The 115,343-nt window shown below is 46.8% G+C and carries 93 protein-coding genes, 1 tRNA gene and 1 pseudogene (2 of these 95 cut by a window edge); 45 read left to right on the top strand and 50 right to left on the bottom strand.

Annotated elements, in window-relative coordinates; translation table 11 throughout:
• Positions 1-405 carry the 3' end of a DnaJ C-terminal domain-containing protein gene (locus VIS94_16910; protein HEY9162759.1) on the top strand. 540 nt of this gene lie to the left of the window's left edge, so 405 of the gene's 945 nt are visible here — the last part of the coding sequence; the start codon falls outside the window, past its left edge; its stop codon occupies positions 403-405.
• A 38-nt stretch (positions 406-443) separates the two neighbouring features.
• Here VIS94_16910 and VIS94_16905 read toward each other — a convergent pair whose 3' ends face one another.
• Both VIS94_16905 and gdhA read right to left on the bottom strand, forming a co-directional pair.
• Positions 444-773, bottom strand: coding sequence for a helix-hairpin-helix domain-containing protein (locus VIS94_16905; GenBank protein ID HEY9162758.1), 330 nt, complete (start codon positions 771-773; stop codon positions 444-446).
• A gap of 339 nt (positions 774-1,112) precedes the next feature.
• Positions 1,113-2,441 (bottom strand): NADP-specific glutamate dehydrogenase, encoded by a 1,329-nt coding sequence (gdhA, locus tag VIS94_16900; protein HEY9162757.1) that lies wholly within the window; start codon positions 2,439-2,441, stop codon positions 1,113-1,115.
• Between the two features lie 311 nt (positions 2,442-2,752).
• Between gdhA and VIS94_16895 the strand changes: the two genes are divergently transcribed.
• Complete coding sequence (locus tag VIS94_16895; GenBank protein ID HEY9162756.1) at positions 2,753-3,760, top strand: NrpR regulatory domain-containing protein; 1,008 nt, start codon at positions 2,753-2,755, stop codon at positions 3,758-3,760.
• An 18-nt stretch (positions 3,761-3,778) separates the two neighbouring features.
• On the opposite strand, the gene VIS94_16890 is transcribed toward VIS94_16895, so the two are convergent.
• Genes VIS94_16890 through VIS94_16880 form a run of 3 tightly spaced genes read right to left on the bottom strand, consistent with a single transcriptional unit; the run spans position 3,779 to position 6,319 of the window.
• The gene (locus VIS94_16890; GenBank protein HEY9162755.1) at positions 3,779-4,687 is read right to left on the bottom strand and encodes an ROK family protein; all 909 of its coding nucleotides are present in this window, start codon (positions 4,685-4,687) and stop codon (positions 3,779-3,781) included.
• Between the two features lie 9 nt (positions 4,688-4,696).
• A complete protein-coding gene (locus tag VIS94_16885; protein ID HEY9162754.1) occupies positions 4,697-5,950 on the bottom strand; it encodes an NAD(P)/FAD-dependent oxidoreductase in 1,254 nt (417 codons plus the stop codon).
• A gap of 6 nt (positions 5,951-5,956) precedes the next feature.
• Complete coding sequence (locus VIS94_16880; protein ID HEY9162753.1) at positions 5,957-6,319, bottom strand: hypothetical protein; 363 nt, start codon at positions 6,317-6,319, stop codon at positions 5,957-5,959.
• A gap of 96 nt (positions 6,320-6,415) precedes the next feature.
• On the opposite strand from VIS94_16880, the gene VIS94_16875 reads away from it, so the two are divergent.
• A complete protein-coding gene (locus tag VIS94_16875; GenBank protein HEY9162752.1) occupies positions 6,416-6,994 on the top strand; it encodes a DUF2889 domain-containing protein in 579 nt (192 codons plus the stop codon).
• A 3-nt stretch (positions 6,995-6,997) separates the two neighbouring features.
• Complete coding sequence (locus tag VIS94_16870; protein ID HEY9162751.1) at positions 6,998-7,741, top strand: sugar phosphate isomerase/epimerase; 744 nt, start codon at positions 6,998-7,000, stop codon at positions 7,739-7,741.
• A 28-nt stretch (positions 7,742-7,769) separates the two neighbouring features.
• Here VIS94_16870 and VIS94_16865 read toward each other — a convergent pair whose 3' ends face one another.
• Positions 7,770-8,888, bottom strand: a complete 1,119-nt coding sequence (locus VIS94_16865; GenBank protein HEY9162750.1) for an aminoglycoside phosphotransferase family protein — start codon at positions 8,886-8,888, stop codon at positions 7,770-7,772.
• A gap of 158 nt (positions 8,889-9,046) precedes the next feature.
• On the opposite strand from VIS94_16865, the gene VIS94_16860 reads away from it, so the two are divergent.
• From VIS94_16860 to VIS94_16835, 6 genes and pseudogenes are all read left to right on the top strand, one after another.
• Positions 9,047-9,253, top strand: a complete 207-nt coding sequence (locus tag VIS94_16860) for a UXX-star (seleno)protein family 1 (GenBank protein ID HEY9162749.1) — start codon at positions 9,047-9,049, stop codon at positions 9,251-9,253.
• Between the two features lie 120 nt (positions 9,254-9,373).
• Positions 9,374-11,437, top strand: a complete 2,064-nt coding sequence (glgX, locus tag VIS94_16855) for a glycogen debranching protein GlgX (GenBank protein HEY9162748.1) — start codon at positions 9,374-9,376, stop codon at positions 11,435-11,437.
• A gap of 157 nt (positions 11,438-11,594) precedes the next feature.
• Positions 11,595-13,358, top strand: a pseudogene (locus VIS94_16850) (glutamine--tRNA ligase/YqeY domain fusion protein).
• A gap of 12 nt (positions 13,359-13,370) precedes the next feature.
• Positions 13,371-13,712: a hypothetical protein gene (locus tag VIS94_16845; protein ID HEY9162747.1), complete on the top strand. Its 342-nt coding sequence runs from the start codon at positions 13,371-13,373 to the stop codon at positions 13,710-13,712.
• 164 nt (positions 13,713-13,876) lie between these two features.
• On the top strand, positions 13,877-14,182 hold the full coding sequence (locus tag VIS94_16840; GenBank protein HEY9162746.1) for a hypothetical protein: 306 nt from the start codon (positions 13,877-13,879) through the stop codon (positions 14,180-14,182).
• Between the two features lie 213 nt (positions 14,183-14,395).
• Positions 14,396-15,187 carry an MBL fold metallo-hydrolase gene (locus VIS94_16835; GenBank protein HEY9162745.1) on the top strand — a complete coding sequence of 264 codons (792 nt, stop codon included), beginning with the start codon at positions 14,396-14,398 and terminating at the stop codon, positions 15,185-15,187.
• A gap of 37 nt (positions 15,188-15,224) precedes the next feature.
• Here VIS94_16835 and VIS94_16830 read toward each other — a convergent pair whose 3' ends face one another.
• Positions 15,225-17,297: an FAD-dependent oxidoreductase gene (locus VIS94_16830; protein ID HEY9162744.1), complete on the bottom strand. Its 2,073-nt coding sequence runs from the start codon at positions 17,295-17,297 to the stop codon at positions 15,225-15,227.
• A 287-nt stretch (positions 17,298-17,584) separates the two neighbouring features.
• Here VIS94_16830 and lgt (VIS94_16825) point away from each other — a divergent pair, with 287 nt between their 5' ends.
• Both lgt (VIS94_16825) and VIS94_16820 read left to right on the top strand, forming a co-directional pair.
• Positions 17,585-18,436 (top strand): prolipoprotein diacylglyceryl transferase, encoded by an 852-nt coding sequence (gene lgt, locus VIS94_16825; GenBank protein ID HEY9162743.1) that lies wholly within the window; start codon positions 17,585-17,587, stop codon positions 18,434-18,436.
• Positions 18,437-18,464: 28 nt separating this feature from the next.
• Positions 18,465-19,130: a hypothetical protein gene (locus tag VIS94_16820; protein ID HEY9162742.1), complete on the top strand. Its 666-nt coding sequence runs from the start codon at positions 18,465-18,467 to the stop codon at positions 19,128-19,130.
• Positions 19,131-19,150: 20 nt separating this feature from the next.
• Here VIS94_16820 and VIS94_16815 read toward each other — a convergent pair whose 3' ends face one another.
• The 10 genes from VIS94_16815 to VIS94_16770 all read right to left on the bottom strand — a co-directional run bounded on the left by VIS94_16815 (position 19,151) and on the right by VIS94_16770 (position 37,806).
• On the bottom strand, positions 19,151-19,840 hold the full coding sequence (locus VIS94_16815) for a hypothetical protein (GenBank protein ID HEY9162741.1): 690 nt from the start codon (positions 19,838-19,840) through the stop codon (positions 19,151-19,153).
• Positions 19,841-19,964: 124 nt separating this feature from the next.
• Positions 19,965-22,472, bottom strand: a complete 2,508-nt coding sequence (locus VIS94_16810; protein ID HEY9162740.1) for a PKD domain-containing protein — start codon at positions 22,470-22,472, stop codon at positions 19,965-19,967.
• A 14-nt stretch (positions 22,473-22,486) separates the two neighbouring features.
• Positions 22,487-24,643 carry a PASTA domain-containing protein gene (locus tag VIS94_16805; GenBank protein ID HEY9162739.1) on the bottom strand — a complete coding sequence of 719 codons (2,157 nt, stop codon included), beginning with the start codon at positions 24,641-24,643 and terminating at the stop codon, positions 22,487-22,489.
• 123 nt (positions 24,644-24,766) lie between these two features.
• A complete protein-coding gene (locus tag VIS94_16800) occupies positions 24,767-27,304 on the bottom strand; it encodes a PKD domain-containing protein (GenBank protein ID HEY9162738.1) in 2,538 nt (845 codons plus the stop codon).
• Between the two features lie 117 nt (positions 27,305-27,421).
• Entirely contained in the window at positions 27,422-29,935 is a 2,514-nt protein-coding gene (locus tag VIS94_16795) for a PKD domain-containing protein (protein ID HEY9162737.1), read from the bottom strand.
• A gap of 12 nt (positions 29,936-29,947) precedes the next feature.
• A complete protein-coding gene (locus tag VIS94_16790; GenBank protein HEY9162736.1) occupies positions 29,948-32,068 on the bottom strand; it encodes a PASTA domain-containing protein in 2,121 nt (706 codons plus the stop codon).
• A 114-nt stretch (positions 32,069-32,182) separates the two neighbouring features.
• Complete coding sequence (locus tag VIS94_16785) at positions 32,183-35,233, bottom strand: PKD domain-containing protein (protein ID HEY9162735.1); 3,051 nt, start codon at positions 35,231-35,233, stop codon at positions 32,183-32,185.
• Positions 35,234-35,897: 664 nt separating this feature from the next.
• Positions 35,898-35,974, bottom strand: a tRNA-Pro gene (locus VIS94_16780).
• Positions 35,975-36,026: 52 nt separating this feature from the next.
• Entirely contained in the window at positions 36,027-36,809 is a 783-nt protein-coding gene (locus VIS94_16775) for an inverse autotransporter beta domain-containing protein (GenBank protein HEY9162734.1), read from the bottom strand.
• A gap of 31 nt (positions 36,810-36,840) precedes the next feature.
• Positions 36,841-37,806, bottom strand: coding sequence for a hypothetical protein (locus VIS94_16770; GenBank protein HEY9162733.1), 966 nt, complete (start codon positions 37,804-37,806; stop codon positions 36,841-36,843).
• A 202-nt stretch (positions 37,807-38,008) separates the two neighbouring features.
• Between VIS94_16770 and VIS94_16765 the strand changes: the two genes are divergently transcribed.
• The gene (locus tag VIS94_16765) at positions 38,009-38,659 is read left to right on the top strand and encodes a protein-L-isoaspartate(D-aspartate) O-methyltransferase (protein ID HEY9162732.1); all 651 of its coding nucleotides are present in this window, start codon (positions 38,009-38,011) and stop codon (positions 38,657-38,659) included.
• Here VIS94_16765 and hisH read toward each other — a convergent pair.
• The gene (gene hisH, locus VIS94_16760) at positions 38,656-39,270 is read right to left on the bottom strand and encodes an imidazole glycerol phosphate synthase subunit HisH (GenBank protein HEY9162731.1); all 615 of its coding nucleotides are present in this window, start codon (positions 39,268-39,270) and stop codon (positions 38,656-38,658) included. The two genes, VIS94_16765 and hisH, sit on opposite strands and share 4 nt — an antisense overlap.
• Before the next feature lie 123 nt (positions 39,271-39,393).
• Here hisH and VIS94_16755 point away from each other — a divergent pair, with 123 nt between their 5' ends.
• Positions 39,394-39,825 carry a hypothetical protein gene (locus tag VIS94_16755; protein HEY9162730.1) on the top strand — a complete coding sequence of 144 codons (432 nt, stop codon included), beginning with the start codon at positions 39,394-39,396 and terminating at the stop codon, positions 39,823-39,825.
• 238 nt (positions 39,826-40,063) lie between these two features.
• Complete coding sequence (locus VIS94_16750; GenBank protein HEY9162729.1) at positions 40,064-41,215, top strand: MFS transporter; 1,152 nt, start codon at positions 40,064-40,066, stop codon at positions 41,213-41,215.
• A gap of 2 nt (positions 41,216-41,217) precedes the next feature.
• Here the strand turns inward: VIS94_16750 and VIS94_16745 are convergent, their stop codons facing one another.
• From VIS94_16745 to VIS94_16735, 3 genes are all read right to left on the bottom strand, one after another.
• Entirely contained in the window at positions 41,218-42,138 is a 921-nt protein-coding gene (locus tag VIS94_16745) for a coenzyme F420-0:L-glutamate ligase (GenBank protein ID HEY9162728.1), read from the bottom strand.
• A 197-nt stretch (positions 42,139-42,335) separates the two neighbouring features.
• Positions 42,336-43,484: an MFS transporter gene (locus VIS94_16740; GenBank protein HEY9162727.1), complete on the bottom strand. Its 1,149-nt coding sequence runs from the start codon at positions 43,482-43,484 to the stop codon at positions 42,336-42,338.
• A 165-nt stretch (positions 43,485-43,649) separates the two neighbouring features.
• Positions 43,650-45,026 carry a CapA family protein gene (locus VIS94_16735; GenBank protein ID HEY9162726.1) on the bottom strand — a complete coding sequence of 459 codons (1,377 nt, stop codon included), beginning with the start codon at positions 45,024-45,026 and terminating at the stop codon, positions 43,650-43,652.
• A 125-nt stretch (positions 45,027-45,151) separates the two neighbouring features.
• Between VIS94_16735 and VIS94_16730 the strand changes: the two genes are divergently transcribed.
• The 4 genes from VIS94_16730 (at position 45,152) to VIS94_16715 (ending at position 50,690) form a co-directional block, all read left to right on the top strand.
• Positions 45,152-46,489: a hypothetical protein gene (locus VIS94_16730; GenBank protein HEY9162725.1), complete on the top strand. Its 1,338-nt coding sequence runs from the start codon at positions 45,152-45,154 to the stop codon at positions 46,487-46,489.
• Between the two features lie 37 nt (positions 46,490-46,526).
• Complete coding sequence (locus VIS94_16725) at positions 46,527-47,861, top strand: hypothetical protein (GenBank protein HEY9162724.1); 1,335 nt, start codon at positions 46,527-46,529, stop codon at positions 47,859-47,861.
• 12 nt (positions 47,862-47,873) lie between these two features.
• A complete protein-coding gene (locus tag VIS94_16720; protein ID HEY9162723.1) occupies positions 47,874-49,259 on the top strand; it encodes a hypothetical protein in 1,386 nt (461 codons plus the stop codon).
• A 75-nt stretch (positions 49,260-49,334) separates the two neighbouring features.
• Positions 49,335-50,690, top strand: a complete 1,356-nt coding sequence (locus VIS94_16715) for a hypothetical protein (GenBank protein HEY9162722.1) — start codon at positions 49,335-49,337, stop codon at positions 50,688-50,690.
• Between the two features lie 46 nt (positions 50,691-50,736).
• Here the strand turns inward: VIS94_16715 and VIS94_16710 are convergent, their stop codons facing one another.
• Positions 50,737-52,092: a glycosyltransferase gene (locus VIS94_16710; protein HEY9162721.1), complete on the bottom strand. Its 1,356-nt coding sequence runs from the start codon at positions 52,090-52,092 to the stop codon at positions 50,737-50,739.
• A gap of 253 nt (positions 52,093-52,345) precedes the next feature.
• On the opposite strand from VIS94_16710, the gene glf reads away from it, so the two are divergent.
• The 3 genes from glf (at position 52,346) to VIS94_16695 (ending at position 55,567) form a co-directional block, all read left to right on the top strand.
• Entirely contained in the window at positions 52,346-53,458 is a 1,113-nt protein-coding gene (glf, locus tag VIS94_16705; protein ID HEY9162720.1) for a UDP-galactopyranose mutase, read from the top strand.
• Between the two features lie 154 nt (positions 53,459-53,612).
• Complete coding sequence (locus VIS94_16700; protein HEY9162719.1) at positions 53,613-54,371, top strand: ABC transporter ATP-binding protein; 759 nt, start codon at positions 53,613-53,615, stop codon at positions 54,369-54,371.
• Positions 54,359-55,567, top strand: a complete 1,209-nt coding sequence (locus VIS94_16695; GenBank protein HEY9162718.1) for a SufD family Fe-S cluster assembly protein — start codon at positions 54,359-54,361, stop codon at positions 55,565-55,567. Before VIS94_16700 ends, VIS94_16695 begins: the two co-directional genes overlap by 13 nt.
• Positions 55,568-55,595: 28 nt before the next feature.
• Here the strand turns inward: VIS94_16695 and VIS94_16690 are convergent, their stop codons facing one another.
• The 10 genes from VIS94_16690 to VIS94_16645 form a co-directional block, all read right to left on the bottom strand.
• Positions 55,596-56,018, bottom strand: a complete 423-nt coding sequence (locus VIS94_16690) for a prepilin-type N-terminal cleavage/methylation domain-containing protein (protein ID HEY9162717.1) — start codon at positions 56,016-56,018, stop codon at positions 55,596-55,598.
• Positions 56,015-56,566, bottom strand: a complete 552-nt coding sequence (locus tag VIS94_16685) for a prepilin-type N-terminal cleavage/methylation domain-containing protein (protein ID HEY9162716.1) — start codon at positions 56,564-56,566, stop codon at positions 56,015-56,017. Before VIS94_16685 ends, VIS94_16690 begins: the two co-directional genes overlap by 4 nt.
• On the bottom strand, positions 56,521-57,006 hold the full coding sequence (locus tag VIS94_16680; GenBank protein HEY9162715.1) for a DUF523 domain-containing protein: 486 nt from the start codon (positions 57,004-57,006) through the stop codon (positions 56,521-56,523). The genes VIS94_16685 and VIS94_16680 overlap by 46 nt, the downstream gene beginning before the upstream one ends.
• Positions 56,982-57,623 carry a phosphoribosylglycinamide formyltransferase gene (purN, locus tag VIS94_16675; GenBank protein HEY9162714.1) on the bottom strand — a complete coding sequence of 214 codons (642 nt, stop codon included), beginning with the start codon at positions 57,621-57,623 and terminating at the stop codon, positions 56,982-56,984. Before purN ends, VIS94_16680 begins: the two co-directional genes overlap by 25 nt.
• A 9-nt stretch (positions 57,624-57,632) precedes the next feature.
• Entirely contained in the window at positions 57,633-58,670 is a 1,038-nt protein-coding gene (gene purM, locus VIS94_16670) for a phosphoribosylformylglycinamidine cyclo-ligase (GenBank protein HEY9162713.1), read from the bottom strand.
• Between the two features lie 105 nt (positions 58,671-58,775).
• Positions 58,776-59,384 carry an HAD family hydrolase gene (locus tag VIS94_16665; GenBank protein ID HEY9162712.1) on the bottom strand — a complete coding sequence of 203 codons (609 nt, stop codon included), beginning with the start codon at positions 59,382-59,384 and terminating at the stop codon, positions 58,776-58,778.
• A gap of 18 nt (positions 59,385-59,402) precedes the next feature.
• Positions 59,403-60,356 (bottom strand): AEC family transporter, encoded by a 954-nt coding sequence (locus tag VIS94_16660; protein HEY9162711.1) that lies wholly within the window; start codon positions 60,354-60,356, stop codon positions 59,403-59,405.
• A gap of 36 nt (positions 60,357-60,392) precedes the next feature.
• Positions 60,393-60,752, bottom strand: a complete 360-nt coding sequence (locus VIS94_16655) for a peptide chain release factor-like protein (GenBank protein HEY9162710.1) — start codon at positions 60,750-60,752, stop codon at positions 60,393-60,395.
• Complete coding sequence (locus VIS94_16650; protein ID HEY9162709.1) at positions 60,728-61,123, bottom strand: hypothetical protein; 396 nt, start codon at positions 61,121-61,123, stop codon at positions 60,728-60,730. Before VIS94_16650 ends, VIS94_16655 begins: the two co-directional genes overlap by 25 nt.
• Positions 61,089-61,688, bottom strand: a complete 600-nt coding sequence (locus tag VIS94_16645; protein HEY9162708.1) for a hypothetical protein — start codon at positions 61,686-61,688, stop codon at positions 61,089-61,091. The genes VIS94_16650 and VIS94_16645 overlap by 35 nt, the downstream gene beginning before the upstream one ends.
• A 97-nt stretch (positions 61,689-61,785) precedes the next feature.
• Here VIS94_16645 and VIS94_16640 point away from each other — a divergent pair, with 97 nt between their 5' ends.
• Positions 61,786-62,244, top strand: coding sequence for a universal stress protein (locus VIS94_16640; protein ID HEY9162707.1), 459 nt, complete (start codon positions 61,786-61,788; stop codon positions 62,242-62,244).
• A 2-nt stretch (positions 62,245-62,246) separates the two neighbouring features.
• On the opposite strand, the gene VIS94_16635 is transcribed toward VIS94_16640, so the two are convergent.
• The 4 genes from VIS94_16635 to lgt (VIS94_16620) are packed head-to-tail and all read right to left on the bottom strand — an operon-like array spanning position 62,247 to position 66,588.
• Positions 62,247-62,999 (bottom strand): ABC transporter ATP-binding protein, encoded by a 753-nt coding sequence (locus VIS94_16635; GenBank protein ID HEY9162706.1) that lies wholly within the window; start codon positions 62,997-62,999, stop codon positions 62,247-62,249.
• The gene (locus tag VIS94_16630; GenBank protein ID HEY9162705.1) at positions 62,983-63,828 is read right to left on the bottom strand and encodes a carbon-nitrogen hydrolase family protein; all 846 of its coding nucleotides are present in this window, start codon (positions 63,826-63,828) and stop codon (positions 62,983-62,985) included. Before VIS94_16630 ends, VIS94_16635 begins: the two co-directional genes overlap by 17 nt.
• Positions 63,829-63,831: 3 nt before the next feature.
• On the bottom strand, positions 63,832-65,730 hold the full coding sequence (locus tag VIS94_16625; GenBank protein ID HEY9162704.1) for a class I adenylate cyclase: 1,899 nt from the start codon (positions 65,728-65,730) through the stop codon (positions 63,832-63,834).
• A 6-nt stretch (positions 65,731-65,736) separates the two neighbouring features.
• Positions 65,737-66,588, bottom strand: a complete 852-nt coding sequence (gene lgt, locus VIS94_16620) for a prolipoprotein diacylglyceryl transferase (protein ID HEY9162703.1) — start codon at positions 66,586-66,588, stop codon at positions 65,737-65,739.
• A 111-nt stretch (positions 66,589-66,699) separates the two neighbouring features.
• On the opposite strand from lgt (VIS94_16620), the gene VIS94_16615 reads away from it, so the two are divergent.
• The 5 genes from VIS94_16615 to cysS are packed head-to-tail and all read left to right on the top strand — an operon-like array spanning position 66,700 to position 70,751.
• Positions 66,700-67,185 carry a CarD family transcriptional regulator gene (locus tag VIS94_16615; protein ID HEY9162702.1) on the top strand — a complete coding sequence of 162 codons (486 nt, stop codon included), beginning with the start codon at positions 66,700-66,702 and terminating at the stop codon, positions 67,183-67,185.
• Between the two features lie 22 nt (positions 67,186-67,207).
• Positions 67,208-68,194, top strand: a complete 987-nt coding sequence (locus VIS94_16610; GenBank protein HEY9162701.1) for a PIN domain-containing protein — start codon at positions 67,208-67,210, stop codon at positions 68,192-68,194.
• Entirely contained in the window at positions 68,181-68,861 is a 681-nt protein-coding gene (ispD, locus tag VIS94_16605; GenBank protein ID HEY9162700.1) for a 2-C-methyl-D-erythritol 4-phosphate cytidylyltransferase, read from the top strand. The genes VIS94_16610 and ispD overlap by 14 nt, the downstream gene beginning before the upstream one ends.
• Positions 68,833-69,315 carry a 2-C-methyl-D-erythritol 2,4-cyclodiphosphate synthase gene (gene ispF, locus VIS94_16600; protein ID HEY9162699.1) on the top strand — a complete coding sequence of 161 codons (483 nt, stop codon included), beginning with the start codon at positions 68,833-68,835 and terminating at the stop codon, positions 69,313-69,315. Before ispD ends, ispF begins: the two co-directional genes overlap by 29 nt.
• Before the next feature lie 5 nt (positions 69,316-69,320).
• Positions 69,321-70,751 (top strand): cysteine--tRNA ligase, encoded by a 1,431-nt coding sequence (gene cysS, locus VIS94_16595; protein ID HEY9162698.1) that lies wholly within the window; start codon positions 69,321-69,323, stop codon positions 70,749-70,751.
• A 14-nt stretch (positions 70,752-70,765) separates the two neighbouring features.
• On the opposite strand, the gene VIS94_16590 is transcribed toward cysS, so the two are convergent.
• Together VIS94_16590 and VIS94_16585 are read right to left on the bottom strand one after the other, a co-directional pair.
• On the bottom strand, positions 70,766-71,419 hold the full coding sequence (locus VIS94_16590; GenBank protein ID HEY9162697.1) for a Crp/Fnr family transcriptional regulator: 654 nt from the start codon (positions 71,417-71,419) through the stop codon (positions 70,766-70,768).
• A gap of 38 nt (positions 71,420-71,457) precedes the next feature.
• Complete coding sequence (locus VIS94_16585) at positions 71,458-71,877, bottom strand: OsmC family protein (GenBank protein ID HEY9162696.1); 420 nt, start codon at positions 71,875-71,877, stop codon at positions 71,458-71,460.
• 106 nt (positions 71,878-71,983) lie between these two features.
• On the opposite strand from VIS94_16585, the gene VIS94_16580 reads away from it, so the two are divergent.
• The 4 genes from VIS94_16580 to VIS94_16565 all read left to right on the top strand — a co-directional run bounded on the left by VIS94_16580 (position 71,984) and on the right by VIS94_16565 (position 76,739).
• Complete coding sequence (locus VIS94_16580; GenBank protein HEY9162695.1) at positions 71,984-73,165, top strand: MFS transporter; 1,182 nt, start codon at positions 71,984-71,986, stop codon at positions 73,163-73,165.
• Positions 73,166-73,278: 113 nt separating this feature from the next.
• Positions 73,279-75,597: a non-ribosomal peptide synthetase gene (locus VIS94_16575; protein HEY9162694.1), complete on the top strand. Its 2,319-nt coding sequence runs from the start codon at positions 73,279-73,281 to the stop codon at positions 75,595-75,597.
• A 75-nt stretch (positions 75,598-75,672) separates the two neighbouring features.
• Entirely contained in the window at positions 75,673-76,083 is a 411-nt protein-coding gene (locus VIS94_16570; protein HEY9162693.1) for a PilZ domain-containing protein, read from the top strand.
• Positions 76,084-76,109: 26 nt separating this feature from the next.
• Positions 76,110-76,739, top strand: a complete 630-nt coding sequence (locus VIS94_16565; protein ID HEY9162692.1) for a YceH family protein — start codon at positions 76,110-76,112, stop codon at positions 76,737-76,739.
• A gap of 121 nt (positions 76,740-76,860) precedes the next feature.
• On the opposite strand, the gene VIS94_16560 is transcribed toward VIS94_16565, so the two are convergent.
• Positions 76,861-78,678: a hypothetical protein gene (locus VIS94_16560; GenBank protein ID HEY9162691.1), complete on the bottom strand. Its 1,818-nt coding sequence runs from the start codon at positions 78,676-78,678 to the stop codon at positions 76,861-76,863.
• Between the two features lie 114 nt (positions 78,679-78,792).
• Positions 78,793-81,174 (bottom strand): penicillin acylase family protein, encoded by a 2,382-nt coding sequence (locus tag VIS94_16555; GenBank protein ID HEY9162690.1) that lies wholly within the window; start codon positions 81,172-81,174, stop codon positions 78,793-78,795.
• 237 nt (positions 81,175-81,411) lie between these two features.
• On the opposite strand from VIS94_16555, the gene VIS94_16550 reads away from it, so the two are divergent.
• Genes VIS94_16550 through VIS94_16540 form a run of 3 tightly spaced genes read left to right on the top strand, consistent with a single transcriptional unit; the run spans position 81,412 to position 85,548 of the window.
• Positions 81,412-83,106, top strand: a complete 1,695-nt coding sequence (locus VIS94_16550) for an ATP-binding protein (GenBank protein ID HEY9162689.1) — start codon at positions 81,412-81,414, stop codon at positions 83,104-83,106.
• On the top strand, positions 83,103-83,492 hold the full coding sequence (locus tag VIS94_16545; GenBank protein HEY9162688.1) for a response regulator: 390 nt from the start codon (positions 83,103-83,105) through the stop codon (positions 83,490-83,492). The genes VIS94_16550 and VIS94_16545 overlap by 4 nt, the downstream gene beginning before the upstream one ends.
• A 1-nt stretch (position 83,493) precedes the next feature.
• A complete protein-coding gene (locus VIS94_16540) occupies positions 83,494-85,548 on the top strand; it encodes a response regulator (GenBank protein HEY9162687.1) in 2,055 nt (684 codons plus the stop codon).
• A 78-nt stretch (positions 85,549-85,626) separates the two neighbouring features.
• Here the strand turns inward: VIS94_16540 and VIS94_16535 are convergent, their stop codons facing one another.
• On the bottom strand, positions 85,627-86,565 hold the full coding sequence (locus tag VIS94_16535; protein ID HEY9162686.1) for a diguanylate cyclase: 939 nt from the start codon (positions 86,563-86,565) through the stop codon (positions 85,627-85,629).
• Complete coding sequence (locus VIS94_16530) at positions 86,562-92,342, bottom strand: PAS domain S-box protein (protein HEY9162685.1); 5,781 nt, start codon at positions 92,340-92,342, stop codon at positions 86,562-86,564. Before VIS94_16530 ends, VIS94_16535 begins: the two co-directional genes overlap by 4 nt.
• A gap of 115 nt (positions 92,343-92,457) precedes the next feature.
• On the opposite strand from VIS94_16530, the gene yfcD reads away from it, so the two are divergent.
• Positions 92,458-92,985, top strand: a complete 528-nt coding sequence (gene yfcD, locus VIS94_16525) for an NUDIX hydrolase YfcD (protein HEY9162684.1) — start codon at positions 92,458-92,460, stop codon at positions 92,983-92,985.
• A gap of 113 nt (positions 92,986-93,098) precedes the next feature.
• On the top strand, positions 93,099-94,313 hold the full coding sequence (locus VIS94_16520; protein ID HEY9162683.1) for an alanine racemase: 1,215 nt from the start codon (positions 93,099-93,101) through the stop codon (positions 94,311-94,313).
• 61 nt (positions 94,314-94,374) lie between these two features.
• Here the strand turns inward: VIS94_16520 and rsgA are convergent, their stop codons facing one another.
• Both rsgA and VIS94_16510 read right to left on the bottom strand, forming a co-directional pair.
• A complete protein-coding gene (gene rsgA, locus VIS94_16515; GenBank protein HEY9162682.1) occupies positions 94,375-95,436 on the bottom strand; it encodes a ribosome small subunit-dependent GTPase A in 1,062 nt (353 codons plus the stop codon).
• A 55-nt stretch (positions 95,437-95,491) separates the two neighbouring features.
• Positions 95,492-96,481, bottom strand: coding sequence for a hypothetical protein (locus tag VIS94_16510; GenBank protein ID HEY9162681.1), 990 nt, complete (start codon positions 96,479-96,481; stop codon positions 95,492-95,494).
• 518 nt (positions 96,482-96,999) lie between these two features.
• Between VIS94_16510 and VIS94_16505 the strand changes: the two genes are divergently transcribed.
• Together VIS94_16505 and VIS94_16500 are read left to right on the top strand one after the other, a co-directional pair.
• Positions 97,000-98,265, top strand: coding sequence for an MFS transporter (locus VIS94_16505; protein ID HEY9162680.1), 1,266 nt, complete (start codon positions 97,000-97,002; stop codon positions 98,263-98,265).
• Between the two features lie 232 nt (positions 98,266-98,497).
• The gene (locus VIS94_16500; GenBank protein HEY9162679.1) at positions 98,498-100,606 is read left to right on the top strand and encodes a serine hydrolase domain-containing protein; all 2,109 of its coding nucleotides are present in this window, start codon (positions 98,498-98,500) and stop codon (positions 100,604-100,606) included.
• A gap of 77 nt (positions 100,607-100,683) precedes the next feature.
• Here the strand turns inward: VIS94_16500 and VIS94_16495 are convergent, their stop codons facing one another.
• On the bottom strand, positions 100,684-101,397 hold the full coding sequence (locus VIS94_16495) for a right-handed parallel beta-helix repeat-containing protein (protein HEY9162678.1): 714 nt from the start codon (positions 101,395-101,397) through the stop codon (positions 100,684-100,686).
• Between the two features lie 400 nt (positions 101,398-101,797).
• Here VIS94_16495 and VIS94_16490 point away from each other — a divergent pair, with 400 nt between their 5' ends.
• Positions 101,798-103,543: an amidohydrolase gene (locus VIS94_16490; protein ID HEY9162677.1), complete on the top strand. Its 1,746-nt coding sequence runs from the start codon at positions 101,798-101,800 to the stop codon at positions 103,541-103,543.
• A gap of 170 nt (positions 103,544-103,713) precedes the next feature.
• Here the strand turns inward: VIS94_16490 and VIS94_16485 are convergent, their stop codons facing one another.
• From VIS94_16485 to VIS94_16475, 3 genes are all read right to left on the bottom strand, one after another.
• Positions 103,714-104,913 (bottom strand): 4Fe-4S dicluster domain-containing protein, encoded by a 1,200-nt coding sequence (locus VIS94_16485; protein HEY9162676.1) that lies wholly within the window; start codon positions 104,911-104,913, stop codon positions 103,714-103,716.
• A gap of 124 nt (positions 104,914-105,037) precedes the next feature.
• Positions 105,038-106,714 (bottom strand): carboxylesterase/lipase family protein, encoded by a 1,677-nt coding sequence (locus VIS94_16480; GenBank protein ID HEY9162675.1) that lies wholly within the window; start codon positions 106,712-106,714, stop codon positions 105,038-105,040.
• A gap of 19 nt (positions 106,715-106,733) precedes the next feature.
• Positions 106,734-108,356, bottom strand: a complete 1,623-nt coding sequence (locus VIS94_16475; GenBank protein ID HEY9162674.1) for a thiamine pyrophosphate-binding protein — start codon at positions 108,354-108,356, stop codon at positions 106,734-106,736.
• 254 nt (positions 108,357-108,610) lie between these two features.
• On the opposite strand from VIS94_16475, the gene VIS94_16470 reads away from it, so the two are divergent.
• Together VIS94_16470 and VIS94_16465 are read left to right on the top strand one after the other, a co-directional pair.
• On the top strand, positions 108,611-109,078 hold the full coding sequence (locus VIS94_16470; protein HEY9162673.1) for a glucosaminidase domain-containing protein: 468 nt from the start codon (positions 108,611-108,613) through the stop codon (positions 109,076-109,078).
• Positions 109,079-109,095: 17 nt separating this feature from the next.
• On the top strand, positions 109,096-109,614 hold the full coding sequence (locus VIS94_16465; GenBank protein ID HEY9162672.1) for a DUF1439 domain-containing protein: 519 nt from the start codon (positions 109,096-109,098) through the stop codon (positions 109,612-109,614).
• Positions 109,615-109,661: 47 nt separating this feature from the next.
• Here VIS94_16465 and VIS94_16460 read toward each other — a convergent pair whose 3' ends face one another.
• Both VIS94_16460 and VIS94_16455 read right to left on the bottom strand, forming a co-directional pair.
• Complete coding sequence (locus tag VIS94_16460) at positions 109,662-109,973, bottom strand: hypothetical protein (GenBank protein ID HEY9162671.1); 312 nt, start codon at positions 109,971-109,973, stop codon at positions 109,662-109,664.
• A 188-nt stretch (positions 109,974-110,161) separates the two neighbouring features.
• On the bottom strand, positions 110,162-111,727 hold the full coding sequence (locus VIS94_16455) for a neutral/alkaline non-lysosomal ceramidase N-terminal domain-containing protein (protein ID HEY9162670.1): 1,566 nt from the start codon (positions 111,725-111,727) through the stop codon (positions 110,162-110,164).
• 111 nt (positions 111,728-111,838) lie between these two features.
• On the opposite strand from VIS94_16455, the gene VIS94_16450 reads away from it, so the two are divergent.
• From VIS94_16450 to VIS94_16440, 3 genes are all read left to right on the top strand, one after another.
• The gene (locus VIS94_16450) at positions 111,839-112,288 is read left to right on the top strand and encodes a PaaI family thioesterase (protein HEY9162669.1); all 450 of its coding nucleotides are present in this window, start codon (positions 111,839-111,841) and stop codon (positions 112,286-112,288) included.
• A gap of 124 nt (positions 112,289-112,412) precedes the next feature.
• Entirely contained in the window at positions 112,413-114,110 is a 1,698-nt protein-coding gene (locus VIS94_16445) for a TIM-barrel domain-containing protein (GenBank protein ID HEY9162668.1), read from the top strand.
• 28 nt (positions 114,111-114,138) lie between these two features.
• Positions 114,139-115,343, top strand: partial view of a hypothetical protein gene (locus VIS94_16440; GenBank protein ID HEY9162667.1) — the 5' portion only. 409 nt of this gene lie beyond the right edge of the window; only the first 1,205 of its 1,614 coding nucleotides appear in the window; it begins with the start codon at positions 114,139-114,141; its stop codon lies off the right edge, out of view.

Raw genomic sequence — 115,343 nt, 5'->3', positions numbered from 1 at the left:
TTCAAAGTTCCAAAAGGCGCCCACGACGGCATGAAAATAAGGCTCTCCGGTCAGGGAAACCCCGGCCCGGGAGGTTCCGGAGATCTATATCTGATACTTCGTATCCAGCCGGACAGCAGATTCAAGATCGAGGGAGAAAACCTGATCATGGATGTGCCTGTCATGCCCTGGGATGCGGCTCTTGGTGGGACACTGGAGATAGAAACACTTGAAGGCAAGGTCAAACTGAAAATCCCGGCCGGGATATCATCCGGACAGCGCTTAAGATTTAAAGGACGAGGACTCTCACACAAAGGCGATCTTTTTGCACAGATTAAGATTGTACTACCTTCACAATTGAGTGCCGAGCAGAAGAAACTGTTTGGAGAACTGAAGAAACTATCTGATAAGAACAAAAGTGAATAGCAGCCTGATATCTGCTATTCACTTTTAATTTCCGGCTGCTACTTGACCACTTTTAATGTCGACTTACCCTCAAGCATACAGAAAGGCCTTATTTTTTCAAGTCTTGCCTTACCGATACCCTTGATCTTATCAAGATCATTTACAGCTTTGAAAGGTCCGTGCGCACTCCGATATGCAACAATCGCATCAGCCTTTTTCTGCCCTATTCCCGGAAGCATCTGAAATTCAATCGAGGTTGCCGTATTGATGTTAAGCTTTCCTTCAAGAACATCATTGCCCACCCCGGGTTTTTTCCCTGAAGCCGCATGCAGGGAAAAGGACATAAGTATTGTGAAAACAACCAGCAATGAAACAACTACCTTTTTCATATCTTAAACCTCCCTTTAAATAATTTGATTTTAATCACTATCGGCTTAATACGAGATTCATTTATTATTGTCAAGCTTTTTATTATTTTTCTTACTTTTATTATTTTGTTCCTTGGTTATATTTTGTATTGATAGGGCATGCCAGTTATAACTGTTTGTTCTTTTGGAAAGTATTCAGGTTATTTTAACGGCGGTAATTTTTTTGTTTTTACTGATTTCTGTTGCTTTGGGATTAGTTTTTTTTAAAAAAGAGGATTAAGTCAAGTTATATCAATATAAATAAAATACCCCATGATCCTTAATGGATCATGAGGCATTTTTATTGCTTATGGAATTCTTTTATACGCCCTGATCAATCATTGCATCTGCTACTTTTACAAACCCGCCTATATTGGCACCGTTCACATAGTTAATGTATTTTCCATCCTTGCCATATTTTACACAGGTTTCATGAATGCTCTCCATGATCTTCTTCAGGTTTGCATCCACCTCGTCTCTTGACCATGAAAGCCTCATGCTGTTCTGGCTCATTTCAAGGCCGGAAGTTGCGACCCCTCCAGCGTTGGCCGCCTTTCCCGGGCCATACAGAATCTTTGCCTTGATGAAGATTTCTATTCCACCGGGTTCGGTCGGCATATTTGCACCCTCAGACACACATATGCAGCCGTTCTTAACCAGAGTTTCGGCATCCTTTCTGCTGATTTCATTCTGCGTTGCAGAAGGAAATGCCACATCACATTTCACAAACCACGGTCGTTTTCCTTCATAATATTTTGCTTTCGGATACTTCTTCACATATTCTTTTATCCGGCCACGTGTAATGTTTTTTAGTTCCATTACATATGCAAGCTTTTCGGCATCAATACCGGCTTCGTCAACGATCGTGCCATCGGAATCGGATAGCGTAACGACCTTTGCTCCAAGTTGATTGCACTTTTCTACAGTATACTGTGCAACATTGCCCGAACCCGATACCGCAACTATTTTGCCGTCAATTTTTTCCTTTCTTGTTGCTAGCATTTCCTGAGCAAAATATGTGGCGCCATAACCTGTGGCCTCAGGCCTTATAAGGCTTCCACCCCAGGTAAGACCTTTGCCGGTAAGCACCCCTGTCACTTCATTTGCCAATCTTTTATACTGACCATACAGGAAACCGATCTCTCTGCCGCCGACACCGATGTCACCGGCCGGAACATCTGTAAATTGCCCGATGTGGCGGAACAGTTCGGACATAAAGCTCTGGCAGAAACGCATCACTTCAGCATCACTCTTGCCTTTGGGATCGAAATCCGAACCGCCTTTTCCTCCTCCCATTGGAAGAGTCGTAAGGGAGTTTTTGAAAACCTGCTCAAATGCAAGAAATTTAAGTATGCCCAGATTTACGCTTGGATGAAATCGAAGACCGCCCTTATATGGACCGATTGCGCTGTTCATCTGTATACGGAAACCACGATTTACCTGAATCTCACCTTTGTCATCCACCCATGGCACACGGAACATTATTACCCGCTCAGGTTCAACAATTCTTTCCAGAACCTTGGCCTTTCTGTATCTGGGATTTTTGTCGATGAATTTTTCCAGTGATTCGAAAACTTCCCATACCGCCTGATGAAACTCCAATTCTCCCGGATTCTTGGCTTTTACCTTTTCAAACAACTCTTTAATCATACTACCTCCATGTAGTGTGTTGAGTATTTTATTACGGCAATTTATTGCCGTTTAACCTATCTTTCTAATTGTTTTTTATCACTATAAACACATCGAGTCAACACGCTTGGTGGCTTTTATAGAGTCTTTACAAGTCATTTTTATTGCGGCATATTTGCCGTTATCAAAATATTATATTTTTGTTAACGGCATTTTTGCCCATTTTCAAACGGTTATTTGATTTGATAAAATCGCTATAAAATAATACTCGACCGGCAAAATTACGTATTCACTTCCTTGACACGGGAGTTAAATTACAGGAAAAAGGCTTTATGGAAGAAAGAAAAACCAGAAAGAAAATGCTCATCCTTAATGTCCTCAGGGATGCAGGGAAACCTCTGGGAAGCGCTCATATTATGGATGAACTCAGGTATGCCGGCCAGTCAATGAGCGAACGGGCAATCAGGATGTACCTGAAGGATCTCGATGATGAAGGATTGACATCAAAAATAGGGAGAAAGGGTCGAATCATCACCGAAACAGGCCTGAGGGAAATTGAATCTTCCAGGATCATTGAAAGAGTGGGATTTCTCTCCGCAAAAATTGATCAGATCACATACAAAATGAGCTTTGACCTCAAGGAACAATCCGGAACCGTCATAGTAAATATATCAATCGTCAAACCGGGACAGGTGAAAGATAATATCGAATCAATCTATCAGGTATACGAGAACGGCTTCGCCATGGGTGAAATGATAACCCTTTTCGGGCCCGGGGAAAACATCGGATCGACTACGGTTCCAGATGGTATGGTCGGCATAGGCACTGTTTGTTCTATAACCTTGAACGGAGTGTTGCTGAAGGCTGGGATTCCCATGATATCAAAGTTTGGCGGTCTGCTCGAGATAAGGGATTTCAAACCATCGAGATTTACTGAAATCATAATGTATGACGGCACGAGTCTTGATCCCTTGGAGATATTCATCAAGAGTGGAATGACTGACAACTCCGGTGCTATATCAACCGGAAAAGGCCGGATTGGCGCAGGATTCAGAGAGTTCCCTTCGGACTGTCTTGAAAAGGTTTATGATGTTGACAGCAAACTCAAGAAAACCGGGCTCGGCGGGTTTACACTGATTGGCAGGCCCAGCCAGCCGCTGCTTGATATTCCTGTCAGTGGCGGCCGCATAGGTTCAGTAGTAACAGGCGGACTCAATCCCATTGCAGTTCTTGAAGAAAAAGGCATTCGCATCCATTCAAGGGCGCTGGCGGGAATCATCGATTATGACAGGCTGTTTCACTATACTGCACTCGGAACTTTTTTGAAGCCATATCTATAAATATACCGTATCAGGTATTTATCTGATTTTTAAATAAGCCTGTTCTGCAAGCGCCAGTGCCCCGCATGTTCCTGACCTGTCGCCAAGCCCCGGCGGAACAATGTAATTATCTATTTCATCGAGTATCATACTGTGCCGGACATATCCGTTAAGAAGTCTTCTGACGCGGAGCCTAATCATTTCAATCAGGCCAGAAGTCTTCATCACGCCGCCGCCTGCGATAATTCTCTGAGGTGATATCATTAAAGAATAGCACGCAAACGCATAAGCCAGATAATCCGCCTCGAGCGCCCATCCCTGGTGACCTGAAGGAAGGTCCGATGCTTTTTCAACCCCCCACCTCTTTTGAATGGAAGGTCCTGATGCCAATCCTTCGAGACAGTCCCCGTGATAGGGACATATACCGTCAAAAGGATCCCTTGATCGGTCATGAGGTATGAAGATATGCCCCATTTCAGGATGGACCAGGCCGTGCATGATATTACCGGCAGCCATGCCGCCGCCCCCTATCCCGGTTCCAACGGTTATATAAATAAATGTATTCAGCCCTCTTGCGGCGCCCCATCGGAATTCACCCAGAGCGGCACCATTCACATCCGTGTCAAATCCGACTGGAAGGTTGAATGACTTTTTCAAGGCCCCTGCAAAATCAAACATCTGCCATCCGGGCTTGGGCGGTGTTGTCGTAAATCCGTAAAATTGAGAATCCCTGTTCAGGTCAACCGGGCCGAATGAGGCAATACCGAAGGCCGAGAGAGGCGTCTTTTCATGAATGGTCCTGAAATATTCAATCACCCTGGGCAATGTGACATCAGGATGCGCCGTAGGTATTATTGTCTCATCGATAATACGGCCTTTTTCATCACCGACAGCACAGCAGAACTTGGTGCCGCCCGCCTCTATCCCGCCGAACAGAACATCCTTCATGATTCCTCCCTATCTGCACGGCGGTTCTATGAACCGGGACGTATCACGTTTGAAAAGCCATGTGATGATCCAGTCCGCCATAATCTGGAAACGGTTTTTGTACCTCGGAAGCATCGCTAGCTTGAAAATCTTCCAGAGCATCCAGGCGGGAAACCCCTTTATCTTGATCCCATACACTTCGCTTACACCTGACATGAAGCCAAGCGATGCCATGTCGCCTCGATAATTGAACTTGAAAGGTTTCGATTTTCTCTTCTCAATCCTGTCCTTTATATCTCCTGCCACATATGCCGCCTGCTGAACCGCAACCGAGGCAGTTGAAGCGAGAGGCCTTCCTCCCTCTTCCGTACGGGCGAAATCACCTATTGAGTAAACACCGGGGTTCCCAGGGACCTGAAGGCTGGCGTCGACTATTATCCGGCCGGATGTATCTTTTTTTACATTACCTGACATTAAAAGTTCCGGCGCTTTTATGCCTGCCGCCCAGACAAGTATTCCCGTAGGAATACATGTGCCGTCTTTGAGCATAATGCATTTATCGTCAACACCTGTAATCGGGGAATTCAGCCGTACTTTAATGCCGCTCTCTCTCAATCTCTCCAGCGCAACGCCGGAAAGATATTCAGGGAATGAAGGCAGAACCTTGCCTGATGCCTCGATGAGGTTTATCGTTACGTCCGAGGGCTCTATCTCAGGATAGCCGCGCTTTAAGATAATGGAAATGAACTGTGCGATCTCTGCAACCACTTCACATCCGGTGCACCCTGCACCTGCTACGCTGATAGAAAGAAGCCGGGCTTTTTCTTCAGCATTCCTTGAGAGCGTTGCCTTTTCAAGCACGGTTATAATTTCATTGCGCAGCCTCACAACATCCGTAATGTTCTTGAAAGTTATGCATCTTTCTTCAACCCCCGGTATCCCGTAAAAATTGGAAACGCTGCCCGGTGCTACAACGATATAATCAAAGAGTTGCTTTCCAGTCGCGGTGTTGATGGACCTGTCCTTCAAATCGACAGACAGAACCTCTTCACACCTTATGTTGACCTTTCTCGGATCGAGAATTTCCCTTAGTGGAACGACTATATGTCTTGCGTTGAGCGAGCCGGTCGCAACTTCATGCATCATGGGTGTATATAAAAGGTAATTATTCCTGTCGAATATGGTTATATCAACTTTATCTTTCAGTTTCTTCCTGAGGCCGGAAACTGTAAACAGTCCTGCGAACCCGCATCCCACTATGCCGATTTTAATTTTATTCTTCATCCCTGATCATTTTTTACTCAACAAGTCTATCCCTGCATAAACAAGCAGTATGATACCGCCTGTTACGGAAACAAAATACAGAGTGGAAACCCAGCCCGGAACAAAAGCAGTCTTATTTTCCACGGCCGATATCTTATCCCTGAGCGCCTTTTGAATCTCTTCGGGCGATTTCTTTTCAAGAATCATGCGCGCCCTTATGCGCCTGAGTTGCCTTACATCCTGACCCTTGGTCAACCTCAGCTTAAGCCCCCAAGTAAAAAATGAAATGAAAGCAAAAAAGAGAGCAACTATTGTCAGCATGATGCTTCCCCTGTCGAACATCATAACCGCAGCAATGCAGCATATCAAAAAACCGAGGAAACCGCTCATTTCTTCACCCTCCCGATAATTGTTTACTGATAATTCAATTCCAGGACAGCTTCAACAATTTCTTGACCGTAATGAAGGATATGTCTATCAATAGTTATGGAAAACCTCAAATCATTGATAAAAGACCCGATTCATTCACGCTCGATTACGATAAAAACCTACCGCATCGATGATGATGCAATTGTTGTTGAAGGAAGGCTGAGAGACGACAGGCTTACAGAAACCTTTTCGATGACAAAGGGCCAGACCATGCCAGTCGGTGTGATACATGACATGACAATAAGATTCCTCGTCAGGGATAATCACGGTATGAACATTGAAAATGTCGAAGTCGAGCTGGCTCACGTACCCAGAAATGAATGCATGCAGGTTCATGACTCCCTTGACGGAATCAAGGGCCTCAAAATAGCTCCTGGGTTTACCGGTATGGTAAGGAAAAGGTTCGGCGGCCCCAACGGGTGCGCCCATCTCAATTCTCTTCTGCTCTCAATGGCCTCTGCGGCAGTCCAGGGCTGGTGGACAAACAAGGCAGGAAGTCCTGATGCCCTGAAAAAGGCCAGCGTCAACATGGACAGAAGATTTTTAATCGACACATGCATTATATGGAAAAAAGACGGTGATCTCGCAAAGGCGGCAATCAAAGCACTTGAAGCCGACAACGAGGCAGGCGGTTGAGTCATGCCTGTCATAGGAGGCAGGGCACATAATCCAGATGCAGCCGAAAAGGTTGCCGCACTCGGTTATCCCTTTGCCGAAATCTCTGTCAAAACGCCCGAAGATATGAGGGCAAATATCGACAGACTTCTCTTAATCAAAGACAAATACGGCAACGGCTATATGGGACATTTCCCGAACGAAGACCACCCGGTCAAACCCGATATCCTGAAGGAAATATTTCTTCCCAAGATAAAAGGTATTCTTGACCTGTGTCCAGAATTATCAATCAAAAAATGCACCCTTCATTTCTGGATGGATACAAGATGGATCGATCCTGATATTGCAAAAGCCAAAATACCCATTCTAAAAGAGCTCGTCGAATACGCCTCATCATGCGGCGTGACCATATGCATTGAAAACCTTAGCGAGCATTTTGAAAGCTTCATACCCCTGTTCGATGAAATACCGGGGCTTAGAATGACTCTTGATATAGGCCATGCCCAGCTGCTTTCAAAAACCAATGCATCGTTCGACTTCATCAGATACTGCTTTGAGAAGATAGATCATGTGCACGTACATGACAACAGGGGAGGCACGAGGCTTGAAGACGATTTACACCTCCCACTCGGACAGGGTCTGATCGAATACGGAAAGATTTTCACGGAGCTTGGGAATAAAGGCTATGACTCGACAATAACAATGGAATTGAAGCCCGAAGAACTAAAAGAAACAGAGGCCAAAATAAGGAAGTATTTTTATTTTTAATCTGACAGATTACAGGAAAACTGTTTTTTTATCTGCACTCCCTGATGATATCGTCTATTTTCCCCTGCATCTGTTCATACTGTTGCTCCATGCTCTCTATCAGCTTGAACTGTGCCCTTGTACGAGCCATATTCTGCTCGGGATAATGAATCCTGAAATATTTGTCGCCATTGATATAATCGGTTAAAAATCTGAGCCCGATAATAAAGGTCATAAGACCGGATGATAATGCAAGGTTATCGATCTCATCACCGTTCAGGTGCCCTGCCATCTCGGAAAGGAATCCCTTTGCATAAGCCTCGAAAAGCCCGATATCCATCGACACCCTGTCAAGATCGTTTTCATCCTCGGCTCCAGTGTTAGTGACCGTTCTTATAGAATCGCCGAAGTCATAATGCACGCACCCGTTCATTACGGTATCCAGGTCTATGATGCAAAGCGCCCTGTCTTTCTCATCGAGAAGCACATTGTTGAACTTGGTATCGTTATGTGTGACGCGCAGAGGGATTTTTCCTGTTCTTATCAGATCAGGAATCTTCATCATCTGGCAGGCCCTCTTCTCGACAAAGGCAATCTCATGCTTTGCCAATGCTGCCCTGTTAAGGGGATCATTCATGGTAATGCTGAAAAAGTCATTGAGTCTTTTTTCTATATTATGGAAATCAGGTATTGTTTCATTAAGAGGCCCGCCCGGCAGATCGGCAAGGCCTGCCAGGAAACACCCGAAAGCCTTTCCGCCTTCAAAGGCCTGTTCAGCAGTTCTTACAATATCACAGCTGTGGCTGTCTTTTATAAATATATACATCCTCCAGTAATCGCCTTTTTCATCCAGAAAATATGATTTCCCGTCGATTGCCGGTATCAGCGTTAGACATTCTCTGTCGGGTTGCGAGCCTGGCATTTTTTCAATCCTGCTTCTAATGTGTGATGTAACCCTTTTGATATTTTCCATCAGCCCCGGGATATTCCTGAAGACTTTTCCGTTTACTCTCTGAAGCACATAATCATGACCCGATCCCTCACAAACCTTGATCAGGAATGTATCGTTTATGTGGCCGTTTCCTATGCGCAGAGGATCAAGAGGCCTGCCGGTTATGCAAAATGATTGCACAATATTACTTTTAATGTATTCCTGAAGTATATCCATAATCACTTGTTTTTATCATAACCTACAAAATGAACAAGTGCGGAATCATGCCCTTGAAACAATATCGATGTAATAAAATGGTTAAAAATATCCGATAAGATAATTTGGCATCAGGTCATCTTCGGACTATTTTGCAAATATAAACTAAGGAGGAATATATGGATAATAAAATCTTGATTTTCGGGAAATCGGGCTGACCCTATACCGACCAGGCCAGGCTGGCCTATGGAGATAGGGCTGAGTACGTCGACGTAAGGAAAGACCCATCGAGAATGAACGAGTTCCTCAAATATTCCGGTGGTGTAAGGAGGGTCCCTGTTGTTGTCGAAAACGGCAAGGCCACTGTAGGTTACAACGGGTCCTGAGGTGTATAAAAACCGGCCGTGAGCCGGTTTCAATGAAATCTTTTTTGATTTGCGGAACCTTAAGCCTTATAAGTCTAATGTTTAATCCTCTGTTTTCCGAAACATTATAAAGGTGAAGATATGAAAGAATTCCAGGCACTGCCCGGCAGGAGCTATCCGCTTGGCGCAACAGTTACTCCTTCGGGCGTTAATTTCTGCATTTTTACAAAAAATTCCCGCTCCGTCGAACTCCTGCTCTTTGATAATCCCGCCGACACCGAGCCGCTTGTCATAGAATTAGATCCGGATAAAAATAAGACGTTCTACTACTGGCACTGTCTCGTTCCCGGTATTGAAGCGGGTCAGCTCTACGGCTACCGTGTTGACGGCCCCTATAATCCTGCCATGGGTCACAGGTTTGACAGGAGCAAGGTGTTGATAGACCCCTATTCAAAGGCCATAGTCACTGACGGATACGACAGGGAGGCTGCCAAGAAACTTCATTTTGACAATATCGGCTGCTGCATGAAGTCGGTTGTAGTCGATACCACCGGTTATGACTGGAACGGCGACAGGCCCCTGATGACACCGCACTCCAAATCGATCATATATGAGCTTCATGTAAAAGGATTTACAAAAAACCCCAATTCGGGAATCCCTCAGGGTAAAAGGGGGACCTATGCGGGTCTCATTCAAAAAATACCGTACCTGAGGGAACTCGGAATTACCGCAGTCGAACTGATGCCCGTACAGCAGTTTGACGACCAGGAGGCTCCACCCGGCCTTTCAAACTACTGGGGTTACAGCCCTGTGGCCTTTTTCGCCCCGCACAGCTCCTACAGCTTTGATAGAAGCCCGCTCGGCCCGGTCAATGAATTCAGGGACATGGTCAAAGCACTGCATGCGGCGGGTATAGAGGTCATACTCGATGTGGTTTTCAACCATACAGCCGAAGCCGACGAAAAAGGCCCGACCCTCTCGCTTAAAGGTTTTCATAATTATGCATACTATATCCTTCAGGCTGACCATTCAAAATATGAGAATTACTCGGGATGCGGAAATTCGATCAATGCAAACTTCTCGATTGTCAGGACAATGATCCTTGAGTGCCTTAAATACTGGGTGACCGAGATGCATGTTGACGGCTTCAGGTTTGACCTGGCATCAGTCCTCTGCCGCGGAGAAAACGGTGAACCGCTCGATAATCCGCCGCTTCTCTGGTCAATTGAATCCGAACCCGTGCTTGCCGGAACAAAGATCATTGCTGAAGCATGGGACGCAATTGGATTGTACCAGCTTGGCAAATTCATAGGCAGCAGGTTCGCAGAGTGGAACGGCCAGTTCAGGGATGATGTCAGGAGATTTGTCAAGGGTGATGAGGGAACCGTCCAGAAATTATCTTCACGCATCATAGCAAGCCCGGACATATACACAAGGCCAGACAGAGAGCCTTACAGAAGCATCAATCTCATCACCTGCCATGACGGATTTACCATGAACGACCTCGTATCGTTCAATGAAAAGCATAATGAAGCCAATCTGCAGGGCAACAGCGACGGCATGACGGACAACTTCAGCTGGAATTGCGGCGCTGAAGGCAGCACAGACGATCCCGATATCGAAAGGTTGAGATTGAGGCAGATAAAAAACTTCTTTACCATACTCAGCACTTCCCAGGGCACTCCGATGATTCTTATGGGAGACGAAGTAAGACGTACGCAGAGAGGCAACAATAATACATACTGTCAGGACAATGAGATGACATGGTTCGACTGGGATATGGTAAAGTCGAACGCCGGGTTGCTAAGGTTTGTCACCATGCTGAACAAAATCATAAGACCATGCCGCATATTTCAGGATGAGCATATACTCTCGAGCACATACAGCAGTACAAAGGCATACATAAACTGGCACGGTATAAAAATCGGCAAACCCGATTTCAGTTACAATTCGCACTCTCTTGCATTCACACTGACCCATCCCCTGTTCGGAGAGAAGCTGCATGTCATCCTCAATTCATACTGGGAGGCACTTGATTTCGAACTTCCAAGGCTAAAGACCCCGATGCTCTGGCACAGAATCGTCGACACCTTCCTTGAATCTCCGGATGACTTTCTCGAACCGGATAACGCCCCTGCCGAACACGGCAGATTTTACAAAGTGCAGCCAAGATCCAGCATTATCCTGATGGCGAAAATGGGATAGGCATAAACACGCCTCCGGCTCAGCCCTGAACCTGCAGGACACTGACGGATACAATTATGTATCTTCCGGTCATTGGACTTAACAGCACTCTCCTCCTGTGTTATATAGCCTCAAGGCTTGCATCAAGCCGAATAAACTCATCCGGAGACCATTTTATATGAACACCGAAAACAGCCATTCAGACAAGAACGGCACCCACCCTGAAGAGTCTGCCATCCAGCCGCAGGGAACCGATTTCATCAGGTCCATAATCAGGGAAGACATTGCCTCGGGCAAGCACGGAGGCAGGGTTCACACGCGTTTTCCGCCCGAGCCCAACGGCTATCTGCACATCGGCCATGCAAAGTCGATATGCCTTAACTTTGGCATTGCAAACGAATTCCCCAACGCCATGTGCAACCTGCGCTTCGATGACACAAACCCCAGCAAGGAAGACCAGGAATACATCGACTCTATTTTCGAGGATGTCAGATGGCTCGGTTTCGACTGGGAGGACAGGTGCTATTTTGCTTCTGATTATTTCGAGAAGCTCTACGAATATGCCGAACTCTTGATCAAGAAAGGACTTGCTTATGTCTGCGAACTGAGTGCGGAGGAAATCAGACAATACAGAGGCACGCTTACCGAACCCGGAAAGAACAGCCCATACAGAGATCGCAGCATCGACGAGAACCTCGACCTGTTCAGGCGCATGCGGGCAGGTGAATTTCCCGACGGCTCAAAGGTTCTGCGGGCCAAAATCGACATGTCCTCGCCCAATATCAATATGAGAGACCCGGTGATCTACCGGATACTGCGTTCAACCCATCACAGGACAGGTGATGCATGGTGCATTTATCCCATGTACGACTATGCGCATCCGGTTTCAGACTCCATTGAAAGCATAACCTATTCGATATGCACGCTCGAATTTGAAGACCACAGACCGCTATATGACTGGTTTCTGGAAAAGCTAGATATATTCCGCTCAAGGCAGATCGAATTCGCAAGGCTCAATCTCAACTATACGGTCATGAGCAAGCGGAAACTTCTCGAGCTCGTACAGAAAAAGATCGTCTCGGGCTGGGACGACCCGAGAATGCCTACGATATCCGGGCTTCGCAGGAGAGGTGTAACACCTTCCGCAATAAGGGATTTCTGCGATCGCATCGGCGTTGCAAAAAGGGACAGCACGGTCGATATGGCGCTCCTTGAACACTGCATTCGCGAGGATCTTAACTCCAGCTCGCCCAGGGTGATGGCGGTTCTGAACCCCTTGAAGGTCGTTATTGAAAACTATCCCGAAAACCAGCACGAAGACTTCGAGATAGCCTATCATCCCGACAAGCCCGAGATGGGCTCACGCAAGGTCCCGTTCTGCCGTGAGATTTATATAGAGCAGGACGACTTCATGGAAGACCCTTCTCCCAGGTTTTTCAGGCTTTCGCCCGGCAGAGAGGTCAGACTCAGAGGAGCATACTTCATTACATGCAAAGAAGTAATAAAAGACTCTTCAGGCAGAATAAAGAAACTGATTTGCAGGTATGACCCTATGACAAGGGGGGGCAATGCACCTGACGGCCGCAAGGTGAAAGGCACGCTGCACTGGGTTTCGGCGGTTCACGGCATACCCGCAGAAATAAGGCTTTATGACAGGCTGTATTCTGTCGACAACCCCGGGGCAGAAGCAGAAAAAACAGGAAAGGACAGCCTCGATTACATCAATCCCGAATCTCTGCTGAGAATGGAAGGCTCATTTGTCGAACCGTCCCTTGCAGATTCCAAGCCTTTGGCCCGTTTCCAGTTCGAGCGTCTTGGCTATTTCTGCGTAGACTCAAAGGATTCAATTCAGGAAAAGCCTGTCTTCAACCGGACCGTTACCTTAAAAGACACCTGGGCCAAAATCGATAAGACCAGCCCCGTCAAATCGAAAAAATCAGAACCAAAGCAGCCTATACCTCAGGGGACTGCTACAGGAACCATTACAATCGATGATTTCTCCAAAGTTGATCTCCGCTCAGGAAAAATCCTTGAAGCAGGACTCGTCGAAGGATCCGATAAGATGATCCGCCTCAGTGTGGACATGGGTGAGACAAGACCCAGACAGATATTTGCTGGTATAAGAGAAGCATATCCGGACCCGTCCGTTCTAATCGGAAAAATGGTCGTCGTAGTGGCCAATCTTAAGGCAAGGCAGATGAAGTTCGGCCTCTCGGAAGGAATGATCCTGGCAGGCAGCGACCTTAAAATATGCACTTTTGACGGAAGCCCCGAACCGGGCGGAAAAGTCTCATAGATCATACCGGGTGATAATCATATTTCACCCGGTATGATATTAACATATTAATATATTTGTTCTTTATTCCTTAACATATCAGATTGGTTTTCTATTATTTCTTGACATAATATGCAAAATAATATTACTGTTACCAATATTACAGATGCAAAAAGGAGAAAGTCATGGCTTGCAAAAGGATAACCATTTCACTTACCGAGGAACAGTACGATCATTTCAGAGAAGTATTGCCCGCCAAAGCCAACATCAGTGAAGTTCTCGCAGACCAGATCGGCATGTTTGTCGACGCCACAGGTAAATACGGCGATGATTTCATACTTGATGTAATGTGCAACAGGGGCGGATATTCTATTCAGAAGAACATCGAAGGTAAGACCTCTGCCATCAAAAGTGCAGCGCCAAAATCTACACCGAGGACAAAGAAAGCAGCCACCGGAAAGAGTGCCGGAACTTTAAAATCTCCGAAGTAAAGACCTTCCCTGCTGCGATAAGTTGACCCTTATCGCAGCTGAAATTCCACAAGAACACAGAAAACCGGTAAATCCCACACCATTTGCAAAGATCAACATCTATCCAGCCGATCCATAACCAGCAGTTTTAGGTCCGCCTTGACTTAACAAATATTTTTTGATTCAAGATAATAATTATATTCTTTTTTCATATACTTATGACTGGAGGTAAAAATGGCTCACGACCGTTTCAATGAAATCTCAGACGATGTCATCAGGATTGATTTCGGCATGGTTGCCTGTTACCTGATAAAATTTGGTACATGGTATGTCCAGGTCGATACCGGATATATCAATGACTTTCAGAAATACATAAGAGCACTTCAAGAAAACGGCATTAAGCTATCTGACATAAAATATGTTTTTCTTACGCACCATCATGACGACCATGGTGGTATGTTGAGCGCCCTTGCAGAGCTCAATCCTGAAGTAAAAATAATCGCGCATAAGAAATCAGCGTATGGGCTGGCGCTCGGCCGGAACATTCTGAAAACAAGTGCCAGGTGCCCGAATCTTTTATGCGTCTTTCTGCTCAGGATGAAAAAACTGGATAAAACCTGGACACACAAGTTCCCTGCTTTTACGTTCAGGGAAACGGATATTCTCATCGATGACAACAACGACGGAATGCCGCTGGACAGTCTCGGCATAAAGAACGGTGTTGTCATATGCACCAGAGGGCACAGCGAGGACCACATCTCGCTCGTCTTTCCGGGCGGAAATGCATTTGTGGGAGATGCGGCCGTAAATTTCCTCGCCTGGACCCGGACATTTCACACCGAGACTTATATAGAAGACCTTCAGACATATTATAATGACTGGAAACGCCTTGATGATATGTTCAATGTTAAAACCATCTACCCTTCACACGGAAGGCCTTTCGGCATCAACTTGCTCCTAAAAGACATCGGAAGGATAAAACATACAAGACGTTTTCCGAAAGTCACAGACTGGATGTGCGATTAAGGTTTTTTCAGTCATTTTACAGGACCGGGACCATGCGTCACGTCAGATTCCAGGCGACATCAAAGCCGTCGCGGACGGCATGGGCGATACGGCCTATCTTACGGGCGTCGCCTATCGTATAAAGCCTTACGAAGTGCGGCCTCAGTTCCTTGGCAAGCCTGTCGTTGCTGCGGACTCCTACCGAAAGCACAACATTGTCGATCTTTTCTTCCATGCGCTGGCCGTTTGTCGTGTTCTCGATTATTATGCCGTCAGCGGTTATCTTGACCAGCTTGTGGCAGGTGATGAAGTCCACATGATACGACCTGAGCCTCGGCATGATATCGTCAAGGTGCTGGGAATGAGCTCCGGACCCGATGGCATCCATCATCTCCACGACAAGTACATGGTTGCCGTCCTCGGCCAGCTTCTCTGCGGTTTCTAGTCCGGTCATGCCTGAGCCGATTACTGCCACACGCTCTTTTTTGATTTCAACCGAGCCGTCAAGCACCTCGGTAACCGTGCAGACATGGGGCTGATTTACACCGTCTATGGGCGGAGTAATTGCGGTTCCTCCCGTTGCAATAATAATGGCAAAGGGGTTGAGATCCTTGATCATCTCGAAAGTGGCTTCGGTATTGAATCTGAACTCGGCCCCGTTTTTGAGCGCCGCATTATAGAGGTCGGTGAAGCACCAGTTTATCTTCTCCTTTTTCGGCGGTTTATTTGCAAGTTGAAGCTGGCCTCCCACGAATGTGTTTTTCTCGAATACAATTGGTTTGAATCCACGCAGGCCCAATATCTCAGCAGCGGAAAGTCCGGCCGGTCCAGCGCCGATGATGGCAACCACCCTGCCGTTTCCGTTTCTGAGAGGCTCTGTGGTCTCGCGTTCACGGCCCAGCCTCGGATTTACGGCACATTCAAGGGGTTCCCCTTGAACAGCATTTGCAAGGAAAGACTCGAAGCACCAAAGGCAGCTGATGCAGCGTTTTATTTCCTGTTCGCGGCCCTCACTCACTTTTTTCGACCAGGCCGGATCTGCCAGATGAGGTCTCCCCAGACACACAAAATCCTGATATCCTTCGCTCAACTGTGCCTCGGCCTGCTCGGGACTGCGTATAAGATTTACCGCAAGAACAGGTATATTAACCTGCTCTTTGACCGCTTTTGCAAGATTCTTCCGCCAGCCCGGCTCATATGAGACAGGTTCCAGCCAGTAGTTCATGGTCTCGTAATTAGCAGAAGATACGTCTATGGCATCGACACCGGCCTGTTCCAGCCGCTTTGCAATCTCGACGCCCTGCTCAAGCTCTATGCCCTGCCCTGCCTTACCTATGCACCGGTAAAATTCGTCAACGGCAAGGCGCACGGCAATGGGAAAATCCGGGCTGCATAAAGCGCGTATATCCCGGATGATCTCAAGGATAAAGCGCATGCGGTTCTCAAGCGAGCCTCCATATTCATCGGTGCGCCGGTTCGTATGCGGGCTCAGAAACTGCTGTATCAGGTAGCCGTGGGCTGCATGAAGTTCGACGCCGTCACCGCCTGCGAGCTGTACTCGTCTGGCCGCCCTTGCAAAATCCCTGACCAGGTGTCTTATTTCCCAGTGCATGAGTGCCCTTGTTTTCTGTTTTGAGTATTGACACGGCACAGCCGAAGGCGCCACCACAGGCGGGACAAGTCCGGTTTTTGCGAATTTCTCGGCAGCAGGAACCAGCTTGAAAAAATATTTCCAGTATCCGGGCCAGATCCTTCCTGTCAGCTCCATAAGCGGCCATGACCCTATCATGAGTGAATTACTCTGCCTTCCGGGATGATGCAGCTGGCAGAATATCTTTGTGCCATGTTTATGGATACGCTCGGCCATACGGGCGAAAGGCTCGATATGACGGTCAGCCGTCATTGCAAGCTGCCTCGGCAGACCTGCACCATGGCGCTCGTTCACTCGTGTCACGCCTGTTATAATAAGTCCCAGCCCGTTTTTTGCACGCTCTTCGTAATAGCTTATCAGCTGTTCCGAGGGGGTCCCGTCAAAATTAGCCATACCCACTTCAAGGGCCGGCATAACAACACGGTTTTTTATTCTGACAGTACCGATCAGGCCTTCTGAAAAAAGATGCTCATACTTCATATGTACTCCTTGATGATCTCTCTTATCGACCACCGGCAAACTTATACTATCCTGATTTCCTGTTCAACAAGAGAGTTCCGATACCGGTGAAACTCTTTTTGAATCAACGGCAGGAAAGAGGTATATTCGGTCACGCTCAAGGGCAGTCCTTCACATGGCCATGTAGTGTGTTGCCAGACACACGGTCTAGTAAAGGTGGAGGCCTACTTCCCTGTGCAAAATCATTCTTTATAACCACATGAAGGTGCTTGACTATGAGAGCTTTGTTGTGAGAAACATAACAGGATATGAAATACCCGAATATAGATCCTGTTCTGCATATATGGGGGCCTGTTGAAATCCATTGGTATTGGATGATGTATATTATAGGTTTCGCAATAGCTTTCGTAATATTCAAATTTGAGGCAAAAAGAAGACATTCCGGAATGCCGATGATCGAAAGCTGGAGTTGTGCCGGCATACGAAGCTCATTGGCAGACCTTTTCATGTATCCCATCCCGGGGCTGTTAATAGGAGCCAGGCTGGGACACTGCCTGATATACAACTTCTCATGGTTTGTTTCCTATCCTCTTCTCATTTTTGCTGGAGGAATGTCATTTCATGGAGGGCTGATCGGCGTAATTATTTCAGGATATATATATAGCAGAAAGAGGAATAAAAAATTCCTTATGCTAGCAGATCTCGGTGCAATTAGTGCCCCTCCGGGCCTTTTCTTAGGTCGTATAGGCAATTTCATAAATGGCGAACTGTACGGTCGCGTTACCGATGTTCCGTGGGGTATGGTATTCCCGCATGCGGGACCTGAACCAAGACATCCGTCCCAGCTGTACGAGGCCTTCCTTGAGGGGCCTGTGCTGTTTATGATACTTTATTTAATCAGTTATAAATCCAGGATCAACGGGGTGATAATATCCGCATTACTCTTCTTCTACGGGCTGTTCAGGTTTATACTGGAATTCTTCAGAGAACCCGATTTTCAGATTGGATTTGTGCTCGGTCCCTTCACAATGGGTCAGATCCAGTGCTTCATCATGATGGGATTTGGAATATTTTTATACTTCTATGCTAGGGCCATAAATGATCTGACCGGGCATCAACCTGTTGAAAAGCCCTTAATAAATATTAAAAAAATAGACTAAGGGTGTAATAATTTTTATGCAGCAAACAATGAGCAGGACATCTCGTCGAGTTTTGTTGGTTATCCTGATTGCGATACCGCTGGTACACTTCTTTTCCGTACTGATCGCCAGCATTAACACCCCGGGTTATGTTACTCGTTTAGAACCGATAAGCAACCTTGCCCTTAGCTCCTCACCCTATCGTTACCTCGCTATCTGGGGGGGGATCATTCTCCCCGGTACCGCCCTGGCGGTTGTTTCCATATGGGTAAAAAGTTATCATCTTTTCAGTCGCCCAGGACAAGCAGGTTTAGCTCTGGCCGCCGTCTGCGGACTGGGTATGATGATGAGCGGCGTCTTCAGTATTAAATCGGGATTGCATATGATTCCTGTTTTGGTTTCTGTTTGCCTGACGGCCCCGGCAATCATGCTCACAGCTCTTAGCCATCCCGCATGGTCTAATCATCCCCTTCTTAAAACGCTAATTTGCTTATGGGCTCTCTTTCCCGCCGTCGACGTAGGTGGTACGATCTACGCGATGATGCATGGCCGCTTCCTGCACAATTACATTGGACTGCAACAGAGGCTTTCGGTTGGTGGAACGCTGTGTCTTTTTTCCTTCATGATCCTGGCGGCAATTTACCAGAGGAAGCATAACAACCGGGTAAACCCGTCCGATGCTCGAACAAGCATGGGGTCAGACCCCAACATTTAATTCAGAGATATGTTGAGCACTCAGTGGTGTAGCTTCAGCCGGAAAGAGACGCCCGGTACGTAGAATCCGCACAGCCATTGGTCGATGTTGATCGCGAACCTGTAAGTGTCGTATCCGGCATCGCTCGAATGCTTTATGTCCGGTATGCACTTCAATGGTCTGTCGAATGCGATGACCCTGCCTGTCCCATATCTGAATGCGATTGCTGCACTGGTGTTGTCCTGACCTGTCAGCAGCGTTGCCACATCCGGTCTCCTGCAGATAAATTGTGATGAGGAAGGAGAGCATCCGCAGGAAAATTCCACCTTCTTCACTCCAGTCAGTAAAGGATGGTCTGACTTTTCATTGGCACTCAACTTTCCTAAACAGGAAACCGGTTTACCTTCGATGCCAAGGAAGGGGAACAGGTAGCTCGCAAAATCCGGTCCTGATATCTCAAGACCGTACCCCGCATAGACATATTCAAGAATGATGCCTTTAAGCTCTATGTCCAGATCACTCTTATCTAGATACAGTTTAACATAGTCAGGCAGATTCGTCTTTGACTGGAGGCGCAGGATGTCCTTCTTGTTGTTCTTTGAGATTTCCAGGACCTTTGATGGTTTTACCTCATTTATTATCTCAGGGGGTAGTGCAAAGAGAGGGATTGATAATAATGTAATGCAGATGAAAGTTGACACAGAGGTTTTTATTTTAGCATCAAACAGCATTATCCACCCCATGGAATTTTAATAGTCACAACCCTATACGGCAGCAGCGGCCAGTGACTTGATGCCACTGACCGCTGCTTTGATTACATTATATTACTTCTGTGTGTAACTTTTCCTGGACTCCTCACCAGCCGGAGCTGATCAGAGTCGGCACCCACTCGTCAATCGTGGTCCCGTCACCAAGCTGGCCGAAGGAGTTGAGGCCCCAGCAGTAGAGCGAACCGTCTGTCTTGACTCCAATGGTGTGGAAATATCCGACGTTTGCCCTGAGCCAGCCGGTTCCGTCGATTTGAATCGGCGATGTCCTGTCGGTCGTTGTGCCGTCGCCGAGCTGTCCGTTGCTGTTGTAGCCCCAGCACCAGAGTGTCCCGTCGGTCTTTATGGCAACAGTGTGTGCGGCGTCAGTATCAACCGAGCTCCAGTTTGTGGCCGTACCTATCTGCACCGGGGTTGTTCTTGATGTGGTATCGCCGAGTCCGAGCTGGCCCTGCAGGTTCTTTCCAAAGGCCCACAGCTGTCCTGTGGTCGTCTTGGCAATAGTCTGGTCATCGCCTGCGCTTACATATTCCCAGTTGGTCGCTGTGCCGATCTGGATAGGATCATACTTGTTGATCGTTGTGCCGTCACCGATCTGGCCATAGCCATTGCGGCCCCATGTCCAGAGCTGGCCGTTGCCATCTATTGCAGCGGTGTGGTTGCGACCTGCGTTGATAACCCTCCATTCTGGCAGACCGTTACCTACGTAGGACGGTTCGAGTTCATCAGCCACTCCGCCGGTTCCAAGCTGGCCGTAGAGGCCATAGCCCCAGGCCTGAAGCGTACCATCCAGCAGCAATCCGACTGAATGATAGGATCCGGCATCAATACAGACCCACTGTTCCGATCCTACCTGTGTCGGGACAAGCCTTGTAACGGTGTCGCCGAGACCGAGCTGTCCGTGGTCATTGAGGCCCCATGCCCATAGCGTGCCGTTTGACTTTATCGCCAGGGTGTGCTGATAGCCGCATGCTATTGATACCCAGTCTGTATCAGTGCCTATCTGGGTCGGGAATGCCTTTGATACCGTGGTGCCATCACCAAGCTGGCCGGAGCCATTGGTGCCCCAGCCCCACAGAGTCCCGTTCGATTTGATCGCCATCGTGAAGTTCATTCCTCCTGATATCTTGGAATAAACCGAGCCCTGGGTAGTGACCTTGACTATACATGTATCTGTAGAGGTCAGTCCGCCCGGATCGGTCACCTTCAGCTGGAATGTGAAGGTCGATCCAATCGCGGATGTTACGTAGAACGATGCAACCGCTGTATTTGCATTTACCAGTGTTACCGTTGTACCGCCAGTCTGCGTCCAGAGGTAGGACGCTATGCCGTCGGAATCAGGGTCGTGCGAGGCTGTGCCGTTCAGCGTTACTGTTGAGTATCTCCCGACATTCTGGTCAGGACCAGCATTTGCAACAGGCGGCGCGTTCACCCATGTAACGTTTATGTCCACCGAGTCTGTGGACTGCAGGCCGGCCGTGTCTGTGACTGTCAGTTCGAATGTGAGCACTGCCCCTGCTACGTTGACATCAGGGGCCGTAAACGTGGGCTTCTTAGCCGTGGGGTCCGATAGAGTCACAGACGGGCCTGCCGTCTGTATCCAAGCGTATGAAACGATCTCGTCGTCCGGGTCGCTTGAGGCTGACCCGTCTAACGTCACCAGGCTGCCTTCTGCCTTAGTCTGGTCCGGACCTGCATTTGCCACCGGCGGTATGTCGCTCCAGCTTACGTTCACGTTGACGGTATCGCTCGACTTGAGTCCGCCAACATCGGTAACAGTCAGCTGGAATGTCAGCGATTCCCCTGCTGGACCCACATTGGGAGTGGTGAATGTTGGCATGACAGCGGCCGGATCTGAGAGCACCACCCTCGGTCCTGAAAGCTGCTTCCATGCGTATGAGGCTATCCCGTCATCCGGATCGGTCGAGGCTGAACCGTCGAGGGTCGCGAGTGAGTTCTCAGACACTGTCTGATCCGGGCCTGCGTTCGCTGTCGGGGGCAGGTTGTCCCAGGATACGTTAACGATGGTACTCGCCTTGGAAGTGAGCCCTGTGGAGTCGGTCACTGTAAGCTCGAAGACAAGAGATACCCCGCCTGTCGGGACTGTTGCAGGGCTGGTGAAAGTTGGCTTAATTGCACTCGCATCATCAAGCGTGACCTCAGGGCCGTCTGTCTGCACCCATGAATAGCTTACTATGTCGCCGTCCGGGTCATGCGAATTAGACCCGTCGAGCGTGACAAGCACATTCTCACCCACGAGCTGGGCCGGCCCTGCATCGGCCACAGGCTTATAGTTCACATGGATTGTCCATGCCTGTGTCTGAACGCCTATTGAAGGCGGCACCTGCACCATGAGGACATGCTTGCCTGATGATAACGCCGTGAACGTGTATGATTTAGTTGTTTCTGTTTGAACCACTCCGTCCAGGGTCCAAATGTAGGCGCCGTTACCTGGTATCGCGAACACGCTGAAGTCAGCCGACGTGCCAAGCTGCACGGTCACGTCGTTTGATGCGGGTGTCCTGCTTATGACACACCCGCCCAGTATGGCCGCCAGCATTACGATAAATATCAATAATAAATGTTTTCTTATCATAACATCCTCCTATCCTAGAATGCGAACGGGTAGTTAGCTACGGTCTGGCCGTTGTAAACAACGGTGCAAGTACCTGGCAAAATATTCATGTCAACAATCGGGATGCTTATGTTGTTGAACTTGCCCGCATAGTTGCCCGTAAACGCCACTGAACCGGTTAGGGTCCCGTCCATGCTGGATACAGGTATGGAGCCCGTAATGCTTCCGTTCGTGATGAGGAGTTTCCTCTTCGTCGGGCTGCAGTCCACCTGTCCTATAATCATGTTGTAGTATAACGACTCGACGAAGTTGGAGACCGTCGCGGTTACCACGCCGTTCGTACCTGAGATGGCTATCTGGAGGCGCATGTAGCCGTCGCCGCAGAAGTCATACCAGTATGCATTTGTACCAACGCCTATCGGGCTTGCTGCGATGAAGAGCCTTGACATCGGGATGCCCATGCCGACGCCTTTTACGACCTGATAGAATTCATCAAGGGTGTAGTCTATACGGCCTTCGTCATAGGGGCTGAACGCGCTGTCAATGTAGGCCGGGTCTGTCGTGGCCGCCTTTACTTTGTAGTATTTGAAGTCCTTGAACTGCTGTACTATCGGCCTTGCGGCTGCCTCATATGCATTGAGGTTCGCTGTTGCGAGAGGCGCATTATCTGACGGCAGCTCGGGCCATGCCGGCAGAACGAGAGTCGGTATTTCCTGGTTGGACTGCATATCGTCAAACGTAGTCTCTGCACCAACTGTTCTTCCTATGTAGGTGTATGTACCCACTGCAGAGTTTGCGCGGTAGATCTTGTAATACTCGGCGCCTGCGGCCGCGGTCCACGTTACCCTAACCTTGTCGTTAAAGTTGTGGTTGAGCATCGGGTCAGACTGTGAGGTCAGCACGACGTCGGAGGCCTGTACGTTAGTAGGTGCTGGCAGCATTATCGGGCAGTTGCCGGTGCTGATAATAAGCTCAACGCCTGATCCAGTAGCCACCTCAGTGCCGGGTGCCGGGTTCTGGCCGAGTTTGGTTCCTGCCGGGACCCCGTCTCTGCACTCATAGATCGTGCTGCATGTTAGCCAGCCGGTCGCTGTGATGTCGTCACAGGTGGCCGCATTAGGTACAACCACGGTGCACGGGCCGATTGAGTGTCTAAGCGTCACTGTCGTGCCAGGGGCTACCGGTGTTCCCGGAGCAGGGCTGAGTCCTGCGAATTCGCCTGGTGTCGGATGTGAATTGCTGCAGACATTGACCTCATTACATACAAATCCTGCCTCAACCAGTTCCTCGCAAGTGGTTGCGTTCGGGACCTGCGACTTGCAGACTCCAGATGAAAGCGTCAGGTTGACGATCGAGCCCGGCATCTCCATCATGCCTGGCGGGGGTGACTGCTCTATTACAGAATCTATGGGCACAGTCATGCTGCACTCATATATGCGGCTGCATATGAAACCTGCCGCCTCGACATCGGCGCAGTTCGTGGCATTAGGCACCTCGACCTCGGTTGTGCACGGGCCTGAGGACAGGACCAGAGATATCGTGGTACCCGGCATGGCCATGGTGCCTGCGGCCGGAGACTGATAGAGGACAACGCCGGCAGGCACGGTGTTGTTGCAGCTCGTTGTCGTACTGCATACGAAGCCTGCAGCCTCTACCGATGCGCAGCTGGTTGCCGCTGGCACCATCACCTCATGAATTCCGCACGGGCCTGAAGATATGGTCAGTTTCACGGTGGAGCCTGCCGGAACACTTGAGCCTGCCGCCGGTTCCTGTGCGATTACATCACCTTCTTCATACTCCTCGCCGGTGCACAGGAGCTTGGTCGAGCAAACAAGGCCCAGGTTTGTGACGTCATTGCAGCTCGTAGCCGCAGGTACGATGACTGGCGCTGATTTGACCGTGATCTCCCATTCACGCCAAGCCGATGTGGATCCCAAGGTGGATACGACCTTGAGATGATATGTCCCGATCACATGAGATGAGCTCACAAATGTATAAGTGGAGCTGCTTTCCGTCAGCTGAACACCATCAAGGAACCACGTGCATGTCCCGATCTGGTTTACCTTGAATATTTGATTCTTGCCCCATTCCAACGATACTGTTCTCGCAGACGGCGTAACTGATATGATACACGCCGACAACATAAAGAGGGGTATCATCATTATCAGTAATAATTTTATGTTTCGCTTCATGCATTACCTCCGTTTATTATTATGATTGCCCTTCAAAGGGGACCTTTCCGGCCGGCCCCTTTTCTTCAGGGTCAGGTGCAGAGGTAAGGAATCGAACCTTCTCTCTGCACTGCCAGCCATTAATTAATCCCATACAGTAACTTGAATATCATCCCAGAATACTTGCCCATATCCAGATCCAATTTCAATTAAAACAACGATTCTCATAGTAAAAAGTTCGGCGCCCAGTCCAATATCGGTTAATGGCTGGTTGAGCTCAATCTCGTTATAATACCATGTGTTCTGGTCTGGTGACTGGAACATAGTGCCTAGAGGGGTTCCACTGCTTCCACCAGTCCAGAACTTTTGATTACTCACATTGCCCTGCCCGCTTGTACCAGAAGTAACAACTCTCCATGCATTCCATGCGCTTACCTTAACAACATGCGAGTTTGGAGGCAGATTCTTATGGATCCTGGCATATCTTGTTGCACCGGAGCAATCGGTTCCAGACTTATTTGCTGCTGCCGACCAGGAATGAGTTGGGGAGTTAGCAAGAGTGGTTACTACTCCGGAGCTAAGTATAGAGCCACTATTAACTTGATACCAGTCTCCAGCCCCACTTTCCCAATTTTCAAGGAAAAGGGTTCTGGTAAACGGCGTGGTTATTGTCATTGTGCTCGCAGGGCTCTCGATGTTTCCATCCGATACAATCAGGCTGACCTGGTAAGTGCCGAATTTATCGATTGACAGGGTCGGGTTGGCGATCAGGTCATTAGAGAACACTGGGTTACTTCCCTCCGGCTTGGATGTCACCTCCCAGCGGTAGAACTTGATAGGATCTCCGTCGGGGTCCCAGCTTGCACTGCCATCAAGATGGATGCTGTTGCGGTTGGCATAATGCACAGCCTGGTCAGGGCCGGGAACTGCGATGGGCCTGTTGTTGAACACGTGCACCTGCATGGTGTCAACCAAGCTCCAGTCCATACCGTCGTAAACAGATAGGCCGATTGTGTAGTCGCCCCTTAAATCAGGCGTGAAGGTCGGGTTGGCTATGGCCGGGTCGGATACATCTGCCGTGCTGCCGTAAGGCGCATTGATGACGGTCCATGCATAGGCCTCTATGGCGTCCCCATCGTAGTCTGAGCCGCTTCCAAAGAGATTGGCCGTGCCGCCTATGCTGACGTTGATGTCAGACCCTGCGTTAGCTACAGGCAGATGGTTTGTGACAGTCACGAGCACCGTATCAGGCGCGCTTGAAATCGGCGGTACGTCGTTGTCTGTAACTACCAGCTGGATCTCATAAACTCCTCTTATATCTGGAGTGAAGGTCGGGTTGACGATGGTAGTGCTTGAGAGTGCTGCCATACTGCCAACAGGCGCCGAGAGAATCGACCAGGCATAGGTGAGCGGGTCGCCGTCCGGGTCATAGCTGCCGCTGCCGTCGAGATTGGCGGTGCTGAGGAACGGGACGGTAATGTCAGAACCGGCATCTGCAACAGGCACCTGGTCGCTGCATGTGATGAGCACCTGGTCGGTAGCACTAAGGTCACCATCACTGACCGTGAGCTGTGCAATATATGCGCCTTTCCTGTCGCAGGTGAGCGTCGGGTTGGCTATAGTAGTGCTGCTTAGTGCAGCAGTGCTGCCTTGTGGCTTTGAGATGAGTATCCACTCAAATGAAAGCGTGGTTCCGTCCGGGTCGTAACTGCCGCTGCCGTTTAGATGCGCCGTGCCACCAAGGTCGGGGACATATATGGCGGCCCCGGCTTTGGCGATTGGCATGTTGTTGTAAACTGTTATGACGACGAAGTCAGTGTTGCTGTCGTACACGCCGTTATTCACCACCAGGCTGATTACGTACATGCCCTTTTTATCCGGCGAGAAGACCGGATTTGCCTTGGTCGCATCGTCTAACGTGGCCGCAGTGCCTGACGGGCCTGAGTCTATGGTCCACTTGTAGGTGAGCGGCAGGGATGCGGGGTCAAAGCTTCCTGTCCCGTCGAGCTGTGCGGTGTTACCGAACAGAACGTTCTGATCGGCTCCTGCATTGGCGGTAGGCGGTGCGCTTGTTATATAAGCATTGACTGCGAGCGCTGCGCCTAGGCTGTTGAGCCTTCCGTCGTTGACCATCAGGCGGATTGTGTAGGCGCCCATTTTGTCGGGTATGAAGCTCGTAATCATGTCACCCGGCTTGGCTATCTTTGCCGTGCTGCCGGAAGGCTGAGAAACTATCTCCCACATGTAGGTGAGAGGTTTACTTTCCGGGTCGAAGCTGTTGCTCCCGTCAAGTGTGACAGGGGTCACTCCGTCAAAGGTCACGTCCAGCGGGTTCGCGCCGGATATGACTGCCACCGGCTTAAGGTCTTCGACGACGGTCACCTTCCATTCGACGAAAAGCAGTGATCCTGAAAGCTTGTCTGTCGTCTCAACCCTGAGTGTGTTTTCTCCCACATCCGCCGACTTGGCAATATAGGTGTAGGAAGCACCTTCGGCCCCCGTGATGGGGGCGTCATTCCAGTACCATGAATATGGTCCGTTGTTAGATCCCGTTACCGAGAATTTCTGAGAGTCGCCTGTGGTGATCCTGACATCACCAGTCGGACTCTGGGCCGTTATGCAGCCACTAAACAATATCGCCATCATCGATAGTATGGCTAGCAAGATTGCATTTCTCTTCATCTTAACCTCCTGCATTTTATTTGACATGCAACGCTACCGTTGCAGCCATTCCCGGTTCCGGGTGCCTTGATGCCTCTCTGTTCATATACAGTCTCATAACCTGCATCCCTTATACCGTTACCAGATCAGCGTCGGGAGCCATTTGTCAACTGTGGTCCCGTCGCCGAGCTGTCCGTTGTTATTCTTGCCCCAGGTATAAAGCGAATTGTCCGCCTTCAGACCGATGGTATGGTAATAACCGGAATCCGCGCATACCCAGTCTGTGTCAATGCCGATCTGGATGGGTAACCAGCTGTCGGCAGTGGTTCCGTCGCCGAGCTGTCCGTTGCTGTTCATGCCCCATGCCCAGAGCGTGCCGTCGGTCTTCACAGCCACAGTCTGCGTTGTGCCAGCATCTGCCCTGCCCCAGTCAGTGTCAGTGCCTACCTGTACCGGTGCATGCCTGTCGGTCGTGTCGCCAAGGCCCAGCTGACCGTTACTGTTGGAGCCCCAGGCGTACAGCGTGCCGTTATCCTTAATTGCAATTGTGTGGTTGTTCCCGGCGCTGACACTGACCCAGTCTGTTGCAGAGCCTATCTGAACCGGGCTCAGCCTGTTTGTCGTGGTGCCGTCGCCGAGCTGTCCGTTGTAGTTGTAGCCCCATGCCCACATCTTGCCGTCTGTGTCGATGGCCGCTGTGTGCTGTGCACCGGCCTCGATCATGACCCAAGTGTTGCTTGCGCCAACACGTGTGGGTACGAGCCTTGATGTCGTGGTCCCGTCACCGAGCTGACCCTTGCTGTTGTTGCCCCAGCACCAGATGGAAGCGTCTTCCTTGAGTGCCACAGTGTGATCTTCGCCCGCGTCGACTATGACCCAGTCAGAGGCCGTACCTATCCTTGTCGGTGTAAGCCTGACTGTCGTGGTGCCGTCGCCAAGCTGTCCGCTGCCATTGTAGCCCCATGCCCACAGCGAACCATCGGTTTTAAGGGCCACGGTGTGGTTGTCGCCCGCGGCAACCGAGGCCCAGTCGGCATCGGTTCCTACCTGGGTGGGAGTAAGCCTCCCAGCCGTGTCACCAAGCCCAAGCTGACCGTAGGTGTTGCGGCCCCAGGTCCACAGCGTGCCGTCGCTCTTGATGGCGGCTGTGAAATAGTACCCTCCGGTTATCTTTACATATACCGGAACTGAGACAACCGCGACCGTGCATGTGTCTATGCTGGTAAGCAAGTTGTGGTCTGTAACGGTCAGCCTGAATGTGAGGACTGATCCGATTTCGATATTCGCCGTAAACGATGCGGTGGCGGTGCCAGCATTGCTGAGTGTCACAGATGGCCCGCCTATCTGTTCCCATAGGTAAGTTGCTATTCCATCGTCAGGGTCTGTCGAGCCTGCACCGTTCAGCGTGACCGAAGCGTTCATATTTACCTTCTGGTCCGGGCCGGCATTGGCTACCGGCGGTGCGTTCACCCATGTGACGTTGATCGTCACGGTATCGGTTGCCATCAAGCCTCCACGGTCGGTTACCGTGAGTTCGAATGTAAGGGTATCGCCTGCCATGCCGACATCGGGTGTAGTGAATGTAGGCTTCATCGCGTGCGGGTTACTTAGCGTCACCGGTGCCCCGCCTGTCTGTACCCATACGTACGTTGCAATGCCGTCATCAGTGTCATAGGATGCGGAAGCGTCGAGTGTGACGAGGGTTCCCTCTGCCTTGGTCTGGTCGGGTCCTGCATCTGCAACCGGAGGAATGTTCGACCAGCTGACATTTATGATTACCGTATCGGTGGCTTTGAGTCCGCCGACATCCGTTACCGTGAGTTTGAAAATAAGTGCCTCTCCGCTCTGGCCAACGTTCGGGGACGTGAATGTAGGATTGACCGCATTAGCATCTGAAAGTGTTACAAATGGCAGAGGTCCTGCTATCTGCTCCCACTTGTATGATGCTATTCCATCGTCCGAATCGGTCGATGCCGATGCGTCGAGGGTTACTAGTACTCCCTCAGAAACATGCTGGTTTGGTCCTGCATTCGCAACCGGAGGAGCATTGGACCAGGAAACGTTGACTATTGTTGTCGCAGTTGAAGTCAGCGAGGTGGCATCGGTCACTGTAAGCTGGAAGGTGAGAGATGCCCCTTCAATACCCACATTGGGCGATATGAAGGTCGGCTTCGCAGCGCTTGCATCTGAAAGCGTAACCAATGGCCCGTCTGTCTGCACCCAGGCGTAGGATACTATGTCGCCATCCGGGTCGTCCGAATTGGAGCCGTCGAGCGTGACGGTCACATTCTCGCCCACAACCTGGTCAGCCCCGGCGTTAGCCGTCGGCGGGCTGTTGGATGTAATGTACCAGACAGCCGTGTCCTCCTTGGGTTCGCCGAAAATGTCTATGTATACAGCGCGGCAAACTATGGTGTGCTTCCCGCCGGTCGCCGTATAGGATATGGAGGACTGGGTGACCGGGACCGGCTGGGGTACATTATCTATGAACCAGTAGAGCTTGTCATTGGTAACGGCGGTCTTGACGCTGAAGGTCCTGGTCTCGCCGTATGTCATGACGACATTGTTTGAGGAGGGTGTCTTGGTTACTATACATCCGCTCAGCACTGCCGCCAGGAGAACGATAAAAAGTAATAAAATGTGCTTTCTCATCATGACCTCCTCTTATTCGAATAAACTGCAGGCATGGCCGGCTGCACTATGACCGTTATAGATGACCGTGCATGTTCCTGTCTGCAGCACTCCGTTGGTTACCGGAATGCTCATGCTGGTTAACTTGCCGGCGTAGTTGCCTGTTATGTTCATCGATCCTGAAAGCGTTCCGTTGATATTGTTATCGATCTCCTCTGAAGAGACCAGGCTGTTGATTATCATGCGCCTTCCGAGACTTTCGTTGCAGTTTATTGACCCGCCGAAGACCAGTGAATCGATAAAGTTCTCAATGCTGATTGACATGTCGGCGGGATGATCTTCGGTGATGCTTATATGCATCTGTCCGGTAAGACTGCAGTTGTCGTAGAAGTACTTATTTGTTCCAACATGAAGAGGATCGGCCGAGAGTATCATCCTTGCCATCGGGATGCCTTCTATCACACCTGTCACGATGGTGTAGAATTCCTCTAGCGTGTAGTCCATGCGGCCCTCGTCATATGCGCTAAGCTCGCTGTTCGGATGAAGAGGATCGGAGCTGCATGCCCTGACCTTGTAATACTTGAAGCCTTTGAAGTCGTTCACTATCGATCTCGCCGTGGCTTCATAGGTATCCAGAGCGGCCGATGTGAGAGGATCCGGCCATGCGGGCAGTGTAAGCGTTTCGGACTGGTTGTCGTCAAATGTCGTTATCGGTGCTATTACCGATCCGATAAGGTTGTATATGCCTGCCGGAGTATCTGCCCTGTATATGTTGTAGGTCTGAGCATTCGGCACTGCATCCCATGTAATGGTGACCTTGCTGTTTAGGTTGTCGTTGAGCAACGGGTCGGTCTGCGAGGTAAGGACAACATCCGTTGCCTGGACATTGGCCGGTGCCGGAAGCTGTATCGTGCAGGGCCCGCTTGAGAGGAGAAGCTGTACTGTGGAACCTGCCGCTACGACTGTTCCGCCAACCGGATTCTGGCTGATGACATTGCCTGCCGGAACTGTATCGCTGCACTGCGTACTGGTGCTGCATGAGAGCCAACCTGTACCTGTTATGTCATCACAGCTTGCTGCTGTCGGCACAACAACCGTGCAAGGACCGCTGGAAAGGGTAAGTGTAACAAGTGCTCCAAGCTCTGTCGGCGTGCCTACCGGCGGGCTTATGCCAAGTCTGGTGCCCGGGATCGGGTTTAAGTTGCTGCAGGTCTCGACCAGGTTGCATGCGAGTCCTGCTGCCGTGAGGTCAGCACAGGTGAGCGCATTAGGCACCAGCAGCGGGCACGGTCCTGTTGAGAGCGTCAGCGTTACAGTAGAACCTGGCATTACCATGGAACCCGGCGCCGGGGACTGGTCGATAACCGCATCGAGTGGCACGGTATTGCTGCACTCCCTGGCACGGCTGCAGATTAAGCCTGCTGCCTCGACATCTTCACAGCTCGTTGCGTTAGGCACTTCGACCTCACCCGTACAGAGTCCTGTGGAGATGAGAAGAGATACCGTGGAGCCCGGAGCGACCATCGCGCCCTCAGGAGGATTCTGACTGATAACTATGCCTGCCGGGATCGTATTGCTGCAGCTTTGGCTTACGCTGCATACAAGGCCCGCAGCCTCGAGGTCCGCGCAGCCTGTTGCTGCCGGCACCGCAACTTCGTTGGTGCATTCACCGGACGATATGCTGAGGTGCACTGTACTCCCAAGCGGAACGCTTGTTCCAGCCGCAGGTGTCTGGCTGATGACCTGGCCTGCAGGCACCGAGTTGCTACAGTTGAGCTTTGCGTCGCAAACAAGGCCTGCATTCATTATATCCTGGCATCCTGTTGCCGTAGGTACAAGGACAGCCCCGCCGATTACATGCATTGTCCAGACTGCCTCGGTCTTGCCGATCGGTATAGAGTTAGTACACTTCACCTGATGATCGCCCAGACTGAACAGGGTGCTGTTAAAGGTAAATGTGAGGCCTGTTGCTCCCGATATGGGATTTCCATCGACTGACCATTGATATGAACCCATGCCCCCGACCTTGAAGACCTGTGACTGGCCCCAGAACAGGGAATAGGTGCCCTCCGGCGGCGTGGTTTTGAGAATGCATCCGCACATCACCATCAGAGGTATCATCATTATCAGTAATAATTTAATGTTTCTTTTCATGCATTACCTCCATCTTATTTAATGCCCTGCCTGGGGTCGCTCTCACAGTCCCCCACGCGGGTGTGTCTAAACAGGGAAGGCGTTGAGCCTTCCCCTTGCTTTGCAAAAATGCTGTTAGTTCCAGTAAGTGACAGTGATGTCATCAAAGTACACTCTGTTGGTTCTACGACTAAATAGGTAATAACGCATATCTACGTTTGCCCTAAATTGAATATTTGTAACAATGTTCGTAAAATTGTAAGTCCACTCTTGCCAAGTGTTTTGAGACCCGGACAGGGGTATTGTCGCACGGTCAACGCCGTTTTCGTATAGATGTGCATTCGGGGTATTGGCATTTGAATCTGACTTCGCCCATGCAGTCCATATTCTTACAGAAGTTACCGGGCCGGGATAATCCTTGGAAATCTGTCCCCATCCACTTACGGAGGAGCTACCACTATCATAGGATACGGTTCTGAAGCTGTACGAGCCTCCGGATGTATGGTTCAGGGCATTTGAGGTTCCAACAGAACTGGTACTGCCGCCACTCGACTGAGTCCAGCCGAACAGTGACGGGCCCTCAAAAGTGGTTATTGTATCAGTGGCTGTGCTGTTGACGACAGTTGTCGTGCTGGCGCTGGTGGCAAAGCCGTCGCCCACGGTCAGGTTGAAGGTGTAAGTTCCGGGAGTAGCCATGGTGAACCATGGTGTTGCGGTGTTAGCATTGTTAAGCGTTACTGCCGGGCCACCTGTCTGTACCCAGGCATAACCTAGCGCGTCGCCATCAGGATCTGAGCTTTCACTGCCGTTCAGCGTGACTACGTTGCGGTTAGCGTAGAGCACAGGAGAGTATGTCCCTGCATTTGCAACAGGTACTTCATTTGTATATGTTACGGTAACAGTACTCTCAGCACTTGCAGCAAAGCCATCGCCGACGACAAGGCCGATCACGTATGCGCCAATCTTGTCAGCTGTGAAGGTCGGGTTCTGGATATACCTGTCGGATAGAGCTGCAGTGCTGCCGCTCGGCTTGGACTTCAGCGTCCATGTATAGGATAGCCCGTCGCCGTCATCGTCGGAACTGCCGCTGCCGTCTAAGTGGAATACGTTCGGCGTGCCGTAGGCAGTGTGCTGGCTTGTGTTGTCCCCGGGATCGGCTACAGGCGTTGCATTGGTGTAGTTAAGCGTGACGGTCGCTTCCGCGCTGTCTATGGCGCCGTCATTGACTATCAGTCCCACCACATATGCACCCGGTAAATTCGTGGTCAGTGTCGGGTTCACTACAGTCAAACTGGAAAGATACGCCGTGCTGCCTGCCGGTTTTGATATGATCCTCCATTTGTAGGTAAGAGAATCACCATCAGGGTCATGGCTTGCGCTGCCGTCCAGGTTGAAGACGAGCGGGATGCCGTACGGACTGTGCAGGTTCTGGCTGGACCCGGCATCTGCTACTGGCAGGTTGTTGAGCACGTGGACTTTCATCGTGTCTTCCACGCTGTCAACCTTGCCGTCGTTCACGATAAGGCCGATCACGTAATCGCCCCTTATGTCAGGCGAGAAACTCGGCTTAGCTATATGAACATCGGATATGGTGCTGTCGCCGCCGCTGCCCATAGGCGCTGTGATGACCCTCCAAGTGTAGGTGATCGTGTCGTCGTCCGGGTCATAGCTTGCGCTGCCATCAAGCACTGCCGAGGTGTTGGCTTCCATGATCACGTCATCGCCAGCATTCGCTACCGGCTGGTGGTTGTTTGTGGAAACCGCAACCGTTGACGGTGCGCTCGAGAGGCCCGAATTGTCGGTCGCGACCAGTGCGAACAGGTATGAGCCCTGCTCATCAGGTGTGAATGTTGGATTGAGTATTGTTGCATTGGAGAGAACAGCAACACTGCCTGCCGGCGCAGATACGATCGTCCATGCATATGTCATCGGATCGCCGTCCGGGTCTGATGCGCTGCCGTTCAGCTGTGCGGTTTGGCCGAAATTGATGTTGATGGCGGTACCTGCATTTGCTGTAGGAGTGTGATTGGAGCAGGTTACGACCACGGTGTCTTCATTTGTGAAGTCACCGTCGCTGACTGTTAGCTTTAGGATGTATGCACCCTTCTTGTCAGGCGTGAAGTTCGGGTCGGCAATAGCCGCATCACTCACATCGGCAGTGCTCCCGTACGGCCTTGAGATGACTGCCCAATCATAGGTGAGATCCTGTCCGTCCGGATCGTAGCTCAGGCTTCCTTGAAGGGTTGTTGAACCGCCAAGATCAGCGATGGTTACATTGTCTCCTGCCCTGGCAACCGGCGGGTTGTTGTAGACCAGTATAGTCACATAGTCTATTCCGCTGTCGAACACGCTGTTGTTGACCACCAGGCTGCATACGTACACACCCTTTTTGTCTGGCATGAATTTAGGCTTTGCCTTGGTCGGATCGTCAAAGTATGCGGTGCTGCCTGCCGGGCCCGAATCTATTTTCCACATGTATGTAAGAGGCGCACTTTCAGGATCGGTGCTGGCCGAGCCGTCGAGTGTGACCGCAACGCCGGGATACACAACGCTCTGGTCAGGACCTGCATCGGCTGTCGGCGGGGCATAGCCAACGTAAGAATTAATGATAACAGTGTCAGGGTCGCTCGTAAACCTGCCGTCGCTGACAATCAGAACGATGGTGTACGCGCCCTGCTTGTCAGGAACGAAGATAGGCTTCTGGGCGGTCGGGTTATCAAGGGAGCAGGTGCTTCCTGCAGGACGTCCGACGATCTCCCAGACATAGTTCAGGGTAGCGCCTTCGGGGTCATAACTTGCGCTGCCATCGAGCTGAACCGCATTCGGGAAGTACAGGTTTCTGTCAATCCCTGCATTCGCAACAGGCGGCAGGTCATTGACAACGGTAACGGTCCATACGAACTGGTTTGTGACATTGAACGCATCCGTTGTAGTAACCTTTATCTGGAATGTACCCAGATCCGCAAGGGTTGCGGTGTAGGTATATGACGCGGTTGTATCACCAACGGCGACACCGCCCTTTGTCCATGTGTAGGGGCCGTTCGCAATTCCAGCGACCGTAAATGTCTGTGAATTGCCCACCTTGATCGTGACTTCCGTCGCGGAAGGGCTGTGAGTGGTTATACAGCCGCTCAGCCATATGGCCATGATTGACAGCATGGCCAGCAAGATTGCGTTTCTCTTCATTGTTACCTCCTGCATTTTATTTGGCATGCGACCATATCAAGCCGCATTCCGTATCTTTTGTTGAAGGTTTGATTGATTTCTGACAGGTTTACATTGAACAAAGGTCCATCCCTATTCATTGACCCCAAACACATAATAACCTCCTGCGTTCTATATTCTATGAAAGTCATCTTAAATACAAACCCCGTTAATCGTGTGAAGCCTCATTTAAATCTTTTGCTAAGTATCATTATTAAAGTGTATCAAATAAATTCTAAAGATGCTCCAGCTTCATCAAACCCCCGCAATCAGCGGGTCCACAATGAAAACCTTTACCAAATTGAGACTGCAAATCAGGGATTCTTCTAAGGTGCAAAACGCTATTGGCGTTAGTCTCTGGATTGATAGACCTCAAATTACAATAAAGCAGACCGACATTAAACACTGCAATATTTAATTAGCCTGTAAACAAAAGTCAATAGATATTTTAAATTTTTTTAATCTAAATTTACAATTATTTTCAAAACTCAACCTTATCATGAACGGCTTTATGGATTAACAGAAATATCTGCCCATATGCCTGAAAATCAAGTCCTGGATTCAGAAAGATTATTATTTTCAGAGAGGTTTATTTCGATCGGGATTTTACAAAGATATAAACAGCTAATATTCAATAGGTTATCCATGGTCGGAAAGCGGGGATTTGAACCCCGGACCCCAGCGTCCCGAACGCTGTGCTCTACCAGGCTGAGCCACTTTCCGAATGCATCACCTTATTAGAGACAAACTTTAATTTAGTCAAGCGCTAACAGCCCTACTCTCCATCATGGTTTTCATAGGAAATGAACCTTTCCCTGACCACCCTCGAGTCCATCTGAGAATTTATATTCAGAGGGTATTCAGGGTTATAGAACTTGATCATCTTGTCGATATCGAACCCGGTAATCGGTATTGTAATATCTATTCCTGCAAACACCTCTCCTTTATTTCTTCCGGATTCAGGCGCATCACCTCTGAAACCCAGATAAACCTGTAGAGGCTTTATGGGCTGGACCTGCACCTTTATACTTCCCCCGGTTAGGCTGTCTTCGTGATTGCCGCTGTAATAGTATATCCCGGGCCATATCGTTATAAATGCATAGTTTGGTATCGGGATGCAGACATTGATATCAAATCCCGGCAATGCCTCCTCGCCGTCATTCAATCCCGATGTAGGAAAATAGGCATTGAAGTAGGCCGAACCGTATTTATGAAAGGCCTCGGCGCCTATGCCGAACCGCCTGTGGTTATGGTCATTGTTATAATCAAAATATCCGTTTAGGCCACCGATGATCTCGCCTGAGAACATCGGGAATCGCCCTCCCCCTCCCAGGCTTATGCCAAGCTTCTCATGCCTGAGCGTCAGCATCGGGTCTGCAAAGAAAACAACCGAGTTGTATGACCCGAATGAAATCATGGTATCCGCCATATATCCGGGGCTTGACTGATCCGACACCATGAGCGATCCTCCAGCCCATACAAATTCAGGCATTGCGGCAAAGGATTCCGCCGGACAGAAGATAAGGCACACTAAAATTATAAACATCAGCCTTCTCATTGTATACCTCCGTTCTGATAAAGCTTTTATCTTACCAGACTGCTTTAATTGCCTCGCAAACCGACTCCGGCCTTATTGTCGTCATGGGTTCGTTGTGCAGCATGCGCATATAATTTATCTGACTTGTGCCAAACGGCGGAATGCTGACCCTGGGACATATCCTTATATGCGGTGTAAATACTTCACTATCGGGCCTCAGGTAAACTGACATATTTAAGCTGTGCATATTGAGCGAATCGATATAAGCAAGCACCTTTATAATCCCTGCAAGCAGCTCTGCAAGTATGCTTCCCCTCAAATCAGGGGCGCTTGAACAATTTTTTATGACACCGATCACATCGAATATACCCAGGGGTGCAAAAGCCACCACCCATGATATATTTTCGCTTTCCGCAATAAACCTCCTGGCCTCTTTCTTTTCCTTTTCGATAAGGGCATGCCAGAACAGGTCCCCGTTATCACTCGAATATTCCGACAGACCGGGTTCCATCGAACTGTAATAATTTGTAGGCGTCGAAGAAGCCGTTATCTGCAGATGCGGATGGACGATGGAGCCGCCGGCCAGGGGCATATAGTTCCAGTTGATTGACTGATAGACCGCTGAAGGCTGCCTTGATGCGATCTCTTCGAGATAATCGATGCAGCAGTTTATCGAATCGGCAAGGATAACCTCATCAAAACCACTGACAGGCACATAATGAGTCTTTGTCATCACTGTGACGGCTGCATTCTCATCGTTAGGAAACGCATTCGGAAAGCATATTGCATCACCTCTGACAAATCTTTCACTGCTCACCATATCGGGATGGAACTTCGGAGTTACAAGTTCAACAAATTCCGGGCAGAAAGGGCAGACAGCTTTTGATTTTTCTATCAAATCAGCAAGGTCAGGCTTCTCTACCGGCCTGACCGGGAAATTAAGTATCCTTGTTGAATGGAGAGTAAGCGGATCATATCTTATCTCGGATGTTGCCTCCGCAGGAGCGTACCCTTTCATCGGATCAAGATACCGGGAAACTTTAGAAAGACAGATAAATTCCATATCAGGTTAATTACTATATGCCCCTTTACGGGTCAAGCCTATGAACTGCCCTTTCGGGCAATGAGATTCCAGGAAATATTTTCATAACCTTGTAAACAAGGCCCCGCCTGTGTATAATCCGTTCATAACATTTATCTCAAATACTAGGAAATTTTTAATGAACGACCCTCTCCTTGCACGGCAGACCATGGTGCGTGACCAGATAATGGCGCGGGGTATCAAGGATAAAAGAATATTGAAAGCATTCACCGATATTCCCAGGCATAAGTTCGTGGAAGACTATCTCAAATATAAAGCATACGACGATTATCCATTGAGCATAGGTCTCGGCCAGACCATTTCACAGCCCTATATGGTGGCTATCATGACAGAAGCCCTGATGCTCAAGCCTGAAAACAAGGTACTGGAAATAGGTACAGGCTCGGGTTATCAGGCAGCTATCCTGTCAAAGCTTGCAAATTTCGTGTATTCAATCGAACGCCTTGCCCCTCTTGCATCAAGGGCAAGAAAAACTCTTGATGAACTGGGTATATTCAACGTTCACATCATCATTGGCGACGGCTCAAAGGGCTATGCAAAAGAAGCCCCTTTCGACAGGATAATCGTGACTGCCGGCGCTCCCTGTACACCTGAAGCCCTCATTGAGCAGCTTGCGCCTGAAGGCATGCTTGTTATCCCGGTGGGAAATCAGTATCTACAGGACCTGAAACGCATAACCAAAAAGAAAAACGGGATAAAGACCGAAAGCCTTGGCGGATGCAGGTTCGTGAAGCTGATAGGCGAAAACGGCTGGAAGGAAGACTCTTAATACCTTCCGTCCCAGCAGCAGAAATTCTTCAGCAGCCTGAGCCCGGCGTCTCCGCTTTTTTCCGGGTGAAACTGGGTTGCAAATACATTTTTCCTGGCCATTATCGAAACGAAGTCAACCCCGTAGCATGTCTCGGCTATTGCATCGGATTTTTCAGCCGGATCGGGATAGTATGAGTGGACAAAATAGAACTGCGCGTCCCTGTCAACCCCTTCAAGCAGAGGATGGTCATTCCTGACTGATATATTGTTCCACCCCATATGCGGGATTTTCAAATCCATTTCAGGAAACCGCCTGACTTTACCGGCAATGATGCCCAGACAACCTGTTCCTCCGTCCTCTTCGCTCTCATCAAGAATTATCTGGGTGCCGAGGCATATACCCAGGAATGGATTGCCGTGTCCGACAACTTCGCACAGAACTCTGTCAAGACCGGTATTTCTAATCTGCTCCATGGCCTTTCCTGCAGCGCCCACACCGGGGAAGATCACCCTGTCGGCATTTAGTATCGCATGAGGATGGCCGGTAATGATGCAGTCTTCCCCGATATTCTTGAGAGCCCTTTCCACTGACCTCAGGTTTCCGGCTTTATAATCGACAATAGCTATCATGATTATATCTGGATGCTACAAATGTCCATGCAAGTCAACCTGGTAAAGCAGCCTAATGCCGGTTGACATTATAGATATTTCACGCATATATCTTTTCCAATACATTTAGGGAGGCCGCCTGACATGAGAAGGGCAAAAACAATCCTTTTGATGCTTTTCATCTGTGCTAGTATGAGTCTGGCGGCATGTTCGGACAATGTACATATAGGCGATGACGGTTCAGCGGATATCCCCATTCATCTTGAAATACCGGCAGGACACGTTCTGGCGAAAGTGGGTCTTTCAGGTTTTATCTTCGGAACTTTCATAATGGTAAACGCATATATACTGATTATAGCCAGTATCATAGTACTTGTCATCCGGGACAAGGCGGCAAATTCGATTGTCTCAACAATAAAGATGGCGGTTCAGATGATGAACCCTCAATCAGCCGAAGGCAGATTTTTTAGCATACTGGATATGATCTCTCAGAACGACCGCAGGGTTCAGATAGGGACGGTGGGACTCATCATCGGTGTCGTCCTGTCCTATTTAGGGGCCTGGATAGCAACATAGATAATTTAATCGCGGAGATTTATTTTATCATCTCGTACATCAATCACTTATAATCAAACCAATTTCTGCAGAAGACATGAAAGTTACTGATCCTTCATAAATTGATTCCGATTCCGATTGATTGCCTGAATGTATCCTGAGTGACCCGAATTCTTTTTGTATTGCCTGAAAATCGTGTTATTTGTAAGAAGAGCATTTTAGGCTGAACCCAAAAATAATAATGGAATTGAGGAAACCTATGGCATGGTCTTCTGAACTTGTGACTCTCATGTTTGCCACATTTGTAACCAATCTTGGATTCGGTATCATACAGCCCATATTGCCCATTTTTGCCGCTGATTTGAATGCGGCCGGTTTTATGCTCGGACTTATATTCTCTGGCTTGTCGATATCGAAACTTATATTCAACCCTTTGGTAGGACGGCTTTCCGATAAATGGGGCCGCAAGATCTTTATTGTTACCGGCCTTTTTGCCTATACAGGGGTGGCTTTGAGTTATACCCTGGTTTCCACACCCCATCAGCTCCTTATCGTCCGGTTGGCAGCAGGAATTGCTTTTTCCATGGTTATGCCTGTCGTTGCAGCATACATGGGAAGCATGTCACCAAAGGGAGAGGAAAGCTTCTACATGGCCAATCTTAACCTCTTTGTAGGTATAGGCATGGCCATTGGTCCGGTTATCGGAGGTGTCCTGGCAGATTTATACAATAAGGATATGGCGTTCATAGGTCAAGCCGTTCTCCTATTCGCGGCCTTTTTGATTACCCTTTTTCTGTTGCCGAAAGATGCCGAGCACAGATACACATCTCAACCTGTTAAGAGGCCTTTCAAAGCACTCTTCACCTCCAATCTGATGAAGGGCCTGGCCCTGGCTACAACAGTCAGCGCAATGGCTGTCAGCGGCCTTTTTGTTTTCATGCCACTTCTTTGCAAAAAACTGAATTTTTCCAATACCCAGGTTGGCATTCTCCTTGCCGTTGTAATGATACTTGCAGGATTCCTACAACTGCCTTTCGGAAAGCTTGCAGGCAGGCACGACAAGGTCCTTTTCATTTGTGCTGGAGGAATCATAGGTGCAATCAGTCTGGCATTATTGCCTGAATGCAAAACATTCTGGTCTTTTCTGACCATCGGCATGGTGGTGGCGGTTGGCACCGCCCTTTCGGCGCCAGCAGCATCAGGCCTTATAATTGAACAATGCAGGGAGACAGGTCTTGGAGCCTCGGTCGGAATGATATCTTCTTTCCAGGAGGCCGGGCTTATTGCAGGGCCTATCGTTTCCGGCCTCATCATGGACCAGTTCAACCTGTCGAGCGTATTTCGTCTCATGGCCGGCTTATATGCCGTTATCACAATACTCTTTTACTATTTTGCAAAAATCAGGAAGTGATCCTAAGCTCTCCAACGTATAAAGAAATAGCGTATTGTCTCTACAATTATCCAGAAAAGCCCTTCATAAATATATTTTGAAGGGAATGTAAGGATGTTTTTCCCGATGTCTTCAGGCCGTTCGTCTTTGTAGGCAAAACCTCTGAGTACAGTTATCGGGGTGCGTTCATCACTATTGCCCATCACTATGCCACCCATAGCGGCAATGGGAATTATGAAGTTTGAGCCTCCCCCGGTGCCTAGTCTTCCGAAAACATCCACCTGTCCCCAGTTTCTTTCCACAGGGTCCATCCCGCTGTACCCCAGGGGAACGTCCCAGTTGCCAAGAACTGCCCCGCCGCCAAGACTGTCGGTGATTATGACCGCAACCTTCTTTCCGGTCCGTTCGAAAATCTTTTCCCTGATATTATCGGCAGATTTACGCGGGTCTTTGGGGAGAAGGACGGCATAGCCTTCGGGAACATTTTGACAATCTATTCCTGCGTTGTCGGCAAGGTATCCATGCATCCTTACCATCCACCGTATGGAGTAGGAGAAGTTCATGATCCTGTTCGCATCCTCCTCCTTAAGCCCGGGTCTGGCAAGAGAAAGGAGGATATCCCTGTAGTACTTCTTTTTCATCAGCCTGAAGCCGGGGGTAACAAATACAGGCTTGCCTTCCTGATTTATGAGTTCGATAAGTCCTGGGTTTTTTCCATAGAATTCAGCTATTTTCCGGGATTTTTTTGAAGGAACAACCGAATCGAGCCTTACGCATCGGCCTTCCAGAATGCTTACTATTTTCGATGTAACAATAACGATATCACGGTCCTGCACCTCTATCTGATCCAGTAGAAGGTCCGCAACATCGACCTTTCCGGCATCTTCAGGTTTTACAGGTTCCTTCATAAGTACGGGGTAGAAGGTTATTCCTTTTTCAGGCATTTCACGTTTCCTCCTCTTTATCAGATATGAACCCGGGGCCGTATCTCCGGAGTGGGTCAACACTATAGAAGATATCTCGCCTCAAATTCTTCTATTTATACTACATACCAATTCAATCAGTGCTTTACAATGCATTTTTCTCTTAGTCTCTTTCGTATTGAATCATTTCATGACGTCCTATCGGGATAATATATATTCTATTTCTTTGAGTAGTAAAAAAATGTTCCGAGTCCAAGCAGATAAATGACGGCTGTTAAAAAGAAGACGGTATTGAGTCCGAAAGCATCCATTATAAGGCCGGAAATCAGCGGTCCGGCAATGAAGGCTGCAGCCTGAACTGAATCGAAAGAGCTCACCGCAAAGCCTAGCCCTATCTTCCTTGAACTTCTAACGATAAGTGCATTGGCTGCAGGCCCTGCAATAGCACCTCCTGAAGCCGATATAAGACCGACAGTCAAAAATCCCCAGAATCCCCGGGCAAGAGGCAGACATGCAAGTGCAAGAGCTGCTATTGCTCCTCCGAAGATGATAAATGTAACGTGTTTCCCCATTCTGTCACACAGCCGTCCAAAGGGTAGCTGCATAATTCCGGCATAACAGATAAGGATTGAAACAAGAATCCCTATCCGGGAAGTGCTGATATGCTGCTGTTTGACAAGAAGGGGCAGAAAAATGAGCATCCCTCCCACACTCAGCACATCGATGAAACGAAAGACCATCAAACCTCGAATCCTTGGAATTGCCAGAAGTTCTTTTAATGGATTACGGGACAGGATATTGTTCTTTTTACTTAAATCTTCATTCCGCTGAAGACCGAAGAGTGTTGTGGCAAATGCAACAGCAGTGGCTGTTGCCATAACATAGAAGGCCATATTTATGCCGAACCTGTCTGATACAATACCGCCCAGCAATGGACCCATGGCCATTCCCATCAAGGCCGATAAAGCAAAAAGTGACATATAATGGGCCTCGTTGTCCTGTCTGGCCATACCGCCGATGCAGGCACCAATAATGGGAACTACCATGGCATTGGATATACCCATAAAACAGCGAATGGCTATAAGGTCATACACATTCTGAGCCCAGGCAAAGGCCAGAGCCACAAGCGTGAAGAGTAAAAGACCCCACACAATGAAAGGCTTCTTTCCTTTTCGATCGGCCCATCGTCCGAAGAATGGACTCACGATTGTTTTAGTGACGGCGAAACTTGAGAAAACCAGACCTATCATGAATCCCCGGGCACCCATGTCCTTTGCATATACAGGAAGGATCGGGAGGATTATACTGATCCCCAGTGATGTAGCCATACTGGCAATGAATAATATTACAAATGCAGAACTCTGCATGTATACCCCTCCAATTTAATTGAACGGAATAACACGCAAATACTTTAGAAAAGAAAAGCGGACAGACTTATCAAAAAGAATTCCTGTCTGAATGTTAAGATGACGCGGTATTTGCTGATTTATTTTAGACACAATAAATACAGAGACAAAGGGGACAGCCTAAACCTAAAGAGATTCGAGGATGCTGTCGTTATCTGCCGGATATATGAATTCTTCCAGGTACGCATTTGCCCTGGCTATCTTATTGATATCCCTGATACTCAGCCTGTAATGCCCGGCGGCAGTAATCAGACCGTTCAAGGTCTTCCTCAGATCGATAAATCTCACAGAGTAACTGCCCCTGCCGGTCTTTCTTCCAAGTTTGTAGAATGGCCGCAGCTTGACACCGGATATCCATGTCTGAAACCCGCTGCCTGAATGGCCTTTTGATATCTCAATGCAAAAAACCGCCGAGAGCCACACCGCCGGAATCGGGGAAAGAGGATAAGAATACGGCGGATAGCTTAAAAACTCGCCCAGCGAATAGGCGATCAGTCCTGTCCTTTTCTTACCGTTTACCGGGTCCAAGCAGATATACTTTTCCAGCGGCTGAAGAATATGCGGATGGTGACCGATAATTATATCCACCCCTGCCTGTATTATTTCATGGGCATTATCGATGATGCTGGCTGTCGGATACACCTCCTGGTCATACCCCCAATGCAGCGAAGCAACAATGATATCGGCCCCTTTTGACCTTGCGATTCCTATATGTCTGCGGATGATAGAAATGTCTGCATTCTTTTCATTAAGCTGTACAATATTTACCAGATATTCCTTCCCTTCGGGCACCATGTCCTGGTTTATCGAATAAGTGTATGCAAGGAACGCCACTTTGATCCCGTTCCTTTCTATTATCGGGATGTCTTCCTGTTCTTCGTGTGTCCTGGCAGTGCCAACATGCCTGATACCCCTCTCATCGAGCAGCCCGAGGGTATTTGTCACGCCTGATTCCTCCATGTTAAGACAGTGATTGGTAGCCGTTGACAGTATGTCCGGCCTGCGTCCGTTACGCTGAAGAGCATCGAGCGTAAGAGACGAACCGTTGAATTTCGGGGCCTTGAACAATGACCTGTCCAACTTTATGGATTTAAGATCAAAGGGCTTCCTTGGCGGCTTTTCCGTATCGATCGGCATCTCGAGATTAGCGCAAACGATGTCACCGGAAAAATAGTATTCACCAATCTCATCCCAGAGGTGATTTCTGCTTTCCTTCTCGATTTCAACCCAGTCTATTATGTCCCCCCCGAAACTTAGTGTTGCCTTTGATGCCGTTTCGGTCCGGCAGTCTTTTAAGAAATCGAGGTCCTGAGCTTTGAAGAACTGCTCTATCCCTTTGTCCTTTTGCGCCCTGACTACAGGCCGCCATGCCTTCAGGATGGAATATAGATAGTCAGTGAAGGACCATTGCTTGATATCCGGCAGTTCCCGTGAATACTTGAGTTTATTGTCAAGAAGTTTTCCGCCTGCTAATGCTGCAACTATCAAAAGATATCTTAACATTGTGACCCCATACTACACAATAGCCTCAACAACAAGATCATGCAACCCGGTCGCGCAAAATAATTGGTATTCAGTCTTGAATCAGAAAAGTAAAGATGAAATAATGGTATGATGAGGATGATAATATGAAAACGGGCAGCAGATCAGTCCCCCTTAATTTTAATGATTTTCTTCACCTGGCTACCTCGGACGTGTGCCTTGCGAACATAAATGCCGTGACCTGGCGCTTCAAGGAACCCCATTCAGAGGAAGAAATCCGCCAGGCCCTGAGGTATATGCTTACAATCTATCCGAAACTCAGGTCTGTGGTTGAACCTACATTGTCTTCATACCGCTTCCGGATAATCGACGACAATGACCCGATCCTGGATTTTTTGTTTAAGGATTCTTTCCGTGTTTTCAAAAACATCGAGTTTGATTCACCTGAATACATCGAACTCAGACGCAACCTGTACAATGAACCGATATCCCTCGAACAGGCCTTGCCGCTTAAAATCTACTACCTCGACAACAGCCGGTACCCTGTTCTTCTGATGGGACTCCGGCATGTTACCGGTGATGCATCATCCTGGATACATATGGCAGGCTCACTCATGTCTTATCTGAACGGAAAGATCCCTGAACCGTATCAAATCGACGATCCGAGCCTGGATCCAGTCTTTTATGAGGACAGCCCGGGCAAAATATTTCGCCAGATTTTGCAGACGTTCCAGTCTTTGATTTACAGGAAGGCAAAACCTGAAAATATCAGGACAGTACCTGCAACAGAACATACAGTCGATTTCTACGGCCCTGTTGATATCTGCCACAAGACCCTGCCGAACGACCTTTCTGCCATCAGGTTAAAGTCAAAACAGTTGAACTGTACGATAAACACCCTGTTCCTGACTGCATTGTCGATCCTATTCAGCAGGGAAGATGTAAGTGTTCTCGGGGATACCATCCGCATCGGCCTGCCAATCGACCTGCGCCAGTATTATCCCGACCCGAAGCCTGTCTTCGGAAACTACCTGTCCGGTATGGAGATACAGGTTCCCAGAGTCATATGGAGTGAACCCAGAGAAATAATATCACACATTAACACCCAGATAAAAAACAGCCTGAGCATGCATAAGAACAAGCAGATGCTGCTGCCTTTCATCGTGTTCAAACTTACAACGATTGCAGGCCGCAAGCTATATGCCCACGGCATACGCACGGCAAAAAGAAAGGGGCTTATCAACAGGACATGCGGACTGTCAAATATCGGAAATCTGGATCATTTGAACTCGCACGGCCCGAAGGCCCAGCTGTTCGATGCGATCTCCTGCGGGGTATCCCACGGGCTTCTGTTCGTCGTCAACAGCATGGACGGCAGTATACACATGAAGGTCTCGTTCCAGCAGAGGGAATTTACCCGTGAAAAGGTTGATGACCTCATTTCAAAATTCGAGGGCATCCTCGATGAACTTCTTGAGTTATGAATGATCCAATCCATCTATGCGGAGGCATAGGGCAATTATGAAAAGCGAAACATTCAAGATGAACAGCATCGACTTTCTCTTTTTTTCACAGGAGGATATTGTCACATCTCAGGGACTGTTCAGCTCGATCCGTTTCAAGACAAGGCATAGCGCCTCCGAGATAAGAAAGGCCATGCGTTACATGCTGACTGTATATCCTCGACTCAGGTCTATTGCGGAACCTACCATGTTCTCATACCGCATGAGGGTGCTAGACGACAGCGACCCTAAAGTGGATATACTTTTCGACGAGGCATTCAAGGTCAGATACGGCTTGTCTTGCGACACCGCCGATTTTCTGAAATACAGAAGAGATCTTCTCAATGAGCCTTTTGCCCTCCAGCAGTCATTCCCGATCAAAATCCGCTATATCCCGGACGACCCCATGCCCATGCTTTTCATATCAGTTCATCACATGATATATGACGGTTCAGGCTGGCTTCATCTTCTCAATTCTCTCATGTCATACCTCAATGGAGTTATTCCGCCGATACAATCGGCTGAAGAACCAAGCATCATAAGAGGGTTCCTCGAGCGTCCGTTTTATAAGGTTCCTCAACAGATATTAAATTCCATCAAGGCAGATGAAAAAGGAAAGAAGGAAAAGAAGAAAATCATACATGCATCGGAAAGGCCGGTTAACTTCTACGGTCCAATGGATATACATATCCAGAACCTCTCGCACGACCTCAGCACTATACTGGCAGGCGCTAAAAGGCTTAACTGCAGCATGACCGTACTCGTTCTGTCTGCGCTGTCGATGGCCCTGAACAGGAAAGATGCGGGCGATCTGATTTGGATCGAGATGCCTATCGACCTCCGGCCTTACATGACATCTGACAGGCAGCCGGTGTTCGGAAACTACGTCATGGCCCCGGTAATCAAGGTGGATATGGGCCAGAACCCCGACCCGCTCATTATTGTGGAAACGATAAAGGATCAGATCAATAAATATTTGAAAACCATTGAAAACAAACAGATTCTTCCTCTGCTGCTGACGGTAAAGCTTTCAACATTCCTTGGGAAAAAGGTTTACGCCTGGACGGCCAGGGTATTAAAAGAACGGGGCATAATCAATAAGACCTGCCTTTTCTCCAACGTCGGGAATTTCGACAACCTCAACAGACACGGTGACAGATCCCAGGTCGTGGAAGCCGGATGCGGCACTTCATCGCATGCATTGCTGATTGTAATGAACAGCCTCAACAATGCAATCAATCTGTCCTTCTCATATCAGGAGGCGGAATTTACCAGAGAAGAAATCATCGGCATCATTGAAAGAACAGACAGATCAATTGCTGCATTACTCGGCATCAAAAAAGTCATATCCTGAGAGGTAACAGCCATGAATGCTGAAAATTCCATGAACCCGACGGGTTTAACAATCAAAAATTCCCGCATCATCAGGCTTAATTATGCAGACTTCATTTACCTGACGATGGAGGATGTCAACATCGCTCAGGGTGATCTCTTGATGCTGCGCTTCAGGGAAGCCCATCCCGAGCGTGAGATCCGCGATGCAGCAAGGCATCTGCTTACCATATATCCGCGTCTGAGGTCACTTCTGGAACCGACCCTCTTCTCATACCGGCTCAGGATCCTTGACGAAACCGACGAAAGGATCGAACTGTTCTTCAACAACGCATTCCGTGTAATTCCCAAAGTCGGCTACAACTCCAGTGAATTCCTCTCGGCGCGCCGCAATTTCTACAATGAGCCTTTTTCACTCTTCCAGACGCTCCCGGTTAAGATCCTGTATTTCCCTGATGACCCAACACCTGTGCTATTGTTCTCGATCCACCATGTGGTGGGAGACGGGTTTTCCTGTCTGCATATGATGGGTTCTTTGATGGCATACCTTAACGGCAAAAAAACTGACCCCGTACCGGTAGACGACACAAGCCTTCTGCCCGCCCTTGCGAACCATCCCTGGTACACGCTGCCGTCCCAGTTCATCAAGTCTGTCAAGTCCATGATTGAAGACAGCAGACAGACACCGAAGGGACATCTGATACAGGCTACCGACAGACCCGTAAACTTTTTCGGACCTGTCGATGTACATCAGCAGGCCTTGAAATATGACCTGTCCTTAATAAGGTCAAGTGCTAAAGAACTTGGCGTCAGCATCACCACTCTTATACTTGCTGCCCTAGCCGTTTCATTGACGCGCGGCAGGAATGTCCCTGGGGACATTGCAGTGATTATAGTCTCGGTAAACCTCAGGCCCTACTATCCGGAAAGGAAACCCGTTATCGGCAACTACATCACGGGGTTCATGATAAGGCTCCCTCGAAAGCTGTGGGATGACGATATGGCCATAATCCGCGACATACACTCACAGATGACGCACAAAATCGGGAGGATAGAAAAGAGGCAGACCCTCGCTTCCGGCCTTGCAGCAAAGATGTCTACGCTGCTCGGGAAAAAGAACTACGCAAGAATTATCCGTCTGGCAAAGCGGGCCGGGATACTTGCAAAAACAGGAGCACTGGCAAATCTAGGCAATATGGACAGCCTCAATTCATATGGACAGAAGGCACAGCTGTGTGAACTTCTCGCATCGTCACCATCTCACGGACTCTTTGTCACGATGAACACACTGGATGAAAAGGTATTTGTTTCCTATAACTTCCAGGAGGCTGAATTCACACGAGACGAGGTACAAGCCTGCATGGCAAGATTCGAGGAATGCCTGGGTGAAATCCTGGATAAAATCCAACCACCGAAATAATTAAACTTCAATGTATTATGATTTTAATGCATACAAAGCAAAGAAGAACCACGGCAGAAAGGAGAGCGGGATAAAATGAAGGAATCGGGCAGGTATAAACGCCTTATAGGCCCCAGCGAGCGTATGTGGCTGGCTTTCGAGAAACAGGACATGCCCATGTCGGTTGCCCTGGGAATTGACGGCCTCGGGGATATCCCGGATGCAAAGGTGATAGACTCATTGCGCATCCTGGCTGATACATATCCTATCTGCCGCTCCAAGCTCAAAGGATGCCTGTCTACTCTTAGATGGGAAGAAACAGACACCGCCATACCCTTTATCAGGATTGATCCGCATCAACTTCAAGGCCCTCTCGGTAACTGGCCGCAAATAATAGAGAAAAAGATCCTGCGCTATAAAATGAACCTGCGCCGGGAAACGCCTGTAGCTATTTATTCTCTCAATGACGGCAAAACTCACCGGTTATATCTCAAGATACATCATGCATCCATGGATGGATTATCCGTTTTTCTAATGGCAAATGAACTTTTCCGTATCCTCAGGGGTGAAGCTCCACTCGGCCCGACAGACGGGCCTGAATCTCGTGAAGACCTCTATGCCTTGACATTGCCTCAAGACTATTTCCAAAAGCCCGGCCCTCAGATTTCCGAGGTGGCTCCTGCTGAACCTGTTCGAAAAGAAGACTGTTCGGTGTTATTCCCGGGGCTCAATGTTGGAAGACATCTTATCGGCTCACCATCCAGCTACAATTGCATAGAATGGTATAGCCTTCTTATTCCCTGGGACCGGATAAGCCAGAAATCTCTCAACGGGAAGATTCTTTATGCCATACTGGAAGCGTTTTACGAATTGAATCCCGGTCTTCGCGGCAAGAAAATTCTATCAAGTATAGCGGTAGACCTGCGTGCGCTTCTCATGCCAGGACTCAGGAAGGCTGCCAATCTGACCGGGCTGATAATGATTGAACCCAGTAAATATGAAAATCTGCCACTGCCGGAAAAGATACGGGCGATCCAGAAAGATATAAGGGAAAGCATTTCAAAAGGCCTGGCCTACAGAAAGCACCCTGCTTATATCAACCATATCCCAGTATGGCTGATCGGCCTGGGTATCCACATTATGAAAAAAGTTGTCTTCAAGCGAAAGATATTCCCATTCTTCTACCCGTTTACCAATGTAGGATCCTTTAAAATGGCAGACCTTTCAACTCCAACCTATCAGGCTACAAGGGCGTGGCCGTTCGGCATCATCCAGATCGGATACCCTCTCTTTCCCCTTATTATCTCTCACGATTCCGGCGTTGATATCACCCTCATGACCGACACCGATAACCGTCCCGGATTCGAGAAATTCATTGATACCCTTCAAAAGAAAATCGATTGGGCTGAAGATGCCATGAAGTCTGCGGTAAAGGATTCGCAATCAGGATAAATAAGCTTAAAAACAACAGCCTCACAAACGTGAGGCCGTCAGCCAGTTAATCCTCTTCGAGATATGCCGGCAGATCCTTTATGGACCTGAGCGTGATTGGTGCACCGAACTTGCGTCTGATAGGTTTCCCTGTTTCCGCCAAGCGCAGAATGAGATCGGCACCCGTACGGGGGGCGTCGCAACTCTGGTATGAATGCATAACACCTTCTGCAGCTCTTTGATATTTGGGATTTTTTAAAAGCTCAATCACTGCCTTCTTTATTCTGCGAGGCGTTGCCTTGTGAAGGTCAAGTCGGATACCGAAGCCATTGTAGGCAGACTTCTGGGCCATTTCCATCCTGTCGCGTCCGAGCGGTACGGAAAGCATGGGGATTCCCTGCATAAGAGCCTCGTTCACGGTACTGATTCCCGCATGAGTGATAAGTACACTTGTCTTCTCAAGGAGCTTGATCTGGGGAGAATATTGAACCACGATGGCATTTTTTGGAATTTCACCCAGTTCCTCTATGGACTGTCCGGCTCCGATCGCCATTACAACCTGAACAGGGATCGGAAAATTGTCATCGGAAAGGGCTTTAAGAACATTTTTATAGAACTGCTTGTACCAGTTGAAGAAAAGAGTGCCTGTCGCACAGTAAATCAAGGGACGTGACGGATCCAGGCGTTCCCATGGAAATTCAGGCAGATCACTCTCATTGGGCACAAGCATTGAGGGACCGACATAAAAGACCTGGGGAATAAACATCTTTCGCGGATACTCAACCTTGTCGGTTGAAAACAGCATAAACAGATAGGGAGAAACGCCACGGATGACGTTTTCAATGCTCCATGACGGATTGAAGGACTTAAGTGCCTTTTTGTTGTTGAAATAAGACCATAACATGTACGGTACGGTTCTAAGGAGATACGGGACAAGCCGCACCCGGTTGAGCAAGACATGGTTGATGTCCCAGCCTGTTCCGATTGGAGGGATATCCTTTTCGAAGTAGAAAATTGCCGTTCCGCTTCCCTGAGCATAGGGCACCTTTAGATTATCAGAGACCATCATGGCCAGCAGGTCCATTGAATCAATATATACAGCGTCAGGTTTGAAGGTTTCAAAGGCAGTCATAAGTTCCCTCAGGCAGGTCTCGATTGTCTGGGGTGTGAAGACCCTGGGAACCTTCTGCATATAATCATGGATTCCTTTTGCTTCTATGAGTTTTTCCATACCTGCGTTATAGACATCGCGGGGAAAGAATTCAGTTATTCCGTTTCTCGACAGGAGACCCTTGATGTTGCTGCCGCTGGCCCAGCCGATTGTATGCCCATCCGCCAGAAGGTGTTTTGCGATGGGCAATGCCACCGCGACATGTCCATAGAAACCAGGAGTTGCAAACAATATTCTGTACTTTTTATCCATACCAACCTCTCGATGCATTTTAAAATTGCATATCTTCTGGAATCTCCAACCGTCTGATATACAAATATTTTTTACCATATCCCCGTACATATGACCATAAAGAAATGATTCTCCTGGATTTGGTTCCCGAAAAATAAATCCTTTTTTGCACACTGACCTTAAATTTCCTTCAAGTCATGATTCTATTCTTCCCGGCGTAAGTATTGCTAAATTTTAACCTTTCTGATATTCAAATTTGATACAGGAGAAGAATGTGAAAAGATTTACTACTGTAATTGTCGGTGCTGGATTTGCCGGAATCGTGGCTGCCAATCGTCTGTCAGAGCAGGGGGGAGAAATCCTGCTGATTGAGCAGAGGCAACACATAGGAGGAAACTCATATGACTGCTATGATGACCACGACATCCTGATACACCTCTATGGCCCCCACATTCTTCATACAAAAAGTGCACGTGTATGGAACTATCTTTCCCAGTATACAGACTGGCGACAGTATGATCATCATGTCCAGGCCCATATCGATGGAATAGACGCGCCACTCCCCTTCAATCTGAACACGATTGAAGCTCTGCTTCCGTCAAACCTGGCATCCCGTCTTGTTGAAAAGTTGATCGATACATATGGATACGGGGCTCGAGTGCCAATCCTGAAGATGAGGGAACATAATGACAATGACATCAAGTTCCTTGCAGAATTCGTCTACGAAAAAGTATTCCTGCATTACACCGTCAAGCAGTGGGGGATAAAACCTGATGAGATTGATCCTTCCGTAACGGCACGGGTTCCAGTACTGGTTAGCAGGGATGACCGTTATTTCCAGGATACATATCAGGGAATACCCAAGCATGGATATACACGCATGTTCGAACGTATGATTGACCGCCGGAATATCCATTTGCTTCTGAATACAGACTACAAGGAAATCATAAAGGGCATCAAGTATGATCGACTTATTTATACAGGACCCCTTGATTATTACTTTGATTACAAGCACGGCAAGCTCCCATACCGTTCACTGCGTTTCGATTTCGAAACCCTGGACATGGAACGCTTCCAATCGGTTGCAGTTGTGAACTACCCGAATGATCATGCCTATACACGCATAACAGAATTCAAACATTTTTCCGGTCAGGAACACAAGAAAACGACCATTCTCCGTGAATTCCCCGAAGACTATGAACCCGGAAGGAATGTACCGAGTTACGCGGTATATAATCCTTCCAGTCTGGCAACATTAGATAAATACAAGAAGGAAATGGAGGCACTTACAAACATATTATTTCTCGGAAGATTAGCCGAATACCGCTATTATAATATGGACGAAGTTGTCGATAAGGCCTTGGATGTTTGTGACAAGTTGATTTAGGATCACATCATATCATTGATAATGTAACATAATCTGGTAAACTGTTATTGTATTCACTGGAATAGGATTCCATTTCGGCAAGTTGCCAACGGTTTCTGCTGATTCTTTGACATAACATAGATGATTTAATCAAACCAAGAACAGGAGATTCACAATGCTGAAGATTGAAGACCTTCATGTGTCTCTGGGCGAGAAGGAAATCCTCAAGGGGGTGGACATGGAAATTCACCCCGGTGAGGTACATATCCTTTTCGGCCCGAACGGATCAGGCAAGACATCGCTCTTGATGACTATAATGGGTTACCCCCAGTACAAAGTCACCTCAGGCAAAATATCCTTCAAAGATACCGACATCACATATATGCCTGTTCATGAACGTGCAAAGCTTGGTATCGGCATGTCATACCAGAGGCCTCCAACCATCAACGGCCTTAAAACCAGAAAAATGGTTGAGATATGCGGGCATGGCAAAGAAACCGATGTGGATAATCTCGCGGCGAATGTCAATTTCACTGATTTTCTTGACAGGGATATCAATGCCGGTTTTTCAGGCGGAGAAATAAAGCGCTCCGAATTGCTTCAACTCATGGCGCAACAGCCTGACCTTATGCTTTTCGATGAACCGGAATCAGGCGTCGACCTTGAAAACATTGCGCTGATCGGGAATACCATAGGCTCTCTTTTGCAGCGAAGTTTCCAGGCGCATACCGAATTCTCACAGAAACATGCGCACAGAAGCAGAAATAAAATGGGTCTCATTATCACGCATACCGGCTATATCCTTAATTATGTGCCTGCCGACAGGGGACAGGTGCTGTTCAATGGAGTTATGGCATGCAAGGGTAATCCTCAGGAGATATTCCAGACAATAAGCAGGGCAGGCTATCAGGAGTGTATAAAATGCATGAAATAGATGAAAAAATAGACCAGGCCAAAGACAGGAAAGCCGCTTTCGGTCCAGATATAGAACTTGATGAATACTGCATGGAAGGCGAGTGCCATCTTCCTATAGAAAAGCTTGATGAACTTCCGGCTGAAGACAAGGATATCATGCTTAAGGCCGGCGTTGATGCCACCGAGGCTGACCGTTCGGGTTCATATGTTCAGAAAGACACGACCGCTGTATATGCACAGTCCATGATGGACGGTCTTGAGGTCATACCCATCAAGGATGCCCTCAAACTGGACTGGATCAAGGAATATTACTGGAAACTTGTTTCCGCGGATCAGGACAAATATACCGCGCTTGCCTATACCGATCTTCATAACGGCTATGTGATAAGGACACTTCCAGGCGCTAAAGTCACCTTCCCTGTACAGGCATGCCTGTATCTCCATCAGGACGCATTGAGCCAGAATGTGCACAACCTCATCATCGCGGAAGAGGATTCGGAATTGCACGTGATAACAGGATGCGTATCCGGAGCTCATGTGATCAAGGGCCTTCATGTCGGCATTTCCGAATTTTTTGTGAAAAAGAACGCCAGCCTGAGCTTTACCATGATCCACCACTGGGCAGAAGGAATGAACGTCAGGCCGCGATCGGTCGGTGTAGTTGAGGAAGGCGGCCTTTTCATAAACAATTATATCTGTATGAAACCACTCAAATCTCTCCAGATGTATCCCACGACAAGGCTTGTCGGACGGGGAGCAGTTGCAAGATTCTACAGCCTTCTGGTCGGCCATCCCGGAACCGAGCTCGATGTCGGCGGAAAGATACTTCTGACAGCCCCTGAGACACGGGCCGAAATCATTGCCCGCTCAATAAGCAATGGAGGAACAATAATAAACCGGGGCCATCTCATGGGTGATGTCCCGGGCGTAAAGGCACACCTTGAGTGTAATGGTCTCATTCTGAACGGAGGCGATATATTTGCAGTTCCGGAGCTTCACGGCAAGGCCGAAGGTGTTGAAATGTCACATGAGGCGGCTGTGGGAAAGATCAACCAGGAGGAGATACTTTACCTGATGTCCAGAGGCTTGTCGGAAGACGAGTCCACATCTACAATTGTCAGGGGTTTTCTTAATGTCGATATCCCGGGATTACCGGCTGATTTGAAGGCCCAGATCGATGCTGCTGTCGCTCAGACACAGAACGAGGTCATGTAGCCCTAACCGTATAAAGACGCCCTTATGACTAAGGCATCAGGGCGTCTCTTGTTCCCTTGAATTCAACCCCGGACCTGCCGCATGCTTTGAGATCCTCTTCCGACGAGACCGTACCGGGTATTTCTTCAGAGTTCCATATGACATGCACATTTATTGACCTGCTGCCGTCCTTGTTTAAAGTAACCCTCCAGAATCTGCAGTAATTCATGTTGCACTGAACAAAAGGATTACCTTTGTCTACATGCCATCCGACTGTGATATCCGGATCCGCAAGAGATACCTTCTTCAAGGAAACCAGCTTTGTATGTGCAGCAACAGATGCATAAGTTCTTGAATTGGAATCGATGCCCGTTTTGGTTGAAGCCATTAAAAACCTTATAGTTCCGCATGTAATAAAAAATACCAGTGCAATTGTTATCAATACCTCAATCAGACCGAATCCTTTCCTCATTTCTTCCTCCATTTTCCATCATAAATCCAGCAGACTACAGCCCCGGTTGCGGACATTATCCTGATGGCGGCTGTTCTCTGAGCTTTTTTCAGATATATTGTACCTGCATTTGATGAGCCAATCGAGTTGAAGCTCAGACGGTTGTCAACCAGACTTATCCCGTCTTCAGGTATTTGCGTATCATTAGGGCCGATTGACGCCGCCGATCCGAACGTAATGCCGCTCCTGAGCTTGTATGGTCCGAGAACTTCCTCGCCGTCGTCTTTCATGCCGTTTGAATTCCTGTCGCCATAAACAAGAAACAACATCTTCGATGAATCAAAATCGAGTCTGAACGGAAAGCCTTTTTCTATCGCCTTTGTCCTTGAAGTCGAAATAGTGCCTGAAATAAAATCGACCTCATTATCAAGGCTTCTTTTTTCTATCACCCCACCAAGGAACGGGACTGATATTGAAGCAATTATGGCAACCAGGAAAATTACTACAAGGAGTTCAACAAGGCTTACTCCTCTTCTTCTATCGGCCTCCCATATTCGTTTACAATGCATAAACCCATTCCATTTAAAATTTGTGCAGTTACACCGAGCCCTTTTCTGAATTCACCGGATATCATTACAAAATGCGTACCGCATGATGGACTCTTGTCTTTAAGTATAGCAGACCGTGCACGTGTTATGCAAGTTATTCTTTTTGCAGCAACTGCACCTTTTATGAAATTGCCTGTAACGTCGTTGCCATCTTCAGTTACTATTCTGGCGATGCCCCTGATTACAGATTCCGCGTCCCCGTCTTCAAACATAGATTTAGGCCTGGGTGTGGAAAGGCCACCAAGCTGTTCAGGACATACGGGTATCAGAAGTGCACCTTCAGGGATCCTGAATTTTATGCCAGAGCTTTTTTTTAGATCATACCTGCATTCGAAACCGAGGAGGCAGGCGCTTACAATTATCGGAGACTTGAGGCTTACAGGGGCGGATTGGTCATCCACTGCGATTCGTCCTTATTGCTATCTTTGATAAACACTTTTCTGCCTTCAATTCTCAACATACCTTGTGCGAAAAGTTTGATCGCATGAGGATAAATTCTGTGCTCCTGCTTTAATATCCTGTGTTTCAGCTCTTCTTCCGTATCATCCGGAAAAACGGGGACAACCGCCTGAATTATGATAGGTCCGGTATCAACACCTTCATCAACGAAATGCACCGTGCATCCGGAAAACCTGACGCCGTAATCTATTGCAGCCTGCCTGACTTCGAGTCCCGGGAATGACGGCAGCAAAGCCGGATGAATATTCATCACCCTGCCCGGAAACGCCCTCAAAAATTCTCCTGTCAGTATTCTCATGAAGCCTGCCAGTGCAACAAGTTCGACACCGAAATCTTTCAGAATCCGTATCAATTCCCTGTCAAACCCGGCCCTGTCAGGAAAATCCTTATGGGAAACTATCCTTGTGGGAATTCCTTTTGCCTCAGCCCTTTTCAGTGCATATGCATCGGCCATGTTGCTTATTACGACTGCGACATCAACCATCTCGTCTGATTCGCAAAAATCAATGATCGATTGAAGATTGGTTCCGCTCCCCGATACCAGAACTCCGATTTTCATCCTACCCCATTACTCCAAAATGGAAACAGCAGAACCGTCCTTGCGCTGCTCGACGGCTCCAATAATCTGTGCGTTCAATTTGAGCCCCTTCAGCCTCAACAATACGTCTTCTGCTTCATTCGAGCCGACAAAAAGTATCATGCCGATACCCATGTTGAATGTCCTGAACATTTCGTTCTCTTCGATCTTCCCGAGTTCCTTTATAAACCTGAATACCGGCGGGACCTCCCAGAGTTTCTTTTCAATGATTGCGCAAGACCTCTCAGGAAGTATTCGCGGAATGTTATCTATGAATCCTCCGCCGGTGATATGGACAATCCCCTTTATATCGAAATCCCTGAAAAGGTTCAGGATACTTTTTACGTAAATCCTGGTAGGCGTAAGCAGTTCATCAGCAAGAACCTTTCCCAGTTCCGGTACATAGGAATCAATTTTCAATCCTGAATCTTCCAGCAGCACTTTTCTAGCAAGCGAAAAGCCATTGCTGTGAAGCCCAGATGAATCAATGCCTATAAGGATGTCGTTGCGTGTTATGCGTGAACCGTTGATATGTTTGTCGGCCTCAACCACGCCTACGCCGAAAGCGGCCAGATCATATTCATCAGACTTGTAAATCCCCGGCATCTCGGCAGTCTCTCCGCCTATAAGCGAGCAGCCGGCATCTTTGCATCCGTTCGCTATGCCTGTTATAATCTGTTTGTCTCTGTCCGGATTCAGCTTTCCGGTAGCAAAATAATCCAGAAGGAAAAGAGGCTGAGCCCCTTCGACGATTATGTCGTTCACAACCATGGCGACAAGATCTATGCCGACCGTATCATGTCTGTCCGCCATGAATGCTATCTTCAGCTTCGTACCCACACCATCCGTTGACGATACCAGTATCGGGTCTTTGAAATTATTCTGGTTAAACCTGAAAAGGCCTGAGAATCCGCCGATTCCACCCAAAACTTCAGGACCGAATGTAGATTTGATTATCGGTTTAATATTTTCGACAAAGGTGTTCTGCTTGTCTACATCCACCCCTGCCTGTTTATAAGTCATACCCATTGCAATCTCCCTTCAGAGACTAGTTTTTTACTACATGAGATTTGCTCTAGTCAAGGAACTCGACAGTTATTTGTTAATAAAAATTCAATTGTGCCTGAGGATGGCTTACCAATTGGTGATATCCGGAAAGTATTGTTCTATATCCTTCAAGAAATTCTCCCTGCTGCTGTATAGAATCGTCTTGCAGCCCGAGGCCTCCGCCCTTTTTATGTTTCCTATTCGATCATCGACAAAAAGAATATTTTCCTGCCTGAAACCGATAACAGACGCCGCAAAATCAAACGTCAGCTGGTCGACCTTGCTGCGTCCCGTGTAATAGCTGTTGAGAACAGTATCAAACAGATTGAAGAAGTGATGTCTTTCTTCCATTATATCGAGCCAGTTCGTCTGATCGCTCAATATCGCAAGTTTTGCATGATCTTTTAATTTTCCGACAATCTCAAACATCCATTCCCTTGGAACAAATCTTTCTATAAGAGCATCTCTCAGTTCATCGTCGGTTTCCATGATTCCCGTTTCATGTCGTATTCCTTCCCAGAAGACATTCTCTTCGGCCTTACCGGTAAGATACCCGGTTTCAAGTATCAGCCTGTCTGAAATTATCTCAAGCCTTAACGGGTCGATGCCATTCCTTTGCGCGATTGCATGAAGACCTTTCCTGTATCCTTCATCAAACAGAACACCACCGACATCGAATAATACCGCTTCAATCATATGCTCTCCATAAATCAATCAACTTATAATTCTTCTCAAATCTTTAATAAAAATAAGCATCATTGGAAGAACAAATAGCAGAAAAGCCACAGTATTAAAAACAAACATTGCAGACGCCCTCCTTTCATCAAGGCCAAACAGAACGGATGACATTACTGAATACACAGCTGCAGGCATAAATGACTCGATAAGTATGACGGATTCAATATCAGGATCAAGATTCAAAAAAACCAGAACAATCACTGTCATCGCAGGAATCAACAGAAACCTTATCATGCACAGGGTTAGACTTTCCTTTTTGTAGAAGAGCACATCCCCTATCAGGAAACTCAGTCCGAGCGAAAAGTAATATACGCCTATTGACAGCATCAGCAGTATCTCCACAGGAAAAATGATCATGGGCCTGGTGATACCGTAGAGCCTCATAAATATGGCCACGATCATTGCATAAAGGGGCATGTTTCTAGGACTTTTGATAAACTCCTTTACTGTGTCAAGGCTGTATGATTCACCTTTTGATGCCTGCTTTGCATAAGGGAATATTACAAGAAAAAGGTACGGAATGAAGTATGACAGGAATATGAATGAAAGCCCCAGTCCCTTTTCTCCCATAAAAAGATAGCAGATGAACCCGCCCATCGTAAAACCATGATTCGCTATGGAAGAGCTGATTATAAAAGTTGTTTTTGATTTATTATCCAGCCTGATGACATGTCCGAAAAGTCTGCCCGCGGCAAGTCCGAACAGCACCATGCAGAAACCGGCTACAGGAAGGTATATGAGTTCAGCGGTTATCTTAAGACCCCAGATGCTCCAGAACACTATGGGGGGCTCGATTATAACCAGATTTATCATGACAAGACGCCTTGTAAGCTTGACAGGGTCATTGAATCTGTTCTTTAATAATGCACCGGCCACAAAAGGAATGATGACCACTGACTGAAAGGCTGCAAATTGAGGGGTTGAGATCATGATAAATCTTCAATCATATGATTGTATGGTAAGCTTTCAGGAAGAAATATCATTTTTCTGTCTGTCCCTGGCTTTAGTCTTTCTTGCACGCCTGTCTTTCTGTTTGCGAATTTTCTGAACTTTTTCAGATTTTCCGCCGGTGATAAGCTCTTCAATTTTATCAGCCAGAATACGTCTTGCCAAAAAGCGGTTCAGTGTCTGAGACCTGTCTTCCTGGCATTTTACTTCAACACCTGACGGGATGTGCCTCAGATATACGCATGTCGATGTTTTGTTGAGCTTCTGTCCGCCTTTACCTTGAGACCGGACAAATTTTTCGATTATGTCCCTTTCATATATTTCCAGTGCATCGAGCCTTTCCTGGAGCGCTTTTATTTTTCCTGGTGATACAGCCATTCTTTCACAATATTCTTTTTGGTTGTGCTGGGGTTCTCGTTCAATCCGAAATTATGATAAAGAATCGATACTATAAGATATACAACTATTATGATTGTAAACACAAACCATTTGCCGCTCATAAAATATTTACCTATAAGCCATTTTCCGCAGGACGGACATTTTGTAAAATATCTTTTTTCGATATATTTTCTGCAGTTCGGACAGCGGTATTTTTTCTTAACCTCACCAAATTCCCTGCGTTCAATATTGTCCCTTAATGACTGCTGAACATTGATGGGGTCACCGCATCTGCTGCATTTGATTGTCTCCCCATCAAAATCATTCCAGATAGTTTCACTGCCGCACGTTCTGCATTTCACCTTCAGCATCTTGCCATCTCCCGCCTTCGATAATGGATATATTTATTATAAAGTTATCAGAACCCCATGTTATCATCAAGTCAATACCACCGGCAGACTTTGAAAAAACCGCATTTATCTTCCTAGCGCTTTTTATATTTACTTCAACAGGAAGCATGTGTCTGTCTAGCAGAACATCGCCCCAGAGATATTTCAATCTGGTCTCACCATTTTTGTTTTTCTTTTCACATCGCAGACCTGAAGGCGGAATTCCTGCAATCAGGCCAGCAATATCCTTTACAGGCACATTACAGCTGTCGATCTCGTGACCCCATGTATCCGTGATCCTTGCATTTCCGTCATCAATCTTCAGGATATAAGCCGCAATTCCACCGGGACCATATACCTCAGATATCCCGGATTCAGGAGACGATATCAGCATAGCCCCATTCAGACCGGTTCCCGAATTTATTACATTTCCCTTGATTTCGAATTCAGCTCTGAAAGGAAAGACTTTTTTCTGTTCGATATTTACAGTCGCACATCCATTCATGACAAAGACAGCAAAAATCATGATAGGATAGAAATGTTTCATGTGAGGTCTATAAACCATAACTCAGGAGCAAAGCAATTTCTTAAAAATTTTCATACAAGGTATTGACACATGTGTCTTCATAATTAGTTTAGTCTACATGATAAAAAAGATATTAATACCTACCGATTTCAGTTCTACTTCAATGCATGCATTGAAGTATGCAATCGAACTCAACAAGACCTTCGGCGCCAGACTTTATATCCTTCACATCCTGCAGGATATAACAGATTTTTCGGAATTCAATCTGAGCCCGACAATTCTGCCTCAATTGTATGCGGAATTCGAGCAGAACGCCACCAGCAAGCTCGAAGATATCGTCAATACAATAGTTCCCAAAGACATGACCTGCGACACCTATATAATACATGGTGTGCCATTCTATGAGATCATACAGTTTTCAAAAGATGAATGCATTGATTTGATCGTCATAGGATCTCATGGCCGCACCGGCATCAGGCATGCGCTGTTCGGGAGTACGGCCGAAAAGGTAATAAAAAAGTCGGTATGCCCTGTCCTTACAATAAAAAGTCCTGACGCATCTTTTGAAATGCCTTGAGGCTAACGAATCGGATTAATAGGACCCTCGATTCCGCCTTCCATATACTGGCGGATAAGAGGGTCTTTCGTATCTATGAAATCATCGGGCTCGCCTGAAAACACAATTCTGCCTTTATAAAGCATGGCCATCAAATCAGCCATCATGAGAGCACCGTGAATATCATGACTTATCACGAGGCTAGTCGCCTTCGTTTTTTTCTGAACCTCTTTTATGAGTATGTTGATGGCATTGCTCATTACAGGATCCAACCCGGTAGTGGGTTCATCAAAAAGCAGAATCTTAGGATCCATGGCAATAGCTCTTGCAAGACCGACCCTCTTTCTCATCCCCCCCGAGAGCTGTGAAGGAAGCTTTTCCTGAATGCCCGAGAGTCCTACTTCTTTCAGGAGTTCTGAAACCCTGTCATCTACTTCATTCTTGTTCATTTTAGTATGAACCTTATACGGAAATCCTACATTTTCACCTACAGACATGGAGTCGAACAAAGCCGCATCCTGAAAGCACACACCAAAGTTTTTTCTGATCTCATTTAGTTCTATATCGTTAAGTTTCGTTACATCCTTGCCGTCAATCAGGATTTCTCCTCCGTCCGGTTTAATCAAACCCAGGATATGCTTTATCATGACACTTTTTCCGGTACCGCTCGGCCCTATGATTACAGTAGTTTTTCCTTCAGGTATTACAAGGTCGACACCATCGAGAATCGTCTGCCCTTTAAACGATTTTTTTAATCCATTAATTACTATCTTCATTCAACCATACCGTCCTGTAAAGATCGGATCTCCGGTGTTCTAGCAGGGGAAATCTTTTTTTCAGATTCTGGCATTCATTCAGGTCGATCTCTATTACTCTTAAAGACTCGCCTTCTCCCAGATCTGCAATAACATCGCCGAATGGTCCGGCAACAATCGAGTGGCCATATGGAATATACTTAAAGTCATTATTTCTGGCAGGCTGTACGCCTGCAACAAACCCCTGCAGTTCCATGGCACGCATCCTTACCAGCATCTCCCAGTGCGCCGGCCCGGTTGTCATGGAAAAAGCGGCTGGGACAAACATCATGCTTACTCCCATATTTGCAAGGAGCTGCGTCAATTGAGTAAACCTTATATCATAACAGACAATAACCGAACACATACCCCATGGCGTTTTAAACGCACCCAGCATGTTTCCGGGTTTCACTGTTGCAGATTCAATTACTTTCGGCCCACCCGGAGGATCACAGTCGAACAGGTGTATTTTATCATGAAAGTATACTTCCTCGCCTTCAGGATCAATCACAAACGACCTGTTGAAAGGTTTCGCCCCTCCAACGGAGAACGGCAAGCTTCCGGCAATTATATATATCCGATTTTCCTGTGCCTTCTTCTTTAACAGATCAATTGCATATTCGGATCTGTTAACCGCTTTTTTAATATGAAACGGCTCATATGGACACAGAAACATCTCTGGAAGGACTGCTATCGAGGCCCCGTTTTCGGCAGCTTCTTCTGTCATGCCGGCCGCTTTTCTGATATTATCGGCAATGTCAATGCTCTGCTTCAACTGGCACAATCCAACTTTTACCTTATTTGCGGTCAAGTATCACCCCTCTCTTATAATTGACATCAGCTCCCTTGCCAGACTTTTTGAATCACCGCTTCCCGGCAGCCAGATACTGATTTTTGTATCCCTGGATCCAAAACTTTTAAACCATAATTTCAATTCTTCCCTGTCCATCTGCATACAATAAATCTCACTCCAGGTATTCAGTGCTATCACATCGATTTCCTTTATGGATGGAGACAAAGGCTGCTCGAGATTTCCAATAAGAATTACGGAACTGAGAGACATGCTTTTCATCAAGGAATCCCTGTCGAGTCCTATCGAAGCCGCATCAGGTATCTTTTTAACAAGGTCTCTCATCAGGCTCTGGACATCGGACAGATAAACACTGGTGGCATTCGGAAGCATATGACATGAAGTCGTGCTGCTGAATCGCCTGTTTAAAACCAGCCATGCTATTACGGAAGAAATCCTCCTCGCTGATGATATCACGCCTGATTTATCTGTATAATCCGGATTATTGAATACTTCCCACACCCCTTTTGAAAAACCGAAATAAAGGTCATCATATGGCTTCTCATTCTTCTGAATCCTCTTTTCAGTCTCTATCTTATCCTCTTTTCTGACATATACGGATTCTATTCTCCGTCTTAATACCTCTATTTCCATATCTTGAGAGATATCAGCCTTCGTACCGGAAGACGTGGCATCTTTAAGAAGCGCCATAGCCGACCTGTTTAAAAATTCATGTATATGGTTACCGAAAAGTTTATAGGTTTTAATATTCCAGTCGGGAAATGCATTAAGGTGCTCAATAGTCTTTAAGGACCATCCCCATTCTTTAATCAGCTCTGAAATCATTGTCCGTTTATGATTATCTCCGGTTGAAAGCAGGTCATTAGGTCTGATTTCCGGCAATGATTTGAGATAGATGCATTTTCTCATCAAATCTGCAGTATGGGAATTTCCTTCCTGGGAGTAATGTCTTTCAATACTTTTGAATGCCTCTATATACGGGTCAATTATTTCATTATACTTCGCTTCATGGACTTTTTTTTTCAGATTATTGCAGAATAATTCCGCTCCGCCTTTTGTCTCAAGATGCATTCTGACCTGTGCCATCTTCAAAACGCTTTTAAGCGGATCGCTCAAGGCCTTGTGCATCTGCCACAAGGCAGCGCCCAGAAGCTCATCCCTTGGAATTTCATCAAGGTCCCCGAGATCGATAAAGTCATCAGCATTTATCCCGTCGATATTCGACAAACCGTCTAATGTCTCATTGTAAAAATATTTATTTCCTTCTGCCGGTATTATCCACCAGACTGGAATCCTGCCTTCAATCAGAGTCATTGTCCTGTAAAACTCTTCCTTGAGAAGACTCTTTAGTGATGATCCCGCCCCCTCATGAGAAATAGCCCCGAAATTGTTTTTTTTAACATCTTCAGCATCCAGCAGAAAAAAAAATACATCCATATTGTATAAGCCAGAAGCCCATCTGCTTATTATTTCAAGTTTTTTTCCAAGCATTTTCATCCGTTTTTCGCCTATATCAGCGGCATTGACTACAACCCATATGTCACAGTCGCTGTCTTTCGTTTCAGCGACACTTCCGAGACTGCCTATTGTAAATATTCCTTCAATTTCACGTATTCTGGGCATGCTCTCCTGAATTGACCTGATGGATATTTTTTCAGGTATCATTGAAATGATATCCATTTGAGATTCTACAGGCCTTTTCATGATTTTTATACCGCAGGGGCAGTCTTCATTTCCCGAGTAGCCAGGAAATCCAGAATGATTCAAGTGAAGAAGCAAGGGAATCAGTTTCAGTACAAGATCTGCTCGGAGTGAGTCATTCTCATACATTATTCTGTGTTTATAACGGTTGTAGTTCAAAAAGGCCCTTTTATTTGAGATAAGCCTGCTGCTGTGAATCATACATTATCAGGGTTTTGCCTTTTTATTTTTAGGCTTTGACCGCTTAACGGCCGTTTGTTTCTCTGATACTGGATTTTCAACTTCTTTACGGGATCTTGCATAAAAAAAGACATATATCCCAAGCGCCATCATCATGAAGCAGAGCACTTGCCCCATACTGAAGGGACCTATTACGAATCCTTTCTGAACATCAGGCTGTCTGAAAAATTCCAGTATGAATCTGAACAGCCCATAAAAGAAAAGAAATGCCGACAGCAGCATGCCGTTTATTTTCGATTTAAAGCTGATCCCGAATACGATAAGGAACAGTACCAACCCCTCCAGGGATGCTTCATACAGCTGTGACGGATGCCTTGGCAGCGGACCTCCCCCGGGAAAAATCATACCCCATGGGACATCGGTAACACGTCCATACAGTTCGCCATTAATGAAGTTCCCTATCCTTCCGAAAAAGAGGCCGGGAGGGGCACCGAGAGCTCCCATATCAGCAAGCATCAGGAAGTTTTTCCTTCTTCTTTTTGCAAATATATATCCGGCAGCAAGAAGGCCAATAAGTCCTCCATGAAAAGACATCCCGCCATTCCATGGCATGAAAATTTCTATCGGTCTTAACATGAAATATGAAAAATCATAGATAATGCAGTAACCTAGACGGGCACCGATGATCAGGCCTGCAATCGAGTAAGCAAACAAATCCTCAATATCAAGTCTTGACAGGCCGTTTTGTCTCCTTTTCGATGCTGAATTTATAATCAGAAAGGCCAATACAAAGCCAATTACATACATAAGTCCGTACCATCTTATCTGTAATGGGCCCCAGATGTTAACAAGAACAGGATCGATATTCGGATAATTCATATATCAATGATTCTCATATCAAAGGTATCAAAGTCAAGAGTATGCCAGCGGTTATGTTGACTTATTTCCCAGCGTTTGATATTATTTTTGGAATTGAAAGGAAAATCAAACATGTTCAAAGTTGCTGATGTGGTTGTTTATCCCGCTCATGGTGTAGCTGAAATTGAATCAATCGAAGAAAGAGATATTTCAGGCACTAAACTTTCATTTATGATAATGAAAGTCCTCGATACCCAGATGACTGTCATGGTTCCTGTAAACAATATTAAAAACGTTGGGATAAGACCATTAATAGGCAAAAGTGAGATTGATAAGGTTTACAGCATTTTAAGGCAGAAGGACGTACATATCGACAACCAGACATGGAACCGCCGCTACAGGGAATATATGGAAAAAATAAAAAGCGGTAACGCTACCGAAATCGCCGAGGTACTGAGAGACCTTAATATATTGAAAAAAGGCAAAGAACTTTCTTTTGGCGAACGAAAGATGTATGATACAGCCAAGACACTGCTGGTTAACGAAATTTTCATCTCAAGAAAGCTCGATAAAACAGCGGTAGAGAAGAAGATTACGGATGCCCTAGGCAAAGAATGATATTTTTTAAGGATGAACTGATATGAAGTGGGTGGTCAGACTAGCTATCGCAGTAATAATTTTTTACGGTACTTTCACTTATGCACGGCAAAATATGAAGGAATGGTACTGGCTTGTCATATTGCCAGCAATCGGACTTTTATCCTTTGCCTCGATAGTATTCTCAGAGATGCGGGGTTATGCACTGCACCCCATGGCTTATGTTGGTGGACTTCTCTGCACGATATTGGGGCTCATCATAGGAAGCCTCATCGGATATAATTTCCTCGATAATCTCCAAGGCGGAATTTATATTTTCTTTATCTTAAACGTAATTTTCGGCTACCTCGGATATTCAATAGGGGTTAGCTGGGGCAAAGAACTTGGAAATCTTCCTGTGTTTGCAAGAAAAAAGAATACAGGGGCACCCCGCTCCAAGATACTCGATACCAGCGTAATAATCGACGGCAGGATACCTGATATCTGCGCAACAGGATTTATAGAGGGCAGGATAATCGTGCCCCAGTTTGTCCTTAATGAACTTCAGCATATAGCAGACTCTACAGACGGTCTTAAAAGAGCCAGAGGAAGGCGGGGGCTTGATGTATTGAACAAACTCCAGACCATTCCAAACATCAAGATAGAGATTAACGAAACCGAATATTCCAAAGTCAAAGAGGTCGATTCGAAGCTTATCTCCCTTGCAAAAGAACTTGATGCCGACATAATTACAAATGATTTCAATCTGAATAAAGTGGCTCAGATCAGAGGTGTAAATGTCCTTAATATAAACCTCCTTGCAAATGCCATTAAACCTATCATTCTCCCGGGCGAAACACTTACGGTTACCGTTACAAAACAGGGCAAGGAAAAGGGTCAGGGCGTAGCCTACCTCGACGACGGGACAATGGTCGTAATCGAACAGGGCGAAAGCCTTTTGAATACCGAAGTTGAAGCAGTTGTAACTTCTATCCTGCAGACTCCTGCAGGCCGCATGATATTCGCCTCATCGAAGAATGGAAACCTGTAGTGCGATAGTCGTAGCAGGAGGCAGCGGCAAAAGATTCGGCGGAAAGAAACAGTTTATAAATCTCAAAGGTGAACTTGTTCTCAAGATTGCAGTAAAACACTTTGACATCCCCGAAATAGACCGGATCATTGTTGTTGTTCCTGAAGAAGATGTAGAAGTGATGCAGTCCTGCCTGAATGGATTCAACAATGAAATCAAAATCGTACCCGGGGGAAAAGCAAGACATGATTCGGTGATGAACGGTCTTGATGCCGCTGGGAATTGTGATGTCGTTCTGATTCATGACGGCGTCAGGCCATTCATAACATTTAACCTTATAAAGAAATTGATCAAAGGAACAAGAGATGCGGATGGATGCATTCCGGTTCTGCCTGTTACGGATACAATCAAAATTGCTGAAAACGGTTTTATCATGAAAACAGTACCGCGTGAAAATCTCTTTGCAGTCCAGACGCCCCAGGCGTTCAAGATGAATAAGATATTGGATGCGCACAGAATGGCAATGGGGAGAGACTATATACCGACCGATGACAGTATTCTTATCGAGGAATCAGGCGGAACGGTCAGGATGGTGGAGGGCGAGCGTTTCAACATCAAGATAACGCTTCCTGAAGACATGATATTGGCGGAGGCGATTTATGCCTTTCAGAATCGGAACAGGATTTGACATTCATAGACTTGTCGAAGGCAGGCCGCTTGTACTGGGCGGAATAACAATCCCTTTTGAAAAAGGCCTTCTGGGTCATTCCGACGGTGATGTCATAATACACGCCATATGCGATGCAATACTCGGCGCCCTTGCCATGGGTGACATAGGCGTCATGTTCCCTGATAACTCACAGGAAACAAAAGACATATATTCAATCAGGATGCTTGAAACAATTGCCGAAAAGGCAAAAAAAGGCTACACAATCTCAAATATTGACTGCAACTGCATCTGCGAAAAACCGAAACTGTCGGGATACCGTGAGGCAATGACGGATATGGTATCCAGAGCAGCAGGCATTAGTAAAACTCAGGTTTCGATCAAGTTCAGGACATCCGAAGGGCTGGGCGAAATCGGCAGTTCCAATGCAATTGCAGCCCAGGCAGTGGTACTTCTGGAAGAAAGGACGGATTAGGACATATGGCTCTGGAAATATACTCGACACCGGAAAAGAAGAAGAAGGAATTCAAACCGATCAGCGGCAATAAAGTCGGCATGTATGTCTGCGGAATGACCGTATATGACATGTGCCACATCGGACATGCAAGAAGCCAGATTGTGTTTGATGTAATATCAAGGTTCCTTCGTCACAAAGGTTTCGACCTGACCTATGTGCGAAATTATACGGATGTCGACGACAAGATAATCGCCCGAGCCAATAAAGAAGGCGTTTCTTCTCAGGAACTGGCAGAGCGCTATATAGATGAATTTTCAAAAGACATGGATATTCTGAGGGTAAAGAAGCCCGATATCGAACCCAGGGCCACCGAGCATATCCCGCAGATCATCGAAATGGTCAAAACCTTAATAGAAAAGGGCCTCGCATATGAGTCGGACGGCAGTGTTTATTACAGGGTTTCGAAATTCAGGCCTTACGGCTACCTGAGCGGCCGCAGGCTCGAAGAGATGATTGCAGGTGCCAGGGTTGATATCGATGAAAGCAAGGAAGACCCTCTCGATTTCGCGCTCTGGAAAAAAAGCAAGCCTGGAGAACCGCTGTGGGACAGCCCCTGGTCACAGGGCAGGCCCGGCTGGCATATAGAATGCTCAGCCATGAGCACACATTATCTTGGACCTCAGCTTGATATCCATGGCGGCGGCAAGGACCTGATGTTCCCTCATCATGAAAACGAGATAGCCCAGTCCGAAGGTGTATATGAAAAGACCTTTGTCCGCTACTGGGTTCACAATGGCTTTGTAACGATTAACGGCGAAAAAATGAGCAAATCGCTGGGGAATTTCCTCACAATCAGGGAGATTACAAAGACAACTCACCCCGAAATATTGAGACTCATGCTTGTATCCAGTCACTACAGGACGCCTATCGACTATTCAGAAGAAGCGCTTGAGACATCAAGACAGACACTTATCAGATTTTATGAGATGCTTGAACGTGTCAACCTTTCAGCGGAATCTTCAGAAGAATCCAGACTGCCGGAAGTTGTTCAATCTTTCATGACCTCATTCGATGAAGCCATGTGCGACGACTTCAACACTGCACGTGCAATAGCCTGTATTCATGAACTTACTACCTCGGTTAACAAGACATTAAACGAAGCTTCATCCCTCACTGCAATGGATAAGACATCAATGGCAGGAGCAATAAGACTGATTAATGATGTGCTCGGAATTCTTGAGGAAGAACCTGCTGCATTTCTTGAAATGATGAAGCATTCAGGCCTCACAGATGCAGGCCTTACCGAAACAGACATCGAGGCATTTATCAATGAGCGGAATACCGCACGAAAAAACAGGGACTTTAAACGCGCCGATGAAATCAGGGAGATACTTAAGGATAAGGGAATACAGTTAAAGGACTCGCCTGCAGGGACAACCTGGGAGAAGCTGTAACTCTTATTGAATATTTATTCATCCTGATACATTTCCCACCATTCAGGGTTTACCTTAAGGCGGTTTCCCTCCCACTCTATTGCCCCGTGATTTTTAAGCCTTGCGATAAGCCTTGAGAATGTTTCCGGGATCGTTCCGATCGCAGATGCGATGTCTTTTTTCGGTATATCTATCCGGATTTCATTGAAACATCCGTAATGATCGAGGAGAAAACGGAAAAACCGCTCCTCAACATCATACGACATCAGGTACATGATGCGTTCTGCAAGATAGCGCTGCTTTTGCATCAGACTGATAATGAATTTTTTTCTGAAAGGCTCTTTTGAAAGCAGATCATAAAAAGCATCCCTGTTAACAGCGAACACGGTGCTGGGCATAACGGCCATTGCGCTTACCGGATACGTATCCCTTTCAAACAGTATCAGTTCGGCAAATATTTCTCCTGGCCTGACAAGCCTAATATCCACCTCCTGCCCTGAAGCAGAAGTCTTGAAAAGCCTTACCCCTCCATCAACAAGAAGATAGAAGTATTTACCGGGTTCACCTTCGGTAAAAAGAAGTTCCGCATGTGACATGTTTTTTACTGACCCGGCGGCACGCAGGGTTTTAAGCTCATCCTCCATACCTGCAAAAAGATCGCTTTTTTCAAACAAGCTGATTATATCCATACACTATTCCTGTTTACTTCACCTGCAGCATGAATCGTTCAGGATGGAAGGCTGAAATTGATCACAACCTCAACATCCTTACAAAGGCTCTGCTTAACAGGACATGTATGGGCAGTTTTTTCAAGTTTCGTTCTGTCGGCTTCGGACAGGTTCAAACCTTCCGGGTAAGTTATTTCAACCGTGAGTTTGCCGATCCGTCTCGCAGGAATTGACGTCATATCTTTGATCACATGTACTTTTGTTCCTTTCAAGTCTATCCCTGAACGTTTGGCAACAAGGTCCATGACTGTGATAATACATGTTCCCAGGGCTGCGCCGACAAGATCTGTGGGAGAAAATGCCTCGCCTCTGCCACCGTTATCTAGCGGCGCATCCGTGATGATTTTTTGACCGGAAATAGAGTGTTCTGCCGTGCAGTGCAGATCACCCTCATAAACAATAGAGATTTCAACTCCCATGATTTCCCCTCCCGCGTTCCTTAAATATTTTAATTTATTTGCAGTTAAAATTAATAAGTAAATTGTTGTTGGCAATAAACATTCTTTGTAGGATATGGATTTTCTTATGTCACGTGTATTTGCAATCTTATGCATCTGCTCATTTTCCGCCATGACAGGCATGAATATCCTGGCCCCTGTTCTCCCTGTTTACATTGAAACTCTCGGCATAAGCGGAACGATGCTCGGCATAATAACCTCATGTTATTTCATCTCTTTCATGCTTGCAAGCCCGTTTGCAGGGAGGCTGGGAGACAGATACGGATACAAATTGCTTATTGCGCTGGGTCTCGGAATTCAGGCAGGGGTATCCCTTCTATATCTTATGACGCAAAACCCCTGGAATCTGGCTATTCTCAGGCTCATTCAGGGGCTTTTGAGCGCAATGGTCATAACACCTTCCCTGGCATGGGCTGGTTCTCTCTCAACAAAAGGCAGGGAAGCCTCATATATGGGTATATTCAATGCATGCACTTTTTTCGGCATGGGTATAGGCCCGACATTAGGAGGCTATGCCTCAAAAAATTCCAATTTCAACATGCCGTTTATCATTATGTCAGGGATCCTGTTTTTTTCATTTCTGCTCTGCACCCTTCTGCCAGAAAAAATAAAAAGGATGTCATCTGAAAACAAACCCGGTATGAAATTCAAAAGAATTACAGATATACTCACATTCCGTCCAGTTCAGGGACTGCTGATATGCTCGTTTGTCCTTTCCCTCGGTGAAGGCGGCCTCACTTCATTCCTGCCCGTACTGGCAAACCGGCACAGCCTTACACAGCCTCAGATTGGTTTGCTGGCGTCAATATTTGCAATTACCGCCGGCATATGTCTGACACCGGCCGGCTATATTGCAAACAAAACCGACAAGACTGTAATTATGATGTCCGGCCTATTTCTGATTGCCGTTGGTATAGGGTTGCTTCCCACCGGCACTTCTTTTCACTCGTTTGCCGCACTGGGTATTGTTTCAGGCATCGGGATTGCTCTGGTAATGCCTTCATCTTCCGCTCTTCTGATAAGCCTCACCGGAAAAAGCGGGCTGGGTATTTCATTGGGTCTGTTTACGATCACTAACATGCTTGGATTCATTGCCGGACCCGGCATAAGCGGGATTATAATGGATTATCTTGCCCTTAATGATATTTTTTATATCATCTCCGGTTTATTTGTAATCTCGATTATCGTCCTGTACTTTTACCTCAGGATTCTCTCGCCAGTCCCGATAAGACATACATCAGGACCATAATAAAATATTTTTTAAAAGCAACCTTTTTAATCGGTTCAATTTGGAGTTATAATAACTGCCAGCTGAACTTTCTTATTAGATTTTATTTGATTTTTTATTGTTAAGGAGGACTTATGATTCAGGATTGTGCTTTTCATGAATACAAGAACAGGCAGATAGAAGATATTCTTAAGGCAAACAACCGTCAGGCGATATCTTCAGGCCCCGAGCCTCAAAAAAATTCCCTCATACCGCCACTTATAACAAAGATGTCCGACATCATCCGTGCAGCATGTATACTTGGTCCCGACAAAGGAATCATCCACGTCAACGAGGACGGGAATGAACACCTTCAATCATATTCGGATCTGATGCACAGTTCGAAATGTGTCATGTCCGGACTTAGAGGAAAAGGCCTGAAACCCGGCTATAAGGTAATATTGCAGCTTGCAGACCCGGCCCTGTTTCTTTCGGCCTTCTGGGGTTCAATTCTTGGCGGTTTTGTCCCTGTACCTCTCCCTCTTCCTAACGGCTATCCAATACCTGAAGGCATGGAAAGGCTTAATGGAGTTTTAAGGGTTATCAATAATTTCTGTATTGTCACAGACCAGGAAAGAGAGGTTTTCAGAGGACTTGAATGTTCAAATCTGTTCGATATTGTCGAACTTCTTGGCAGCCGTCCGGATAACAATTTTTATAAAACAGGCCCGGACGAACCGGTATTGATACAATTCTCATCGGGTTCGACAGGCGATCCGAAAGGCGTGATTCTATCTCAGGCCAATCTTCTTTCATCGATAGACGCCGGCGCCATCATGACCTTGAGCTCTGACCCGAATGATGTAAGACCGGTAATCGGCTATTCCCTGTTTCTTATGAAAAACCGCTTTTTCAAGATTCACGGCAGGGGAATCGTATCCAGAACAGTTTCTCGTTTATCCGATCTTAACATGTTAAGGATGGGCCCTAAATCATCACGCCTGATTGAGTCTCTGGAAATCCTGTCCGGAAACAGGATATCACGCGATATGGATATCGCCTTTGATGAACTCAGCTTTGTAAACTGGATGCCGTATTCACATGATATGGGACTGATCGGTTTTCATATTTCACCAATGCTTACTGGTATGAGCCAGGTAAACCTGTCCACCAGAACATTTGTAGAGAATCCTTCACTATTCCTGAAGCTCATCCACAAATACAGGGCGACACATGTGCCATGCCCTAATTTTGCAATGCAGTGGCTGACTTCCCAGGTAAGGGACGAAGACATAAAAAACATAGACCTTTCTTCGATAAGAGCCCTTTACAATGGTTCTGAGCCGATATCCTCCTCGGTCACTCACTCATTCATAAATAAATTCAAACGGTTCGGTCTCAAAAAAGAATCCATCCGGATGGCATACGGTATGGCAGAAGCATCTCTTCAAATATCGATGCCGCCGATCAACTCGGTTCCCACTTTCCATAAAATCGACAGAAATGTATTAATAAACAGAAACATCGCCATAGATGCTTCAGAAGATGAAGATTCAATCGAACTTGCAGACCTGGGATATCCCGTCTCATATATGACTGTCAGGATAACTGATGACAATGACGAGCTACTTAATGAGAACATGATCGGCCATATCCAGATCAAGGGTATGAATGTCACATCCGGCTATTTCAATGGGGTGGATATGGACTCAGATCTTTTTTGCGGTGAATGGCTCAGAACAGGAGATATGGGATTCATAAGAGACGGCAGAATTGTTGTAACTGGCAGGCACAAGGATATAATTTTTATAAACGGCAGAAATATATATTCAAACGATATAGAAGAATACATCAGGAATATCCCGGGGCTCAGATCTCTTCATTATGCAGTCTGCGGAATAACGGATGTCAAAACAGGCTTGGAAAAGGTCATACTCTTTGCAAGGTCAGGAGAATCAAGACAGCACCTTTCAAGAATGCTTTCTAATATAAACAGCCGGTTGCGGAAATCGTTCGGATTCACCTTGTCTTCAATTGTAAAAGTACCGGAATTACCGCTAACCTCAAGCGGAAAAATAAAACGGTACAAACTCAGGGATGATTTTATCAAGGGTCTCATAAAAGATGAAATTTCTCAAGACGATGAACCGTTCGCAGCAATTAATATGGATATGAATCCCGAACCCCAGTCCAGGTTCGAAATAATACTGCTCGGTATCTTTTCTGAAGTACTCGGAAAACCTGATTTAACAAGATACGATAACTTTTTTGATCTTGGTGGAAACTCCATTAGCGCAACAAAGGTAATATCGCGCATCAGAGATGAATTCAGAATAGATCTGTCCATTGCAGCCATTTTTGAGATGCAGACCGTCGAATCTCTTTCAGGTGTGGTGGAAAAGGCTATAAATTATAAAAGACGTTATTCGGAGTCAAAAAAATCAGACATCATGAATTCTCTTATCGGAACTTGAAATATAACATTATTTTTTATTTTTGTAATGCCGATGATAACTGTATCGATAGAACGGCAGACAGGAGAAAATCCTATGAGACAGCATGCAAGACGCAACACCGAAATACCCCTGAGGTATTATGGATACGGGATGCAAGATCATAAATCCGGACAGCTCAGAAATGTCAGTCTGAACGGGCTTTCCTTTAAATCACATTATCCTTTTCAGTCAGGAATGAGGCTTGTTGTTAACATCCCCTATTTAAATCCATTGTTTAAAGCGTCCGCCTCTGTCATTTGGTGTCATCATTCCGATTCATCCTACGAAGTGGGCATCAAATTTCACGATGACGGCAATGCCGATGCATCAAAGATCATGTTTGAACAGATATGTCTAATTGAAAATTACAGGACCGATGTTAGAAAAAATGAAGGCAGAACGATATCTTCAGAACAGGCTGCGAAAGAATGGTTTTCCATGCAGGGAAACGATATATTGTGCTGATTTGAGAATATCGACACGGAGTCTCGATGAATAACCCCCTTTCACATATTGAAGTTAGGATACTTGGCTCATTAATTGAAAAAAAGCTTTCCACACCGGATAATTATCCGCTTACCCTTAATTCTCTTACGCTGGCCTGCAACCAGAAAACAAGCCGGAATCCAGTGACCGAATATTCCGAAGACAGCGTTCATTCAGCCGTCAAAGGTCTTATTGAAAAAAGGCTTGCATGGGAGAGCACCCTCGGGAGGGCGCCAAAATATGAAGAAAATTTTTTAAAATCATACAGTCTGGACAATCCCGAAGCCGCCCTTATCTGTGTTATCATGCTCAGAGGGTCTCAGACCCCCGGTGAATTGAGGATCAATTCTGAAAAAATGCACACCTTTAATTCTTATGAAGACCTGATTGACGCAATGGAAATCCTTTTCGACAAACAACTGATTATAAGACTCCCCAGGCAGCCGGGGCAGAAAGAGCACCGCATCACTCACCTTCTGTGCGGAGAACCGGAAATTAATACCGGTATCCAGAACACGCCAGAACACGTCATGCCGTCTGTATCTGAAGACATCATCACGGAACTCGCAGCAATAAGAAAAGAGCTAGAAGAGTTGAAGGCTTCTTTCCAAAAATTCAAATCACAGTTTGAATAAAATATTTGTCATCTCTTCATATGAGCAATCCCGAGTGATTCTTCGCCAATAAAAAACCCGCCGGTGCTTTTCGCAGACATCGGCGGGTTTTATTTGCTTTTACTTGATATGTCGGATCGTATCAGTTGACTACTATTTTAGCCCTTCCGATCAGGAAGTTGTCCTTTGCTTCGGTCCCAACGACCTGAATACTGATGTTCTTTCCCATGAGATCAATCGCTGGCGGAGCTATGTCAAGTATCGAGTCGAGCAGCGTCGGAAGTATTGCATTGAATATAAGTCTTCCGAATCCAGGGACCAGTGACGTGTTCAGACCGTTAAGATACAGTATCTTGATATTGAAGTTTGTCCATAATGGATCGATGGTTACACCAATGTTCCCGGTATCCTTGATCTTTAGCATGAGATAAGCATCCGCATCGACATTGAGCCTCAGCACAAGGGGCATGCCAGCGGCCTTCAGCCTGACTTCGACAAGAAGGTCTCTTACAAGAACACAACCCATACTTGTTACCTTGCTATTTAATACCAAAGTCTTCTTGCCTGATAAATCCATGACCGGAGGAGTAAGCAACGATACACTCAACTGCGCAGGCTCAGATGTAAGTGAAGAAAGAAGGTCATCCAGGTTAAGATTGCTCAACAAACCTGTCTGTATAAGCGCAACCATAGTCTGGTTCATCATATCATCGCTGACCGCAATCATTATGTTCTCATCCGCAACTTTATCAAGTGACGGCATTATGTCACCCGGAGTGGCAAGGAAAGTATCAAGACCGGGAACAGCCGGCGTCGGGCCGGTATATGCCGCCGATATTCCGAGATCCAGATTCAGATCGTCATCGGATGTCGTCAAGATGCTGGAATTCATAGGCCACATTGCAATGTCGATGTCCAGCAGGTTCAAACTCAGATCGGAAACATTCATCAGGTCAAAACTTATGGAAAGACTTTCCATGAGATACTGCTTGATTACAACATTAAGAAGTGCAGTCAGCAGATAGTTCGGCATCGTCAGATAGCCATAATCGGTGGTAATCAGGCCGACAACGATATTACCCTTGGTCAGATCCATTTTTGCCCCGATTGTACCGTCTCCATTCATGTAAAGGGATATTTCGGCACCCTCCACCTTCAATTGTTTTATGCTCAATGCAAAGTGATTGGTCTGCACGACATTCCAATGGTATCCCTGAATGTACAAAGCGGCGGTTCTGTCAGGATCGACACCTTCTGTCGGAGATATGATAACCGAACCCATAATTTTGTTTCCGGCAACAATATCAGGGATAATGCTTATTTGTCCTATGTTTATCTGACCGTTCCATCTTGGGTTTGGTTCATCCTTGTCTATTACGAGACGGCCGAACGGGTTCAGACTAACATCTATCGGACTCGCCAGCAGAGGATCTGTTATACCCAGCATCGAAAGCAGTTCATTGTCTTCCGTGGGTCCGTAGATCAGGGGCCTGGTCACCGAGTTCAAGACATCACTCACCTGAGCCATTACAAGGTCAAGCAGGTCCTGATCCATATGAATTCTCAAAGCGTCATTAACCGCACCGACTTCTCCAACCCTCATCGACTGGCCTACCGGGAATGATACCCTTTCCGTGTTGGTCACCAGTTTTTTGTCCATGATGGAAAACACGACAGTGTTGAATATTGATGAGGCTTTGGGCTGGAAAGTACATGTAAAATTACCTGTAGCCTGATCGAAAACGACTTTCTTCCCGTTTACCTTGAGAGTCCATGGATCACTGTCCCCTTTTATGACCCGTCCGGTTATAGTTACCGGTCCCGAATCCGCAGGAAGAACACTTCCCCTGACAGGGCTGATAACCTGAATCGAACACGGCACATAGTTCAGCTTGGGACATCCTGTGAATATTAGAGAAACCAACACTATTAACAAAGGTAGTCCTGAATATCTCCTCATATCTTTCACCTCCAAATTAATAAAACTCTGTCTATACTTATTAAATATAATAGTTTAACGTTAATTTCAAATAAAGCAATCCTAAAATTCAGTAAAATTGATCGGTGATAAGACTTACTCGTGTTTAAATCTTAAAATGTATTTTGAATCCCTTTTAATTTCAACGCTGTTCATTGTCCACCTGATATACCGGCCTTTTAAAAATTTCTTTGACATATCGGTTCTGTATCTGCTTGAAAGCTGAGCACACTGGCCCGTACTGAGAACCGCCATGGATGCATCCGGTTTTCCAAAGTCTATTATATACCGGATTGAAGCCGTTATGTTCACCTTGTAAGGTTTATTGTCGTCGAAGCCGGCCCTGTTGATTGTATGTTCGTCTCCTCCGAAAGGCGAAGGCCCGAAATTAAAAAACGGCCTGATCATCTTCTCATGCCCGAGAACATGTCTGAACTCTATCTGATGGAGATCTCCCCAATGCCATCTGGAGACATCATTGCCGAGTTTGTCTCCTAAAAATGACACTGCATATCTGAATGATGCCAGCACCGCATCATTCAGTATCTCATTCTTTTTTGTTTCAGTCTTATCAAAAAATACGGAATCGGGTTTATTCAGAATCAAATCAACCATGAGATTTGTTGATGATGTTTTGTCAGAGACAAATTTCTCAAAAAGCAAGTCTCCCATTTCATCGTGGAATATCTCGTATTTTATTCTCGTTATCATCACCTCATAGATGGATGCGCCGGTTGATTCAGCTTTTGCCATATAGTCCCACTTAAGAAGTTCATCAAGATAGGCGATCTCATCTTTTTTTATGGAAGCGTTAAGAATTCTAACAAATTCAGGTACAAGCCTTGCCGCCATTTTTGATTTCACATCAAGCTGCATTTCAATCATATCTTCAGGGCTGAGCCTGGATTTCGATTCTATCATCTCGGTGATGCGCTCAGCCCTGTAAGGCATTCCACGGTATTCGCCCAAAGGTGTTGAATTTCGGCCTCTGACAGGGCTGTTATTTGCTGTGGCAATGAAACCTCTTTCGGGATTAATTTCCTTGGGCATCTTTTCAAACGGATAGTACCCTCTCCACTCATGACGGCCGTTCCATCCGTTCACCGGAGCTATTCCGTCACCGGAATATGCTCGAACTGGGCATTTGCCCGCACCGGTATAGCCGATATTGCCTTTGGAATCCGCATAGACAAAATGCTGCGGGCCTGCTCCATAGATTGACAGCGCCTTTCTGAATTCCTTCCAGTTCGTTGCCGTGCTGACCCTGTAAAACGCATCCAATACCGACCAGGGTTCAGCCTCGACTCTTCTTATGCTGATGGGTGTCTTTCCAAGACCTTCTTCGATATCGTTTATTATCGGACCGTGCGGGGTGATCCTTATTTCAATGTCTTTTGATGACATTTTTTTGCCGTCCCTGTAATTTATGCGTTCCCTCATTACTTTCATATCAACCCATTTTCCCTTGAACATGACCTGACCGGGGTTTCCGGGATTGATCTTCTCGATATAAAGGTCCTGATTATCAAGATTGAAATTGGTCACTCCCCATGAAATATGCCTGTTTCTGCCACAGATGAGAACAGGCATACCCGGAAACATCGCACCTATAGCATCAATTCCGGGGCCTGACAGATGAACCATATACCGCTGGGTTGGCATCTCCGGGTCTTCCTCATGTGAATCCGAGCAAAGCATAGGCTTGCCCGATTCCGTGCGTTTTCCTGCTATAACCCAGTTGTTGCTCGCAATTTCCCTGCAGGCAAAGGTTCCCAGAAAATCATGAGAGGCCTTTGTCAGTTTTGTCATTCCAGAAATCCCCGGTTCATCCATAACCGGCACCGCATCAACAGGATATCCTGGCACGAGAAGTGATGCTTTATCTTTTCCCATCTTCTGACAGGACAAGTAATTGAAAAGTTCATTCTTGTAGGCCCAGCTGGCAAGCCGGAATGCAAGGAGATTTCCAATTGCGATTGAATCAAGAGGCACCCACGGCTCGGGATTATACCCCAGCAGTTTGAATTCCAGAGGCAGAGGGCAATTATTTATGCAGTAGTTCACCCCTTCAGTAAAGGCATTTATCATGACAAGCGTATGGCCATTCAGCCTTTTCGATTGGACCTTCGCAGTTCTCATAAAACCCATTGTCCTCAAATATCTGTCCGCATCGATAAGGTCTTTCCCAAAAATTTCCGAAAGCCTTCCCTTTGCAACCCTCCTGTAAAAGTCCATTTGAAAGAGCCTGTCCTGGGCTTGCGCATAACCCAGAGCAAAGTAAAGGTCGTGGGTGTTATCTGCATAAATATGAGGAACGGCATTTTTATCGCGGATAACAGACGTCTCCGAATCGATTCCATGCAGTATAATATCCCCGGAATATTCGGGCAGGAGATGTCTGAGATAGAGCCAGCCGCCGATAAAACCTGCAACAGTTATAATAATGATAGCGAGAAGCATGTATTTAAAAAACTTCACACAACCTCCCTGCCCATATTTTAACAATTACAGATTATACAGTCATAAAAGCAAAGGCAGAAGCTTATTCTGAAAACAGCTTTTCAACATTCATATTTAGAATATCTCAGTTTATTATCCATGATACTTGTTTATATTTTTAAAGAACATATAATTTAACTATGCTGAATTCAAAACTGCAACTTTGAGGGAATATACAGGAAAATGTTCATTAGTTATACGGCTTGGAGGTAAGTAATGACCTTGAGCAAACATAACAGTGACGCCTGTCAATCACGATTTATTATAAGTATTTTCACAATCTTATCTGTCTTTTTATTCATTATAACCCCATCAGCAAATGCGGATGACCGTGTCGTAAGGGTTGGCGTTTATGAAAATGCACCGAAGGTCTTCACCTCGGATACAGGTAAACCCGAAGGAATTTTTATTGATATCATCGAATATATTGCAAAGATCGAAGGCTGGAAACTGCAATATATACCAGGCACATGGGCGGAGGGATTGGAACGTCTATCCAGAGGGGAAATAGATCTCATGCCTGATGTGGCCTATACGGCTGAACGGGAAAAAAGATTCTCCTTTCACAAGGTGCCGGTCCTGTTCTCCTGGTCTCAGGTGTATGCACCCAAGGACAGCAAGATCAAGGCAATATTGGACCTGAACGGAAAGCGAATTGCCATCCTGGAGGGTTCTGTTCAGAAGGATACGTTTGACATGCTCACACATAACTTCGGGTTAAACATCACCTTGATTTCAGTGCCGGATTATAAAACCATGTTTGAAAAAGTTGCCAGACATGAAATAGACGCTGGTATCACCAACCGCTTCTACGGATTAATGCATGCAAAAAAGTACGGGCTTGAAGATACGGCAATTATTTTCGATCCTTCCACCCTCTTTTTCGCAGCACCCGGCAACGCACAAAGACAACTGCTGGATGCTATCGACAAGAATCTTTTAGATATGAAAAGCGACCCTAATTCTATTTATTATGCTTCGTTGAAGAGATGGACCTCGGAAGAGGTACATCTTAAACTGCCGGCATGGCTTAAACTTTTAGGGCTGATCACGGGCATTATGCTCATTATGAGTCTGATAGGTACATTCATTTTAAAGCATCAGGTGAATGTGCGTACCCGTGAACTATGGCAAATCAACAATGAAATGGAGCAGCGTATCAAAGAGCGTACAGCTGAACTGGCCGTGGCCATGGAAAAGGCCCAGGAGGCCGACCGGATCAAATCAGCCTTCCTGGCCACCATGTCACATGAATTGCGGACACCATTGAATTCCATTATCGGCTTTACCGGCATTATGCTCCAGGGTCTGGCCGGTCCCTTGAATGAAGAGCAGAGAAAACAGATGACCATGGTTCAAACCAGTTCACGCCACCTCTTATCACTGATCAACGATGTGCTTGATATTTCCAAAATCGAGGCCGGCCAATTGGATCTTTCCATGACATCTTTTGACCTGAAGCAATCTATTGAGAAAATAGTCAAACTGGTCTCACCGCTGGCCGAACAGAAGGGATTATCTCTGCATGTGGACATTTCAGAGAATGTCGGCACAATTATTTCTGATCAGCGCCGCCTTGAACAGGTCATCCTTAATCTGCTCAACAACGCCATTAAATTCACAGAGAAAGGACGAGTAGGCATTTCATGCGGATTCGATCACGATCATTGTCTGCTTACTGTAACAGACACAGGTATTGGCATGAGGGCAGAAGAGCTTGCCGATATATTTCAACCGTTTCACCAGATCGATACCGGCCTTACACGCAAACATGAAGGCACCGGACTCGGGCTCTCAATATGCAAAAAGCTCCTGGATATGATGGGCGGCTCCATTGATGTCACAAGCGAATTGGGAAAAGGCAGCACCTTTACCATACGCATTCCGATAAAGACAGGAGGTTTGACATGACCGGAACGCTGTTAATCATTGAAGACAATGCACAGAATTTTTATCTCATGCGCTTTCTGCTGGAAAAGAACGGATATACGGTTATCGGCGCAGAAGACGGCAGGAAAGGTATCGAAATGGCCTTGAACCACAAGCCGCTTGCTATTCTTCTGGACATCCAGCTTCCCGAAATGGATGGATATGCCGTGGCCGCTGAACTTATAAAGCATCCCGAAATGAAAGGAGTACCAATTATTGCAGTTACCTCATACGCCATGGTTGGAGATAAAGAAAAAATCCTGGCCGCAGGCGCCACAGGTTACATCGAGAAGCCCATCGACCCGGAAACCTTTGTAGCCGAAATCATCCGATATCTGCCTGAACACAGTAAAAACAAAGAGGCATGATATGAACATACTTATCGTAGAAGATAAAGACGAGAACCGGTATATGCTGGAAACCCTGCTCAAGGGGAACGGATATGGGGTACAATCGGCTGCAAACGGAGCTGAAGCATTGGAAAGGTTAAAATCAGGCAATTTCGATCTTATCATCAGCGATATTCTCATGCCTGTCATGGACGGTTTTGCATTATGCCGAAAGGTCAAGACAGACGAAAACCTGCGCCATATCCCGTTTATCATTTACACTGCCACCTACACCGGAGAAAAGGATGAAGAATTCGCCATCAAAATAGGTGCTGATCGTTTTGTTATCAAGCCCTGCGAACCGGAAGACTTTATTGAAATTGTCCATAGTGTCCTGGCAGAGGTCAGGGACGGCGATATGATTCTGGAAACTGCGCCGATTGGAGAAGAGGAAGCCCTTAAACTTTACAACGAAAGGCTCGTGAGAAAGCTTGAGAAAAGGATGCTTCAACTTGAAAGAGAGGTTCAGGCACGACAGAAGGCCGAGGAAACCTTGCGTCAAAGTGAAGAGATGTACAGATCATTGTACAATAGTATTCGTGATGCAATTGCAGTTTCAGACACAAACAGAACTATTATCGACTGCAACCGTGCATTTGTCGAGATGTTTGGCTATTCTCTTGAAGAAATATCAGGGAAGAATATTCTCATCATTTATGAAAATGAAGAAGAATTCATGCGCTTCGGCGTTGAACTTGAAAAACATGTTAATAATAAAACCAATTTTTTATATAATGCTAATTTCAAGAAAAAAGACGGTACAATATTCCCAGGTGAAGTCAATGCTTACTATCTTCATAATGATGATGGGACTCTTACAGGATTCATTGGACTAATACGAGATATCACGGAACGGAAACAATCGGAAAAAATACAGAAGGAGTTGGAATCTCAATTGCGCCAGGCCCAGAAGATGGAAGCAATAGGCCTTCTTGCAGGCGGTGTGGCTCACGATTTTAACAATCTGCTGTCCATTATCATTGGGTATGAAGAGATCCTGCTGGAAACCACAAGAAAGGACCATCCCTACTACGAGCCGATGCAGCAGATATATCAGGCAGGCCTTCGGGCCAAAGACCTTACCAGACAACTATTAGCCTTCAGCCGCAAACAGATCCTCGAAATGAAGCCTGAGAATGTCAACAATATCATAACCGGTTTCGAAAAGCTGTTGAGACGGTTGATAGGTGAAGACATCAAACTTGTTCTTGAACTGGCCCCCGGACCGCTCACAGTAAAGGCAGATTCCGCGCAATTGGAACAGGTTTTGATGAACCTGGCAGTCAATGCCCGTGACGCCATGCCCAATGGCGGGATACTGAAGATCAAGACGGCAGTTGCTGAATTGAATAATACTCAAAGAGACAAAACTTCCGAACTCCCGCCTGGAAGTTATGTAATAATAACAGTCAGCGATACCGGTTGTGGAATAAAGAATGAGTTAATGGAACGCATTTTTGAGCCATTTTTTACCACCAAAGGCAATAATAAAGGCACTGGTTTGGGACTTGCAACCTCATACGGCATAATCATGCAGCATGGAGGAAAAATTTCAGTTGAAAGCGAACTGAACAAAGGTACAGTATTCAGCATATATCTGCCGCTGCACCCAGAAGATGATGGAAGCAAGAAAATACATCCGGTTAAGCATCCATCGCCGGTATCAGGTTTGGTAACAGTGATGGTAGTAGAGGATGACTCGAGCGTTCGAAAGCTTGCATGCCAGATACTCGCTGACCAGGGTTATACGGTGATCGAATCAAATGACGCAAAGGATGCCATTAGCAGAGCCAACTTGCATTCAGGACCTATTCACCTAGTGCTGACCGATGTTATTATGCCGGGAATAAAGGGGCCCGAGGCCTTTGAAAAAATCCATGAAAGGCACCCGGAGGCCAGGGTATTGTATATGTCCGGATATACAGACAGCACGATTGCTTTAATCGGCTCACTGAAAAAAGGAAATCAGTTTATACAGAAACCTTTCAAGGTCAATGAATTGCTCGAAAAGTGCCGCCAAATACTTAACGAGTAAAGATGTCAGAATTCGATACAATATATTTCATTTCATGATTCTCCCCTCATAAACAGAACTTGAATTGACGCCCTCCCCTCATCCGGCTACAACACAGTTTTTAGTACCCTTTTTACCCTTATAAAGGGCATCATCGGCACGCCTTATAACACCGTCAATCCCTTGAGCCTCATCGAATTCGGCAACACCGAGAGTCAGGGTAAGACGAATTGACTTGTCCTCAAAATTATACGGCTCCGCTTCAATACTGGACCGTATCTTTTCCGATACGATCATGGCCCCATCCAAATCGGTTTCAGGCAGAAGAAAAAGAAATTCTTCTCCCCCCCATCGGCTCAATAAGTCCTGCTTCCTCAATGATGCCGTGATGATTTCTGAAATATGTTTCAGAACACCATCGCCCGTCTCATGCCCGTATGTGTCATTAACACGCTTGAAGTCGTCAATATCACCCATAACCAACGTAAAAGGCTTTCCGCTGCGGGCAGACCTGTTTTGCTCGGCTTTAATCTGGTCCCTCATATATCTCCTGTTCGGAAGGCCTGTAAGCTGATCATGCCATGCCATAAATTCGAGCATGGCGTTCGATTCCTTCAGCTCGTTATTCACTTTTTCCAGTTCAAGCGCATAATCTTTCAGTGCCTGCTTGGATTGTTGAAGTTCAAGGTGCGTATTCACCCTGGCGAAAAGTTCCTGCGGATTGAACGGCTTTGTTATATAATCCTGTCCGCCGACTTCAAAACCCTTCACAATATCTTCGGTCTCACCCTTTGCAGTAATGAATATTATCGGTATTTCTTCGGTAAGCTTATCTTTTTTTATTATTGAAGCGGCGCTGAAGCCGTCCATTTCCGGCATCATCACATCCATGAGAATGAGGTCGGGCGCCTTTTCTCTGGCCAAGGTGACCGCCTTCAAACCATTTGTGGCCACAAGCACTTCATATTTTTCTCTCAGAAGCTCGCCAAGAACCTTTATATTGGCGGGATAATCGTCAACGATAAGTATTTTTTTCATGACTTATCCTCCCCTCTGCAGACACCAATGTTTTTCCTGATTTCCATGAGCAGGCCGATAGCGGCTTCAAAATCGAATCTGTTGATGGCGATACCGAGCTTCCTGATTTCACTTTCCAGCGGCTTGCACCCGATGGAAACAATCTTATCATATGTTTCAGCGCTGTCAAAACTGCTTTCCTTAAGCTGACTTTCAAGGGTATCTACCAGCATGGCAAATTTCATGCTTTCTTTTTCACTTATATAAACAGGCTTATCATCATGCACATCCGACGGTTCGGCAAGCAGCACTGAGTTTGAAAGCACCTTTTTAAGCTCTTCAGCAAACTTGTTGTGCATTTTTTTAAAGGTGCCTGTCCTGTTCTTTTTTAAACTGTCATCATACTCAGCCGCTATTCTATAAAGCCTTGAAGCACCAATATTCCCTGCCGCCCCTTTGATGTTATGTACAAGTGCTTCCGCCTCCCCTATTTTACCGACATCAACCAGGGATTTTACCTTTTCCGAGGCATCCTGAAAGCTCGTACAGAATTCAAGAATGATTTCTCTCAAAAGCCCTTTATTGCCCATAATACGCTTAAGCGCATTATCGACATCTATACCTTCAAGCTTTCCGGGTAATGTACCAGACTCCTTGATACTGACAATATCGCTGCTGATTTCACCGTCAGTATTCTGTCTGTTAATCCATTTTGCCAGGGTGGCAAAGAAAGATTCCGGATCGATTGGCTTAGGCGTGTGATCGTTCATTCCCGCTTCCAGAAAGCGCTCCCTGTCTCCTGACATTGCATGCGCAGTCATTGCAATAATGGGCAGATTCCGGTTTTTGTCGTCTTTCCTTATTATTCGCGTTGCCTCTATTCCGTCCATTTCAGGCATCTGAACATCCATCAGCACTATGTCGAAGGAATCTTCTTCAAGCGCTTTCAAGGCTTTTTTTCCATTGCCGGCAATTTTGACAAGCATCCCGGCGCTTTTCAGGATCTCAGATGCAACCTGCTGATTTATGACATTATCCTCGACAAGCAGAACCCTGCCTCCTTTCAACTTCTCAAAGATTTCGCTGTCAATCGACGGCCGTATCATCTTATCTGTTTTTTCAGATTTCTGGCCCATTACTTCCATGATCACATCGAAAAGGTCGGAACGTGACATCGGTTTTTTCAGAAAACCGCTCACACCATGCTCCTGTGCAAACAGGTTATCGACTTCATCCGTATAGCCTGAAACCATTATCACAGGCGGAACTTGAGAAATCCTTGCATCCCCTCTTATCTTCTCCAGCGTCTGAATCCCGTCGAGTCCCGGCATCTTCCAGTCAAGAAGCATGAGACTGAAGGGAATGCTCTCCTCTTCAAGAATTCTGATGGCCTGGTAGCCGTCAGATGCCACCGTCACTGTGAAACCGAACCTTGTCAGATAGGCTTCCATTATATCCCTGACGCTTTCATTGTCGTCTACAATAAGAGCCCTTGAACCCTGTATGAAGGAAGGAATGGCCATGCTGTCATCCCATTCTTTCGTTACATTGAAATCCACAGAGAATGAAAACGAACTGCCTCTTCCGTAGACGCTTTCAACCTCGATTTCACCGCCCATAAGATTGACAAGCTTCCTGCTGATGGTCAGGCCAAGCCCTGTACCGCCGAATCTTCGTGTTATAGAACTGTCAGCCTGGGTAAATGATTCAAACAGTCTCTCGATCTCTTCGGGCTTGAGCCCTATGCCCGTGTCACTGACAATGAATTTTATCCTGGCCCTCGTCTCCCCGTTGAACGCCGTCTTTTTAACAAGTTCGGCCCTGAGAACGACTTCACCCTTTTCCGTGAATTTAATCGCATTTCCGGTAAGATTAATCAGTACCTGCTTCAGCCTCAACGGGTCTCCTGTGAGCTTTGCCGGAATATGGGAATCTATGTCGAACACATATTCAATCCCCTTGTCTTCAGCCTGTTTGCTTACGATATTCGATATTTCAGCAAGCATGGAATCGAATGAGAATTCGATATTCTCCAGCTCGATCCTGCCCGCCTCGATCTTGGAAAAATCAAGGATATCATTGATTATTCCAAGCAGATTTCCTGCAGAATCATGAATCCTGGTCAGGTATTCGCGCTGCTTTGCTGTCAGTCCGGTCTGAAGCGCAAGATAGGTCAGTCCAATTATGGCGTTCATCGGAGTCCTTATCTCGTGGCTCATATTGGACAGGAATTCACTTTTGGCCCTGGTGGCTGCCTCGGCAGTATCCCGTGCGTACTCAAGCTCAGCCTCTATTATCTTGCGTTGTGTTACATCTAAAATCACACCGTCGATATAGAGAGGGGTGCCTTTTTCATCATAGGAGCATTTCCCTGCTTCCCATACCCATTTTATGCCGCCATCCGCTCCTGATATACGGTATTCGATCTCATAAGAAATATTCTTTTCGACTCCCTCGCGAACTTTCTTTTCTACAAACTCAAGGTCATATGGGACAATTATATCTGCCCATTTGATTTTTCCTTCCAGAAAATCCGCCGCTTTCCTCCCTGTTATCTCAAAGACAACATCATTGATATGGAGCATTCGCCAGGGCGCATTGGCTTCACAGCGGTAAACAATTCCAGGAACATTGTCTACAAGCGTCCTGAATTTTTCCTCACTCTTTTTGAAGGCATCTTCCGCCTGTTTCCGTTTTGTAATATCCCTTACAAAGGCCAGCGCAACTGCTTCCCCATAGCGTTTTATCAAGCTCGTATTGATCTCAACGGGGATCTTGCTGCCATCTTTTCGAATCAGATTGAATTCGTCGGGGCCCGTGGACCTGCCCTCAATATTCGCCTGAAGCAGTCCTGCAGCCTTGATAAGTTCGTCTTCGGCCAGAAGATTCAACTCCAGAAAATTTCTGCCAATAAGCTCTTCACGTTTATATCCGATAATCTCTTCACACCTGCGGTTGCCCAGAATAAAGTTCCCTGTAAGATCGCTTATGTAAATTCCGTCAGGGGCATCCTCAAGCGTGCTTTTGAACATCTGTTCACTTTCACGTAAAGCCTCCTCGGCAAGCTTTCTTTCTGTAATGTTGCTCATGAGGGCTGTAAAACCCGTTATCTTTCCGTCAGTGTATAATGGACGGCTGGATGTGCGGACATGTATGACAGTGCCGTCTTTATCCATAATGCGGAATTCAGATGGTTCCATCTGGCCTTTTTGCAGCCTGCCAAAGCTTTCCAGCAGTCCCGGCAGATCGTCCGGGTGAATCATCGGAACAAAAGACTTCCCAATCAAATCGGCCACCTTGTACTTGGACAGCCGTTCGATGACCGGGCTGATATATGTTATATTGCCTTCGTTATCCAATATATAAAAGACATCATTTATATTCTCTACAAGTGAGCGGTATCTCTCCTCACTCTTCTTGTATTCATCTTCAATTATTTTGCGTACGGTGATGTCGCGGATGGTCGCAACCGACATCCATTGATCGGCCTTTTTGAATCCAGCCAGCGATATTTCCACAGGGAACTCGGTCCCATATTTGTTGATTGCGACAAGCTCAACTACCTTGCCAATGACATCTCCTCTGCCTGTTCTCTTAAATTCAGGAAATTTAGCTTCAAAGTCTTTCCGATATCTTTCGGGAGCCAGGAAATCATGTACGGATTTTCCCATGATTTCTTTTTCAGTGTATCCGAACATTTTTTCGGCAGACGGGTTAAACAGTGTCACGTTTCCATTACTGTCCATTACTACCAGAGCATCAAGTGCGCTGTCGCCGATTGTTTTAAACAGTTCAGTGTTTTCCTTAAGTTCAGCCTCGGCCTTTCTTCGGTGAATTACCGACCATGCGCTCTTTGCCAGCATTGAAAGGATGTGTACATCTCTTTCATCATAGTCTATCGCTTTGTTTCCCACCCCGATTATTCCGACAATTACATCATCGATGAAGATCGGAACGACCGCTTCCCTCACCAGTGGGACATGGCCTTCGGGAAGCCCCTTTTTATGGTAAAGACCTGCATAATCGTTGTGGATTACTGGTTTCCGCTCATATATGCAGTCAACCCACACGCCGGCTGATTCGACAGGATAGTGACCGCCCTTTCCTGACGCAGTGCAAACTTTCTTAGTATTATCCGACCAGCCCTGCAGACTTATTGTCTTCTGGTCTTCTTCAACGAAATGGAAAAATGCCACCTCGCTTCCGGTAAGCCTTTCCGCCTCGTTGACAGTTTTTTGAAGAAGCTCATCCATCGTGAAACCGTCTGCATTTGCAATAATGTCAAATGCCGCCTTTATCTCATCCTCGGCCCGTTTGCTTTCGGTTATATCACGAGCAACCCCTGCCAGAGCCTCCACTTTCCCTTCATTATCAATAATCGGGGAGGCGTTCATCCTGAACCATCTCCATGTTCCGTTTGTATGCAGCACTCTGAATTCAACTCCCTCGACATGTTCGGCTGAAACAACCACCCGGATAAAAGACTCTTTGAGCATGTCAAGGTCTCCGGGATGAACAAACTTTGTGAATGACAGGCCTGTAATGCTTTCCCTATCGCTTCCCAGCAGCTTTTTCCAGACGGGGGATACATAGGTAAAAACACCGTTAGTATCCAGAGAGAGAATTATATCAGCCGAGTTTTCATTTATGAGCCTCAATCGTTCTTCGCTTTCTTTCAGCTCTTTCTGCATCAATTCCTTCTGATCAGATTCTTTCCTGATATTGATGACAGAATTTTTCAAACGGCGGTTAAGCCAGGCAATATAAATCATCATTATGATTAAACCCAGGAGTCCGGCTACTATTGCAGCAATCGGTGTAATGAGCTTTTTAAAGGCTATTTTATATGACACGTTTCCAAAATTTTCATAGGGCGGTGCGTTGACAGCTTCGAGACATTCGTGGACAGGCTGATAACTCAGGCAGACAGTCCATCCCGCCGAGCCTGCCGCTTTTGCAGCCGCGCTGTCTTCCGGCATATCAAGGAATTCCTTTGAAATCTCTTTCGCAAGCTCTTCGGAAGTTCCCTTAAGCCTGGCAAAAGTCCAGCCCGGGAAAAGATCTGTACTTACAAGAAAAGGATAAGGTGATTCATCTGTCCTGGATTCACGAGGAAATACATGGAAATCTTTGAGATCGATTGTTTTCTCTTCCGCCATCTTTTCGAGCATGCCTGTCTTTACAGTCCCTGCATCAGCCCGGCCGTCCCTTACATCATAGACAACCCCGGGATGAGATCCGCTAAAATAGAGCGGGGCGAATTCTTTTTGAGGATCGATCTTATGTTTTTTAAATTCATAAAGCGCAATCAGCCATCCGCCGAAAGATTCCTTATCTACCGCGGCAAATCTTTTTCCTTTCAGATCGGAAAGTCTTCTTATGTCAGCCCTATCCTTTCTGGTGAATATAACCCCTCCGTAATTCGTGACGATTTTACCGCCGATCTTTTCCCTTAATGTGAGCAGCCTTGTCGCACCGTATTTTACCTCATAATTCACATATATGGCTGGATTGCAGATAATGAAATCCACCCTGTTTTTTTCAACCTGTTTTTCAATCGAGTCAAATCCTAGAGGGACAAGTTTAAACCTGTATTCCGGCATTCGGCCTGCCAGATAATCCATTGTGGGCTGCCACATTTTTCGGCATTCCGCCTCGCCTTCATTTGCCAGTACGCCGATTTTAACCGTGACAGGTGATCCTGCATTCAATAATGACACTGAATATCCGGCAATCAAAAACAACATAACATAAAAAGGTATCATGTATGTTTTCAGGTAGTTAACATGTTTCATCATTTTCTAACAATCTCCTTCCTTGAAAAAACATGTCATTAAATGACATTATTTGATACTTATCGGAATATGAAGATGCGGTTATTAAAAAATATCAATTCAAAACAAAGGAGCACATATGTCATCGTTCGAAGAGGCCTTGATCGTCGATAAGGAAAACAATGTTATTGGAAGCGCCCCGAGATATGTCATGAGAAGGGACGGTCTTATCCACAGGGCGACTTACATACTTGTTTTCAGCCATGCCGGCGACCTGTTCGTCCATCAGAGGACTTTCAACAAAGACATATTTCCCGGGTATTATGACCTGTGTGTTGGTGGTGTGGTTACAGCCGGAGAAACCTATGAGGAATCCGCTGCAAGGGAAATCGAGGAGGAAATCGGCATCAGGAATGTCCCGCTGCAGGCTCATTTTGATTTCTACGGCGAGTATGAAAACCAGAAGGTCTGGGGACGCGTTTTTTCATGCATATCTGACGGTCCGTTCCTGCTCCAGGCTGAAGAAGTGATCTCAGGGGCTTTCTACAGTGTCGAAGAAGCGCTCGGTCTAACCCTTACAAACGCGTGCACGCCGGACAGCGTTCATGTTCTTCAGAGATACCTGGAAAACCGTGGAGATAATAAAACCTCATCTTTTCATGTATAACGGTTCCAATCATATTCTACCTCTTTTAAAATTATGTTTTGGAATTATATTTTGCTGATATATCTTGATTTTAAAAAGTATGCTTGACCAGGATGAGACGGGAGGCAACTGCTATGCAGGGCGAAACTGTTTTCAGGGAATATATCAATGCCATCAGCAACACCCGGCTGCCGCTTGCTTTTGTAGATCTTGACAGGTTTGACGCAAATGTCGATTACGTGGCGGCGACTCAGATTAATACCGGAAAAACAATCAGGATAGGGTCAAAGTCCGTCAGATGCATAAGCCTCTTAAAAAGAATATTTGATATCGGGGGAAATGCCTATCAGGGGATCCTAGCATTTACCGTCGAGGAAGCGGGATTTCTTGTCCGAAACGGTTTTGACGATATAATTATCGCCTATCCCAGCGTACAGACAAGCGACATGAAACTGCTTGCAGAAATGTCGTCCCAGGGAAAGACCGTGAGCCTCATGGTCGATTGTCAAGAACAGCTTGATAAAATGAGCGAGACGGGAAAAGCCTCGGGCGTCATTCTTAAAGCCTGCATCGATGTGGACATGTCTTATCGGCCGGCAGGCAATAAAATCCATCTGGGAGTCAGGAGAAGCCCTTTAAGGACTATCAGTGACGTGACAGCCCTGGTTAATTATTCCCGAAGCCTCACAGGGGTGGAAATCGACAGTCTCATGGGCTATGAAGCGCATGTGGCAAGCCTTGAAGACGATATCCCCGGCCAGAAAATTCAGAACAGAATCAAGAGGCTTTTGAAAAAGGTTTCGGTGCGGGAACTAACGAAACGCCGGGATTCGGTTGTCTCGGCTCTCAGAAAAGAAGGCGTGAAACTCAGAGTGGTTAACGGCGGAGGCAGCGGTAGTCTCGTTTCATCCGGCTCGGACCCGGATCTTACAGAAGTGACAGCGGGTTCTGCATTTTACTGCCCTGCACTTTTCCATCATTTCAAGGAAGTTGAGTTCAAACCTTCAGCATTTTTCGCATTGCAGGTTGTCAGAAAGCCTGCGCCGGGAATAATCACCTGCCACGGAGGAGGCTATTCCGCATCCGGCCCTGCCGGTATTGACAGATTGCCAGTTCCGGTTTTTCCTCCGGGATTGAAGTTTGTGCCGATGGAGGCTGCCGGCGAGGTGCAGACACCTCTTGTTCTTCCTGAAAACGGCTCTCCCATAGAAATCGGTGACACTGTCATTTTTCAGCATGCCAAGGCAGGCGAACTCTGCGAAAGGTTCAACGAGCTTTATCTTGTCAGATCAGGCAAAGTCGTTGACACGGTTAAGACCTACCGGGGCGATGGCTTCGCGTTTTTATAGCAGGCAACCCTTCAAGAACTCTCTTATCGTTTTGAGGGAGGCTTAATTCTTGGTTTTCGTTTCACCTTTTCATGGTCTTCTTTGCCGTCTTGATGAAGCGGCCGAATGCCTTGTCTTTATTACGTTTCTCAAGATACGACATTTCATAGAAATCCGATTCTTTTTTGAGTTTCATATAGCTTGAATATCGCTCTTCACTCAGTTCTTTTTTTGAAATTGCCGCAAGAACGGCACAACCCGCCTCCTGCGTATGACTGCAGTCCGCGTAACGGCAGGTTGCTGAGAGTTTAATAATATCTTCAAAACCTTTATCCATTCCTTCACCGGCGCCCAGAATACCAAGTTCTCTCATCCCGGGCGTATCGATGAACATAATGTGTTCATCAAGAACAATGAGCTGCCGCCGCGTTGTCGAGTGTGTGCCCTCCCCTGTTCGGCTTACGGCTTTGGTGGCAAGATCATCCCGTCCGGTCAGATGATTGATCAGCGTGGTCTTGCCCACTCCGGATGACCCAAGCAGGCAATATGTTTTTCCAGGCATCAATACCTGCTTGAATTCATCGAATCCTGCTCCGGTTATATTGCTCAGGGCAATGACCCTTACCGTGATGCCCGCCTGTATGACAGCATCAAGCTTTTCCTCAAGCTCGTGACTTGTAATTAAATCGGTTTTGGCAAGAATGATGACCGGCTCGACACGCCCGTCGGCAGCCATTACCAGATATCTGTTCAATCTGGACAGGTTGAAGTCGAAGTGGCATGACTGGATGATGAAAGCGATATCGATATTGGCTGCGATCATCTGGTAGTCGATTTCCGTACCGGCGCGCCTACGGCGCAAAAAGGTCTTCCGCGGAAACACGGCATGGATGATCGCCGCAGAGTTGTCATTGTAATACTGCACGGCAACCCAGTCGCCTACACATGGCATCTCGACAGGCGAGCCTGAATTAAAATAGAACTTACCCGCAAGCTCGGCAGGAATCTCTTCAAGTTCATTCCTTATCATATACGAATTCCGGTCAACTGCCGATACGCGTGCAACTTGTTGACCTTCGCGGAGAATACCGCCTGCATGAGATTCAAACCAATCGCTAAAACCAAGTGCACTTAATTCATTCATAGATTTCAATTATATTTCTCCGCCCTTCAATCCGCCTGCCCGCGGCAACTGGCCGTTAATCCTTTATCATATAGTCTATAATCTTCAGGCCTTTGCGTAAAAGCGCCACGGGTATGAAGACGTCAACTTTCCTGGGATCCCGCGCTTCAAACATTTCAAGGAAATCCTGCCGGTTGTCAAAGCTCATAATACCGTCAAGAGAATATGCATGAATATCTTTGAGACCCGCCGCTTTAGCCGCACCAACCTGCTTTTTAAGCACTTCCGGGTCGGATATTCCCTCATAAGAAATCATGCCGACCTGACCTATCATCCCAAGCTCAATGGCCGCTCTGTCACCGTAATACTTTACTGCATCGGCACCGTATGAATAGACAAGATATTCCGGGACATCTGTTTTGAGAATGCTTTCAAAGATGGTGGAATATGCCATGACGGAAATCTGATCCCAGGCTATACCGTCTACCGGTATGTTGAGAAGATTCTGTATCGTGCTGTCTCCGTCCGCAAGATCGTCAAGCAGCATCGGAAATGTCGTGACCATAACCTTGAAGCCCATTGTATGGAGTTTTTCCACCATAGCGGAATATATTCCGTGCGCCTTTTTGTAACTTTCGTCGTCACTGTTTTCAACCAGGATCCGGACAGCGGTTGCAATGTCAAAAGAGCCAAGCGAGGCGAGCAGTTTGTTGAGCATCTCAAGATCAGGCTCCATGTCAACGACTATCCAGTTTATGTTCCAGTTGCCGGCCCTTATCCATCGGGCAAGTTCAATTGCGGTGGATGAAAAAAGCTCTGCGTTTTTTTCATTAGGCCAGTAGCCGTCTTTTTCAGGCAGCGTAAGCCATGCCCTGACCTCGAGGCCGCTGCATGATGCATTGCGTAAGAGTTCACCATAAGCATTGTCAAAGATTTTTTCAGACGGGATGTTCTGGAACAGCGCAATCCCTCTTTCTTTTAAAGCGGGTATCCGGGCGGCGGTTTCTTCAGGGGATAGAAATTCGCTCCATAGACCGTAAACGCATGGGGCAACCTCTTCACACACTGTTTCCTGCTGTTCAGGCTGCTGATTATCCTTTGGAGTTGAGTTTTCATCACTATCCGAAACACCGGAACAGGCGGCAATCAACAAAAAGAAAATGATATATAATGCAGGAACGTTTCGTATAAGGCATCTCATAATAATCCCACTCTGCAAGGAATGCTTTTCATTCACGGCTGCATACAAAGCCTGATATCATAGTATCATACGTCTGGTTTCAGGAAAACCGTTCTTTGCTTCAAGCTGCTTCAAAAAGGCCGGATCGCTTGTGAAGCCCTTTCGGCTTTCCGCAAAATTTCTGTCATAATCTGTTATGTTAGATGAAAAATCGCTGCATGTAATTGCAATTGGTGCAAATCCGGTTATTAATATTAATGCGAAGACAATTTATACAACAACGGCCAACCTTTTCATAGTTTAAGCAGTATGAATAACCGGCGAAAGCCGGACCGGCCTGCCGCCGGATATATACAGACACATTATTTCAATCACTAACTATTCTTAAGGGCAAAGGAGGCTGCATGCAGAGTTTTCAGGACAGGAAATTTTACGGCTGGTGGATTGTAGCAGGCGGATTCATTTTAAATTTCATAGGCATCGGTATAGCGTTCAACGCACTGGGGATCTTTTTCAAGCCTGTTGTTGAAGAACTGGGGTTCAAGAGAGGTGATTTTTCTTTGTACTTCACCATCGCCGCCCTTTCCATGACCTTTGCAGCACCAATTGTGGGAAAGCTGATGGAGCGCTTCAATGTCAGGCTGGTGATGGGCTTCTGTACGGCGCTTCTGGGCATATCGTTTGCGATGCTGTCGCAGTGCAATACCCTGTCAAACTTTTATATCCTTGCAGTTTTCATAGGCATAGGCCATGCGGGCAGTCATATCATCCCGGTATCTACCATGATAAACAACTGGTTCAGGGTAAAACGCGGGATTGCAATGGGTATAGTATTTTCCGCAACCGGCATCGGCGGCATGATCTCGAATCCTGTGGGCAACTGGCTGATTATCAATTACGGATGGAGGAGTACAGCCATAATTCTCGGAACGGTGATATTCCTTATTTCTGTCCCTACCGCGACACTCATCATGCGGAAAACCCCTGAGGAAATTGGACAGACTCCTGACGGTACGCCTGAAACAGCCCAGGATATTGCCGAAGCCGCAGAGGGTCTGACACTTGGCCAGTTCGTAAAGACCGGTTCGTTCATCCTCCTTGCGCTGATGATTTTCTTCCTCAATACCCTTAACGTAGGCATTCAGCAGCACCTGATACCCTATCTGACAGATGTGGGCCATTCATCTACTTTTGCAGCAAACATCATGGCGCTGTATCTTGGAATGACTGTTGTCGGAAAACTCAGCCTCGGAAGAATCAGCGACAAGAAAGGTCTTTCGACAGGTCTTGTCATTTTCTGCGGGATACTCGGCCTCGGTATAGCACTGCTGTTCGGTTCCAGACTGGTATGGGTCGCCATCACATGGGGTGTTATCTATGGCATAGGCAATGCCGTTCAGACTGTAATGCCGCCTCTTATGACAGCCTCATGCGCAGGGCTTAAGCATTTTTCGACAATTTATGGTGTCATGGCGATTTTCCAGACACTTGGCTCAGGCCTCGGTATGCCGCTTTCAGGTTACATATTCGACAAGACCGGCAACTACAACATTGCATTCGCGCTATATCTGGTTTTGTGCATCCTGTCTGCAGCGTTGGGGTATATGGCGCTAAAAAATTCCGTGTTTTCCCGGAGAGCCTTAAGCCTGGAATCAGGAGTCAACAGTTGATAAAATCTTAAAGCAGTAAACTGAATGTTTGCCGCCCCATACTGAATTACGGGGCGGATTTACATTCATAATGATCATTTGGCATTCGTTTAATACTCACTCCTGTGCATTACCCCGATATCCTTTTTCACAGAATTATATTTTAGCAGATAAAGATTTTCTACGGTTTAGACGACAATGATATAGTCTGCTTCTTCAAACAGCCAGTCCGGAGACACAGGGGGAAAGACTTATGACTAAAAAAATCAACATGTTTCTTTCAGGAATCGTACTTGCGTCATTATTCTTCTCTGCAGCTTCGGGCTGTTCATCCTCTTCATCATCTTCTTCAAACAGCGGTACGGACTACACGGCGACCATTGAAAACACATCCGCATACATAGAGAGCGCCATTACTCAGTACAATCTCGTCGGTCTCGGCATAGCACTTGTGGATAATGACAGGATTGTATGGTCACAGGGATTCGGATTTGCCGACAAGGAGCTTAAGACGCCTGCAACTGCCGATACCGTATTCATGATAGGTTCTGTCTCGAAGACTCTCACAACGGCGGCGCTGCTCAACCTTTATGATAAGGGACTCATCGAACTGGATGCGCCCATAACAAGCTATCTGCCGGAATTCGATATGGCTGCGCGATTTCCCGGCCAGATGCATGGTATAATCGTGAGACGCCTCCTCAACCACCATTCCGGCATACCTGGCGACATATGGAATGCAGGCTTCGTGGAGGAGATGTGGGACGACTGGAATACCAGCCTTTATATTGACTGGCTCTATTCATATCTCAGAGACGACTACCCTGTCTATGCCCCCGGCCAGATTGCATCGTACTGCAACACAGGTTTTGTGTTAGCTGGCGAAATCGTGCGCAGGGCAGGAGGCGCAGATACCTTTACCTCATACATGCAGGAAAACCTGCTCGCACCTCTCGGGATGAGCCGCAGCTCTTTCAGGAAGATAACGGACAATGCAGCAATGGGTTATGTGAACGGGCAGCCGGTACCCGGGATGGAAGCTAACCTCACCGCAACCGGCGGAGCATACAGCACGGTAATCGACATGTCACAGTTCATCATGATGCTTTTGGGCGAAGGCCTCCATCCGAACGGGACGCGAATACTCAACCCTGCAACAGTTGCGCTCATGGGCTGCGAAGAGAAGTCGCAGCTGGACATCTTTTCATACTTCAACCCCGGCCCCGGTTTCGACATAACAAATGATTTTGCAATGAGCTATGCGGGACGCGCCTGGATAAAAGACGGCAGTACGACCAACTTCGAGTCAGTTATAGAGCTGCTTCCGGACAGGAAACTCGGCGTGGTTGTGCTCTGCAATTCCAACACCGCCGGGAACATCAAATATGCGATAGCCCGCGAATGCCTCAAGAATGCGCTCATCGACAAATACGACATTCACCAGAGCATGCCGGCGCTGCCTATAATCCAGTCGATACATGACTCATCGCAAACCTCTGGCATATACGCAGGAAATACAAAATACCATAAGGTCATTGACAACGGCGACGGCACGGTTACGCTGAGCCTGAACGCCAATACCTCTTCGCCGACAAGCCTCACTCTCAGCTATGACGGATCGATGTACGCCTGCGCAGGCTGCAGCCAGAAATACTCATTCAAGAACATTTCATGGGGAGGAAACAACTATCAGGTGCTGATACAGGTGGGCAGCAGCGGCTCGGACATGGAGGAACTTTCCTGCGGCGGATACGCCTTTTTCATAATGGGACAGAAGATCGCGCCGTTAATAACCCCTGCATGGACAGCAAGACTCGGCAAAACCTATATAATAGATAATTTCGGATTCAATGACATTGGCTGGGGAGAGGCAAGCATTTCATTTTCAACAAAAGACGGCCTTCTCCTGGGCGGCAAATACGGGGCGCAGAATGTGCTGACGCCGGATTCCGGTTACGATGGTCTCGCCTGGGTGGCAGGTATAAACAACCGGGGCGACAGCTGCGTAAGAGTCGAGCCGGTGACAGGCGGAGAAAGAGTCACAATTGGCGGATATTCCGGCTACGACATCGGCCTCGTGCCTGACATAAGCATAGGTGACGTTATCATCGGCAGCACCCGGTTCCATCATACTGACTGGTACAGGCTTACGATTGCGACACCGGGACAGAATATCGGCGTGGTGACATCGGGAACGAACCCTCAGTACACTCTGGTACTCTTTGACTCCACGCTCAAGTCACCGGTCGCATTTGGTCAGGGATCATTAGACTGGGAAAGCATCACAGGAACCTATTATCTGGGGATAACGCCGTCGCCGGCGGATGCAAGCGAATATACACTATCAATAACAGCCTTCTAAATTGACCATATGGTCCGCTTCTGACCGGAATACTGCCGGAGCCCTGCAGCATCCCAGGGCTCCGAGCAAATAACTGGTCAATAATAGTAGTTTTCACCGACGTGCGAATCCTGGTAATGCTCTGAAGGTCCGCCTTCCCATGTATTGCCAATTATGTAGTTATAGCGGGTGTACTCGTTGCCCATCAGATGAATCTTTTTTGTTTCATTATACTTGACATCGTTATACTGGCAGACGCTCATGAATTTCTTGAAATTCGTATTGAGCAGGATGTCATCCCCGTATTCCGTGCTGCTGCTGTGCACCTCGTTATCTTCGATATCACAGTTGCTGGAGTCCATCAGGTAGATCCCGCGGTAGCGGTTGTTCAAGACTCTGCAATTCTTGACCGTTACTGCATGGCATCCCTCCAGCCACATTCCCATATTGTTGTATTCAATCTTGCAGTTATCAATGGTAGCGTTCTTCACATTCTGGAACAAGATGCCCAGGTTGTCGGCCCTGTCGTTTTCGTTTAAATTGTTCTGTGCATAAACCCCGTTGAAGATATGGCAGTTGCGGATAACTACATAGGCGGTCGTATACTGGAGCTGTATGCCTGCATTCGCGTTCTTCCCTGTCATATCGATTTCCTTGTTTTCGATAATATAAGGGTCAGCTGCCGTGCCTGTACCACGGTCTGACATGAACTTAAGCAGCAGATTGCCTGTTATTATCATTGGGCCGTTGCAGCTGCAAAGAAAGCACGCGACAAAAACCATTACCGATAAAGATTCAGCTATTCTTTTCATTATAAACCTCCTTTATATTTATTCATCAATTCAAGAGTGAACGTCTTGTTGGCAAGCGACCTTGTGTAAGTACTTGAAATGGGACAATTACATAATATATCAAGGATCAAGACACTATTTGATTAAATCATATTTTAACAATATTTCCCTGTCAATTATCCTTTCGTATACCTTAACATTCGTCCTGCATTAATAAAGTCAGACCGTCATGGGGACGTTGTTTCTTTAATAAATTATTCTATTTCAAGTTATTTGGTTAACAGCGTTCCCCCTAGTGCCTCGTAGGCTACATCTCTCAGGTGATGTTAAGGTGTGCGCCGGACATTCCGATAAGTAAAACTTAAGAAGTTTCCTTTGCCCGTACACCAACTTTCATAATCACTAAAGGAGGTATATGAACGTGAAGAGAATCAAACCGGCTTTATTTCATGTGTTCATTTTTGTTTTCGCACTGGTGATATCAGGTTACGCTTTTGCAGGTCAGCCAAGAACTGCCTTCATCAATGCCGCTGTCTACACCATGAATCCCAAAGCGCCGCATGCCCAAGCGGTCGTGATCGAAGGCAACCGCATAATCTATGTGGGCGATACCAAGACTGCAAAGAAAATCGTTGATCAGAATACCAGGGTCTTCGATCTCAAGGGAAAGATGCTCCTTCCCGGCTTCATCGAAAGCCACATGCACCCGAGCATAGGCGGGCTTCTGGCCGGAGTCGGACAGCTTGATCAGAGCGGCACGAAAGAGCAGTATCTCGCCGGGGTGAAAAAGGCCGTCGATGAAAGGAAGTGCGAACCCATGATTACCCTCATGGGGTTCACTCCGGAAATGTTCGGGCCGGACGGACCAACAGCAAAAGACCTTGACGTAGTCGAAAGCGAAAAGCCGGTTATGATCATAGACAACGACGGCCATTCGATGTGGGTGAATACGGCGGCGCTCAAGATGGCCGGTGTAACGAAAGACACACCCGATCCGCTGCCGGGCGGCCACTATTACAAGAGGGACAGGGACGGCAACCCCACAGGTTGGTGCATTGAGCCGATGACATATGCGCCGTTTATCGCAAAGATGGACATCAGCCCCGAAGACATAAACAAGGGTAACGACCAGTTTTTCCCGGTACTGTCTTCTTTCGGCATTACGACGGTATTCGATGCGGCATCACCGATGGAGGAGCTCTCTTTCAAGGCCTATGCCGACCTGGAGAGGAAGGACAAGCTTCCTTTCAGGGTATTCGGATGCCACTCAATCGCAAATCCGGCCCTTCTACCAACCGCTGTTGACGATCTTTCCAGGTTGAAGAAGGAGTACGATTCCAGACTCTTCAAAGTAAATGTCATGAAGGTGGTGTACGACGGCACGCTTGATGCCAAAAGCTGCGCCATGTTCGACGATTTTGCGAACGACAAGGGGAACAAAGGCTTCGAACTTATACCTCCTCAGATGCTGAACGATTTTGTCAGGAAGTGCGATGATGCGGGATTCAACATACATATCCATGCGATAGGCAACCGCGCCATAAGCGATGTCCTCGGCGCCTATGAAAATCTCAAAAAGGCAAAAGGCTTAACACCGACACGAAAGACCATATGCCACGTACAGTTCTTCATGCCCGATACGGTAGAACGACTGAAGGCGCTTGGAGACGTCACCGCCCAGACCACCCCGTTATGGATGATCAGGGATGATGTAACTGAACCGGCGGTCGGAAAAACCGCATATGAAATGCAGGCTCTGTTCAACAGCCTGGACAAGGCGGGTGTGAGGGTGACCTTCGGCAGTGACTTCCCTGCCAGTACGGGTATCAAGGGACTTAATCCCTTCAACGAGATCGAGGTCGGCCATACCAGGAGGGATCTCGGCAAGAAGGATTCCAACTTCCTTCCGCCAGCAGACGAAAGGCTGCCCATCGATACGTTGCTGCGCGGCTATACGATAAATGGCGCATACCAGCTCGGCATGGAAAAAGACATCGGCTCTATTGAAGTTGGAAAACTTGCAGACCTTATCGTGCTGGAAAAGAACCTCTTCAAACAGAAAAATTCGGACATACACAACAACCAAGTCCTTCTGACAGTCATGGACGGCAATATCGTGTACGACGCCATGAAAGACAAGAAGGCGCATAAAAAATCAAATAAATAGTTCAGACTGAGTGCAATGTCAGACCTTTTCAACATGAAGTAAGTATTTCAATATGAAAAGGTCTGGCACTGGAATTCTTATTTATACAGAACAACCTCCTCCCATATCTCACGGCGCTCTTTATCCGGATCTTCATTGATCGTGACCTTTTTCATTTCGAATATGCGTGTTCAAGCAGCCGTCACTTTATCCGAAACAGCTTTTCTTTCAAAATGGCCTTCGGGAGGAAGGCTGCGCTTGCGTATTCCGAAGACTATGGACTTTGTGGGGCAGACATCCCTGCATGAATAACAGGTAAAACAGTCAGGAATTGTTTTCTGCTCCCTCTTCAATATTGCGTTCATGACGGTCGAGGGGCATGATTTGGCGCATTTCCCACAGGCTATGCATGTATCGTAATTAACGCTTATTTTAATAATGCTCGCCTTTTCAACTACCCATCCAAGTAACCCGAACGGACAGAATAAATGGCACCAGGGTCTGTAAACGAACAGGCTCGATATCAAAAGCACTGCTATGAAAATCCCTCCGGCAAGACTTATGGAAACCGGATTATATATGCTGAAAGGATCTATCGGTTTGATTATATCCTTTCCCCAGGCGAAGGCTGCAAGAATGAAGATTGCAAGAAAAACCGCCCGAACACTGTTTGAAACGGCAAATGGGATGCGTATCTGTTTGCCGAGAACGGCCTTGCCTTTTCCGTCCTGATTGATCCTGAAAACAAGGTCCTGCAATGTCCCTGCCTGACAGCCCCATGCACAGATGTATTTGTTGGCAATAAGAACGATTACAAGGAAAAGGGCCAGTGCTATCATACGAGGCGGAAATATCACATGCTTTTTCGCAAACAGATAGATTGCATCTTTTACCGTACCCATTGGAGCCGGATCAGCCCCGAGCATAACACCGAATACGCTCAATGAGGCAAACAGCAGGATTTTTCTTAAACGACTATTCATCCTGTGTTTTCCTGCATACAGGAATACGGCTACGAGAAAGATTAGCCAGAACGCGAACTTTACCCTGATCTTCACCCAGTTTTTCGAAGCGTGCTCTTCGGCAAGTGCGGCGCGGCTTCTAACAATCTCTCTTATCCGCTCTTCGGTTCCGAATTTATCCAGGCGCGTTTCAAGCTCAGATTTGTTTTTGAGATTGAAAAGCTCCTTTAAGACAGTATCATAAAGATTGTTGGCTTTCCCGAAACCCATGATTGTCATCCCGGGGGCGATCGACATATTCTTTTCGTCAATAGAAGCCTTCGTCTGGCTGCTCCAGAGATTCGATATAACAAATGATGCAGTCAGTACAAATGCAGTAACAGCAAGAAAATAGAGGATTATTATCACGGAAGATTTCAAGTCCTTCATATCGTCTCCTGTGCGCCGAAAGATTCAGTCCATAAGTTCGGGCTAATTAATACTTACTCTAAAATCAAAACTGTACATTAGACGATTTCCTTTAATGCGGCATTGCTGACAGACCTTAATATTTTCATTTGTACAGCTTCACCCCCTGCCAGGCCTCGCGGCGTTCTCTATCGGGATCATCAATGGTTGTTATCTTTTTCATTCCGAATATGCGGGTCGTCCTGCACGTGGTGTCGTATGCCGGCCACACTTTGTCGTTCGTTCCCGGGCCGTTGGGATCGCCGTATTCTGCAAAATTAACCCATTCCGACTGCATTGAGTTTCCCACATTCCGCCTATCACCCGGACATGCAAACAAAGTAATAAGCCTGCCTGCCAGAGTATTGTATGTATGGAATACATGGACAATCTCGCTGCCGTGAGTGGCGTTAAACCCGAGCAGACGTGTCATTGGCGGCTTATAATCGAACCTGTAGAACCATACCGGAGCATGTTTGCCATATTCCTCGGCGAACTGAATCGAAGGCTGAAGGAAAAACGCATCAGTGGCGGTTTTTATGACGCTGTCATGTGATGGAAATCCAGGATAGGCCCTCAGAATTCTTTCTTTTTTATCAGGATTAGTGTTATCGAGCATTCTGTTTATAAGAAATGGCGTGGTGGGAACTATTGGTATATCCCCTCTGAATAGTGTTGCCTCATCATGATTCGTCCCGATTATCAGGGGGACGCATGCAGTCGCACCGGCAGCCGCAGCACTCAAGGGATCAAGCGGCATCGTAACGGTTTCGGCCGTAGGACCGAACGGAATCGACCCCGGCCTGTCAAAGGCATTCCAGTCAAGTATTTTTCTGTTTGCGTCCGCCAGATTATCTGCCTGGATATCTTTAAGTCTTCCTACATCCTCCGGCTTCAGCCCGAGGATTTCCAGATATTTTTTCGCATAGAAAGTGCCGGTCTCTCTGCCGTATATACAGGAAGGCGCCGCGCTTTCTGCAATTACACGGTGGATAAGTCCTTTGGCCGCAGGCGCACATAAAAGGGATATGACAGTAGAACCGCCTGCCGATTCCCCGAAAATGGTCACATTGCCCGGGTCGCCGCCGAATGAGGCAATGTTGTCATGAATCCATCTGAGCGCCTCGATCTGATCGCGCATTCCAGGGTTATCAGTGAAGTCATCGGCAAGACCGGCATCTCTGGCCAGATCGGAGAAATAAAGAAATCCAAGGGAGCCAAGGCGGTAGTTCACAGTTACAAGAACCACATTGCGCTCTTTTGCCAGCCTTTCCCCGTTATAGAGTCCGAGAGAACTCTCGCCGGACATGTATGCGCCCCCGTGATACCAGACCATGACAGGCCTGTTGGTCACACCTTTTTTTGCCCATATATTCAGAAACAGGCAGTCTTCGGATTTCTTTTCGCCTTTTCCGGTGAATTCAGTAGAGGAAGGGGGCGGCTGAGGGGCGGCAAACCCGAATTTCGTAGCATCATAAATGCCATCCCAGGGCTTCACAGGCACAGGAGCTTTGAAGCGGAGCGCACCAACAGGCGGTTCGGCATATCTGATTCCAAGCCAGCAGACGACATCACCGGAAATTTTACCCCTCACCAGGCCCAGAGGGGTTGCTACTGTAGCAGGATCGGGTGTGACAGCCGTAGAAGGCTGACCCGCCTGAACTTCTTCGGTTGAAATCGCACCGGTCGGGTTGACGCCTGTCTGCAAAGATTCTGCAAATAGGCATACCTGAGACAGTGTTGATATAAAGAAAACCAGAAAGACAACTTTAATGCTTCTCATTTCAACCTCCTATGCTTTTTCATATACGCTTTTTCAGGCTTTCGAGCAGTCTTTTCGTAGCGTCCGAACTGTCATATCTTTCTATCCTGACATCTATGATCGTGGGAGAATATTCGTTTTTTCTTGCCTTATCAAGGGCAGTCACAAGCTCGTTTTCCGTGGTTACCTTATAACCTTTGCCTGCTCCAATTACCCGTGGAATTTCTGCATAGTTCCAATCCGGTATATCATTGAACTTGCCGTCTATCATGGGCCGGAAAAGACCGTATCCGTTGTTGTTGAGTATTACGACAATCGGGTTTAGGCCGAGTTTCGCGGAAACCGAAAGCATCATGGCATTGAACTGGAATCCTCCGTCTCCTGTAAGCACAACCGCCCGCCTGCCGGGTGAAGCAAGCTGCACTCCGAGAGAAGCCGGAACTGAAAACCCCAGCGAGGCGTAAAAAGCGGGAGCAATAAATTCAGTGGAACCGTGTATGCAAAGATCGAGAGAGCCGAACATGGTATCGCCAGCCTCGGCGACAACAATATCGTCATCTGCGATAAAACCGTCGATGCACTCAAAAAACCTGGAAACAGTTATCTTTCTGCCTTTTTCAGGCCTGAATTTCTTAATCCCGGTTCTGGCGGGAATCTTCATATCTATTTTCGGTTTGTCCCATGTTGCCGTGAGTCGTTCAATAAATGCCTTCATACTGATGCTTTTATAGACATGGTGACTTATACCAAGCATGCCCTCATTCACGATTATGCAGCGGGATGCATCTATATTGATGGTGAACATACCAGTGCTAAAATCAGTAATCATAGGACCAAGCAGGAGCAGACAGTCGGAATTATGTACAGTATTGCGCACATAATCCTTGCTCATGCCGCCTGTATATACTCCTATAAACTGCGGATGTTTTTCAGAAAGGACGGATTTCCCCAGAATGCCTGTAAAAAAAGGCATCCCGGTTTTTTCCAGCAGGGCAAGCACCTCTTCCTGAAGATTGTACCTGTGAATCTCAATACCCACTGATATGAGCGGTTTTTCGGCACCAGCCAGCATTTCAAGAGTTTCTTTAAGACCTTCTTCAAGCGCATCACGGTCGTTAACATCTTTATCCGAAAATTTCTTATGAGGAGCAGCCGTCTCTACTGTCACCATGTCCCTCGGCAGTTCAATGTATCCCGGCCTCTTGTGTTTAAGAACTTCTCTGATTACACGATCTATCTCATCAGCGGCCGATTCCGGATCGTTCAATACGGCCTGGGCGACTGTGATTTCCCTGAATATCTTCAGTTGAAAATCGAAGTCGTGAACTTTGTGATGCAGCGATGCATCAGCCGAGCGTTCGGAAATTCCGGGAGAACCGCTTATCACAAGCACAGGTGAAAGCTCTGCATACGCCTGGGCAATGCTGTTGACCAGATTAAGCCCACCGACGCCGTAAGTAACGCAGACCGCACCGAAACCCCTGACCCTTGCATAAGCGTCGGCTGCAAATCCGGCCGAGGCTTCATCGGTAGTATTTACAAGCTTAATGGAGCTGTTATAAAGCATCTCATAGAATTTAAGCACATAGTCGCCCTGAATTCCGAACACATGTCCGGCACCCGCTTCCCTGACAGCACTAATCAGATAATCGCCTGTATTCATCACATGTCCCCTGGATAAGAGTGATTTTTATTCTAGTTGTTCGGAAAAGACATCAGCAAGTATTAATCGCAATTTTTTTATGATTATCAAATCCAGTACTGGATTTTTTTATTTTTGAGACCGATATTTGTTTTATGAAGAATATAAGATCCCGTTTGCTCAATTGCATCCTGGCTGTATGCATTTCCATTTTTTCTGCCTGTGCTCACCCCTCTCACATGATTGAAGGCCCCGGGGTTTCGCAAGCAAATGACATGTCAGAATATCTCATCATGAAGAACAGCAGGATAGACAGGAACCTTGCCAATGAGATCGCACTTATCTACCTAGAAGAGGCACGCGCCGAAAACATCAACCAGGACGTGGCTTTCGCCCAGATGTGCATTGAAACCGGCTTTCTGTCATACGGAGGAACAGCGAGCGCGGAACAGTTCAACTTCTGCGGGCTCGGTGTTTTCAATTCCCAGACCAAAGGCGAATCCTTTTCAGACATGAGGCTCGGGGTAAGAGCACACATCCAGCATCTGAAGGCATATGCTTCAACCAGCCAGCCAGTCAATGAAATTGTTGATCCCAGGTTCAAATATGTTAAAAGGGGAAGCGCCATATACGTATTCCAGCTTACCGGGAAATGGGCTACAGACCCTGCATATGGCACAAAGGTGGACAGGGTTACTGCCGAACTGGAAGAATACAGCAGGCAGAACAGGATAAACCGCTGAGAAAGGAAATTTTTGAAATGAAAAAAATGATATATGCGGCAATTATTATCATGCTGGCTATTCTGGGATGCCGGGCCGAAAAGGAAGTAACAATTCCAAGATCGACAATTCAGAAAATGGTTGAAAAGAAATTCCCTATTGAAAAAGATTCAATGATCGCAAATATCAGACTTTTTGCTCCTCAGGTCTTTTTCGTGAACGACTCCATCGGGATTAAAATGAAGTATTCCGCCGCCCTTTTGATAAAAGAAGTGGGCGGAACCGTAAGCTTCAAATGCAAACCTGTTTACAGGCCGGAAAATACCTCATTTTACATGAGCAATTTCGAGCTAACCGATATCACCATGAACAACGTCAACAGTTTTATCGGGAAGGATCAGCTCATGTCGCTAACATCTATGATTGTAAACGGACTCTTTAGCGATACACCACTCTATCAGCTCAACCCGAATGACTACAAGCAGAACATGGCCAAAATGCTCCTTAAAGGCATCAGTGTTAAGGGTGACAGCCTGGTGTTTTTAGTATCCTTTTAACTTCCACCTTCTCTTTTTACAGGATCATAACCGGCTGACGGAATCATTCATATATCATCGCTGAAGTTATTCGCCAGTATGGTGGTCCTGTCAACAAACCAGAATTTATGAACATAAGCATAAAGTTCAATGGGTGTTGTTGTAGTAGCCTTACACAAGCTTATAACATTTTCATCCTTGCAGAAACTCTCAACACACGCACTTCTTGTGAGCCAGTCATCCACCGCCTTCAGGATTTTTTTCCTCATCTTGGGATTTTCCTTGAAATATTTGAGAATACGCAAATTGCTTTCTCTGTTGTCCGAATGAGCGATGAGCAGTCCTTTTATATGCAGTTTGATATTCCTCCATGCTATCATGCAGCGCTCCTTTCATGATTGTATAAATTTCTTATCGCGAATTTCTTTCCGGACATTAGCTCTTATCGAAAAATTTACTGGAATCCCGGGATATCTGTTGTCTTGGGATTTTAGGATATACTTTCTAAAGAAAAGGTCCTGCCAGGTATCCGGTTAGAGAATACAGTGCAGGACCATATATTCAGCTTCTATTCTATTCCTGTATCCGCATTGATCATTTTGTTGGCGGCCTCGCGGCACTCATCGGCAAATACGCCTTTAAGCGACATGCTCATCTGCTCTTCATAAGGAGTACCGAATAATCCAGGCATCGGGTCTGGTGAGTTCTTCCATTCCACAGAAGGCACAAGATAAAGGAATGTGTCACCTGTAAGCCCAGTGACCATTTTAAAAGGTGCTTTCATTATCTGCTTCGGACCCGTCATGGCCTCTATCAATGACCCGTCCTTACCCGTACGCTCACCTTCGCTGAAACCCAGTCCCATATGCGTGACAGGCTCACCCGGATATGTGATGATCTGGAGCTCTTTGCCAAGCCTTATATATGAAACGCTGGTTTCGGCCTTGTTTTTTGCTGAGAAGGTCATATCGATCAAAGATTTCTGAATTCCCAGCAGAAGTATGAACAATGGATTATCTATATCAACATTTACGGTTCTCCGTGAGATATATATATCACCGCTTATGGCCGACTGGTCCGACATGGATGTAATGGCCTGTTTTGCGATATCCTCACCGAACTGTTTTGCAAAGAAGTAGCAATTATTCTCATCAGCTCCTATATCCTCCCAGTCAACCGGGTTCACATCACCCTGCGACCCCTGGATGAATATCGCCGGCGCTCCAATCCGCTTCTGAACATAGTCTACCAGATAACCGCAGAAATCCCTGGATATCTTTGTTGTCGTATCAGTCACTATGACCGGATGGCATGCATAGTTAATGAGAACACCCTTGGGTTTGCCAGTGGAAATATCGACTGCTTCAAGCACATTGATAGTCGGATCGACATCAGGATGAGTATAATTCGGTTTCAAACCTATTGCCTTTTCAGCATCGGCTTCCTCTTTATTCAATGTCGTCCATCCCCTGCGGTTGTAGACCCAGGTAATTTCTTCCCCGTTTTTTATAAAAGTATTGCCGTCCTCACCAAATATTACGGACGGTACATAGCGTGTCTGTGACATCATGAGCCTGGAAGGCGATCTGTCTTCATAAGCGTTAACTATTGTCCTGATGCAGGCATCAATCAGAAACGTCCTGTATCCTTCGGAGACGCCTCCCATATATCCAAGAAGGTCGGCGGAGGAATGAGAATGCGTGGCAGCTACGAAAATATTCTCTTGAGGGATGCCGGTCTTCATAAAAGCGCCTTTTGTTATTTCATTGATTACATTGTTGCTGAGCATGGCAGCGTCCATTACCAGGAATGCGACTGTATTGTCTCCCTGTGTGATCACTATGGCCCTTGCATATGGTTTATCGTGCACGCCGGTTGCCCTTGCAGACATCAGCTGCGAGAAATTGCGGATTGTGAGTATCCCGAAACCGCCGAGACAGACCTCCTTGTACCATTCAGGATTATCTGACGGCACAAGAGTCTTTATCGCAGCCCCTGCCTGGAAAACACCGGCTGAAACCGAGGCTTCCCCCCCTGCCGAAGCAGAGTCGTCGCTGCTGCTTCCTGAACAACCTGAAAAGACCAATGAAAGAAGGATGGCTGCGGATATGATAATTTTTCTCAGATGCTTCATCGTCATCTCCTCATAAAATAAATTTTTAAATTACAGCTATCGTTAAATTAAATATAAATTATGATAATATGTCAACAAGGTAAAATAACGTCGGCAAGGAGGCCGGATAATATGAACACAGAGGAGCTCAAGACAGCCCTTACGGATACGATCCCATGGGTCAAGCAAAGTGGTCTCAAAGTCGATATATTTGAAAAAGGGCATATCCTTTTGTCAGTACCCGTCAATCCGCAGCATATAAACCATGTGGGAATCGTATATGCGGGCACATACTTTATGCTGATGGAGGTTGCTGGAGCCGCCCTGTTCCTTGCCACTTACGGAGCCGAAAGCTATATTCCAATCAACAGGGCCATGAACATCCGGTTTATCAAACCTTCATCAACGGATATTTTCTGTGAACTTTTCCTTACGCAGGAAAAGGCTGATGAAATGATCGCGCCTGTCAAGGAGAGGGGCAAAGGCGACTGGATACTAGATATGACGACATCCGACAGCAGCGGTAAAACGGTGTCGGAATCCACCTGCACTTATTACATAATTCCCGTTCCAAAGGCATGAGCCGTTATGTTTTCCGACTGCGCCGATCATTGACAAAACAGCTTGGGAACTGATAATGTGAACCAATTGGAAGCGTTTTTTTAAATATGTTTCGCTTCAAAAGTGCTGATGAGGGGGAAATAAAATGAACTATAAGAGGACTCCCGTACCGTTAACCTCAATTATAATTTTACTTGTTTTCTTTTGCCTTACGGGTTTTTCAAACTGCGGTAATATAAAAGACCCCAGCCTGGAACCCCCTCTCTGGCCTGTATGGGTGCACACACACTGCGTATGGGAAAATGAAGGGACACAGGAATCGACACTGAATCATATCAATGGTTTTCTGTCTCACGGTATCCCGGTCGGTGCTACTATCATCGACCGCCCATGGGCCACCGATTCAAATACATTCATCCCTGACGCGGCACTTTATCCCGACCTCAATGATTACGTTCGGCTGTTCCACAGTATGGGTATAAGGGTGATCATGTGGGCTACAAGTATCGTGAACGACACGGCATCCAATTTTCAGGAAGGAAAGGACAAAGGCTACTTCCTGAGCGGCGGGAAAACCGTCCCCTGGTGGGGAGGTCAGGGCGCTCTTCTTGATTATACAAATCCAGAAGCGGTTGAGTGGTGGCATAATCAGATGGACAACATCCTGGACATGGGCATTGACTGTTGGAAGGTCGACGGAACCGACCCCATGGTAATGCTTCTGCTGCCGGCTACAAGCTACGAAGGAAGCTGGATTTCATGGGCGGAATACCGCGATCAGTGTTACCGTGATTTCTTTGAATATACCAGGAACAGACTGGGCAGGGACAGGGTTATCATGGCAAGGCCTGTCGATGATCAGATCCTCAAGATAGGCCTTCCGCTTGTATATACAAGCTGCGATGTCAATTTCTACGGCTGGGTCGGCGACAACGACAATGACTGGGGCGGGCTTCAGCATGCTCTCAATAATATGTTCAGCTCCGCTCAATTCAATTTTGTCAGCTATGGCTCGGACATAGGAGGCTTCAGGTCGGACGGTGAAAAGTCCAAGGATGTATTCATCAGGTGGACTCAGCTCGGCGCATTATGCCCCATTATGGAAAACGGCGGGAACGGTGAACACAGACCCTGGATGTATGACGACGAGACGCTTGAGATATACAGAAAATATGTCTTCCTTCATAATGAGCTTATTCCCTATATTTACTCTCAGGCCGCATATTCATACGAACTCGGCAAACCCACAATGAGGCCGCAGGCAGGTGCCTATACCTATCTCCTTGGTGATGACATCCTCGTTGCGCCTTTTTACAAGGCAGGCAATGACAGGACTGTTGTCTATCCGTTCGGAACCTGGATATATCTGTGGGACGAATCAAAGGAATATAAGGCTGGCATCAGAAAACTGGACTTTCCTCTTTCCGAATTCCCGGTCTTTATCCGAAAAGGGGCAATCATCCCCATGAATGTAGTAAACGATGCCACAGGACATGGGACGGAACTTTCTAAAGATTATACGACCATACTCGTCTATCCTGAGAAAGGTGAAAAAAAGTTCGGCCTTTATGAAGAAAGGGAAAAAGGTTCGCTAATTTCTTACATAAAAAATAACGATTCCCTGATTTTAAGATCAACACCAACAAAATGGCCTCTTTTATTCAGGGTTTACGGAGAATCCACCCCCCAGAGCATACGGTCGGGTTCTGGTATGGAGTTTGCAAAAGTCATGAGTATGGCGGAACTTTCCACTTTACCGTACGGCTATTTTGTTGACGGCAAGGTCACATGGGTCGCCATAAAAGATGCAACAGCAGGTACTGAGATTAGGTTGAATTTCTAGTACCTTAGAAATATGAGGAGGATACACGATGCACAGATTTCACAGTATTTTGTTTCTAGGCATTCTATCGATTGTTCTTATTTCCGCATCAGCATGCAGCAACTCAGATACAAGTGATGATCTGTCGGCAGACGTTTCGGCAGCAAGCATTGAGGAAAATAAAACTCATATCATGGCCGGTTTTGCACAGGAACCAATCCTGACAAAAAGCGATGACCTTTCTGGATACTGGCTGGCGGGGTTTTCGATATTCCGCCCCTCCAAGGGCATGCATGATCCCCTATATGCAACAGCCACGGTCCTTGATGACGGCAGCATAAAGATTGCAATCGTTTCACTTGATGCCTTCAGCTGGAGGTATCAGGACACGCTTGAAGTCCGCAACAGGATACAGGCGTCTTACGGCATCAGCCATGTAATCGTGCATGCCGTTCATAATCATGATGTACCTGACAATAACGGCATGTGGAGCATCCTTAACCCCAAGTCAAAAGACAAGTTCAATAATATTCTCAAGGATGCTGCTGTTGCAGCTGTATCTAAGGCCGCCGGAAACATGGTTTCTGCAAAAATGTATATTGGCCAGATAACGGGTAGAGACACCCTCAACCTTGAAGATCCTCTCATGGCAAGCACTGACCATATAGAACTTCTTGAAAAGCCTAACGACCTTGGACTTACCGATCTTCGCCCCCCGTTCATACTGGACAGCGGAATCCGCTTCACGATATTCAAGGCGGTATCGGACGGCAAGATTATCGGTTCGATTGTCAACTGGGGAAATCACGTGGAGACCATGTGGAGAAAAAACCAGCTGATTTCAGCCGACTTCCCCGGCTATCTGCGCGACGGACTAGCAAAGAAGCTTGGCTGTATAACAGTCTATATAACAGGTTGTGTGGGTGCAATAACAACACCCGAAGATGAACCCGAGGTGTTCTATAACCCTCAGACCGGCAAATACGAGGTCATCAAGATCACAACCCCTGTTACTTATAAAGGCAGAGAATATACGCTTGAAGACGGCTTTAAAAAGCCATGGGCACAAGGTGAACAGATAGCTGATCTGATTGTTTCGGCATTAGACAGCGGTCAGGCCGAATTAAATCCCGAACCAAAAATCAAACTTTATAAGGAAACCTTTGATATCTCCATTGAAAATTCAAAATTCGCCCTTGTTTATAACCTGGGAATCATGGACAGGAACGGATATAAAGACAAAGACGGAACGCT

Source organism: Desulfomonilia bacterium (genome assembly GCA_036567785.1).
Taxonomy (GTDB): domain Bacteria; phylum Desulfobacterota; class Desulfomonilia; order UBA1062; family UBA1062; genus DATCTV01.
This window is presented reverse-complemented; position numbering and strand designations above follow the sequence as displayed.

Excerpts from the sequence above, each read along its gene's own strand:
- VIS94_16905 (HEY9162758.1), bottom strand. The coding sequence starts at position 773 with ATGAAAAAGGTAGTTGTTTCATTGCTGGTTGTTTTCACAATACTTATG.
- gdhA (HEY9162757.1), bottom strand. The coding sequence starts at position 2,441 with ATGATTAAAGAGTTGTTTGAAAAGGTAAAAGCCAAGAATCCGGGAGAA.
- VIS94_16895 (HEY9162756.1), top strand. The coding sequence starts at position 2,753 with ATGGAAGAAAGAAAAACCAGAAAGAAAATGCTCATCCTTAATGTCCTC.
- VIS94_16890 (HEY9162755.1), bottom strand. The coding sequence starts at position 4,687 with ATGAAGGATGTTCTGTTCGGCGGGATAGAGGCGGGCGGCACCAAGTTC.
- VIS94_16885 (HEY9162754.1), bottom strand. The coding sequence starts at position 5,950 with ATGAAGAATAAAATTAAAATCGGCATAGTGGGATGCGGGTTCGCAGGA.
- VIS94_16880 (HEY9162753.1), bottom strand. The coding sequence starts at position 6,319 with ATGAGCGGTTTCCTCGGTTTTTTGATATGCTGCATTGCTGCGGTTATG.
- VIS94_16875 (HEY9162752.1), top strand. The coding sequence starts at position 6,416 with ATGGAAAACCTCAAATCATTGATAAAAGACCCGATTCATTCACGCTCG.
- VIS94_16870 (HEY9162751.1), top strand. The coding sequence starts at position 6,998 with ATGCCTGTCATAGGAGGCAGGGCACATAATCCAGATGCAGCCGAAAAG.
- VIS94_16865 (HEY9162750.1), bottom strand. The coding sequence starts at position 8,888 with ATGGATATACTTCAGGAATACATTAAAAGTAATATTGTGCAATCATTT.
- glgX (HEY9162748.1), top strand. The coding sequence starts at position 9,374 with ATGAAAGAATTCCAGGCACTGCCCGGCAGGAGCTATCCGCTTGGCGCA.
- VIS94_16840 (HEY9162746.1), top strand. The coding sequence starts at position 13,877 with ATGGCTTGCAAAAGGATAACCATTTCACTTACCGAGGAACAGTACGAT.
- VIS94_16835 (HEY9162745.1), top strand. The coding sequence starts at position 14,396 with ATGGCTCACGACCGTTTCAATGAAATCTCAGACGATGTCATCAGGATT.
- VIS94_16830 (HEY9162744.1), bottom strand. The coding sequence starts at position 17,297 with ATGAAGTATGAGCATCTTTTTTCAGAAGGCCTGATCGGTACTGTCAGA.
- lgt (HEY9162743.1), top strand. The coding sequence starts at position 17,585 with ATGAAATACCCGAATATAGATCCTGTTCTGCATATATGGGGGCCTGTT.
- VIS94_16820 (HEY9162742.1), top strand. The coding sequence starts at position 18,465 with ATGAGCAGGACATCTCGTCGAGTTTTGTTGGTTATCCTGATTGCGATA.
- VIS94_16815 (HEY9162741.1), bottom strand. The coding sequence starts at position 19,840 with ATGCTGTTTGATGCTAAAATAAAAACCTCTGTGTCAACTTTCATCTGC.
- VIS94_16810 (HEY9162740.1), bottom strand. The coding sequence starts at position 22,472 with ATGATAAGAAAACATTTATTATTGATATTTATCGTAATGCTGGCGGCC.
- VIS94_16805 (HEY9162739.1), bottom strand. The coding sequence starts at position 24,643 with ATGAAGCGAAACATAAAATTATTACTGATAATGATGATACCCCTCTTT.
- VIS94_16800 (HEY9162738.1), bottom strand. The coding sequence starts at position 27,304 with ATGAAGAGAAATGCAATCTTGCTAGCCATACTATCGATGATGGCGATA.
- VIS94_16795 (HEY9162737.1), bottom strand. The coding sequence starts at position 29,935 with ATGAGAAAGCACATTTTATTACTTTTTATCGTTCTCCTGGCGGCAGTG.
- VIS94_16790 (HEY9162736.1), bottom strand. The coding sequence starts at position 32,068 with ATGAAAAGAAACATTAAATTATTACTGATAATGATGATACCTCTGATG.
- VIS94_16785 (HEY9162735.1), bottom strand. The coding sequence starts at position 35,233 with ATGAAGAGAAACGCAATCTTGCTGGCCATGCTGTCAATCATGGCCATA.
- VIS94_16775 (HEY9162734.1), bottom strand. The coding sequence starts at position 36,809 with ATGAGAAGGCTGATGTTTATAATTTTAGTGTGCCTTATCTTCTGTCCG.
- VIS94_16770 (HEY9162733.1), bottom strand. The coding sequence starts at position 37,806 with ATGAAAGGGTACGCTCCTGCGGAGGCAACATCCGAGATAAGATATGAT.
- VIS94_16765 (HEY9162732.1), top strand. The coding sequence starts at position 38,009 with ATGAACGACCCTCTCCTTGCACGGCAGACCATGGTGCGTGACCAGATA.
- hisH (HEY9162731.1), bottom strand. The coding sequence starts at position 39,270 with ATGATAGCTATTGTCGATTATAAAGCCGGAAACCTGAGGTCAGTGGAA.
- VIS94_16755 (HEY9162730.1), top strand. The coding sequence starts at position 39,394 with ATGAGAAGGGCAAAAACAATCCTTTTGATGCTTTTCATCTGTGCTAGT.
- VIS94_16750 (HEY9162729.1), top strand. The coding sequence starts at position 40,064 with ATGGCATGGTCTTCTGAACTTGTGACTCTCATGTTTGCCACATTTGTA.
- VIS94_16745 (HEY9162728.1), bottom strand. The coding sequence starts at position 42,138 with ATGCCTGAAAAAGGAATAACCTTCTACCCCGTACTTATGAAGGAACCT.
- VIS94_16740 (HEY9162727.1), bottom strand. The coding sequence starts at position 43,484 with ATGCAGAGTTCTGCATTTGTAATATTATTCATTGCCAGTATGGCTACA.
- VIS94_16735 (HEY9162726.1), bottom strand. The coding sequence starts at position 45,026 with ATGTTAAGATATCTTTTGATAGTTGCAGCATTAGCAGGCGGAAAACTT.
- VIS94_16730 (HEY9162725.1), top strand. The coding sequence starts at position 45,152 with ATGAAAACGGGCAGCAGATCAGTCCCCCTTAATTTTAATGATTTTCTT.
- VIS94_16725 (HEY9162724.1), top strand. The coding sequence starts at position 46,527 with ATGAAAAGCGAAACATTCAAGATGAACAGCATCGACTTTCTCTTTTTT.
- VIS94_16720 (HEY9162723.1), top strand. The coding sequence starts at position 47,874 with ATGAATGCTGAAAATTCCATGAACCCGACGGGTTTAACAATCAAAAAT.
- VIS94_16715 (HEY9162722.1), top strand. The coding sequence starts at position 49,335 with ATGAAGGAATCGGGCAGGTATAAACGCCTTATAGGCCCCAGCGAGCGT.
- VIS94_16710 (HEY9162721.1), bottom strand. The coding sequence starts at position 52,092 with ATGGATAAAAAGTACAGAATATTGTTTGCAACTCCTGGTTTCTATGGA.
- VIS94_16700 (HEY9162719.1), top strand. The coding sequence starts at position 53,613 with ATGCTGAAGATTGAAGACCTTCATGTGTCTCTGGGCGAGAAGGAAATC.
- VIS94_16695 (HEY9162718.1), top strand. The coding sequence starts at position 54,359 with ATGCATGAAATAGATGAAAAAATAGACCAGGCCAAAGACAGGAAAGCC.
- VIS94_16690 (HEY9162717.1), bottom strand. The coding sequence starts at position 56,018 with ATGAGGAAAGGATTCGGTCTGATTGAGGTATTGATAACAATTGCACTG.
- VIS94_16685 (HEY9162716.1), bottom strand. The coding sequence starts at position 56,566 with ATGCATTGTAAACGAATATGGGAGGCCGATAGAAGAAGAGGAGTAAGC.
- purN (HEY9162714.1), bottom strand. The coding sequence starts at position 57,623 with ATGAAAATCGGAGTTCTGGTATCGGGGAGCGGAACCAATCTTCAATCG.
- purM (HEY9162713.1), bottom strand. The coding sequence starts at position 58,670 with ATGGGTATGACTTATAAACAGGCAGGGGTGGATGTAGACAAGCAGAAC.
- VIS94_16665 (HEY9162712.1), bottom strand. The coding sequence starts at position 59,384 with ATGATTGAAGCGGTATTATTCGATGTCGGTGGTGTTCTGTTTGATGAA.
- VIS94_16660 (HEY9162711.1), bottom strand. The coding sequence starts at position 60,356 with ATGATCTCAACCCCTCAATTTGCAGCCTTTCAGTCAGTGGTCATCATT.
- VIS94_16655 (HEY9162710.1), bottom strand. The coding sequence starts at position 60,752 with ATGGCTGTATCACCAGGAAAAATAAAAGCGCTCCAGGAAAGGCTCGAT.
- VIS94_16650 (HEY9162709.1), bottom strand. The coding sequence starts at position 61,123 with ATGCTGAAGGTGAAATGCAGAACGTGCGGCAGTGAAACTATCTGGAAT.
- VIS94_16645 (HEY9162708.1), bottom strand. The coding sequence starts at position 61,688 with ATGAAACATTTCTATCCTATCATGATTTTTGCTGTCTTTGTCATGAAT.
- VIS94_16640 (HEY9162707.1), top strand. The coding sequence starts at position 61,786 with ATGATAAAAAAGATATTAATACCTACCGATTTCAGTTCTACTTCAATG.
- VIS94_16635 (HEY9162706.1), bottom strand. The coding sequence starts at position 62,999 with ATGAAGATAGTAATTAATGGATTAAAAAAATCGTTTAAAGGGCAGACG.
- VIS94_16625 (HEY9162704.1), bottom strand. The coding sequence starts at position 65,730 with ATGATTCACAGCAGCAGGCTTATCTCAAATAAAAGGGCCTTTTTGAAC.
- lgt (HEY9162703.1), bottom strand. The coding sequence starts at position 66,588 with ATGAATTATCCGAATATCGATCCTGTTCTTGTTAACATCTGGGGCCCA.
- VIS94_16615 (HEY9162702.1), top strand. The coding sequence starts at position 66,700 with ATGTTCAAAGTTGCTGATGTGGTTGTTTATCCCGCTCATGGTGTAGCT.
- VIS94_16610 (HEY9162701.1), top strand. The coding sequence starts at position 67,208 with ATGAAGTGGGTGGTCAGACTAGCTATCGCAGTAATAATTTTTTACGGT.
- ispD (HEY9162700.1), top strand. The coding sequence starts at position 68,181 with ATGGAAACCTGTAGTGCGATAGTCGTAGCAGGAGGCAGCGGCAAAAGA.
- ispF (HEY9162699.1), top strand. The coding sequence starts at position 68,833 with ATGCCTTTCAGAATCGGAACAGGATTTGACATTCATAGACTTGTCGAA.
- cysS (HEY9162698.1), top strand. The coding sequence starts at position 69,321 with ATGGCTCTGGAAATATACTCGACACCGGAAAAGAAGAAGAAGGAATTC.
- VIS94_16590 (HEY9162697.1), bottom strand. The coding sequence starts at position 71,419 with ATGGATATAATCAGCTTGTTTGAAAAAAGCGATCTTTTTGCAGGTATG.
- VIS94_16585 (HEY9162696.1), bottom strand. The coding sequence starts at position 71,877 with ATGGGAGTTGAAATCTCTATTGTTTATGAGGGTGATCTGCACTGCACG.
- VIS94_16580 (HEY9162695.1), top strand. The coding sequence starts at position 71,984 with ATGTCACGTGTATTTGCAATCTTATGCATCTGCTCATTTTCCGCCATG.
- VIS94_16575 (HEY9162694.1), top strand. The coding sequence starts at position 73,279 with ATGATTCAGGATTGTGCTTTTCATGAATACAAGAACAGGCAGATAGAA.
- VIS94_16570 (HEY9162693.1), top strand. The coding sequence starts at position 75,673 with ATGAGACAGCATGCAAGACGCAACACCGAAATACCCCTGAGGTATTAT.
- VIS94_16565 (HEY9162692.1), top strand. The coding sequence starts at position 76,110 with ATGAATAACCCCCTTTCACATATTGAAGTTAGGATACTTGGCTCATTA.
- VIS94_16560 (HEY9162691.1), bottom strand. The coding sequence starts at position 78,678 with ATGAGGAGATATTCAGGACTACCTTTGTTAATAGTGTTGGTTTCTCTA.
- VIS94_16550 (HEY9162689.1), top strand. The coding sequence starts at position 81,412 with ATGACCTTGAGCAAACATAACAGTGACGCCTGTCAATCACGATTTATT.
- VIS94_16545 (HEY9162688.1), top strand. The coding sequence starts at position 83,103 with ATGACCGGAACGCTGTTAATCATTGAAGACAATGCACAGAATTTTTAT.
- VIS94_16540 (HEY9162687.1), top strand. The coding sequence starts at position 83,494 with ATGAACATACTTATCGTAGAAGATAAAGACGAGAACCGGTATATGCTG.
- VIS94_16535 (HEY9162686.1), bottom strand. The coding sequence starts at position 86,565 with ATGAAAAAAATACTTATCGTTGACGATTATCCCGCCAATATAAAGGTT.
- VIS94_16530 (HEY9162685.1), bottom strand. The coding sequence starts at position 92,342 with ATGATGAAACATGTTAACTACCTGAAAACATACATGATACCTTTTTAT.
- yfcD (HEY9162684.1), top strand. The coding sequence starts at position 92,458 with ATGTCATCGTTCGAAGAGGCCTTGATCGTCGATAAGGAAAACAATGTT.
- VIS94_16520 (HEY9162683.1), top strand. The coding sequence starts at position 93,099 with ATGCAGGGCGAAACTGTTTTCAGGGAATATATCAATGCCATCAGCAAC.
- rsgA (HEY9162682.1), bottom strand. The coding sequence starts at position 95,436 with ATGAATGAATTAAGTGCACTTGGTTTTAGCGATTGGTTTGAATCTCAT.
- VIS94_16505 (HEY9162680.1), top strand. The coding sequence starts at position 97,000 with ATGCAGAGTTTTCAGGACAGGAAATTTTACGGCTGGTGGATTGTAGCA.
- VIS94_16500 (HEY9162679.1), top strand. The coding sequence starts at position 98,498 with ATGACTAAAAAAATCAACATGTTTCTTTCAGGAATCGTACTTGCGTCA.
- VIS94_16495 (HEY9162678.1), bottom strand. The coding sequence starts at position 101,397 with ATGAAAAGAATAGCTGAATCTTTATCGGTAATGGTTTTTGTCGCGTGC.
- VIS94_16485 (HEY9162676.1), bottom strand. The coding sequence starts at position 104,913 with ATGAAGGACTTGAAATCTTCCGTGATAATAATCCTCTATTTTCTTGCT.
- VIS94_16480 (HEY9162675.1), bottom strand. The coding sequence starts at position 106,714 with ATGAGAAGCATTAAAGTTGTCTTTCTGGTTTTCTTTATATCAACACTG.
- VIS94_16475 (HEY9162674.1), bottom strand. The coding sequence starts at position 108,356 with ATGAATACAGGCGATTATCTGATTAGTGCTGTCAGGGAAGCGGGTGCC.
- VIS94_16470 (HEY9162673.1), top strand. The coding sequence starts at position 108,611 with ATGTCAGAATATCTCATCATGAAGAACAGCAGGATAGACAGGAACCTT.
- VIS94_16465 (HEY9162672.1), top strand. The coding sequence starts at position 109,096 with ATGAAAAAAATGATATATGCGGCAATTATTATCATGCTGGCTATTCTG.
- VIS94_16460 (HEY9162671.1), bottom strand. The coding sequence starts at position 109,973 with ATGATAGCATGGAGGAATATCAAACTGCATATAAAAGGACTGCTCATC.
- VIS94_16455 (HEY9162670.1), bottom strand. The coding sequence starts at position 111,727 with ATGAAGCATCTGAGAAAAATTATCATATCCGCAGCCATCCTTCTTTCA.
- VIS94_16450 (HEY9162669.1), top strand. The coding sequence starts at position 111,839 with ATGAACACAGAGGAGCTCAAGACAGCCCTTACGGATACGATCCCATGG.
- VIS94_16445 (HEY9162668.1), top strand. The coding sequence starts at position 112,413 with ATGAACTATAAGAGGACTCCCGTACCGTTAACCTCAATTATAATTTTA.